Source organism: Arthrobacter sp. MAHUQ-56 (assembly GCF_019710585.1).
Taxonomy (GTDB): Bacteria; Actinomycetota; Actinomycetes; order Actinomycetales; family Micrococcaceae; genus Arthrobacter.
The window spans coordinates 167,539-282,881 of the sequence record NZ_JAIFZQ010000008.1 but is presented as its reverse complement, the minus strand read 5'-3'; the positions used below and the strand labels follow the sequence as shown (position 1 = coordinate 282,881).

The 115,343-nt window shown below is 65.4% G+C and carries 99 protein-coding genes, 3 tRNA genes and 1 pseudogene (2 of these 103 only partly in view); 64 read left to right on the top strand and 39 right to left on the bottom strand.

Features of this window, described 5'->3' with window-relative positions:
* Positions 1 to 688, top strand: partial view of a ThuA domain-containing protein gene (locus tag K4G53_RS05465; protein ID WP_221384476.1) — the 3' portion only. The gene continues 11 nt to the left of window position 1, outside the view; only the last 688 of its 699 coding nucleotides appear in the window; its start codon lies off the left edge, out of view; the stop codon is at positions 686 to 688.
* Positions 673 to 1,788 carry a Gfo/Idh/MocA family protein gene (locus tag K4G53_RS05460; protein WP_221384475.1) on the top strand — a complete coding sequence of 372 codons (1,116 nt, stop codon included), beginning with the start codon at positions 673 to 675 and terminating at the stop codon, positions 1,786 to 1,788. The genes K4G53_RS05465 and K4G53_RS05460 overlap by 16 nt, the downstream gene beginning before the upstream one ends.
* A gap of 22 nt (positions 1,789 to 1,810) precedes the next feature.
* Here K4G53_RS05460 and K4G53_RS05455 read toward each other — a convergent pair whose 3' ends face one another.
* Positions 1,811 to 2,962, bottom strand: a complete 1,152-nt coding sequence (locus K4G53_RS05455; RefSeq protein ID WP_221384474.1) for a diguanylate cyclase — start codon at positions 2,960 to 2,962, stop codon at positions 1,811 to 1,813.
* A gap of 146 nt (positions 2,963 to 3,108) precedes the next feature.
* Between K4G53_RS05455 and K4G53_RS05450 the strand changes: the two genes are divergently transcribed.
* The 11 genes from K4G53_RS05450 to K4G53_RS05400 all read left to right on the top strand — a co-directional run bounded on the left by K4G53_RS05450 (position 3,109) and on the right by K4G53_RS05400 (position 14,229).
* A complete protein-coding gene (locus K4G53_RS05450) occupies positions 3,109 to 3,345 on the top strand; it encodes a zinc-ribbon domain-containing protein (protein ID WP_221384473.1) in 237 nt (78 codons plus the stop codon).
* 126 nt (positions 3,346 to 3,471) lie between these two features.
* A complete protein-coding gene (locus K4G53_RS05445; RefSeq protein WP_221384472.1) occupies positions 3,472 to 4,833 on the top strand; it encodes a hemolysin family protein in 1,362 nt (453 codons plus the stop codon).
* Complete coding sequence (locus K4G53_RS05440; protein ID WP_221384471.1) at positions 4,826 to 5,866, top strand: hemolysin family protein; 1,041 nt, start codon at positions 4,826 to 4,828, stop codon at positions 5,864 to 5,866. Before K4G53_RS05445 ends, K4G53_RS05440 begins: the two co-directional genes overlap by 8 nt.
* Before the next feature lie 253 nt (positions 5,867 to 6,119).
* The gene (rsgA, locus tag K4G53_RS05435) at positions 6,120 to 7,277 is read left to right on the top strand and encodes a ribosome small subunit-dependent GTPase A (protein WP_221384470.1); all 1,158 of its coding nucleotides are present in this window, start codon (positions 6,120 to 6,122) and stop codon (positions 7,275 to 7,277) included.
* 32 nt (positions 7,278 to 7,309) lie between these two features.
* The gene (locus K4G53_RS05430) at positions 7,310 to 8,020 is read left to right on the top strand and encodes an alpha/beta fold hydrolase (protein ID WP_221384469.1); all 711 of its coding nucleotides are present in this window, start codon (positions 7,310 to 7,312) and stop codon (positions 8,018 to 8,020) included.
* Positions 8,021 to 8,069: 49 nt separating this feature from the next.
* Complete coding sequence (locus K4G53_RS05425; RefSeq protein ID WP_221384468.1) at positions 8,070 to 9,173, top strand: agmatine/peptidylarginine deiminase; 1,104 nt, start codon at positions 8,070 to 8,072, stop codon at positions 9,171 to 9,173.
* The gene (locus K4G53_RS05420; RefSeq protein WP_221384467.1) at positions 9,170 to 10,942 is read left to right on the top strand and encodes an amidase; all 1,773 of its coding nucleotides are present in this window, start codon (positions 9,170 to 9,172) and stop codon (positions 10,940 to 10,942) included. The genes K4G53_RS05425 and K4G53_RS05420 overlap by 4 nt, the downstream gene beginning before the upstream one ends.
* Before the next feature lie 100 nt (positions 10,943 to 11,042).
* Complete coding sequence (locus K4G53_RS05415; RefSeq protein WP_221384466.1) at positions 11,043 to 12,293, top strand: D-arabinono-1,4-lactone oxidase; 1,251 nt, start codon at positions 11,043 to 11,045, stop codon at positions 12,291 to 12,293.
* 10 nt (positions 12,294 to 12,303) lie between these two features.
* Positions 12,304 to 12,636 (top strand): hypothetical protein, encoded by a 333-nt coding sequence (locus K4G53_RS05410; protein WP_221384465.1) that lies wholly within the window; start codon positions 12,304 to 12,306, stop codon positions 12,634 to 12,636.
* 102 nt (positions 12,637 to 12,738) lie between these two features.
* A complete protein-coding gene (locus K4G53_RS05405) occupies positions 12,739 to 13,899 on the top strand; it encodes a Vms1/Ankzf1 family peptidyl-tRNA hydrolase (protein WP_221384464.1) in 1,161 nt (386 codons plus the stop codon).
* A 42-nt stretch (positions 13,900 to 13,941) separates the two neighbouring features.
* Positions 13,942 to 14,229: a hypothetical protein gene (locus K4G53_RS05400; RefSeq protein WP_221384463.1), complete on the top strand. Its 288-nt coding sequence runs from the start codon at positions 13,942 to 13,944 to the stop codon at positions 14,227 to 14,229.
* A gap of 49 nt (positions 14,230 to 14,278) precedes the next feature.
* Here the strand turns inward: K4G53_RS05400 and K4G53_RS05395 are convergent, their stop codons facing one another.
* Complete coding sequence (locus K4G53_RS05395; RefSeq protein WP_221384462.1) at positions 14,279 to 14,812, bottom strand: MarR family winged helix-turn-helix transcriptional regulator; 534 nt, start codon at positions 14,810 to 14,812, stop codon at positions 14,279 to 14,281.
* Between the two features lie 277 nt (positions 14,813 to 15,089).
* Here K4G53_RS05395 and K4G53_RS05390 point away from each other — a divergent pair, with 277 nt between their 5' ends.
* From K4G53_RS05390 to K4G53_RS05380, 3 genes are read left to right on the top strand one after another with little or no spacing between them, the layout of a single operon-like run.
* Entirely contained in the window at positions 15,090 to 15,950 is an 861-nt protein-coding gene (locus tag K4G53_RS05390) for a hypothetical protein (protein ID WP_221384461.1), read from the top strand.
* The gene (locus K4G53_RS05385) at positions 15,947 to 16,378 is read left to right on the top strand and encodes a phage holin family protein (protein ID WP_221384460.1); all 432 of its coding nucleotides are present in this window, start codon (positions 15,947 to 15,949) and stop codon (positions 16,376 to 16,378) included. The genes K4G53_RS05390 and K4G53_RS05385 overlap by 4 nt, the downstream gene beginning before the upstream one ends.
* Entirely contained in the window at positions 16,375 to 17,037 is a 663-nt protein-coding gene (locus K4G53_RS05380; RefSeq protein WP_221384459.1) for a DUF3618 domain-containing protein, read from the top strand. The genes K4G53_RS05385 and K4G53_RS05380 overlap by 4 nt, the downstream gene beginning before the upstream one ends.
* Before the next feature lie 89 nt (positions 17,038 to 17,126).
* On the opposite strand, the gene K4G53_RS05375 is transcribed toward K4G53_RS05380, so the two are convergent.
* Positions 17,127 to 17,951: a LysR family substrate-binding domain-containing protein gene (locus K4G53_RS05375; protein WP_374226147.1), complete on the bottom strand. Its 825-nt coding sequence runs from the start codon at positions 17,949 to 17,951 to the stop codon at positions 17,127 to 17,129.
* Between K4G53_RS05375 and K4G53_RS05370 the strand changes: the two genes are divergently transcribed.
* Positions 17,914 to 18,318 carry a DUF5997 family protein gene (locus K4G53_RS05370; RefSeq protein ID WP_221384457.1) on the top strand — a complete coding sequence of 135 codons (405 nt, stop codon included), beginning with the start codon at positions 17,914 to 17,916 and terminating at the stop codon, positions 18,316 to 18,318. The two genes, K4G53_RS05375 and K4G53_RS05370, sit on opposite strands and share 38 nt — an antisense overlap.
* A gap of 87 nt (positions 18,319 to 18,405) precedes the next feature.
* On the opposite strand, the gene K4G53_RS05365 is transcribed toward K4G53_RS05370, so the two are convergent.
* A complete protein-coding gene (locus K4G53_RS05365) occupies positions 18,406 to 18,786 on the bottom strand; it encodes a VOC family protein (RefSeq protein WP_221384456.1) in 381 nt (126 codons plus the stop codon).
* A gap of 170 nt (positions 18,787 to 18,956) precedes the next feature.
* On the opposite strand from K4G53_RS05365, the gene K4G53_RS05360 reads away from it, so the two are divergent.
* Positions 18,957 to 19,571 carry a hypothetical protein gene (locus K4G53_RS05360; protein ID WP_308287825.1) on the top strand — a complete coding sequence of 205 codons (615 nt, stop codon included), beginning with the start codon at positions 18,957 to 18,959 and terminating at the stop codon, positions 19,569 to 19,571.
* 60 nt (positions 19,572 to 19,631) lie between these two features.
* Positions 19,632 to 20,240 carry a hypothetical protein gene (locus K4G53_RS05355; protein ID WP_221384454.1) on the top strand — a complete coding sequence of 203 codons (609 nt, stop codon included), beginning with the start codon at positions 19,632 to 19,634 and terminating at the stop codon, positions 20,238 to 20,240.
* A 27-nt stretch (positions 20,241 to 20,267) separates the two neighbouring features.
* Here the strand turns inward: K4G53_RS05355 and K4G53_RS05350 are convergent, their stop codons facing one another.
* Positions 20,268 to 20,750, bottom strand: coding sequence for a pyridoxamine 5'-phosphate oxidase family protein (locus K4G53_RS05350; RefSeq protein ID WP_221384453.1), 483 nt, complete (start codon positions 20,748 to 20,750; stop codon positions 20,268 to 20,270).
* Positions 20,751 to 20,816: 66 nt separating this feature from the next.
* A complete protein-coding gene (locus K4G53_RS05345) occupies positions 20,817 to 22,208 on the bottom strand; it encodes an NAD(P)/FAD-dependent oxidoreductase (protein WP_221384452.1) in 1,392 nt (463 codons plus the stop codon).
* A gap of 138 nt (positions 22,209 to 22,346) precedes the next feature.
* Here K4G53_RS05345 and K4G53_RS05340 point away from each other — a divergent pair, with 138 nt between their 5' ends.
* From K4G53_RS05340 to K4G53_RS05330, 3 genes are all read left to right on the top strand, one after another.
* Positions 22,347 to 23,075 carry a TetR/AcrR family transcriptional regulator gene (locus tag K4G53_RS05340; protein ID WP_260323269.1) on the top strand — a complete coding sequence of 243 codons (729 nt, stop codon included), beginning with the start codon at positions 22,347 to 22,349 and terminating at the stop codon, positions 23,073 to 23,075.
* Positions 23,076 to 23,142: 67 nt separating this feature from the next.
* Entirely contained in the window at positions 23,143 to 24,270 is a 1,128-nt protein-coding gene (locus K4G53_RS05335; protein ID WP_221384450.1) for a mandelate racemase/muconate lactonizing enzyme family protein, read from the top strand.
* Between the two features lie 24 nt (positions 24,271 to 24,294).
* Positions 24,295 to 24,999: a FadR/GntR family transcriptional regulator gene (locus K4G53_RS05330; RefSeq protein ID WP_221384449.1), complete on the top strand. Its 705-nt coding sequence runs from the start codon at positions 24,295 to 24,297 to the stop codon at positions 24,997 to 24,999.
* A 136-nt stretch (positions 25,000 to 25,135) separates the two neighbouring features.
* Here K4G53_RS05330 and K4G53_RS05325 read toward each other — a convergent pair.
* A tRNA-Leu gene (locus K4G53_RS05325) sits at positions 25,136 to 25,218 on the bottom strand.
* Between the two features lie 373 nt (positions 25,219 to 25,591).
* Between K4G53_RS05325 and K4G53_RS05320 the strand changes: the two genes are divergently transcribed.
* Genes K4G53_RS05320 through pknB form a run of 7 tightly spaced genes read left to right on the top strand, consistent with a single transcriptional unit; the run spans position 25,592 to position 35,027 of the window.
* Positions 25,592 to 26,332: a DUF3662 and FHA domain-containing protein gene (locus tag K4G53_RS05320; protein ID WP_221384448.1), complete on the top strand. Its 741-nt coding sequence runs from the start codon at positions 25,592 to 25,594 to the stop codon at positions 26,330 to 26,332.
* The gene (locus K4G53_RS05315; RefSeq protein WP_221384447.1) at positions 26,329 to 26,811 is read left to right on the top strand and encodes an FHA domain-containing protein; all 483 of its coding nucleotides are present in this window, start codon (positions 26,329 to 26,331) and stop codon (positions 26,809 to 26,811) included. The genes K4G53_RS05320 and K4G53_RS05315 overlap by 4 nt, the downstream gene beginning before the upstream one ends.
* Before the next feature lie 2 nt (positions 26,812 to 26,813).
* The gene (locus tag K4G53_RS05310; protein WP_374226150.1) at positions 26,814 to 28,502 is read left to right on the top strand and encodes a PP2C family serine/threonine-protein phosphatase; all 1,689 of its coding nucleotides are present in this window, start codon (positions 26,814 to 26,816) and stop codon (positions 28,500 to 28,502) included.
* A complete protein-coding gene (locus K4G53_RS05305) occupies positions 28,499 to 29,887 on the top strand; it encodes an FtsW/RodA/SpoVE family cell cycle protein (protein WP_221384446.1) in 1,389 nt (462 codons plus the stop codon). Before K4G53_RS05310 ends, K4G53_RS05305 begins: the two co-directional genes overlap by 4 nt.
* Complete coding sequence (locus tag K4G53_RS05300) at positions 29,884 to 31,344, top strand: penicillin-binding protein 2 (RefSeq protein WP_221384445.1); 1,461 nt, start codon at positions 29,884 to 29,886, stop codon at positions 31,342 to 31,344. The genes K4G53_RS05305 and K4G53_RS05300 overlap by 4 nt, the downstream gene beginning before the upstream one ends.
* Entirely contained in the window at positions 31,341 to 33,065 is a 1,725-nt protein-coding gene (locus tag K4G53_RS05295; RefSeq protein WP_221384444.1) for a serine/threonine-protein kinase, read from the top strand. Before K4G53_RS05300 ends, K4G53_RS05295 begins: the two co-directional genes overlap by 4 nt.
* A gap of 15 nt (positions 33,066 to 33,080) precedes the next feature.
* Positions 33,081 to 35,027: a Stk1 family PASTA domain-containing Ser/Thr kinase gene (gene pknB / locus K4G53_RS05290; RefSeq protein ID WP_221384443.1), complete on the top strand. Its 1,947-nt coding sequence runs from the start codon at positions 33,081 to 33,083 to the stop codon at positions 35,025 to 35,027.
* Between the two features lie 53 nt (positions 35,028 to 35,080).
* Here the strand turns inward: pknB and K4G53_RS05285 are convergent, their stop codons facing one another.
* Both K4G53_RS05285 and K4G53_RS05280 read right to left on the bottom strand, forming a co-directional pair.
* On the bottom strand, positions 35,081 to 35,719 hold the full coding sequence (locus K4G53_RS05285) for an aminodeoxychorismate/anthranilate synthase component II (RefSeq protein WP_221384442.1): 639 nt from the start codon (positions 35,717 to 35,719) through the stop codon (positions 35,081 to 35,083).
* Positions 35,720 to 35,888: 169 nt separating this feature from the next.
* The gene (locus tag K4G53_RS05280) at positions 35,889 to 36,683 is read right to left on the bottom strand and encodes a class E sortase (protein ID WP_221384441.1); all 795 of its coding nucleotides are present in this window, start codon (positions 36,681 to 36,683) and stop codon (positions 35,889 to 35,891) included.
* Positions 36,684 to 36,855: 172 nt separating this feature from the next.
* Here K4G53_RS05280 and K4G53_RS05275 point away from each other — a divergent pair, with 172 nt between their 5' ends.
* Both K4G53_RS05275 and K4G53_RS05270 read left to right on the top strand, forming a co-directional pair.
* Entirely contained in the window at positions 36,856 to 37,107 is a 252-nt protein-coding gene (locus K4G53_RS05275) for a cell division protein CrgA (protein ID WP_221384440.1), read from the top strand.
* A 40-nt stretch (positions 37,108 to 37,147) separates the two neighbouring features.
* Positions 37,148 to 37,753 (top strand): DNA-3-methyladenine glycosylase I, encoded by a 606-nt coding sequence (locus K4G53_RS05270; protein ID WP_221384760.1) that lies wholly within the window; start codon positions 37,148 to 37,150, stop codon positions 37,751 to 37,753.
* Between the two features lie 209 nt (positions 37,754 to 37,962).
* On the opposite strand, the gene K4G53_RS05265 is transcribed toward K4G53_RS05270, so the two are convergent.
* The 3 genes from K4G53_RS05265 to K4G53_RS05255 form a co-directional block, all read right to left on the bottom strand.
* Positions 37,963 to 38,373 carry a carboxymuconolactone decarboxylase family protein gene (locus K4G53_RS05265; protein WP_221384758.1) on the bottom strand — a complete coding sequence of 137 codons (411 nt, stop codon included), beginning with the start codon at positions 38,371 to 38,373 and terminating at the stop codon, positions 37,963 to 37,965.
* Between the two features lie 600 nt (positions 38,374 to 38,973).
* Positions 38,974 to 39,852, bottom strand: a complete 879-nt coding sequence (locus tag K4G53_RS05260) for a rhomboid family intramembrane serine protease (RefSeq protein WP_221384439.1) — start codon at positions 39,850 to 39,852, stop codon at positions 38,974 to 38,976.
* Positions 39,853 to 39,861: 9 nt separating this feature from the next.
* Positions 39,862 to 40,407 (bottom strand): peptidylprolyl isomerase, encoded by a 546-nt coding sequence (locus tag K4G53_RS05255; RefSeq protein ID WP_221384438.1) that lies wholly within the window; start codon positions 40,405 to 40,407, stop codon positions 39,862 to 39,864.
* A 155-nt stretch (positions 40,408 to 40,562) separates the two neighbouring features.
* Between K4G53_RS05255 and K4G53_RS05250 the strand changes: the two genes are divergently transcribed.
* Positions 40,563 to 41,549 (top strand): hypothetical protein, encoded by a 987-nt coding sequence (locus tag K4G53_RS05250; RefSeq protein WP_221384437.1) that lies wholly within the window; start codon positions 40,563 to 40,565, stop codon positions 41,547 to 41,549.
* 124 nt (positions 41,550 to 41,673) lie between these two features.
* Positions 41,674 to 42,519, top strand: coding sequence for a glycosyltransferase family 2 protein (locus tag K4G53_RS05245; protein WP_221384436.1), 846 nt, complete (start codon positions 41,674 to 41,676; stop codon positions 42,517 to 42,519).
* A 3-nt stretch (positions 42,520 to 42,522) separates the two neighbouring features.
* Here K4G53_RS05245 and K4G53_RS05240 read toward each other — a convergent pair whose 3' ends face one another.
* The 12 genes and pseudogenes from K4G53_RS05240 to dnaA form a co-directional block, all read right to left on the bottom strand.
* A complete protein-coding gene (locus K4G53_RS05240) occupies positions 42,523 to 43,464 on the bottom strand; it encodes a DMT family transporter (protein WP_221384435.1) in 942 nt (313 codons plus the stop codon).
* 82 nt (positions 43,465 to 43,546) lie between these two features.
* Positions 43,547 to 43,622: transfer RNA gene (locus tag K4G53_RS05235), tRNA-Ala, on the bottom strand.
* 72 nt (positions 43,623 to 43,694) lie between these two features.
* Positions 43,695 to 43,811 carry a DLW-39 family protein gene (locus K4G53_RS05230; protein ID WP_221384434.1) on the bottom strand — a complete coding sequence of 39 codons (117 nt, stop codon included), beginning with the start codon at positions 43,809 to 43,811 and terminating at the stop codon, positions 43,695 to 43,697.
* A gap of 71 nt (positions 43,812 to 43,882) precedes the next feature.
* A tRNA-Ile gene (locus K4G53_RS05225) sits at positions 43,883 to 43,956 on the bottom strand.
* A gap of 97 nt (positions 43,957 to 44,053) precedes the next feature.
* The gene (locus tag K4G53_RS05220; protein WP_221384433.1) at positions 44,054 to 44,713 is read right to left on the bottom strand and encodes a DUF3566 domain-containing protein; all 660 of its coding nucleotides are present in this window, start codon (positions 44,711 to 44,713) and stop codon (positions 44,054 to 44,056) included.
* A complete protein-coding gene (gene gyrA / locus K4G53_RS05215; RefSeq protein ID WP_221384432.1) occupies positions 44,706 to 47,381 on the bottom strand; it encodes a DNA gyrase subunit A in 2,676 nt (891 codons plus the stop codon). Before gyrA ends, K4G53_RS05220 begins: the two co-directional genes overlap by 8 nt.
* Positions 47,382 to 47,434: 53 nt before the next feature.
* Entirely contained in the window at positions 47,435 to 49,519 is a 2,085-nt protein-coding gene (gene gyrB / locus K4G53_RS05210) for a DNA topoisomerase (ATP-hydrolyzing) subunit B (protein WP_221384431.1), read from the bottom strand.
* A gap of 380 nt (positions 49,520 to 49,899) precedes the next feature.
* On the bottom strand, positions 49,900 to 50,460 hold the full coding sequence (locus K4G53_RS05205; RefSeq protein WP_221384430.1) for a DUF721 domain-containing protein: 561 nt from the start codon (positions 50,458 to 50,460) through the stop codon (positions 49,900 to 49,902).
* Complete coding sequence (gene recF / locus K4G53_RS05200; RefSeq protein WP_221384429.1) at positions 50,444 to 51,655, bottom strand: DNA replication/repair protein RecF; 1,212 nt, start codon at positions 51,653 to 51,655, stop codon at positions 50,444 to 50,446. Before recF ends, K4G53_RS05205 begins: the two co-directional genes overlap by 17 nt.
* Before the next feature lie 45 nt (positions 51,656 to 51,700).
* Positions 51,701 to 52,627, bottom strand: a pseudogene (gene gnd / locus K4G53_RS05195) (phosphogluconate dehydrogenase (NAD(+)-dependent, decarboxylating)); the annotation flags it as partial.
* A 61-nt stretch (positions 52,628 to 52,688) separates the two neighbouring features.
* A complete protein-coding gene (gene dnaN / locus K4G53_RS05190; RefSeq protein WP_221384427.1) occupies positions 52,689 to 53,813 on the bottom strand; it encodes a DNA polymerase III subunit beta in 1,125 nt (374 codons plus the stop codon).
* Between the two features lie 539 nt (positions 53,814 to 54,352).
* Positions 54,353 to 55,774, bottom strand: coding sequence for a chromosomal replication initiator protein DnaA (gene dnaA, locus K4G53_RS05185; RefSeq protein WP_221384426.1), 1,422 nt, complete (start codon positions 55,772 to 55,774; stop codon positions 54,353 to 54,355).
* A 469-nt stretch (positions 55,775 to 56,243) separates the two neighbouring features.
* On the opposite strand from dnaA, the gene rpmH reads away from it, so the two are divergent.
* The 8 genes from rpmH (at position 56,244) to K4G53_RS05145 (ending at position 61,997) form a co-directional block, all read left to right on the top strand.
* Entirely contained in the window at positions 56,244 to 56,381 is a 138-nt protein-coding gene (gene rpmH, locus K4G53_RS05180) for a 50S ribosomal protein L34 (RefSeq protein WP_003800212.1), read from the top strand.
* 40 nt (positions 56,382 to 56,421) lie between these two features.
* A complete protein-coding gene (gene rnpA, locus K4G53_RS05175; protein WP_221384425.1) occupies positions 56,422 to 56,832 on the top strand; it encodes a ribonuclease P protein component in 411 nt (136 codons plus the stop codon).
* On the top strand, positions 56,825 to 57,217 hold the full coding sequence (yidD, locus tag K4G53_RS05170; RefSeq protein WP_221384424.1) for a membrane protein insertion efficiency factor YidD: 393 nt from the start codon (positions 56,825 to 56,827) through the stop codon (positions 57,215 to 57,217). Before rnpA ends, yidD begins: the two co-directional genes overlap by 8 nt.
* Positions 57,218 to 57,232: 15 nt before the next feature.
* Positions 57,233 to 58,201 carry a membrane protein insertase YidC gene (gene yidC / locus K4G53_RS05165; protein ID WP_221384423.1) on the top strand — a complete coding sequence of 323 codons (969 nt, stop codon included), beginning with the start codon at positions 57,233 to 57,235 and terminating at the stop codon, positions 58,199 to 58,201.
* Complete coding sequence (locus K4G53_RS05160) at positions 58,201 to 58,767, top strand: R3H domain-containing nucleic acid-binding protein (protein ID WP_221384422.1); 567 nt, start codon at positions 58,201 to 58,203, stop codon at positions 58,765 to 58,767. Before yidC ends, K4G53_RS05160 begins: the two co-directional genes overlap by 1 nt.
* A gap of 12 nt (positions 58,768 to 58,779) precedes the next feature.
* On the top strand, positions 58,780 to 59,430 hold the full coding sequence (gene rsmG, locus K4G53_RS05155) for a 16S rRNA (guanine(527)-N(7))-methyltransferase RsmG (RefSeq protein WP_221384421.1): 651 nt from the start codon (positions 58,780 to 58,782) through the stop codon (positions 59,428 to 59,430).
* Positions 59,431 to 59,519: 89 nt separating this feature from the next.
* Positions 59,520 to 60,587 (top strand): ParA family protein, encoded by a 1,068-nt coding sequence (locus K4G53_RS05150; protein WP_308287823.1) that lies wholly within the window; start codon positions 59,520 to 59,522, stop codon positions 60,585 to 60,587.
* Positions 60,588 to 60,653: 66 nt separating this feature from the next.
* Entirely contained in the window at positions 60,654 to 61,997 is a 1,344-nt protein-coding gene (locus K4G53_RS05145) for a ParB/RepB/Spo0J family partition protein (protein WP_221384419.1), read from the top strand.
* A 4,622-nt stretch (positions 61,998 to 66,619) separates the two neighbouring features.
* On the opposite strand, the gene trxA is transcribed toward K4G53_RS05145, so the two are convergent.
* The 5 genes from trxA to K4G53_RS05120 form a co-directional block, all read right to left on the bottom strand.
* The gene (gene trxA / locus K4G53_RS05140) at positions 66,620 to 66,946 is read right to left on the bottom strand and encodes a thioredoxin (RefSeq protein WP_015939073.1); all 327 of its coding nucleotides are present in this window, start codon (positions 66,944 to 66,946) and stop codon (positions 66,620 to 66,622) included.
* 35 nt (positions 66,947 to 66,981) lie between these two features.
* Positions 66,982 to 67,938 carry a thioredoxin-disulfide reductase gene (trxB, locus tag K4G53_RS05135; protein WP_221384418.1) on the bottom strand — a complete coding sequence of 319 codons (957 nt, stop codon included), beginning with the start codon at positions 67,936 to 67,938 and terminating at the stop codon, positions 66,982 to 66,984.
* Between the two features lie 272 nt (positions 67,939 to 68,210).
* The gene (locus K4G53_RS05130; RefSeq protein ID WP_221384417.1) at positions 68,211 to 69,896 is read right to left on the bottom strand and encodes an ABC transporter substrate-binding protein; all 1,686 of its coding nucleotides are present in this window, start codon (positions 69,894 to 69,896) and stop codon (positions 68,211 to 68,213) included.
* A 163-nt stretch (positions 69,897 to 70,059) separates the two neighbouring features.
* Positions 70,060 to 72,198: a murein biosynthesis integral membrane protein MurJ gene (gene murJ / locus K4G53_RS05125; protein ID WP_221384416.1), complete on the bottom strand. Its 2,139-nt coding sequence runs from the start codon at positions 72,196 to 72,198 to the stop codon at positions 70,060 to 70,062.
* A gap of 58 nt (positions 72,199 to 72,256) precedes the next feature.
* The gene (locus tag K4G53_RS05120) at positions 72,257 to 72,757 is read right to left on the bottom strand and encodes an NUDIX hydrolase (protein WP_175317151.1); all 501 of its coding nucleotides are present in this window, start codon (positions 72,755 to 72,757) and stop codon (positions 72,257 to 72,259) included.
* Between the two features lie 207 nt (positions 72,758 to 72,964).
* Between K4G53_RS05120 and K4G53_RS05115 the strand changes: the two genes are divergently transcribed.
* From K4G53_RS05115 to K4G53_RS05055, 14 genes are all read left to right on the top strand, one after another.
* Positions 72,965 to 74,470 (top strand): CCA tRNA nucleotidyltransferase, encoded by a 1,506-nt coding sequence (locus K4G53_RS05115; RefSeq protein WP_221384415.1) that lies wholly within the window; start codon positions 72,965 to 72,967, stop codon positions 74,468 to 74,470.
* Complete coding sequence (locus K4G53_RS05110; protein WP_221384414.1) at positions 74,467 to 75,051, top strand: histidine phosphatase family protein; 585 nt, start codon at positions 74,467 to 74,469, stop codon at positions 75,049 to 75,051. The genes K4G53_RS05115 and K4G53_RS05110 overlap by 4 nt, the downstream gene beginning before the upstream one ends.
* A gap of 598 nt (positions 75,052 to 75,649) precedes the next feature.
* A complete protein-coding gene (locus K4G53_RS21240; protein WP_260323265.1) occupies positions 75,650 to 75,778 on the top strand; it encodes a hypothetical protein in 129 nt (42 codons plus the stop codon).
* Positions 75,779 to 75,825: 47 nt separating this feature from the next.
* Positions 75,826 to 77,280, top strand: a complete 1,455-nt coding sequence (locus tag K4G53_RS05105; RefSeq protein WP_221384413.1) for a glycosyltransferase family 87 protein — start codon at positions 75,826 to 75,828, stop codon at positions 77,278 to 77,280.
* Positions 77,273 to 78,715 carry an NAD(P)/FAD-dependent oxidoreductase gene (locus tag K4G53_RS05100; RefSeq protein ID WP_221384412.1) on the top strand — a complete coding sequence of 481 codons (1,443 nt, stop codon included), beginning with the start codon at positions 77,273 to 77,275 and terminating at the stop codon, positions 78,713 to 78,715. The genes K4G53_RS05105 and K4G53_RS05100 overlap by 8 nt, the downstream gene beginning before the upstream one ends.
* A gap of 25 nt (positions 78,716 to 78,740) precedes the next feature.
* A complete protein-coding gene (locus tag K4G53_RS05095; RefSeq protein WP_221384411.1) occupies positions 78,741 to 80,729 on the top strand; it encodes a penicillin-binding transpeptidase domain-containing protein in 1,989 nt (662 codons plus the stop codon).
* 90 nt (positions 80,730 to 80,819) lie between these two features.
* Complete coding sequence (locus K4G53_RS05090) at positions 80,820 to 82,502, top strand: ABC-F family ATP-binding cassette domain-containing protein (RefSeq protein ID WP_221384410.1); 1,683 nt, start codon at positions 80,820 to 80,822, stop codon at positions 82,500 to 82,502.
* Positions 82,503 to 82,554: 52 nt separating this feature from the next.
* The gene (locus K4G53_RS05085) at positions 82,555 to 83,328 is read left to right on the top strand and encodes a DeoR/GlpR family DNA-binding transcription regulator (RefSeq protein WP_221384409.1); all 774 of its coding nucleotides are present in this window, start codon (positions 82,555 to 82,557) and stop codon (positions 83,326 to 83,328) included.
* The gene (locus K4G53_RS05080) at positions 83,325 to 84,539 is read left to right on the top strand and encodes an MFS transporter (RefSeq protein ID WP_221384408.1); all 1,215 of its coding nucleotides are present in this window, start codon (positions 83,325 to 83,327) and stop codon (positions 84,537 to 84,539) included. Before K4G53_RS05085 ends, K4G53_RS05080 begins: the two co-directional genes overlap by 4 nt.
* A gap of 31 nt (positions 84,540 to 84,570) precedes the next feature.
* Positions 84,571 to 86,067: a bifunctional phosphatase PAP2/diacylglycerol kinase family protein gene (locus K4G53_RS05075; protein WP_221384407.1), complete on the top strand. Its 1,497-nt coding sequence runs from the start codon at positions 84,571 to 84,573 to the stop codon at positions 86,065 to 86,067.
* 145 nt (positions 86,068 to 86,212) lie between these two features.
* Complete coding sequence (locus K4G53_RS05070; protein ID WP_221384406.1) at positions 86,213 to 87,136, top strand: ABC transporter ATP-binding protein; 924 nt, start codon at positions 86,213 to 86,215, stop codon at positions 87,134 to 87,136.
* A 56-nt stretch (positions 87,137 to 87,192) separates the two neighbouring features.
* The gene (locus K4G53_RS05065) at positions 87,193 to 88,026 is read left to right on the top strand and encodes an ABC transporter permease (protein WP_221384756.1); all 834 of its coding nucleotides are present in this window, start codon (positions 87,193 to 87,195) and stop codon (positions 88,024 to 88,026) included.
* A 247-nt stretch (positions 88,027 to 88,273) separates the two neighbouring features.
* Entirely contained in the window at positions 88,274 to 89,674 is a 1,401-nt protein-coding gene (locus tag K4G53_RS05060) for an amino acid permease (protein WP_221384405.1), read from the top strand.
* A gap of 10 nt (positions 89,675 to 89,684) precedes the next feature.
* Positions 89,685 to 90,992, top strand: a complete 1,308-nt coding sequence (locus tag K4G53_RS05055; protein ID WP_221384404.1) for a M18 family aminopeptidase — start codon at positions 89,685 to 89,687, stop codon at positions 90,990 to 90,992.
* A 20-nt stretch (positions 90,993 to 91,012) separates the two neighbouring features.
* Here the strand turns inward: K4G53_RS05055 and K4G53_RS05050 are convergent, their stop codons facing one another.
* From K4G53_RS05050 to K4G53_RS05030, 5 genes are all read right to left on the bottom strand, one after another.
* Entirely contained in the window at positions 91,013 to 91,672 is a 660-nt protein-coding gene (locus tag K4G53_RS05050) for a NeuD/PglB/VioB family sugar acetyltransferase (protein WP_221384403.1), read from the bottom strand.
* The gene (locus K4G53_RS05045) at positions 91,669 to 92,835 is read right to left on the bottom strand and encodes a DegT/DnrJ/EryC1/StrS aminotransferase family protein (RefSeq protein WP_221384800.1); all 1,167 of its coding nucleotides are present in this window, start codon (positions 92,833 to 92,835) and stop codon (positions 91,669 to 91,671) included. Before K4G53_RS05045 ends, K4G53_RS05050 begins: the two co-directional genes overlap by 4 nt.
* Positions 92,836 to 92,884: 49 nt before the next feature.
* Positions 92,885 to 94,018: a Gfo/Idh/MocA family protein gene (locus K4G53_RS05040; RefSeq protein ID WP_221384402.1), complete on the bottom strand. Its 1,134-nt coding sequence runs from the start codon at positions 94,016 to 94,018 to the stop codon at positions 92,885 to 92,887.
* Between the two features lie 21 nt (positions 94,019 to 94,039).
* The gene (locus tag K4G53_RS05035; protein ID WP_260323259.1) at positions 94,040 to 95,620 is read right to left on the bottom strand and encodes a sugar transferase; all 1,581 of its coding nucleotides are present in this window, start codon (positions 95,618 to 95,620) and stop codon (positions 94,040 to 94,042) included.
* Between the two features lie 152 nt (positions 95,621 to 95,772).
* Positions 95,773 to 98,466 (bottom strand): LuxR family transcriptional regulator, encoded by a 2,694-nt coding sequence (locus tag K4G53_RS05030; protein WP_221384401.1) that lies wholly within the window; start codon positions 98,464 to 98,466, stop codon positions 95,773 to 95,775.
* A 556-nt stretch (positions 98,467 to 99,022) separates the two neighbouring features.
* Here K4G53_RS05030 and K4G53_RS05025 point away from each other — a divergent pair.
* Together K4G53_RS05025 and K4G53_RS05020 are read left to right on the top strand one after the other, a co-directional pair.
* Positions 99,023 to 100,903 carry a hypothetical protein gene (locus K4G53_RS05025; protein WP_221384400.1) on the top strand — a complete coding sequence of 627 codons (1,881 nt, stop codon included), beginning with the start codon at positions 99,023 to 99,025 and terminating at the stop codon, positions 100,901 to 100,903.
* A complete protein-coding gene (locus K4G53_RS05020) occupies positions 100,900 to 101,919 on the top strand; it encodes an aminoglycoside phosphotransferase family protein (RefSeq protein WP_221384399.1) in 1,020 nt (339 codons plus the stop codon). The genes K4G53_RS05025 and K4G53_RS05020 overlap by 4 nt, the downstream gene beginning before the upstream one ends.
* 60 nt (positions 101,920 to 101,979) lie before the next feature.
* On the opposite strand, the gene K4G53_RS05015 is transcribed toward K4G53_RS05020, so the two are convergent.
* On the bottom strand, positions 101,980 to 103,431 hold the full coding sequence (locus K4G53_RS05015; protein ID WP_221384398.1) for a lipopolysaccharide biosynthesis protein: 1,452 nt from the start codon (positions 103,429 to 103,431) through the stop codon (positions 101,980 to 101,982).
* A gap of 201 nt (positions 103,432 to 103,632) precedes the next feature.
* On the opposite strand from K4G53_RS05015, the gene K4G53_RS21435 reads away from it, so the two are divergent.
* Together K4G53_RS21435 and K4G53_RS05005 are read left to right on the top strand one after the other, a co-directional pair.
* Positions 103,633 to 104,793, top strand: a complete 1,161-nt coding sequence (locus tag K4G53_RS21435) for a glycosyltransferase family 4 protein (protein WP_221384397.1) — start codon at positions 103,633 to 103,635, stop codon at positions 104,791 to 104,793.
* Between the two features lie 193 nt (positions 104,794 to 104,986).
* On the top strand, positions 104,987 to 106,270 hold the full coding sequence (locus K4G53_RS05005) for a hypothetical protein (protein WP_221384396.1): 1,284 nt from the start codon (positions 104,987 to 104,989) through the stop codon (positions 106,268 to 106,270).
* A 367-nt stretch (positions 106,271 to 106,637) separates the two neighbouring features.
* Here the strand turns inward: K4G53_RS05005 and K4G53_RS05000 are convergent, their stop codons facing one another.
* The 4 genes from K4G53_RS05000 to K4G53_RS04985 form a co-directional block, all read right to left on the bottom strand.
* Positions 106,638 to 107,489, bottom strand: coding sequence for a hypothetical protein (locus tag K4G53_RS05000; protein WP_221384395.1), 852 nt, complete (start codon positions 107,487 to 107,489; stop codon positions 106,638 to 106,640).
* Positions 107,490 to 107,716: 227 nt separating this feature from the next.
* The gene (locus tag K4G53_RS04995; protein ID WP_221384394.1) at positions 107,717 to 108,844 is read right to left on the bottom strand and encodes a glycosyltransferase; all 1,128 of its coding nucleotides are present in this window, start codon (positions 108,842 to 108,844) and stop codon (positions 107,717 to 107,719) included.
* Positions 108,845 to 108,937: 93 nt separating this feature from the next.
* Entirely contained in the window at positions 108,938 to 110,506 is a 1,569-nt protein-coding gene (locus K4G53_RS04990; RefSeq protein WP_221384393.1) for a polysaccharide biosynthesis tyrosine autokinase, read from the bottom strand.
* Positions 110,507 to 110,850: 344 nt separating this feature from the next.
* On the bottom strand, positions 110,851 to 112,887 hold the full coding sequence (locus K4G53_RS04985) for a hypothetical protein (RefSeq protein WP_221384392.1): 2,037 nt from the start codon (positions 112,885 to 112,887) through the stop codon (positions 110,851 to 110,853).
* 366 nt (positions 112,888 to 113,253) lie between these two features.
* Between K4G53_RS04985 and rpsF the strand changes: the two genes are divergently transcribed.
* The 5 genes from rpsF to K4G53_RS04960 all read left to right on the top strand — a co-directional run.
* Entirely contained in the window at positions 113,254 to 113,559 is a 306-nt protein-coding gene (gene rpsF, locus K4G53_RS04980) for a 30S ribosomal protein S6 (protein WP_015939036.1), read from the top strand.
* 73 nt (positions 113,560 to 113,632) lie between these two features.
* Positions 113,633 to 114,202 carry a single-stranded DNA-binding protein gene (locus K4G53_RS04975; RefSeq protein WP_221384391.1) on the top strand — a complete coding sequence of 190 codons (570 nt, stop codon included), beginning with the start codon at positions 113,633 to 113,635 and terminating at the stop codon, positions 114,200 to 114,202.
* A gap of 125 nt (positions 114,203 to 114,327) precedes the next feature.
* Positions 114,328 to 114,567 (top strand): 30S ribosomal protein S18, encoded by a 240-nt coding sequence (gene rpsR, locus K4G53_RS04970; RefSeq protein ID WP_003800144.1) that lies wholly within the window; start codon positions 114,328 to 114,330, stop codon positions 114,565 to 114,567.
* A gap of 17 nt (positions 114,568 to 114,584) precedes the next feature.
* A complete protein-coding gene (gene rplI, locus K4G53_RS04965; RefSeq protein ID WP_221384390.1) occupies positions 114,585 to 115,037 on the top strand; it encodes a 50S ribosomal protein L9 in 453 nt (150 codons plus the stop codon).
* A gap of 81 nt (positions 115,038 to 115,118) precedes the next feature.
* A protein-coding gene (locus K4G53_RS04960; RefSeq protein ID WP_221384389.1) for a PhzF family phenazine biosynthesis protein crosses the window boundary here: on the top strand, positions 115,119 to 115,343 show its 5' portion. It continues 627 nt past the right edge of the window; only the first 225 of its 852 coding nucleotides appear in the window; it begins with the start codon at positions 115,119 to 115,121; its stop codon lies beyond the right edge, outside the window.

Below are 115,343 nucleotides of genomic sequence, written 5' to 3'. Positions count from 1 at the left end.
CAAGAATGCCCTGGTCGTCCGCGGCGGCTGGGACGGCCACCAGCCCTACGAGGCCACGGAGCTTTTCATCCCCTACCTCAAGGACAACGGCTACGACGTCCGGGTGGAGGAGTCCCCTAAGGTCTACGCCGACGCGGGGTACATGGCGGGGGTGGACCTGATCATGCAGTGCATGACCATGAGCACCATCGAAAAGGACGAGTTCGCCGGACTGCGGGCAGCCGTGGAGAACGGTACCGGCCTGGCAGGATGGCACGGCGGGATCGCCGATTCCTACCGGAACACCTCCGACTACCTGCACCTGATCGGCGGACAGTTCGCCTGCCACCCCGGGAAGCACCCGGACGAGTGCATCGGCGAGCAGTCGGACAACTACGTGCCGTACACCGTCAACATGCTGCCCGCCGCCGCAGAACACCCCATCACACAGGGCATCCAGGACTTCGACCTGGTCACCGAGCAGTACTGGGTCCTGGCGGACGACTACATCGACGTCCTCGCCACCACCACCCAGAAAGTCCGGGAGTGGGACCCGTGGCACCGGGAAGTCACCTCCCCCGCCATCTGGACCCGCCAGTGGGGCAAGGGCCGCATCTTCGTCTGCACGCCCGGGCACCGGGTGGAAATCCTGCAGGACCAGAACGTACGCACCATCATCGAAAGGGGCCTGCTGTGGGCAAGCCGTTGAACGTCGGAATCATTGGCTGCGGAGCCATCATCGCCCAGTACCTCACCAACTTCCGGCGGCTGGACCAGGTCCGGCTGGTGGCCGTGGCCGACCTCGATCCGGCCCGTGCCCAGGCTGTGGCCGACGACTATGAAGGAGTCCGTGCCCTGTCCGTCGAGGAACTGCTCGCGGTTGACGATGTCGACCTGGTTCTCAACCTGACCATTCCCGCCGCCCACGCCGAGGTTGCGCTGAAGGCCATCGCGGCCGGAAAGAGCGTGTACGGCGAAAAGCCGCTGGCGGCCACGACGGAGGAAGCACGCCAGGTGCTGGTGGCAGCGCGCCAGGCGGGCGTCGCCGTCAGCTGTGCTCCTGACACCGTCCTGGGCACCGGCATCCAGACCGCTCGCAAGGCGATCGATGACGGACTGATCGGCGCCCCCATCTCGGCCTCGGCCACCATGGTGACCCCGGGCCACGAGCGCTGGCACCCCAACCCGGACTTCTACTACCAGCCCGGCGGCGGTCCCCTCCTGGACATGGGCCCCTACTACGTCACCGCCCTGGTGACCCTGCTGGGCCCCGTGGTGTCGGTGCTGGGCGCGGCAAGCCACACCCGCAGCGAGCGGACCATCGGCTCCGGACCCCGCCAGGGCGAAAAAGTGCCGGTGAACATCGACTCCCACGTCACGGGCATCCTGGTCCACGCCTCCGGCGCACTCTCGACGCTCTTCATGAGCTTCGACGCGGTGAAGTCCAAGTCCCCCAACATCGAAATCCATGGTGAGCGCGGCTCCCTGGTGGTGCCGGACCCCAACCACTTCGACGGCGACGTCCAGCTCTTCTCCCTCGGCGCCGAGGACTGGGAGACCCTTCCCGTATCCGCCGGGTACGTGGATTCCGGGCGGGGGTTCGGCATCGCGGATCTCGCCTCAACCCCGGAAGGCGGGGAACCCCGGGCCGGCGGCGCCCTGGCCTACCACGTCCTTGAGGTCATGGAATCTGTCCTCAAGGCCGCGCACAGCGGCATGACGGTAGCGGTCCAAAGCACCGTTGACCGGCCGGCAAGCGTCCCGCTGACCGCCTTGGCGGAACAGGCTGGAGCTCTCCCGTCGAAGTAACCGGCCTTGGAGCCGTGCCGCGCTAATGCGACCCGTCGCTGCGGACGGCACGGTTCCTGCCGCGGGACTTGGCCACGTACAAAGCCGCGTCCGCCGACGCGACGAGCCGGTCCACGTCGGAGGTCCCGCCGTCGTACGCCGCAATGCCGTAGCTCACGGTGGGCATTTCAATGCCTGCCGGCGTGTCCGCGGCGGCCAGGCGCCTGCTGATTTCCCCGGCGATCGTTTCGGCCCGCTCCGCACTGGCCCCGGGGACAAGGATGACAAACTCCTCGCCGCCGTACCGCCCGGTCAGGTCCGTGGAACGCACCGTGGCAGTGCAGGCCTCGGCAAATGCCTGCAACGCGAAATCCCCGGCCGCGTGGCCGTACGTATCGTTGACCCTCTTGAAATGGTCGAGGTCGGCAAGGATCAGTGCGCCGGAGCCCCGGGTAACGCTGGGGTCGGCCAGTCGTTCCGCCGCCAGATCCAGGAACGCTTTGCGGTTCAGCAGGCCGGTCAGGTCGTCCCGGGTTGCCACCACGCGCAGGGCGCGCGTCTGCTGCTCGGTGCTCAGCGCCGCCATGCTGAAGGACACCACCACCAGGAGCACCATGGTCACCAAGGTGGTGATGGCCGAACCAAAGACCGTGGTGAAGACCTGACCGTCCTGGCCCTCCACCAGGAAGACCAGCCAGCGGAAGAAGTAGAAGAAGGCAACGCCTGCAGCAGCCGCCGCCAGTGGGATCCTGACCCGCGAGTAGCCTGGCTCCAGGCGCCATAATTCCCGGGAGGTCAACCCGAGGGTGAGGCTCATGGCGGCGAGGAACACTGCCCCGCCGGACCAGGTGTTGGTGGCGGGGTGGTCCAGGAGGGAGGCAACCAATGTCACCAGCGGAATGCCCGTGAAGGCCCACTTCGGCGGCGGCACCGTACGCAGTGAGCGCGCTCCCGCCCAGACCGCAACCCCGCCGTGCACCAGCAGCGTGTTCCCCAGCGGGTTGGCCCACACTTGGTGGGGGGTGCCGTCCAGCAGGAAGCAACCGGACCCGGTGAGGAAGAACAGGAGCGCGCCACACCACCATGCGGCGTACGGCGAGCGAGTCGCCCGGTAAGCGGAAAAGTAGAAGAGCACCACCAGCACCAGGGCCATCAGGGCGAAAGCAATGCGCAGGGTTGCCGTATCCAGAACCATCTCCCGCAAGTCCCCCCAACGCCCGGATGTGTCCCCGGCAAGTATCGCATTCCACCCACAGCGTGCAGAAGCATTCCTACCCCTGGGGACAGGCGGTCAAACTCCCCTAGGGTGGAGGTTAAGCACAGGACCACGAAAGGGCCGCCATGCTCCTTCTCTTTGGCTTCAAGACAGTCTCCAAGGCCCTGCAGGGCCGCGCCGCCACCTGCCGCAACTGCGGCGCCTTCGTCCACCACATGCTGGAGGAGCAGGCCACCAGGTTCACGCTCTTCTTCATCCCCGTGCTCACAGTGTCCCGGAAATTCCGCATCACGTGCACCAACTGCGGTTACATCTCCTCCCTTTCCGCACGCCAGCGCAGGGCGCTGGAACGTCCGTTCTGACACCACCGGGGAACTCCCCCGCCGGCCCCGGAGTTGTACCGGATATGGACGACCCTCCCTCACATATGCCCTGGCCCCTCTGCCGCCTGACCGGAATTCCGGCCACCACAGGAGAGGGGCGCCCCAATGTATGAATGGATCATGCTGGGCATCGGCCTGGTCCTGACCGTCGGCACCGGCTTCTTCGTCGCCTCGGAGTTCGCCCTGGTGAACCTGGACCGGCATGACCTCGAAGCCCGCCAGGCCCGCGGCGAGAAACGCCTGGGCCCCACCATCAAAGCCCTGAAAATCACGTCCACCCACCTCTCGGGTGCGCAGCTGGGCATCACGCTGACCACGCTCCTGACGGGCTACACCTTTGAACCGGCCATCAGCCGGATGCTCAGCGGACCGCTGCAGTCCGCAGGGGTGGCTGAAGCCCTGGTCCCCGCCGTCGGCTCCGTGGCCGGCATCTTCCTGGCCACGGTCTTTTCCATGGTGGTCGGCGAACTGGTGCCCAAGAACTTCGCCCTGGCCCTGCCGCTGGCCACCGCCAAGGTGGTGGTCCCCTTCCAGGCCCTCTTCACGGCCGTGTTCAAGCCCGTGATCCTGCTCTTCAACAACACCGCCAACAGGATCATCCGCGGGTTCGGCATCGAACCCAAGGAGGAGCTTTCCGGCGCCCGCAGCGCAGAGGAGCTAAGCTCCCTGGTGCGCCGCTCCGCCGTCGAAGGCGTCCTGGACCTGGACCACGCCACCCTGCTGCGCCGCACCCTCCGGTTCTCCGAGTACAGCGCCGCGGACGTCATGACCCCGCGCGTCCGGATGGCCGCCGTCAGCCTCGCCGACACCGCGGAGGACATCGTTGCCCTGGCCACGGCCACCGGCTACTCCCGGTTTCCCGTGATCGGGCGGGACCGGGATGACGTGCTGGGCCTCCTGCATGTCAAGCAGGCGTTCGCCGTGAACCTTGAACAGCGCGCGGCCGTCACCGCGGGGGAGCTCATGATCGAGCCGCTGCGGGTCCCCGAATCCATGGGCGCTGACACCCTGCTGAACCTGCTTCGCAAGCAGGGGCTGCAGGTGGCCATCGTCTCCGATGAGCACGGCGGCACCGCCGGGATCGTCACGCTGGAGGACCTGGTGGAGGAGATCGTGGGCGAGCTCGAGGACGAACACGACCGGGCGCGGGCCGGCGTTGTGCGCTTGGGCCGTTCCGTCACGTTCGACGCCGCGCTGCGGCCGGACGAACTGCTGGACCGCACCGGCATCGAGGTCCCCGACGGGGACGAGTACGACACCGTGGGCGGGTTCGTCACGGACCGGCTGGACCGCCTGCCCGAGCTGGGCGACGAAGTGGAGGTCGACGGCGGCACCCTCCGCGTGGAGCGCGTGGCCGGCATGCACGTGGAACGGCTGCGCTTCACCCCCTCCGCGTCCGGCGAACCGCGGCGGAGCCCGCACGACCGGATCATCGACAGCCTGACCCAGGAGCTGACCCATGAGTGAATACCTTCCCGGCATCATCTGGCTGGTGGTGCTCCTTTTGGTGAACGGCTTCTTCGTGGGTGCCGAGTTCGCCGTCATTTCCGCGCGCCGCTCCCAGATCGAACCCAGGGCCGAGGCCGGCAGCAAGGCCGCGAAAACCACGTTGTGGGCCATGGAGCACGCCACCCTCATGCTGGCCACCAGCCAGCTGGGGATTACCGTCTGTTCCCTGGTCATCCTCAACGTCTCCGAACCGGCCATCCACCACCTGCTGGAAGTCCCGCTTGGCCTGACGTCCCTCCCGGCGGAGGCGATCGGCGTCGTGGCCTTCGTGGTGGCGCTGCTGCTGGTGACGTTCCTGCACGTGGTGGTGGGCGAAATGGTGCCCAAGAATATTTCTTTCTCAGTCCCCACGCGTGCAGCCCTCCTGCTTGCCCCGCCGCTGGTCATGGTGGCCAGGGTCTTAAAGCCGGTGATCTGGACGCTGAACGGAATTGCCAACTCCATCCTCCGGCTCTTCCGCGTGGAGCCCAAGGACGAGGCGACCAGTGCGTACACGCTGGATGAAGTAGCCACCATCGTGGAGCAGTCCACCCGGGACGGCATGCTGACGGACACCACCGGCACCCTGACCAACGCTTTCGAGTTCACTGCCAAGACGGTGGCCGACGTCCAGGTGCCCATGGCGGACATGGTGCTGCTGCCCACGACCTCCACCCCGGCGGACATCCAGCAGGCCGTGGCAGGACACGGATACTCCCGCTATATCCTTACCAACAGCACGGGTGAGCCGGACGGCTACCTGCACCTCAAGGACGTCATGGACCTCACCACTGCCGGGAAGTTCCACCGGCCGGTCCCCGCCAAGCGCGTCCGGCGCCTGGCCTCGGCATTTGCCGGCGCGGACCTTGAGGATGCGCTGGCGTCGATGCGGCGGACCGGAGCCCACGTGGCCCGCGTGTTCGACGCCGACGGCAGGACCACCGGGATGCTCTTCCTCGAGGACATCATCGAGGAGCTGGTGGGCGAGGTGCAGGACGCCACCAGCGCGTAGCCGCTTTTCCGCGCCAGACTCTGGTGCCCGACGGCGGCGGGCACTAGAGTAGGTGGCGGTTCCGCCCTGCCGTTCCCGGCGGGAGAACGGGAACCCCGCGAGGGAAGGGAGGTGGTTTTGATGACTGCAGTTGCCGCGCGCCCTGGGCGCCCCGCATCCACCACATCAACCCTCCTCCCGGCTGCACACGCCTGAACGGCAGCTGTCCGCCATAGCGTTATGGCACCCGGGGAACCTGCGCAAGGAAACCATCGTGCACAACTCTTCAGGCCACGCCCTGGACAACACTGAAAAAACCCGATCAACCGGCGGCCCGGCCGCTTATGGCTACACCCCCGCCGTCGCCCACCACTTCAATCAGCACCCCTGCGCCGGGGCCACCGGACGCGGACGGGTGGTCCGCGTGGACCGCAACCTGCTGCTCGTCGCGGTCAATGACGGACTCCTGCACCTGCCCTACCCGTTGTCCGGAGACGTTCCGGTGACCGGGGACTGGGTCTGGACCGGGCCAAACCGCGCCGGCGACCGGCAGATCCTGGCCGTCCTGCCGCGCGTGTCCGCGCTCAGCCGGAAACGGGCGTTCGAGGACTCATCGGCCGAGCAGGTCCTCGCCGCGAACATGGACACGGTAGGCGTGGTGGTGCCCGTGGACCGGCCCCTCACGCACAACCGGCTGGAGCGCACGCTGGTGGCCGCGTGGAATTCCGGTGCCACCCCGCTGGTGGTCATTACCAAGGCGGACCTGGCCCAGGTGGCGGACGACGTCGTCGGGAAAGTCATCCTGCAGGCCGCCGGCGTGGAGGTGGTCACCACGTCCGCCGAGAGCGGCGACGGCATCGACGAACTGCTGGGGCACATACCGCCCGGCGGAACCGTTGTGCTCCTCGGCCCCTCCGGCGCAGGAAAATCGACCCTCATCAACGCCCTGGTGGGCAGCGACGTCCAGCACACGGGCGAAGTCCGGTCCGGCGACTTCAAGGGCAAGCACACCACCACGTCGCGGGAATTGGTGCCGCTCTCCAACGGAACGGTGCTGATGGACACCCCCGGGGTGCGCGGCTTCGGGCTGTTCGACGCCGAGGAGGGGCTGGGCGAAATGTTCGGCGACGTGGAGGAGCTGGCTGGGCGGTGCCGGTTCGCGGACTGTGCACACGACAGCGAGCCCGGCTGTGCAGTCCGGGAAGCCATCGATGCCGGGCTCCTCCCGGAGCGCCGCTGGAACTCCTACCTGAAGATGCAGCGCGAACTGGCATCGCTGGCGCGGCGTTCGGACGTCGCCGCGCAGCGGGCCTACCAGCGGGAGTGGCACCAGAAGGTGGTCTCGGCAGGGAAGTCGCAGCGCTGGGCAGAGCGCGAGGGCGTTGAACGGCTGGAAAGGGCCGCGGGCAAGGACCGTAAACGGCGGCGCTGACGCCGTGGCGGGCCGCGGAGTAGGGTTCGGTCATGGACATCATCCTGGTTCCCGGTTTCTGGCTGGACGCTTCATCCTGGGAGGACGTGACCCCGGCCCTGGAGGCGGCCGGCCACCGCCCGCACCCACTGACCCTTCCAGGGAAGGAGTCGCTGGATGCCAAGCGCGCGGGCATCACCTTGCAGGACCACATCGACGCCGTGGTGGAGGCCGTGGACGCCACCCCCGGCAAGGTGGTCCTGGTGGGCCATTCCGGCGGGGGCGCGATCATCCACGGTGCAGTGGATGCGCGGCCGGACAGGGTACTGCGGGCGATCTACGTGGACAGTGGCCCGTTGGGTGAAGGCGGTGTCATCAACGATGAACTGCAGGCTGATGGCGACGACGTGCCGCTACCGCCCTGGGACAGTTTCGACGATGCCGACCTCCTGGACCTCGACGACGGGCTCCGGCAGGCGTTCCGCGCCCGCGCCGTTCCTGAGCCCCGCGGGGTGGCGTACGGCCCACAGCACCTGCACGACGAGCGCCGCTACGAGGTTCCGGCCACGGTGATCGCCTGTGAGTTCCCGTCCGCGACGCTCCGGGAGTGGATCGCGGCTAAACACCCCTATGTGGCGGAGTTGGCCCGGATCCGGGACGTGGAGTACGTGGACCTGCCCACTGGCCACTGGCCTCAGTTCACCAGGCCGGCTGAACTGGCCCGGGCCATCCTGGCGGCTGTGGACCGGCCCGCCGGGGAGTAACCAGGCGAAACCTCTTGCGCGAAGCCACAACCCTGTCCATACTAAATGAATGGCATTCATTTATTCGACCATTGCAGAGGGCAGCGCCGCCCCCTCCCGGGCTTCCGCCGCTCCCGCACACCGCATGCCCGCCGAGTGGGAGGCCCATCAGCGGACCTGGATGGCCTTTCCGCCACCCAATGAAACCTTCGGCAGCGTGGGAAGCCCCACCCTCGACCGTGCACGGACAGCCTGGACCCGGGTGGCCCGGACCATCGCCCGCTATGAACCCGTCACGGTAGTAGCGGATCCGCGTGATGCCACGACCGCCCGGGAATGGCTGGGCGACGGCATCACGGTGGTCGAGGTGCCCTTGGACGACGCGTGGCTGCGGGACAGCGGCCCTACGTTCACGCACCGGGCGGACGGTTCGGTGGCCGCCGTCGACTGGATCTTCAATGGATGGGGCGCGCAGGACTGGGCCGCCTGGGACAAGGACCGCTTGGTGGCGGGAGCCGTCGCAGCGGAAGCCGCGACTCCGGTCCGGTCCAGCCGGCTGGTCAATGAGGGCGGCGGGTTCCATGTCGACGGCGAGGGGACCGTCCTCCTCACCGAGACAGTCCAGCTTGATCCAGGACGCAACCCGGGAGCCACCAAGGCCTCGGTCGAGGCCGAAATCCACGCAGCCCTTGGAACCAGCAAGGCGATCTGGCTTCCGCGCGGGCTCACCCGCGACTACGGCGAGTTCGGGACCCGCGGCCACGTGGACATCGTGGCCGCCTTCGCCGGGCCGGGCACCATCCTGCTGCACCGTCAGGACGACCCCGCCCACCCGGACCACGCCGTCTACCTCCAGCTGAAGGCTGTCCTGGCCGGCCAACTGGATGCCCGGGACCGGCCCCTGCGCGTCATCGACGTCCCCGCCCCCACGGTTCTTAAGGACGACGAGGGGTTCGTGGACTGGTCCTACATCAACCACTACGTGGCCAACAATGTTGTGGTGCTCTGCAGCTTCGACGACCCCAACGACGCCATCGCCGAGGGCATCCTTGAACGCGCGTACCCGGGCCGGACTGTGGAACTGGTTGATGCCCGCGACATCTTCGCCTTCGGCGGGGGCATACACTGCATCACGCAGCAGCAGCCGGCGGCAGCGGCAGGAGGCGCAGCATGAGGCTCGCCGAGCAGACCCGGACGCAGGCTGCTCCGGGCACATTCAACGTGGTGGAGGCGGGCATCGCACGGCTCCGGGCCGCCCTGGAAGCGGGCGAGGTAACCAGCGAAGAGCTGGTGCGCCTGTACCTGGAGCGCATAGAGAAGTATGACTCCTCCGGCATATGCCTCAACTCGGTGGTCGTGATGAATCCGGAAGCCATGGCGGAGGCGCAGGCTTCCGACCGGCGCCGTGCCGCGGGTTTCACCCTGGGCCCCCTGGACGGCATTCCCTATACGGCCAAGGACAGCTACCAGGCGCGCGGGCTTACCGTTGCTGCGGGTTCGCCGGCCTTCAAGGACCTGGTGGCGCAGAAGGACGCCTTCACCATCGAGCGGCTGCGCGCCGGCGGGGCCATCCTGCTCGGGCTGACCAACATGCCCCCGATGGCCAACGGAGGTATGCAGCGCGGGGTATATGGCCGGGCTGAGAGCCCGTACAGCGCGGATTTCCTCACGGCTGCGTTCGCTTCCGGATCCTCCAACGGTTCAGGCACCGCGACGGCTGCGAGCTTTGCTGCCTTTGGCCTGGCGGAGGAAACCTGGTCCTCCGGACGCGCTCCGGCGTCGAACAATGCCCTGTGCGCCTACACTCCCTCCCGGGGCGTCATCTCCGTTCGCGGCAACTGGCCGCTGGTGCCCACCATGGACGTGGTGGTTCCCCATGCCCGGACCATGCCGGACCTCCTGGAAGTCCTGGACGCCGTGGTGGCGGACGATCCCGAAGCACGCGGGGATTTCTGGCGCGTCCAGCCGTGGATCCCGGTCCCCCCGGCATCCGCCGTCCGGCCGCCGTCGTACCTTGACCTGGCCGTCCCCGACGCTGCTGCAGCCAAAGGTGTGCTGGCGGGCAAACGCCTGGGCATCCCCCGCATGTACATCAACGCGGACACGGAGGCCGGGACGGCGGCGGCACCGGGTATCGGCGGCCCCACGGGACAACGCATCGAAACCCGCGCCTCCATCATCGAACTGTGGGAGGCAGCGCGCCGGGACCTCGAAGCCGCGGGCGCCGAAGTGGTGGACGTCGATTTTCCGGTGGTGTCCAACTACGAAGGCGACCGTCCGGGTGCGCCCACCATCGCCACGCGCGGACTGGTGTCCGCTGAGTACCTCCGGCGCGAGATCGTGGACCTCTCGGCGTGGGCGTGGAACGACTTCCTTGAGGCCAATGGGGACCCTGCGCTCAACCGACTGGGCGACGTGGACGGCGCCGCGATCTTCCCGGCCCCGGCGGGATCGTTGCCGGACCGGTACGACGGATTCGACGACGACATCGGCGACTATCCCGCATGGATCCGGGAACACGGAGTACCGGGGCTGACGGACATTCCCCACCTTGAAGAAGGGCTGAAGGGGCTTGAGGAGACGCGCCGGGTGGACCTGGAGGAATGGATGGACCGGCTGGGCCTGGACGCCGTGGTGTTTCCTGCCGCCGCAGACATCGGTCCGGCCGATGCGGACACGAATGAAGCCTCCGCCGACCTGGCATGGCGGAACGGCGTGTGGGTGTCCAACGGGAACCTCGTCCCCCGCCATCTCGGTATCCCAACGGTCACCGTTCCGATGGGTATCGCACGTGACATCCACATGCCCGTGGGCCTGACCATTGCCGGCCGGGCCTACAGCGACACCCACCTGCTGCATCTGGCGGCGGCCTTCGAGGCAACCGGGAGCCGCCGCGTCCCGCCGCCCCGCACCACAGCCCCGGAGCGGTCCCCCGGAGCCTGAGGAGCGGCCGCCCAGCCAGTGGAAACTCCTTGACAGGCGTGGTTGTGAGCGCTGACATAGGAGGGACCCGAACGCCAACCCGACCCGAAAGCCACACTCAATGAAGAACTGGGCAGGAAACCTTGAATACGCCTCGGCCGACATCCAGCGGCCGGAGTCCGTGGCTGAACTGGCAGAGCTGGTGGCCCGCTCAGACCGGATCAAGGCGCTCGGGTCCCGGCACTCCTTCAACACCGTGGGGGACACGGACGGGGTCCACGTTCTACTGGATGCCCTGCCGCAGCAGGTGGAGCTGGACCGGGAGCGTAAAACCGTGCGTGTCAGCGGCGGCGTGAGCTACGGGGCGCTGTGCCGGGTTCTCGAGAAGTCCGGCTTTGCCATCCACAACCTGGCCTCGCTGCCGCACATCTCGGTGGCGGGCGCGGTGCAGACCGGCACCCACGGCTCCGGCGTCAACAACCCTTCCCTTGCCGGTGCGGTCGAGTCGATCGACCTGGTCAGGGCCTCCGGGGAGCAGGTGACCCTCTCGCGGGCGGACGGCGGGGATTTCCTTGCCAGCGTGGTGGGCCTCGGTGCCCTGGGCATCGTGACCGGCCTGGAACTGGCGGTGCGTCCCAGCTTCCGGATGCGCCAGCGGGTCCTGGAGGACCTGCCGTGGGAACGCGCCCTGGAGAAACTCAACGCCATACTTTCCAGCGCCTACAGCGTCAGCCTCTTCACCGACTATGCCGGGGAGACGATCAGCCAGGTCTGGCTCAAGGCCCTGGATGGGGAACCCCCGCTCCAGGAGTTCTTTGGTGCCACCCCGGCCCAGCGTCCGCGGCATCCGCTGCCCGAGATGTCTGCGGAGAACTGCACCCTGCAGCTGGACGAGCCCGGGCTGTGGCTGGACCGGTTGCCGCACTTCCGCCACGAGTTCACTCCGAGCAAGGGCGAAGAACTGCAAAGCGAGTTCATCCTCCCCCTGGCACACGCCCCCGCCGCCCTGCAGGCGGTCCGGGCCCTCGCGGACCGGCTTGCGCCCCTGCTCTTCGTTTCGGAGGTACGCACGGGTGCGGCCGATGAGTTCTGGCTGAGTCCGTTCTACCGGCAACAGAGCGTCGCACTGCATTTCACCTGGAAGCCGCTGCAGCGTGAGGTGGAGGCTTTCCTTCCGGAGCTGGAAGCTGCGTTGCGGCCCTTCGGCGCACGTCCGCACTGGGGCAAGCTCTTCTCCCCTGACGGCTATGACTGGGAGAAGCTCTACCCCCGCTTCGCCGACTTCCGTTCGTTTGCAGCGGCCGGCGATCCAGAAGGGAAATTCCGGAACGGGCTGCTGGACAGCATCCTGGGTGTGGCAGTGCCCCGGTAGGCTGGGATTCATGACCCGCCGCCTCGCCGTCCTGTTTGCCACATCCATCCTGCTGCTGACCGGCTGCGGCGCGGCCGGGGAAGCGGCCGGAACTGCGGCCAGCGACGCCGCGTCCAAGGCCGCCTCCGCCGCCGCACAGGAAGTCAACCGGCAGATTTGCGCGGTCATCCAGGACGGACTGGTCAGCGTGGAGGACAAGCAGGCGCTGGCAGGGCTCGTTTCTGCCGCGCGGACGGCCGGGGTTCCGGCGGAAATTACGACGCCGTTGGGCGAGATTGCGGCATCCGGCGACCAGGTGCCCGCTGACTCGGTCAAGGCCCTTAAGGACGCCTGCCGGGAGTGACAAGGAAGGGGACGGAAGCCCCTTCAGCCTGCAGTCCTCGAGTACTACCTTGAAATGACGGACAAGAGCCTGTGATACCACTCACGCGCGAAGGAGATCGTCATGGCAGAACGAGGCAGCACCAACAGCGGCTCCAGCCTGAAGGCATATGCGGACCTGTGCCGCCTGGCCGGACCCTGGTGCACGGCGTACGTCGACGCCGGAACCGGAACAGTGGACACACTGGAGGCCGGCGACGTCAGGCCGGGAAACGTGCGCGCGCAGCTCGAAGCCCAGGGCGCGACTGCGGCGGACATGGACGCCATGGAGCAGGCACTCAAGCCCGCGGCGGGAGTTCCTGCCCCGGTTTCCCGCTATGTCCTGGTGCACCAGGGCAGGGCCGTACTCAATGAAGTGCTTCCGGGAAGGCAGGTGTTGCCGGAGCGCGTGCTGGTCAGCCCGGTCCCGGACCTGTTGCCCGTGGTCAAGCACCGCCCTGGAGAGTTCCCCTACGTCGTGGCGGAAGTAAGCCGGGAGCACGGTGAAATCCGGTTGTACCGCGCCGGCGCCGGCGGACCCGCCGCTGTCCAGGAGGTGGAGGGCGAAACCGAACACGTCCACAAGTTCCACGGAGGCGGCTGGTCGGAACTGCGATTCCAGCACCACACGGAGGATGTCTGGCGCCGTAATGCGGATGAAGTGGCAGGGGAAATAGACAGGGTGGCCAGGGCCAGCGGCGCCCGCCTGATTGTCCTCGCCGGCGACATCCGCGCCCGGGGGTTGGTCCGGGACCAGCTGTCCGATGCGAGCCGGGCGCTCGTGTCCGAAGTGGATTCCCACACCCACACCGCCGGGGCGGACAGCGCCAACCTCGAGGACCAGGTCAACCAGCGGGTGGCTGAACTTTGGGCTGCCGGGCAGCAGGATGTGATGGACCGGCTGGCCGTGCAGGAGGGCCAGGGGAACCCGGAGTCGGCCGTCGGCATCGGGGCCGTGGTCCACGCGTTGCAGCAGGCGCAGGCCGAGGTCCTGATCCTGGATGATGCGGCCCTGTCCGAGCGGACCTTGCTGGCCCTGGACGCGGAACCGTGGGTTGCCCTGGGCGAAGAAGAGACGTTGGCTGCAGGCATTCTGGGAAAGGTTCCCGCGCCCGCGGCACTGCTGCGGGCGGCGGCGTTGACAGATGCCGAGGTCCTTCTGGTTCCCGGACCGGTCCTGCCCGACGGCGCGGATGCCGCGGCCGTGCTGCGCTGGTCCACGGGGCCCCAGGTACCGGAGTCCTAAGCGCCCTGCCAAGCAGGAAAGCTACCGAAGGGAAGGTGCACCATGAGCACTGCAGATGAAAACACTGATGACGTCCTGGGGAGCGTGATGGTCCCGGAGGAAGATGCACTTCCGAACCCCACCCGCACCGGGCACGGCAAGATGCCCGAAGTGATTGACGACGACGATTACCAGAAGGCGGCCGAGCAGGAAAGGGTAGCGGCAGGACTGGCCGACTATGCACCCAGCGACGTCCCGCCGGCCACAGACCCCCTTCCGCCCGAAGCCGCGGAGGAGGCGGACCTGGCCCAACGCGGTTTGCTGGAGGAAGGCCAACAGGACAACGGGTAGCAGCGAAGCGGGGCCGGCCGGCATGGGCCGGCCCCGCTTCTGGATTGCGTCAACTCTGGTGGGGCTGATCGCTGGCCCGCAGGCCACTTGACCGGCCCGCCTGAGGCCGGTGTCCGGCCCGATGTTCGGGCGCCACAAAAGGGACAACGCCCGTATCACGGTTGAGCGGTACGGCACGCACGAATTTGGTCAGCTCATCGCGGAGGGCCTTCCAGGCGATTTCGGGATCATCCGGATAGGCATTGATCTCCGCCTGCCTGGCTGCGTCGACGGCACTCGCGCCCGCCTCCGTCAGCTCGACCTTCAGTTGCCTCCGGTCGCTTGCCTGGCGGGTCCTGGTGATAAGTCCGGCCGCTTCCAGCCTGGTAAGGACCCGGCCCAACGTCTGGCTTTGGACGCGGATGGTGTCGGCGAGCTGCTCCTGGTTCAGTGGTCCGTCCGTCAGCCCCTCCAAGGCGATAACGGCGGCGCGGGTCAATCCAAGCGGCGCCAGGGCATCGTCCTGCCGCCGCTGGATCAGGCGCGCCGCCAAAGTAATCAGGCGGTAGCTGCTCCGGGCATCCGGATCGAGATTGCTGGTCATCGGCCGCGGCCTTCCTGTAGTGGGCGAAGTACGGGTGTGACCCCTTCATGCGTCGCTACCCTTCTACAATAAGCATGCTTAGCATCATATTTGCAAGTAGGCTTACTATCCACTCGGTGCGCCCGCCCGCGTCGTGCCGCCAATGTGAAAAGAGTGCGGCATCCCTTGCAATCGAAATGGAAAGTGTGCTTAGTATCTAATTAGTAACCTTGCTTACTAAGTTGCCAGCACTGCTGGTTCTTGATCGCCAGCTAACCCTTTCTGAAAGAGAGCGAAGATGACAGAGAACCAATGGCCCCAGACTCCCACCCCCACCACCACTGACCCATACGGCACACAGTCCTATGGCGAAGCAGGAGTAAGCCCGCAGCACGCCGCTTACCCATCGGATGCAGCAGGGAACAGGGAAGAAGCCTCGAACGTAGCCGGGGAGGCCGCATCCGCCGCCCAGAACGTTGCCCAGACGGCGAAAGAGGAAGCCGCGAATGTTGCTTCCGAGGCAAAGGCCGGCGCGCAGGACCTGCTGCACCAGGCCCGCGCGGGGTTGACCAGCCAGGCCGGCACCCAGCAGCAGAAGGCGGCCGAAGGCATCCGCAACATCTCCAGCCAGCTGCACAGCATGGCCAGCGCCCCTGACCAGCAGGGCGTCGCCGGCGACCTGATCCGCCAGGCGGCCGAGCGCACCTCGTCGATGGCCACCTGGCTGGAAAACCGCGAACCGGGCGACCTGCTCACTGAAGTCCAGCGGTTTGCCCGCAACCGCCCCGGCACGTTCCTGCTCCTCGCCGCCGGCGCCGGCGTCCTCGCCGGGCGCCTCACCCGCGGCCTCACCGCCGGAGCCCCCGAAGCCCAGGGTCAGGTCCAGGCCGCCCGGACGCAGCAGCCGCAGCCCAGGCACTCCGCGCCGGTGGCTCCGATCCACAATGAATCCGTCTATGCGGCCGGCACGGACGACCTCTTCGACGAACCGGTCGTCAGCAGCGCACCGCCTGTCTCCACCAGCACTTTGCCGGCCGGCACCGCCGAAGATACGCCCCTGCGCTACGAGGACGATCCCTACCGCGCCGAGAACGGTGTCTACGCCCCCGGCGAGGAGCCGTTCGGCACGGGAGGACCGAGGGAAGGACGCCAGCTGTGAGCAGCCAGATTCCTGAGACGCCGCCGAGTGCGGCGCACCTGAAGGCCGATACCGCCTCGCTGGGCGAACTGCTCGGGGACGTCACCCGGGACCTGTCCACCCTGATGCGCCAGGAAGTGGAACTGGCCAAGGCCGAAGCCAAACAGTCAGCCACCCGCGCCGGGAAAGGCGCCGGCATGCTCGCCGGCGCCGGCGTCGGCGGACACTTCGTCCTGCTCTTCCTCTCCCTGGCCCTGATGTTCGCCCTCGGCGCCCTCATGCCCCTGGGCTGGGCCGCGCTGATCGTCGCCGTCATCTGGGCCATCACCGCCGCGGTCCTGGCCAGCATCGGCCGCAAGGAACTCAAAGAGATCAAAGGCCTGCCCCAAACCAGCGAAACACTCTCCGAAATCCCCCCAACCCTAAAACCAGGTGAGGTAAACCGATGAGCGAGAACCCCGACGTCATCCGCGCAGACATAGAAGCCACCCGTGCCCGCCTGGGCACCAACGTGGACGCCGTCGCCGACAAGGTCACCCCGTCCAACATCGTCCACCGCCAGACCGACAAGGTCCGCGACGCCGTCACCGGAGTCAAGGAGAAAATCATGGGCGCAGCCGACACCGCCACCACCAAAGTCCACGACACCACCACCACCGGCGCAGGCCACACCACCAACGCCCTGCACAACGCCGGAGACAGCCTCCACGACGCCAAAGACACCGTCTCGGCCAAACTCACCGACGCCGGCCAGGCCGTCTCCCACACCCCCGACCAGGTCAAAGCCAAAACCCAGGGCAACCCCCTGGCCGCCGGCCTGATCGCCTTCGGCGCCGGCCTGCTCGTCTCCTCCCTGATCCCGCCAAGCCAGAAAGAACGCGAAGCCGCGGACCAACTCAAAACCGCAGCCCAGCCCCTGGCCCACGAACTCACCGACGCCGCGAAAAACATGGCCCAGGACCTCAAGGAACCCGCCCAGGAAGCCATGGAAAACGTCAAAGCCACCGCCACCGACGCCGCCCAAAACGTCAAAGCCGAAGGCCAAACAGCCGCCACCGACGTCAAAGACCGCGCCACCGACGCCAAAGACAACGTCCAAAACACCTAAACCAGGGCGAAATTGACACAGCCGGCTCCGCAAAAGCGGGGCCGGCTGTGCCGCGTCCCTGGACCCTTGGCTCCGGGGAGCTTCCTGGCTTAGCGTTTGCCTTTCTTGCGGGAACCCTTGCCCCTGCCCTTGTCCGGGTTGGGTGCGTACCGCTGCGCAACTTTCGGGGCCTTTTTTGGTGCTGGGCCGCGGCGGTCCGGTTTAGGTTCCTTTTTCGCCTTTGCCGGCTGCGCCGAGGGCTGGCGGGAGCTTTGGGCCGTCCGGCCACGGACGATCCCGATGAACTCCTCGAGCACCTCATCGGTGGGGTCGCTGGGCCAGACCAGCGCGATGTCGGTTCCGGCCGCCCCGGTGAGCCTGCGGGCCACGGTGTCCTTGACGTTGAAGTGCCGCGCGACGGGCATGGGAAGGATCACCAGTCCGGCCCCGGCGGCGACCACCTCAAGGGCCGGCAGTGCTCCGCCCAGGGCAGGAACGTCCAGGAACGCTTCCTGTTCCAGGTCCTCGAGCGCCACTTCCTCGAACACCGAGATCTCATGGCCCTTGGGGGCAACCACCACGGGCTGCTCCTCGTACAGGGGAATAACGCTGAGGCCTTCCCGCTCGACGGGGAGCCGCACGAAGCCCATGTCGGCAGTTCCGGCGCGGACGGGCTCAAGCTGGGCGTCGCCGTCGTCCACCATGAATGCCTTCAAAGGTATATGCGGCATCCGTTCCTCCCAACGGCGGATCCACTTGCCGGGCGTAACGCCGGAAACGTAGGCGATTCGCAGTTCGCGGGGGGCTGCCTCGGCAGACGCGGCGTCGTTGTCTGCTGCAGGGGTATCGTCGGCTGGCACGTCTTCACAGTACCCGCCGCCCGGATACCCTTGAAGCATGACCTCTGCAAACTCCCAGTCCATGAAGCCGGCCACCGTTGCCAAGAAACTTGGCATCTACCTGCCGGCAACGCCGCAGGAGTTCCAGGATTCGACCATTACCCGTGAGGAATTCGCCGAACTCCAGGCCAACCCGCCGGAATGGCTGGCCGAGCTCCGCCGCAACGGCCCGCATCCGCGCCCCGTGGTGGCGCAGAAGCTGAACGTGTCCATCAGCGGCCTTGCGCGCGGCGGCGTGGAAGAAGCACTGACGACGGCGGAAATCACCGCTCTGCTGCAGGCTCCCCCGCAGTGGCTGGTGACCGAGCGCGCCACGCATGCGGCCGTCCGCGCCGAAGCCCAGCGGGTCAAGGAAGAGGCTGCGCAGAAGGCGGCAAAGAAGGATCGCGCCCAGGCCAAGTAGGCCGCAGGCGCGTTTCAGAAGCTTGTTCGCCTGTCAGGACCTTGAACGTCCGGACGCGCGAACAAGCTTCTGTTGTATCCCGGGCCCTCAGTCCTGGTGGATCTGGACGTAGTTGCCGCAGCCGTCGTCGAACACAGCGCTGGTGCCAAACGGATCCGTGGTGGGCGGAGTCTTGAAGCTGACACCGGCTGCAACCAGCCGGTCATACTCTGCCTGGACGTCCGGGACCCCGAAGACAATGGCGGGCAGGCCGGCCTCGCGCACGGCGTTCATGTAGTTCGCGCCGATCGGGTTGTCGCTGGGCTCAAGAAGCAACCCTACGGAGCTGTCGTCCGCGCCCGGGTCCTTGATGATGTAGAGGTTGTACTCAGGCATGGCCATGAGCGTGTCGAAGCCCAGGGTTCCTGTGTAGAACGCGTGGGCGGCGGCGGGATCCTGGACATGGATGCTGCACATTTTCAGTCTCATGGCCCTACGCTACCGTCCGCCCGGGGCCGGTTCGCAGTCGCTGAGTTATCAAATTGCCGCCATTGACGCTCCGCCTTGAAGAGGGTGCAATGGAAGGACCAGTCCGGCGTTACCGGCCGGTGCCGGGTGTCGATGGGAATAACGGGCGCTGGAGGTGCAGGGTGTCAGGCGTGGCCGAGTCTTTGGTACAGGGCCTGCTTCACGGTGCGTGGGCGGTCCTGGTGTGTGGTCCGGTGCTGGTTGCCAGCGTGGCCGCCACCGTCTTTGTTGTACGACGGCGGGCCCTGGCTCCCAAAGACGGGGAACCGGAGCGTACGGACCAGCTGTTTTGGGACCTGTTCCTCGGTGCGTGCGTGGCCCTTCCTGCTCTGCTGATCCCCGCACTGTTCTCGCCATGGGCGGGACTGGTCCTGGCCGGGGCGGCCGGCGCTTCCGGCATTGCCGCCTACCGGGTCACCCCCCGGTTCCTGGCCCGGCGCAGCGCCAGGCGTGAGCACCGCCGGGAGCTCGCGGCACACCAGGTTGCCCGGGCGAGGCACGACGAACTCATGGTCCGGTGGCGCCGCTATGAACTGGACCCGGCCTCCAGCATCGACTACCCGGCGCTCATGGATGTGCGGCTCCCGGAGACGTCCGCCCTGATCAAAGCAATGCGCAAGGCAGACGAGCTGCGCACCGTTCCCCACCAGGGCTACCCGGACGCCGTCGGCAGCCTGGCCGCGTCCCTCGCCGCGGCGGAACGGGCGGCAGGGATCCCGCCGGCCCGGGCGGCTGGGCAGGCCTGACGTTAACTGCTGTGTCGGCAGCGGTGGAACCGGCCGGGCGGCCGGCGATAGCATCCCAGGATGAAGCCTGAGGAATTTCCGGCCCATGACCAGTACGGCCGGCTGCTGGAGGACCGCGGGGTCTGGCGGCAGGCCACCACCCTTGAAGGGGCCGGCGAGCTGACCGCCCGCTGGCTGGAGGGTGGCAGCTCGTACCAGCCCGGACATTTCGCGCCCGCCTTCGACGCCGAAACCGGGCCCCTTGCCGCAGCGCTGGCGGAACTGAACCGGAACGGCTTTTTCACCAGGGAATCACAGCCCGGCATCCTCGCCGATGCCGGGGCCCAGCGGGAATACGTCACGGGGTTTTGCAGTGCCGCCACTGCGGCGGAACTCCTGGCCCTTTCCACCCGCACCGAACTGGTGACCGTGGCCCATGCCCCCGGCGAGGCCAGCAGCGCTGCCATTCCGGTGACCATTGCGGGGACGGAGGTCACCACAGTTCTTGGCTCCAGCGAAAACCCCGTGGAGGAGGAGCAGATCCGGGACTGGGCGGAGGAAACAAATGACGCCTTGGCCCTCCTGCTCGCGGACTCCTGGTATGTGGAGATCCTTGATCCGGTGTGGGGGCGCAATGGCGTGCTGCTGCCGGCAGTGCTTCAGGCATTGAAAAAGGCGGCGCAGCCTTAGCCGCCCCGCCCCTTTCAACATCGGGTATTACAGTTCCACGGTGCCGCTTTCGCCAACGCTCATGCGGCTGTGCGTCACCTTGGACTTGACCCATTGCAGGACCGTTGCCGCCGTTCCGCCCGGGCTGGTCCAGTACTCGGTGGAGTCGGAGTGGATGTGCAGCAGGCACACCTCCGGGGTGTCCGGACCGTCCGGGAACCAGGCCTCCACCGCCTGGTTCCACAACTCATGGATCTTGGCCCGGTCGGTGACCACCTGGGCGGTGCCGGCCACAGAAACCCACTCCGTGTTCTTGCCGAAGGCGACGTTTACCCGGGAGTCCCTGCGGACGTGCGCCACCTGCGAGGTGCTGAGCCCGGTGAAGAACCACATGTCGCCGTCGTCCTTTACCTCCTGGACGGCCAGCGGCCGGCTGACGAGGGCGCCTTCTTCGTTGATGGTGGTGACCATCCCGATCCTGGAATCGTTGATGATTCCAGTAACCTTGCTGATGCTCTGTGCGTCAGTCATGCCTCACCTCGTTCGTCGAAAGTCGGGGACGCTCCCCGCCGCCAGCCTATTAGTAAGCATGCTTATTTACCAGCCGGCTGCCACCGGCACCTTCGCTAGTTCCACGATGCGGGCAGCAGTCAGGCGGCCCATCCGGATGGCACCGTCCACGTGCTGGTACCCCTCGGCTGCAAGGTCGGAGCAGGACCAGTAGATGGGGCCGACCGGGGCGTGCTGGTCCTTGCCGTAGCGGTGCAGGCCACCGAGGTCATAGCTGGATGCATAGGCGCCGCGGGTCCATTCCTCCGAGCCCCAGTCGGATTCGTAGTAGACCTCCGGGGCGAGTGCCTCGCCGCCGAGGTAGCCTGCGATCGATTCCAGGATGGCCTTCCTCCGGTCCTCGGCCGAGAGCTCGAACATGGCGTCGGCCTTCTCATCCGAGACGAAGCCCACCAGGGTGCCGCGCGGATCCCCGTGGTTGGTGTTGTCGTAGACCTCCTGCACCAGGGCGTCGGCACCGAAGCAGGTGCCGGACAGCCCCTTGTCCCGCCAGAAGGGGGTGCCGTAGACGGCGTGGACCTTGATGACCAGGCCCAGGGACTGGTGCTGGTGCATCTGGTGCTGGCGGCGGGGCAGCGGCGGGTTAAAGGAGACGCGGGAGTAGAGGTTGGGCGGCACCGCCATGATGACGAACCGGGCGTTGACGGTGGCGCGGTCCGAGACAGCGCTCACGCGGTAGCCGCCGTCGGTATCCGGCTCCCAGTTGATGGTGCGCACCGGAGAGTCGAGGACGACGTCGTCGCCCAGCTCGCGCGCCTGCAGCAGCGAGACCTGCTGCATCCCGCCCACCACGCGGCGGTCCAGGATGAAGTCCTCGTCCGTCAGGTGGGTGAAGGACCCCGCGGAGGCTGCCATCAGGACGGCCTGCAGGGCGGAGAAGGCGTGGGCGGGCTTCGTCAACATGCCGCCGGCAATGAAAAGGCCGATGTTCCTGCAGGCTTCTTCGTTGGCCGAGTTCTGCCGGAGCCAGTGCTGGAAGGAGATGGTGTCCAGTTCGCGCGCCTTGGGGTGCGCCCAGGGCTCAGTGGGTCCGATCTCGGCGGCGAGTCCGTCCAGGAGGGCCACCAGGCGGTCCATTTCGACGGCGGTGGCCGGGTCGACCGGGAATGAGTCGCCGGTGTAACGCACGGGCACCCCGTCCGCGCCGATGTAAATGGACTCACCCTCGCGGTAGCGCGGGTAGGTCTCCAGGTTCAATTCCTGCAGCAGCTCCAGGAGGGCGGTCTGGTCCGGGGAAACCCACTGGCCGCCGATTTCCAGCATGGCCCCGTCGACGGTGTCCGTCCAGGTGCGCCCGCCCACGCGGTCACGGGCTTCAAGGACGGCGACCGTGAGGCCGGCCTTCTTCAGTTCACGCGCGGCAGTCAGCCCGGAGGGCCCGGCTCCAACGACCACAACGTCGCGGTTCAGGTTCAGCATGATGTCCTCTCTGCGGCCCATCGGGTGACGGGGACCACTAAATGAATGCCATTCATTTATTAGCACTATAGCCCGTGCCCGCCGGGAGCGGAAGTCCCGGATGGAATAATGCTGGAGACCACCAACGAAAGGGCGGCAATGCCGGCAGTACCAGCCGCGACAGGACGATCCACCAGCAATGGCAGTGCACAGAGAAGGCGGGCAGGACGGCCCTCGGCGGCACTCCTGGACAAGGCCGGGATCACCGCCGCTGCACTGGAGCTGGTGAGCCGCAAGGGGTATGAGGGACTGACCATGGCCGCCCTGGCCAAGGCGCTGGATGTGGCGCCCTCAGCCCTGTATAACCACGTGGCATCCAAGCAGGACGTACTGCTCCTGGTGGAGGACCACCTGATGTCCCTGGTGGATGTCTCCGGCTTCGAAGCCGGACCATGGGAAGATGCCGTCCGGACGTGGGCCTGGAGCTACCGCGACGTCTTTGCCGAACACACCCCACTGATCCCCGTGATCGCCGTCCTGCCGGTCACGGACGCACCCCAAACCCTGGCGATGTACGAAACCGTGAGCAAGGGATTTTCGGACGCGGGGTTTCCGCAGGAAAGGATCGTGCCCGCCATCGTGGCGCTGGAGTCCTTCATTTTCGGGTCCGCCTACGACGTCACCGCCCCCGAAGACATCTTTGAATCGGGATCCATGGCGGATTCCACCCCCCACTTCACGGCCGCCGTCCACAGTTCGGCAGCTTCAGGTGCGGCCGGACAGGCCGGGAAGGAAGGGGGCCGCCAGGCGGACACCGCCTTCAGCATGGGGCTGGACGCCCTCGTCTCCGGACTGGGTGCACTGCGGGGCAGGGCCGAATACTTGTAATACAAGTTACAGACTTATATCCTAAGAGTGTGGGCGAAGGAGCCCAGTCCCGCCCCTAGGAGAATCCATGAGCACCGTCGACCTGATCCGGCACGTCAAACTGTCCACCGCCCGGCTGCCCCTCACCGTCCCCATCAGCGACGCCAAGGTCTTCACCGGCCGGCAGAAGCCCATGACCGAAGTGGTCTTCCTTTTCGCCGAGATCACCACCGAGCTGGGCCACAGCGGCATCGGCTTCAGCTACTCCAAGCGCGCCGGCGGCCCGGCGCAATACGCCCACGCCAAGGAAGTCGCCGAAGGCCTTCTCGGTGAGGACCCCAACGACATCGCCCGGATCTACACCAAGCTGCTTTGGGCCGGCGCCTCCGTGGGCCGGTCCGGCGTCGCCACGCAGGCCCTCGCCGCCGTCGACATCGCTTTGTACGACCTCAAGGCCAGGCGCGCCGGACTGCCGCTGGCCAAGTTCCTGGGCTCCTACCGTGATTCCGTGCGGACCTACAACACCTCCGGCGGCTTCCTCAACGCCACCCTTGACGAGGTGAAGGCCCGCGCCTCGCAGTCCATCGAGGAAGGCATCGGCGGCATCAAGATCAAGGTGGGCCTCCCGGACAGCAAGGAGGACCTGCGCCGCGTGGCCGGCATCCGCGAACACATCGGTCCGGACGTGCCGCTCATGGTGGACGCCAACCAGCAATGGGACCGCGCCACCGCCCTGCGGATGGGCCGCCAACTCGAGGAGTTCAACCTGGTCTGGATCGAAGAGCCCCTGGACGCCTATGACTTCGAGGGCCACGCGCATCTTGCCCAAGTCCTGGACACCCCCATTGCCACCGGGGAAATGCTCGCTTCCGTGGCAGAACACAAGGGCCTCATCGCTGCGAACGGCTGCGACATCATCCAGCCGGACGCACCGCGCGTCGGCGGCATCACCCAGTTCCTCCGCCTCGCCGCCCTCGCTGACGAACGGGGGTTGGGACTGGCACCGCACTTCGCGATGGAGATCCACCTGCACCTCGCGGCCGCCTACCCGCGCGAGCCCTGGGTGGAACACTTCGACTGGCTGGACCCCCTGTTCAACGAACGCCTGGAAACCAAGGACGGCCGGATGATCGTCCCGGACCGTCCCGGCCTCGGCGTCACCCTCAGCGACCAGGCCCGCGCCTGGACCACCGAGAGCGTGGAGTTCGGCGCCTAACGTTGACGCCGTAACCTTGGAACCATGAGCCGGAACCTCACTGCGGACCTCGCCGCCGACCTTCGCAACCGCATCGTCGACGGCGTCATCCAGCCGGGCGAGAAGCTTCCCAGCGAGAACACGCTGATCAGCGAGTTCGGCGTCAGCCGGACCGTGGTGCGTGCCGCCCTGACCCGGCTGCAGGCGGAGGGACTGGTGGAGACCGAGCGGGGCCGCGGCAGTTTCGCCCTCACTCCCCCCACCGACGGGCCTGCGGCGGCACCGGGGGCCCGTCCGGTGGCCACCACCGAGGACAGGCTGCACCTGCTGGCGTTCCGCATGGGGGTGGAGACCGAAGCCGCGGCCCTGGCTGCCCGCAACCGTACGGAACGGCAACTGCGGGCGGTGGGCACGGCACTGGAAGCCTTCACCGAAAGCGCCGGGCACCCCGCCCAGGCCATGAAGGCGGACTTCGAGTTCCACCGCGCCGTGGCCACGGCGTCCGGCAACCCCTATTACTCAGATTGTCTGGCGTCCCTGGGCCAGACCATGATCGCCATGCCGCGCGCCCGGCTGATGACCGGGGACGAACACTATGCCCGCGACCACTTCGACCAGGTGGTGCAGGAGCACCGGTCCATCCTGGACGCCATCGCGGACGGGGACGAGGCCGCAGCCGCGGCGGCCATGCGCAGCCATCTGGCAAACTCACGACGCCGGTTCAAGGCTTCGGCGCGCCCGCCGGCTTAGGCCCCCGGCCGCCGTCGCCTCCTCACCTTGTTCGCGAAACCCAGCCTTCTAGGCACCTGATCCGCGAACAAGCCACTGACCGAGGATGCAAACGCAAAAGAGCCCCGATCCGAAGACCGGGGCTCTTTTATGTGCGTGCGCGAGGGGGGATTTGAACCCCCACGCCCTTTCGGACACTGGCACCTGAAGCCAGCGCGTCTGCCGTTCCGCCACTCGCGCGCAACTTCTTCCACTCAGCCGGCCCGGTTTCCCGGTTCCGCGCCTCGTAAAAGCAGCGAGATCAAGCATAACGGACATCTGCGGCAAATTACCAATCGGCCGCCGGGAGGTGTCCGGCACCCCGTGGAAACAGGATGGAATCCGTGCCCGCAGCCACGCGCCGCATGCCCGCAGGACCCCCTGGAAGCCAGATGTATCCGAACCTTTACCAATGCGTGCCCGTTGCGGATTAAGGCCATTCACAGGGCTGGACAGTAGTATCGGATGTAAGAGTGGCTGCCGCCTGCAGGGACACCGCACGGTGTCGGACTGCCATGCAGGTGCTGGCCCCCAACGGATACTGCCCCGGAGCCGGGGGGAAAGGAGAAGGACCATGGGTCTGCTTGACAAAGTGGAACGCGGCATTGAAAAGGCCGTCCGCGGTGTCTTCTCCACCGGGTCCAAGGCCCAGGTTGAACCCGTGGAGGTCGCCAGCAGGCTCCGCCGGGAAGTGGACCACAAGGCCCTCACCGTATCCGCCGGACGCACCCTCGTGCCGAATGTTTTCGACGTCCAGCTCAGCGATGACGACTTCAAGCGTGCCCAGGAATGGGGAACCCCCCTGGCCGAGGAACTTTGCGACGTGGTGATCAACCACGTCCGCGGCCAGGGGTACACGCTGCAGGGACCAGTCCGGATCTCTTTCCGCCGCGATAGCGGGCTGCGGGCCGGGGATTTCGAGATTGCCTCCGCCACCGAAAAGTCGCAGGGCAGCGGGGCCGCCCAGCCCCGGCCCAACGTGCCAGCGGCACCAAACCGCCGGCCGGTCAGGCTTCAGCCGGTGTTGGACATCGAAGGGCAGCGCTATTCGCTGAACGCGCCCTCCATCATCCTCGGCCGGTCCTCGGAGGCCGACATCCACGTCGAAGACACCGGCGTATCCCGCCGCCACCTCGAGATCCGCACGGACAACGGCGTTACCAGCGCCGTGGACCTCGGCTCCACCAACGGCAGCTACGTCAACGGCCAGCGGGTTTCGGGAAGTACTGAGCTCACTGACGGCTCCACCATCACGATGGGACGGACAAAGATCATCTTCCGCCTGCTTCCCGCGAGCCCGGGTGGCCACGCATGAGCGACCTGACCATCACCGCCCTGCGGTTTGGCTTCCTGCTGCTCCTCTGGGTGCTCATCTTCAGCATCGTCTCCGCCATGCGGCGCGACCTCATGGTGGGCCGCAAGGCAGCAGCGGGCGCCCCGTCCGCGCGCCAGGTGCGGCGTAACCCGGAACTTGCCGAACCGCCGCAGACGCCCGTGAAGCAGCAGGCCCGGCAACTGGTGGTGGTGGAAGGCCCGCTCAAGGGCAGGACCCTTCCGCTGGCCGCGAGCCCAATCCTGCTGGGGCGAGCCCAGGAAGCAACCCTCGTGCTGGAGGACGACTATGCCTCCGGCCGTCACGCCAGGCTCTTTCCCCAGGGCAGCCGCTGGTTCATCGAGGACCTCGGCTCCACCAACGGAACCTATCTGGGAGACCAGCAACTTACCCGTGCCCTGCCGGTCGAGCCAGGGGTGCCCGTAAGAATCGGCAAGACGGTCATTGAATTGAGGCCGTGACCGTGGCGGCCACCGAGAACCCCGCACCCGGATCCAAGCCCGGAGAGCGGCCCCTTATCATGCGCTTCGCGGCGCGCTCCCACGTGGGCCGGATCCGCTCGAAGAACGATGATTCGGCCTATGCGGGCCGCCATCTCGCCGTGGTGGCCGATGGCATGGGCGGCCACGCGGGCGGTGACGTGGCTTCCGCGGCCACGGTCCTGGACATGATCCACCTGGACCGGGCGGACTACGAAGGCGACGCCTCCACCACCCTCGCTGACGAGATCCAGACCGCGAACTCCCTGCTCTCCGAGCTTGTGCACATCAATCCCAAACTGGCCGGGATGGGAACCACCGTCACAGCCCTCCTGCTGGCGGAAGGGAAGCTGCACTTCGCACACATCGGTGATTCCCGTGCCTACCGCCTCCGGGACGGCGAATTCAAGCAGATCAGCGTGGACCACACCTTCGTCCAGCGCCTGATCGACGAAGGCCGGCTCAAGCCTGAGGAAGCCGAGACGCATCCGCACAAGAACGTCCTGATGCGCGTCCTGGGCGACGTCGACGCCAGCCCTGAACTGGACCTGGACACGCTGGACGTGAAGCGGGGAGACCGCTGGCTCCTCTGCTCCGACGGGCTTAACTACGTCGCCGGGCACGCCGTGGAGCGGACGGTCCGGGAGACCAGGGACCTGGCAGAGTGCGCTGAGACACTGGTGGAACTGACGCTTGAAGCGGGAGCCCCGGACAACGTCACCGTGGTAATGGTGGACATCGCCGAAGAAACGCCCGACGACGTCAGCACGGCCGCCGTCGAGATCATTGCGCCTGTGCAGGGCAGCAAGCCCGCTGCCGCGGCGGAGGTGCCGCCCGCCACGAAGGACACTGCGGCGGGACCGGCGGGTGGCCGGAAGCCGGCAGACCAAGCGACGGGCGACGCGGAGAAGTCCGCCGAACCCTCCGGCCAGGAAACCGCGGACGCCGCGCCCGGCAAGGGCGGGGATTCCGGTTCATCGGAACCCGGCAGCACCGATCCCCACCTCGGTGAGCATCTCTCCGCCGAGGTCCTGCGGGAAGAACTGGCCTCCCGCCCGCACCATCTTGTCGGTGCTGCAGCTGCGGCTGCCGAATCCGGCTCCATCCCCACCGTTGCCGGCCGCACCGTGGCCCGGCGTGCAGCCACCCTCCTCACGCACAAGGCCGAACCCGCCGGCGACCCCGCCGATGCCCTGGTGCCGCTGCGTCCGCGGCGTTGGGTGGCATGGTCCATCGCCGCAGCGGTACTCGTGGTGGTGGCCGTGGGCCTTTGGCTTGGGTACGCGTGGACCCAGACCCGCTATTACATCGGCGAGTTTGATTCCCGGGTGGCCATCTATAACGGTGTTTCCCAACGGCTGGGCCCCATCCAGCTTTCCTCCCTCGAAGCCGTGACGGAGATCCGGATGGATTCGCTTCCACCGTTCTCCCAGCAGCGCGTCCGCCAGACGGTGCCCGCCAACGATCTTTACGATGCACAGCGGATCGTGAAGAACCTGGAACTTACGGGAACCACCTCGCCGGAGCAGGAATGCCCCACGCCGTCGGCCTCCGCGTCAGCCGGGGCCTCCCCGGCAGCCAGCGCCGCGCCGCCGCCCGCTCCGGATGCCTCCGCCACGCCGGCACCGACTCCTTCCCCCACACCTACCATCACCTGCGAGGCGGCCAAATGAGCCAGGTAAACACCATGCCCAAGCCTCGCCGCAACGTGGAGCTCGCGCTGCTGATCCTCGCCCTGGCCGTGGGGATCGGCGCCAACATGCTGGTGGGTGTCGACGCGGAGAAGGCGTTCGATTCAGACTTCTGGTTCCAGTCCAGCCTGCTGGCGGCAGCCGCGCTGGCCTTCCACGCCGTCCTCCGGTTCCGTGCCAAATATGCCGACCCCGTAATACTTCCCATCGTGGTGGCCCTCAACGGCCTGGGCCTTGCGATGATCCACCGGCTCGACGCTCCCGGCGACGACACAGGCAACAACCAGCTCCGGTGGACCCTGGTCGCCATGGCCGTGGCAATCGCCGTCGTGTTCTTCCTCAAGGACCACCGCGTGCTGCGCCGGTTCACCTTCATATCCCTTGCTGCCAGCGCCTTGCTGCTGGTCCTGCCACTTGTCCCCGGAATCAGCGCCGGGGAAATCCTTGGTGCCCGCGTGTGGATCCGGTTCGGGCCCATGACGTTCCAGCCGGGCGAGGTCGCCAAGATTACGCTGGCCATATTCTTTGCCGGGTATCTTTCCTCCAACCGGGACCTCATCCTGCTGGCCGGCCGCAAGGTCGGCCCCCTGCAGTTTCCCCGGTTCAAGGACATGGGACCCATGATCACCGCCTGGCTGGTCAGCATCGGTGTCCTTATTTTCCAGCGCGACCTGGGCTCCTCCGTGCTGTTCTTCGGTCTCTTCATCGTCATGATCTACGTGGCCACCAGCCGCATCAGCTGGGTGGTCATCGGCCTTGCCCTGATCCTTGGCGGCGGCTTCGTGGCAGCCCAGGTGTTCTCCCATGTCCAGCAGCGCGTCTACGGCTGGCTCAATGCTTTTTCGCCCGAAGTCTACGAAACCGGCAGCCGGCAGGTCATCGAAGGACTCTTTGGCATGGCCAATGGCGGGCTGGTGGGAACCGGCCTCGGCCAGGGCCGTCCGGACTTGGTGCCGTTTGCCAACAGCGACATGATCATCGCCTCACTCGGCGAGGAACTGGGCCTGATCGGGCTGTTCGCCGTCGTCCTGCTCTACCTGCTCTTCTTCACCCGTGGATTCCGCGCCGCCCTGGGCACGCGTGACGCCTTCGGAAAACTGCTCGCCTGCGGCCTGTCCTTCGCGGTGGCCCTGCAATGCTTCGTGGTCATCGGCGGCGTCACCCGGCTCATCCCTTTGACCGGCCTCACCACGCCGTTCCTGGCCGCCGGCGGCTCCTCGCTGCTGGCCAACTGGATCATCGTGGGACTGCTCCTGTTGATCTCCCATGCTGCCCGCGGCCCGGTGGACACCACCCCGCTGCCTCCGGCGGGGGCTGCAGCGGCAACCGGCATTGACACTCCAACCGAGGTGGTGAAGCAGGCGTGAACCAGGCAATCAGGCACTCGTGGGTGGCGGCCGTCGCCATGTTCGCGCTGCTCTTCGGCGCCATCAGTTTTGTACAGGTAGTGGGAGCGGACGATCTCAAGACCAATCCGCTGAACCAGCGCGCCATCCTGCAGAATTACTGCAATGACCGTGGCGCCATCATCGTTGGCGGAAGCCCAGTGGCCGAGTCGGTGGAGACCGGCTCCGAGACGTGCAAGTTCCAGCGCACGTACCCGCAGCCGGAACTGTATGCCGGGCTCACCGGCTACTTCTCCAAGAACTACGGCGCCACCGGCCTGGAGCAAAGCATGGGCTCCGAGCTGGCCGGAGACTCCGACCAGTTGTTCCTGGACCGCGTGGGGCAGCTCTTCCTCGGGAACCAGCCCAAGGGCGCGTCGGTGGAACTCACCATCGATCCCCAGATCCAGCAGCTTGCCTACAACCTGATCCCCGACGGCCAGCGCGGCTCGATCGTGGTGACGAACCCCAAGACCGGGGCCATCCTGGCCATGGTGTCCAAGCCGTCCTACAACCCGAACCTCGTGGCCACCCAGGATGCGGCAGCCGAGAGCGCCAATATCAACGAGCTGGTGAAGGTGCCGGGCATCAATTTGAACCAGAACGTCAGCGGGCCCACCGGTGAACTGCTGGCCCCCGGTTCCGTCTTCAAACTCGTGGACACCGCGGCTGCGCTTGCCTCCGGGAAGTACAACAAGGACAGCGTGCTGCCGAACCCTGCCGAGATGCCCTTCGACGGGATCCAGTACAAGCTGCCCAACTACGCGGGCGGCAACTGCTACACCCGGGACACGGCGGGCTTTGCCTTCGCCCTCCAGCAGTCCTGCAACACGCCCTTCGCCAGCATTGCGCTGGACCTTGGCCGCAACGCGATCGCCGAGCAGGCCAAGAAGTTCGGTTTCGGCGAACAGGTGGGCGACCAGCTGAAGCTGGGCCACGCCCAGGGCAACGGGTTCCCGGACAACCTGGACGCGCCGGGACTGGCGCAGTCGGCCATCGGGCAGAAGGACGTCCGCGCTACGCCACTGCAGATCAACATGATGACCTCCGCCATCGCCAATGGCGGCGTCCAGATGCAACCGAAGCTCATCAAGACCCTGCGTTCCCCGGACCTTCGCGTGATCGACGAACCGCAGCCGCAGCAGCTGCGCACGTCCACCACCCCGCAGATCGCCAGCCAGATCACGGAATGGATGGCCAGCGCCGTCAGTGACGGCATTGCCAAGGGTGCGGCGGTCCCGGGCGTCCAGGTCGCGGGCAAGACAGGAACGGCAGAACTTGGGAACGGAACCAACAACTCGTGGTTCACGGGCTTTGCCCCCGCAAACAATCCGCAGGTGAGTGTCACGATCGTCATGGAGGGCGTGAACATCACCACCGGCGCACAGCTGACCAGTCCGAACGCGAAGAAGATTTTTGAGGCGGTGTTGAATAAGTGAGGCCTACAACCGGAATCACCCTCGGCGGCAGATTCCAGCTGACCACACGGATCGCGATCGGCGGCATGGGGGAAGTCTGGAAAGCCAAAGACCTCGTCCTCGGCCGCATCGTCGCGATCAAGGTGCTGAAGGAGGAATACACGGGCGACCCCGGCTTCCTCCAGCGCTTCCGGGCGGAGGCCCGCCACACCGCACTGCTGAACCATGTGGGAATTGCCAATGTCTTCGACTACGGCGAAGAGGAGGGCTCCGCCTACCTGGTCATGGAACTGGTGCCCGGCCAGCCGCTGAGCAGCATCATTGAGCACGAGCAGGTACTTTCGCCGGACCGCACGCTGTCGATCATCGCGCAGACCGCCCGCGCGTTGTCGGTGGCGCATGCGCAGGGCCTGGTCCACCGGGACGTGAAGCCCGGCAACCTGCTGATCACCCCCGACGGACGGGTCAAGGTCACCGACTTCGGCATTGCCCGTTTGGCAGACCAGGTGCCGCTCACGCAAACCGGACAGGTGATGGGGACCGCCCAGTATCTTGCACCCGAGCAGGCGACCGGACAGACTGCCACGGGTTCGTCCGACATCTATTCCCTGGGCGTCATCGGGTACGAGTGCCTGTCGGGCCACCGGCCCTTCTCCGGTGAGTCACAAATCGCCATCGCCCTTGCCCAGGTAAATGACGCGCCGCCGCCGCTGTCGGAGTCATTGCCCGCCCCCGTCCGTGCGCTCCTGATGTCCATGCTGGCCAAGGATCCAAAAGACCGGCCGGCCAACGCCATCAAGCTGGCCGAGGCCGCTGAAGCCATCCGCAACGGCGACATCGGTGCCGCCCGCGCCGCCGTCCCCGGCATGCTCCTTTTTGATGCCGACACAGGCCCAATCACCGCCCCGGTGGACACCACCACCGCCCCCACCGGTGTCATCGGCGCGCAGCGGGACACCCCCACCGCCACGTCGGCCCTCCCGGTGCTCGGGGCCGGGGCAGCAGGTGCTGCGGCCGGGATGGCTGCGGGTGCCGCAGGTGCCTCCGCCGCTGAGGGGGATGCGCCCCAGGGACCGCTTGCCCGGGCCAACGCGATGGCGGCCGAGAAGAACTGGGACCAGGAAGAGGAAACGTACGACGACGGGCCGGCGGACGAGCCGCGGCGCAAGGGCCGCAGCCCCTGGACCTGGCCGCTGGTGGCGCTGATCCTGCTATTGCTGTTCGCCCTGGCGGGCTTCCTCCTGAGCCAGCTGGGCCTTTTCTCGCCATCCGGCAATCCCACGTCCGGCACCACCACCGGCAGTGCGTCGGCGACGTCGGCAAGCCCCACACGGACCACCCAGTCGGCAACACCCACCCAGACCCGGAGCACGCCGACGCCCACCCCGACCCCCACGCCCACGCAGGAAACGGTCAACGTGATCCCGGCTGCCTACCTTGGAAAGGACTACCGCCAGGTCCAGTCCGCCCTTGCCGGCATGGGCCTTGCGGTTACGGTCGTGCCGCAGGAAAGCAGCTCTGCTGCTCCCGGAACGGTCCTGGAACTAAACCCCACCGGAGTGGTGCCCAAGGGCTCGCAGATCACCGTCGTCTACGCCACCGCACCAAGTCCGGCGCCTACCACCGCCGCCCCCACCCCTGCACCCACCACTTCTTCCGTTGCGGGGCCGACGCCCATCTCACCGCTGCCAACCTGCGCCCCCGGCCAGTTGCCGGGAACGCCGCCGGCCTGTACTCCGTAGCCGCCGGGATCACCAGTGAATGAGTCACCACGCACACCATTGGACCGGGAGGACAGCCTGCCGGTGGATAACCGGCGCATCCTGAGCGGCCGGTACGAGCTGGGCGGCCTCATTGGCCGGGGCGGCATGGCCGATGTCTACCGCGGCACCGACACCCGGCTGGGACGCACGGTCGCCATCAAGCTGCTCCGCCCGGATATGGCCAGGGACCCCCAGTTCCAGGCCCGGTTCAAGCGGGAGGCGCAGGCGGTTGCTGCGCTGAACCATCCCTCGATTGTTGCCATCTTCGACACCGGTGAGCACCTGGTCCATGACGGCTCCGGCGAGGATGTCCGCGTGCCGTACATCGTGATGGAATACGTGGAGGGCCGGACCCTCCGCGACCTGATCCGCGCGAACGAGGTAAGCATCGGGCAGGCGATCGACTACTGCCTGGGCGTGCTCGGCGCACTGGAGTACAGCCACAAGGCCGGGATCGTGCACCGGGACATCAAGCCTGCCAACGTGATGTACTGCGAGGGCACCAATTCGGTGAAAGTGATGGACTTCGGGATCGCCCGCGCCATCGCCGATTCCTCGGCCACGATGACCCAGACACAGGCGGTGGTGGGCACCGCCCAATACCTGTCGCCGGAGCAGGCCCGGGGCGAAACCGTGGACGCCCGCAGCGACCTCTACTCCGCCGCCTGCCTGCTCTACGAAATGCTGACCTCGCGGCCGCCGTTCATCGGCGACAGCCCGGTGTCGGTGGCGTACCAGCACGTGCGCGAAATTGCGGAACCGGCCAGCAGCCTCAACCCTGACGTGTCGCCCGCGCTGGACAGCGTGATTGCCAAGGCGCTGCAGAAGAACCGCGATGACCGCTTCCAGGATGCCGCTGCCTTCCGCCGCGCCCTGCGGGCCGCCCGGGCCGGAGTTGCCGTTCCTGCCCTTCCCGCATCGGAAGCCCCCACCGACCCCAACGACCACGTTCCCGCACCCCCGGCCCCGGCCACTGAGGCTCTTGCCGCCACTGGCGCCGGCGTCCCGGATGATGCGCCCACCGGCATCCTGACCGCTGCAACCATGTTCCATGACGACGACGGACCGCTGGTTCCCGCGAATGGACTGGACGGGCGCACCGCGGCGGAGTCGGAGCCCCTTGGACTGCGGCCGGATGGTGAGCGGAACGCCCGGCGGAATTCCCGCCGTCGTGCGTGGATTGCCACCCTGGTGGTCTTCACGCTCCTGGTGCTTGCGGGCGCCGGACTGTGGCTGTACGCCACGGTCAACCGCCCCGCGCCGCCGCCGCCAAAGGTGCAGATACCTGCGGTGACGGCCATGACGGAGACCGCTGCCCTGCAGGAACTGTACAACGCGAACCTGAAGCCCAAGATCGCCCGCTCGCAAAACGACACCGTTCCCAAGGGAACCGCCATCGGAACAGATCCGGCGGCGGGCGCAACCTTGGATCCCGGCGCCGAAGTGGTGCTGAACATTTCCGAGGGCCCCAGCTCCGTGAAGGTCCCGGACAGCCTTCCAGGGAAGACGGAAGCGGCTGCGCGCGACATCCTGCGGCAAGTGGGGCTGGTGGGGGCTCCCTCCACCACGACGGCGAACAGCGCTACCGTCCCGGCCGGGATCGTCATCACCACCAGCCCTGCCCCGGGGCAGAGCGTTGGTGTGGGAACAACGGTCGAGCTCGTGGTCTCCACCGGAAAGGTGGCGGTTCCGGAGCTGCGCGGCCGGACGCGGGAAGAGGCGGAGGCCGCACTCAAGGAGCTGGGCCTGGTACCTGCAGTGATCGAGGTGGAGAACTCGCAGGTGGAGCCCGGCAGGGTGACCGACCAAAGTGAGCCCGTCAACGCCGCGGTGGAGCAGGGCAAGACCGTCACCGTCGTGGTGGCCAAGGCACCGCCGTCGCCAACACCCACGCCAACCCCGACGCCGACCCCGACGCCGACGCCAACGAAGAAGGGCTGACAGAGGCGGGCCTTGGCAGGCCCGCCTGATCTGCTTTTGATTAACGAGCGGGCTCAGTGCTGGATGAGCGGGCTCAGCTTCGCCGCGCGGGCGGCGGCACCCTTCATGCCGAGCGACTCCAGCCAGTTGCCCAGCATCTGGTAGCCGCCCTCGGTCAGCACTGATTCGGGGTGGAACTGCACGCCGCAGAGGGGTGCGGTCCGGTGCTGCAGGCCCATGACCACGCCGGATGCGGTCTGGGCCGTCACTTCCAGGACATCGGGGATGGAATCCCGCACGGCCGCCAGGGAGTGGTAGCGGGTGGCGGTGATGGGGGAGGGCAGGCCGGCGAAGACGCTGGTGCCGATGTGTTCCACCAGCGACGTCTTCCCATGCATGAGTTCGGGTGCGTGCGTCACCTTGCCGCCGAAAGCCTCCGCCAGGGCCTGGTGGCCCAGGCACACGCCGAACATGGGAACGCTGTGCTCGCCGCACCACTTGATCAGTTCGATGCAGACGCCGGCCTCGGCGGGATTGCCGGGGCCCGGGGAGATCAGGACGCCGTCGCGGGTGCTGGCCAGTTCAATGGCCTCGGCCAGCGTGACGTCGTCATTGCGGACCACGGTGGTTTCGGCGCCGAGTTCCTGGAGGTAGCCCACCAGGGTGTAGACGAAGCTGTCGTAGTTATCCACTACCAGGATCTTGGTTGTCATGGCTGGTCTGCGGAACCAATCGTTGAGTCGGTGAATGGGGTGAGGTGTGACATCCAGGGGAAAAGGAACTGGACCATCAATACCAGTGCAACGGCAATGAGTACCAGTGCGAAGACGATCCGCAGCCAAAGCGGCCCAGGGAGGTGGCGGAAGATCCAGGCGTACATGCTCAACTCCGTCCCGTTGCCGCTGCCACCTGCGCCGCGATTTCGGCCGGCGGTCCGGCCGACCAGGGACGCCAGCTGTCCAGCAGGGCGTAGGCGATGATGCGCTCTTCGGCGCCGAAGCGGGGGTTGCAACTGGTCATGGTGAGGTAGCTTTCGGTGGGGGCAACACCGGGCTGCGTCGGTACCGGTTCAAGGACGTCGGTGCGCGAGGGCAACACTATCTGGTTGTTGCGGAAGACGTAGACGTAGAAGCCGTCCTTTGTCTGTACGTAGATCTTGTCGCCCGGTACCAGGGTGTGGATGTTGTCCAGCACGGCACCATGTGTCTGCCGGTGGCCTGCCACAGCGAAGTTTCCTACCGCACCCGGCATGGCCGTGTTGCTGTAATGCCCCAGGCCCAGGGTGTCCAGAACGTCCTGGCTGGTTCCCTGCACAATGGGCCTGGTGTAGCTGGGGCCGAACCTGGGGATGTACATGATGCCGATCGTTCCGGCATGCCCGGGGGCCGTTCCCACCACGGGCTTGCCGAAGTCCTCGGCAGCGGCCGGCGGAGTTGTGGCGCCGGGCGCCGGTTCAGTGGTGGCAGGGGCGGCCAGGTCCTGGGCGAATTCCTTGATGACCTGGCTCTGCCTGGCATCCGACTCGACGTTGGTCCACCACAACTGCCACGCGACGAAGAGCAGGAGGATAATCCCAGCGGTGATGAGCAGCTCACCCAGCACCTGGACTGTACCGTGGAGGAAGGCGCGGCGCGGTGCCGGGGCGGCAGTACGCACTGCCTTCTCCTGCAATACCACGCGTTCTCCTCGGACGTTTAGGCTGGGCACTGGCTGCCCATGAACTGCCGCTAGAATTGGCTGCTAGTAAGAATCCAGATTTGACCAAGATCGCGCAGACCGCTGGCAACTTCCTTCTTGCAGGATATCAAGCCCGGGACGCCGAGCTTGCCCAGCCCGCCAAGGAGAGCCAGTGCCCGAGTCAAAGCCGCGCAAGAAGACCGCCAGCACCGCCGAGCCGGCTGCCCCCCAGGCCTACAAGCCCAACCCGGTCTGGTTCAAGCCTGTGATGTTCGGACTGATGATCATCGGGCTCTTCTGGATCATCACGTTCTACATCAGCGAGGGGCGCTTCCCGGTCCAGGCATGGCAGTCCTGGAACATCGTGGCTGGCTTCGGCATCGCCATCATCGGCTTCCTGATGACCACCCGCTGGCGTTCCTAGCCTGGCTCCTGCTGTTCCCGCCGCTTCAAGGAGGATCCAACTGGCTCCCGATCCCGTTGGCGTCATTGTGGGCGAGGACGGCCTCGCCCGGCCCGCCTGGGCTTCCACCGATCCCCTCATGCGCGCCTACTACGACCATGAATGGGGCTTGCCCGTCACCGACGAGCAGGGGCTCTACGAACGCATCTGCCTGGAGGGTTTCCAGGCAGGCCTGTCCTGGGCCACCATACTACGCAAGCGCCCTGCCTTCCGCGCCGCGTTCGCGGACTTCGACCCCGAGGCCGTGGCGCGCTATGGCGAAGCGGACGTTGACCGCCTGATGCAGGACGCAGGCATTATCAGGAACCGCCTCAAGATCGCCGCGACGATCAGGAATGCGCAGGCCACGCTCGATCTCCGCGGTGATGGCGGACTGGTGGATTTCGTGTGGAGTTTCCGCCCGGCCAGTACGCCGGCGCCGGTGCTGCCCGCCGACATCCCCACGCAATCCCCGGAATCCATCGCCCTGTCCAAGGCGTTGCGGAAGAGGGGCTTTTCCTTTGTGGGACCCACCACGATGTTTGCCCTGATGGAAGCAGTGGGGATCGTGGATACCCACCTGCTGGCGAGCCACCGGCGCGGATCGTCCGGGATCTGGCCGTCCTGACTGTCCCGCGCGGTCCCAGCCGCCGCGCCCGCCCGGGTTGTCCCCAGCTGTTGGGAAAGTTATCCACATTGTGGAGAACTTTCCGCGGACTCCGGCATCCCTCCCGCCGCCCGGCCTGCCACCGACCCGGCAAGGGAAACCTGCCCCCGCCATGCGGTTATTAACAGTGTGGAATACCTGTGGATAAGGCAGGTTCTGCGCCCCGAAGCTCAGGGACGGTTGCGCCGGACCGGGTGGTGGCTGGTGATGGAGACCCGATTGAAGGCATTCATGGTCACGGCCAGCCAACTCACTGCGGAATACTCCTCGGCGGAAAGGCACTCGCGGGCGAACGCCTCCTCCCGTTCCCTGGACTGCTGGTCCGGCAGCTCCGTAATGCTTTCCACGAGGGCCAGCGCAGCCCGCTCCCTGTCCGTGAACAAGGCCGTGTCCCGCCATGCCGGCAGCACCGCCAGCCGCTGCGCCGTCTCGCCGGCCTCGCTGGCCTTGCGGACATGGAGGTCCAGGCAGTAGGCGCAGCCGTTGATCTGCGAAATGCGCACGTTGAGGAGTTCCAGCAGACCGCTGCCAATGCCTGCCTCTTCTGCGGCTCCCTGCACCTGAAGTCCCAGTGCACTCATGGCCTTCCACAAGGTCGGGTGCTGCTTGTCGAGATAGAGGTGCTCGGTTGTGCGCGTCACGGCGGTCCTTCGTGTCGATCCTGAGGTGGCAGGTAACCATCTTAGGATCTCGCCCGTCCCGGATGGGGAACGCTTATCCACTTACCAACATCGCAATACCCACAACTTATCCACAGCTGTGGGAAACCTCGGGGAAAGAGCGCACCCCGTGCGGTTCCTGCCTAGTCCTGCGGCATCTTTGCCCGGGCTAACTACAGGGCTGTGAGTTATTAACGGTGTGCATAACATGTTGAAAGGGACCTCGGTACAGGGCAGAACGTCCCTGATCTTCCGTTCACACGGGGGAATATCCACATCCCTGGGCCGAACCGCCGGTTTATCCACTTACGCACACCGGTATCCCCACAGGTTATCCACAGATGTGGAAAAAACGCCTGGTGCTGGAGACGCCAGCACGCCCCGCCGCGGATCAGGGCCAGAACCTTCAAGAACTACAGGCATGTAAGTTATTAACACTGTGGAAAACAGCTGTGGAAAACGAAAACCCCAGTACCTTCGGGTACCGGGGTCATGCGTGGGGCCGAAGCCGCCGGGGAAATGCTAGAGGGTTACGCGGACCCAGCTCACCGCGACGAGCAGCGCCAGGAGCGCTGCGACGCCGAGGGCCTGGATAAGTCCCTGCCTGCGGCCGCGCGGGGTATAGGCAAAGACCGCGGCGCACAGGCCGCCTGCAATCAGGCCGCCCAAGTGCGCCTGCCAGGCGATCTGGGGGATCAGGAAGCCGATGACTCCGTTGATGGCAATGAGTACCCAGAGCTGGCGCGTGTCCCCGCCGCGGTGGCGCTGGATGAGGAGCATGGCACCAAACAGGCCGAAGATCGCTCCGGACGCACCCACCACTCCATACAATGGCTGGCCGGGTGCATAAAGCGGTGTGAGGAGCAGATAGCCCACTGAGCCGCCAAATGCCGACACCAGGTAGAGCACCAGGAACCGCAGCCGCCCCAGGAGCGGCTCCAGAGCCTGGCCGAACACCCAGAGCATGTACATGTTGAGGGCGATGTGCAGGATGAAGCCCTGCGAATGCAGGAAGGCAGAGGTCAGCATCCGCCAGGGCTCGAACTCGCCCCAGCGCGGCTCCGCGTACACGTTCGCGAAGCCCAAACTCTGGTAGATCGCATCATTTGGAACCAGCCACTGCAGCACGTACAGCACCGCGCAGGCGGCAATGATGCCGAACGTCACCAAAGGCCGGCCCGTGGCGACGGCGCCGCCATAGACCGTCCGTACCTCCGGCGTCGTCCGCTGCGTTTCGTTGACGCAGTCAATGCACTGGAATCCGACGGCGGCCGCCCGCTGGCACTCGGGGCATGCCGGCCTGCCGCAACGCTGGCAGCGCACGTACGAGGGCCGGTCCGGGTGCCGCGGGCACACCGGAACCTGGGCGGACGGCTCAGCCGACGGAATTCCGTAACTCATGCCCGGACGTTACAGCTTTTCGATGTCGATGCTGTTGATGGTGACGTCCTCGACGGGACGGTCGCCCATGCCGGTACGGACACCCTCGATTGCGTCCACTACCTTCTTGGATTCATCGTCAGCCACTTCACCGAAGATGGTGTGCTTGCCCTGGAGCCAGTCCGTGGGGATGGTGGTGATGAAGAACTGTGACCCGTTGGTTCCCTTGCCCATCTGGATGCCGGCGTTGGCCATGGCCAGCTTGTAGGGCTGGTTGAAGCTGAGCTCCGGGTGGATTTCGTCATCGAAGCGGTAGCCGGGTCCGCCCGTACCGCGGCCCAGGGGATCGCCGGCCTGGATCATGAAGTCCTTGATGATCCGGTGGAAGATCGTCCCGTTGTACAACGGGGTTCCGGTCTTGTCCTCGCCGGTCTCCGGGTGGGTCCACGCCTGCTCGCCGGTGGCGAGGCCGATGAAGTTCTTGACCGTCTTGGGGGCGTGGTTCCCGAACAGGTTAACCACGATGTCGCCGAGGCTGGTGTGGATGGTTGCTTTTGCAGTTGCGATGGCAGTCATAGGGCCCATTCTTCCATGGCACCTATGGGCAGGGCTGGCTGCGGCAGCAGTTCCGCGCTGGGTGAAATCTCCCTAAAATCCGCCGAGTGAATAGCCCGTGAAGATCTGGACACGTAGGCTAGCGACAGAACCGTCACATTAATCGGGAGGTAGTTGTGAAGAAATCGGATCGTATTGCCCGTGACCTTGAGCAGTCGGTCACCAGTGCGGTGGAAAATGCCAAGGATTGGGCGGCTCCGCGCGTGGAAGCCGCCGTGGAGTGGGCGGTTCCGCGGCTCCAGCATGGCCTGGATACCGCCTCTCCCAAGATCCAGGAAGGGCTCAAGTCCGCGGCGCACAACCTGGCTGACGGCGTGGCCACGGTGACGCCGCGTATCCAGGACGGGCTGGCCCACCTGGCCCCCAGGATCAATGACGTTGTGGAGGGCGCATCGCCCAGGCTGCACGAAGCCCTGGACAAGGCAACCCCGGCTGTCCTCAACGCCCGTGACCGTGTGGTGGTGGAATACCTGCCCCGTCTCTCGGACCAGATCGGTGCCGCTTCGGAGGCAGTGCACCGCACCCTTGAGAACACACCGGCCCGGGTGGACGCAGTGGCGCAGAAGCTGGGCGACGTGGGACTCATCCATGCCCTCCAGGAACAGGCCCAGGCCACCGGCACCCAGCTGAAGGCAGCTGCCACCGAGGCAGGCCGGACCGTCGGCGTTCAGCTTGCCCAGCCCGAAAAGCCCAAGAAGCGCGGCTGGCTGGTCTTCGGTGTCGTCGCTGCGGCAGTTGCGGCCGGCGTGGCCGCGTGGAAGGCCTCTAAGCCGGTGGAAGACCCGTGGAAGACCCCCTCGCCCGTCACCCCGACGCCCGCTCCGGTGCCGGCCACCACTGTCAGCGACGTGAAGGAAGACACGGCCGGAACCGCTGACAAAGCCGGAACTGCTGCCGGTGCTGCTGCCGGTGCTGCTGCTGACAAGGCCACTGACGCCGCCGATGCCACCACGGAGAAGTCCACCGAAACCGCTGACAAGGCAAAGCACGTGGCAGAGGATGCAGCCGAGGGCACCTCTGACGTAGCCACCGACGCCAAGACGGCCACCAGGAACATCGCTTCCAAAATCGGCAACAACGACAAGGGCACCAGCGAAGCCTAGTCACCGCTACTGCCAGGGGGCTCCGCTTCGGCGGGGCCCCTTTTGCGTGCCTGCGCTTCGCCGGCGGGAAAGGCGCGGATGCTAGATTTGAACTGATGCCAGCCAACCTAACTCTGGGGATGCCTTGAACGACGCAGCCGTGCAGCTCCGCGTATCCATCGTCATCCCGGCGTACAACGAGGAGAGCGTCATCCGGCAGTGCCTCATCGCTGCCATATACCAGTCCGTTCCGGCCCACGAGATCATCGTGGTGGACAACCTCTCCAAGGACCGCACCGCCGCCATTGTCCGGCAAATGCAGCTCGAGTACCCCGAGAGCCGCATCCTCCTGCTGAGCCAGGACAAGGAACAGGGCCTGATTCCCACCCGCAACTTCGGCCTGGACAGTGCCACCGGCGACATCCTGGGCCGCATCGACGCCGACTCCGTCCTGGAGCCGGACTGGGTGGAGCAGGTGCAGAAGGCCTTCGCGGACCCCGCCGTCCAGGCTGCCACCGGCCCGGTGGTCTACTACGACATGCCGATGCGCCGATTCGGCCTCAAAGCGGACGACAAAATGCGCCAGCTCATGCTGAAGCTGGCCAAGCACCAGTACCACTTCCTGTTCGGCTCCAACATGGCCCTGCGCGCCAGTGCGTGGGAGGCCATCAGGGACGAGACCTGCCGGGACGAGAAGGACGAGATGCACGAGGACATCGATTTGTCCCTGCACCTGGCCGACCACGACCTTCCGGTCCGCTACTGCCCGCAAATGGTCTCCGGCATGTCTGCACGGCGGCTGGAGGATTCACCGCGCGATTACCGCTATTACGTCACACGGTTCGACCGGACGTACAAGGCCCATAACGTCCGGAAGATGGCGCTGAAGGCCCCCATGGTGGTGTTCTTCTCGGTGTACTTCCCGGCCAAGCTCCTGCGCGCAATCCACACCGTCAATACGGCGCAGCCCGTCCGCCGCGGCGGACAGTAGCCTTCAGTCCGTACCGAGCTCCACAAGCGGGCGGTCCGACGGCGGTTCTTCCCCGGGTGCCGTTCCGCGCCTGTTGCCCCTGCGGCTCCTTTGCCCAAGAACGACGACGGCGAGTCCAGCCAGGATCAGGCCGAGTCCGGCGTAGGTGCCCGCAGGGAGTGTCTCGTGCAGGAACAGGGCGGCGAGCAGCGCAGCGCCCGGGATTTCGAGCAGGATGATCATCGAAACGAGAAGCGGGCTCATGGTGGCCAGCAGGTGGTTGAATGCGGTGTGGCCCACCAGTTGGGCACAGACAGTGATCGCCGCGATGCCCAGCCAGCCAGCGGCCTCGAAGCCCGCCAGCGGCTGCCCTGACAGTACAGCCAGGACCGCAACGAAGGCGGCGCACATTCCGTAGCAGAGCGTGGTGTACGTCCCCGTGGTCATGCTCTGCCGGGCTTTGCCACCCGCCAGGGTGTAGAGGCCCGCCAGGGCACCGCCCGCCAAGGCCAGCAGGTCGCCCAGCAGCGCCTGGGACGAGGAGCCAAGGTCGAACCCGGTGATGGCGAGCACGCCGCCGAAGGCGATGCCCAGGCCCGCCAGGACCTGCCAGCGGTGCCGGGTCCCTCGGATGAGCTGGAAGACCGCGATCCAGGCTGACTGGAGGCAGACCAGGGCTGTGGCAGCAGCAACGGAGGTCAGTTGCAGGGAGGTGATGAAGCAGGCGAAGTGCAGGGCCAGGGCGATGGCGGCCACGAAGGACCAGCGGAACTCGCGGCGGTTGATCCTGCGGAACTGTCCCGGCTCCCGCACCAGGGTTGGAGTGGCCATGACGGCCGCCGCGATGGCGTTGCGCCAGAAGGCGATGGCGAGGGCGCTCACACTGGTGGCGCCGAGGGTGGCGGCGATCAACGGGCCGGACGAAGCAACGCCGAGGACTCCGAGGGCCGCGAAGAAGAAGTTCATTGCATAACCCCTGTTGGCCGGCCCGGTGGGAGATGGAAAGCAAAAGTCCCGGCCCGCGTTTCCGCTGACCGGGACTTTCCTATGGTGGAGGCACGGGGACTCGAACCCCGAACCCCCTGCTTGCAAAGCAGGTGCGCTACCAATTGCGCCATGCCCCCATAAGAAGCAACCCGTCCATCATACCCTGAATCCTGGAGGCCTTTGACCAGCTCCCAAGCCGGGTATCCGGCCTAGTCCACCGTGTCGGTCGACTGGCTCCAGACTGTTTTCCGGGCTTCGGATTCCTGTGCCTTCCGGTAGAGCAGGACGCCTGCGATCGCCGCTGCTACTACAAGCAACTTCTTCACATGCTCCCCGTTCCGGCCGGGCCACGGACGAATCCGAACCTGACCTCCGTTTGAAACCTGCACAGGTTCCGTGGGCGTACCAGGACTTGAACCTGGGACCTCTTCGTTATCAGCGAAGCGCTCTAACCGCCTGAGCTATACGCCCCGATGCCTCATCGGGCCGAGACATGACTTTACAGCACATCCCGGCCCGATCTCAAATCGGGCGGTTCCACCGGCCGTGGACCGGTGGAACCGGACTCCTAATCGTCGGTGAGGGTCACGCCGATGCCACCCACCAGGGTGGCCGCGATGTTGTAAAGAACCGCGGACAGCATGGACAGCGCCGTCAGCAGGACTACGTTGACGACGGCAATGATGGTGGCGAAGGATGCCACCTGACCCAGGGACGCCACCTTCTTCAGCTCAAAGCCTCCGCTTTCGGATCCGGCCAGCGTTCCGAGCAGGCTGTCCACCTGGTCGAAGATGCCTGTCAGGTCCAGGACCGTCCACAGGACGATGGCGGCCACCACGGTAACGATCCCCAGAGCCACGGAGAGCAGGAACGCCATCTTCAGGACTGACCACGGATCCACCTTGCTGATCAGCAGCCGGGCCCGGCGGACCTTGGCCTTCGGCGCAGGCTTAACAAGCCCCGGAGTGCCCTGGCCGGTGCTTCCCTGGCCGGAGGGCGCTCCCGCGGGGCGCTGTCCTGCCGCCGGCGGGCGGTGGCCGGGCTGGACGGGGCGCTCACCCTGCTGCGGCCGCTGTGCCGGCGCAGCCGGACGCTGGCCGGGTACACCCGCAGGGGCTGCCGGACGCTGCTGCGGGCGGACGGGGGCGTTCACGCGGGGTGCCGCTGAGGGCCGGTCCCCACCGGGAACGGTGCTGTTCGGCTTGGGAAATGAGTCGGAATTACTCACTCGTTACCTCCGTGTTGTCTTCGTTCGGCTCAGCGTCGCCCGAGGCGTCCTCTGACTCAACGGCCGGTGATTCTTCTGCCATTGCTGGCGCGGCGGAGTCCCCAGCGGGCCCGCCATCTTCAGCCAACGTTACGTCATCGCCGGACGATTCCTCGTCCTCGAGGCCGCGTTCGCTGTTGCGCGCCACCTCGATGATCCGGTCGTTCTTGTCCGGCTTCGCGAAGATGACGCCCATGGTGTCACGTCCCTTGGCGGGCACCCCGGCGACGGAAGAGCGGACAACCTTGCCGCCTTCCATGACGACCAGGACCTCGTCTTCTTCCTGGACGATCAGGGCGCCCACCAGGTCGCCACGTTCCTCCGCAAGCTTGGCAACCTTGATGCCCAGCCCGCCGCGGCCCTGCAGCCGGTATTCCTCCACCGCAGTGCGCTTGGCATAGCCGCCCTCGGTGACGATGAAGACGAAGGAACCGTCAGTCACCACGTTGGCAGCGAGCAGTTCGTCGTCCTCACGGAACTTCATGCCGGTGACGCCCGATGTCGCCCGCCCCATGGGGCGCAGCGCGTCCTCGCTCGCGGTGAAGCGGATGGACTGCCCCTTGCGGGACACCAGCAGCAGGTCGTCGGTTTCCGAGACCAGCTGGGCGGAGACCAGTTCGTCGCCGTCGCGCAGGTTGATGGCGATGACCCCGGCGGAGCGGTTGGTGTCGTAGTCCTCCAGCCGGGTCTTCTTCACCAGCCCGTTCTTGGTGGCCAGGACAAGGTACGGCGCCTGCTGGTAGTCCCGGAGGTCCAGGACCTGGGCGATGTGTTCGTCGGGCTGGAATGCCAGCAGGTTGGCAACGTGCTGGCCCTTGGCGTCGCGGCCCGCCTCCATCAGCTCGTACGCCTTGGCGCGGTACACGCGTCCGAGGTTGGTGAAGAACAGCAGCCAGTGGTGCGTGGTGGTGACGAAGAAGTGCTCCACGACGTCGTCGCCGCGCAGCTGGGCACCCTTGATGCCCTTGCCGCCGCGCTGTTGCGAACGGTAGTTGTCGCTGCGGGTCCTCTTGACGTAGCCGCCGCGGGTGATGGTGACCACCATCTCCTCTTCGGGGATGAGGTCCTCCATGGACATGTCTCCGTCATAGCCCATGAGGATCTTCGTGCGGCGGTCGTCGCCGTGCTTTTCGACGATCTCACCGAGTTCGGTGCTGATGATCCCGCGCTGGCGCTGCTCCGAAGCGAGGATCTCCTTGTATTCGGCGATCAGGGCTTCGAGTTCGGCATGCTTTTCCTGGATGCGCTGGCGTTCCAGCGCGGCGAGCCGGCGCAGCTGCATGTCAAGGATGGCCCGCGCCTGCAGCTCATCGATGTCCAGCAGCTCCATCAGTCCGTCACGGGCGGTCTCGGTGGTGCTGGATGCACGGATGAGGGCAATAACCTCGTCCAGCATGTCCAGTGCCTTCAGCAGGGCGCGGAGGATGTGTGCTTCCTCCTCCGCCTTCCGCAGCCGGTACCGGGTGCGGCGGGCGATGACGTCCATCTGGTGCGTCACCCAGTGGCGGATGAACGCGTCCAGGCTCAGGGTCCGGGGCACGCCGTCCACGATGGCCAGCATGTTCGCGGAGAAGTTGCTCTGGAGTTCGGTGTGCTTATAGAGGTTGTTGAGCACCACCTTGGGCACGGCGTCGCGCTTCAGTACGATCACCAGGCGCTGGCCGGTGCGGCCCGAAGTCTCATCGCGGAGATCGGCGATGCCCTGGATCTTGCCGTCCTTGACCAGTTCGGCGATCTTGATGGCCAGGTTGTCCGGGTTGGCCTGGTACGGAAGTTCGGTCACCACGAGGCAGGTGCGGCCCTGCAGTTCCTCGACGGCCACCACGGCACGCATGGTGACCGAACCGCGGCCGGTGCGGTAGGCGTCCTCGATGCCCTTGTGGCCCAGGATGGTGGCACCGGTGGGGAAATCAGGTCCCTTGACCCGGAGCAGGAGTTCCTCGAGCAGCTCCTCGCGGGTGGCGCCCGGATTGGCCAGGTACCACTGGACGCCGTCGGCCACTTCGCGCAGGTTATGCGGCGGGATGTTGGTGGCCATGCCCACGGCGATGCCGGAGGAACCGTTGACCAGCAGGTTGGGGAACCTGGCGGGCAGGATGGTGGGTTCCTGGTTCTTGCCGTCGTAGTTGTCCTGGAAATCGACGGTTTCCTCGTCGATGTCGCGGACCATCTCCATGGCCAGCGGGGCCATCTTGGTTTCGGTGTACCGGGGGGCGGCCGCACCGTCGTTGCCGGGGGACCCGAAGTTGCCCTGGCCCAGCGCCAGCGGGTAGCGCATGGTCCAGTCCTGGATGAGGCGCACCAGGGCGTCGTAAATCGCCGTGTCGCCGTGCGGGTGGTACTGGCCCATGACCTCGCCCACCACGCGGGCGCATTTGTTGAAGGAGCGGTCGGGCCGGTAGCCGCCATCGAACATTGCGTACAGGACGCGGCGGTGTACGGGCTTCAGGCCGTCGCGGACGTCGGGAAGGGCTCGTCCGACGATGACCGCCATGGCGTAGTCCAGGTAGGACCGCTGCATTTCCGTCTGCAGGTCCACCTGCTCCACGCGGTCGATCAGCACGTCGCCCTCAAGAACGGTGTCCGGATCCCCGGCGGGGGCGGGGGTCTCGGGTGTTTCGTCGCTCATTATGTACTTTCCGTTTCAGGTATATGCCGGATTCCGAATACTTAGGCGGGGCCTTAGATGTCGAGGAACCTGACGTCCTTGGCGTTCTGCTGGATGAAGTTACGGCGTGATTCCACGTCTTCGCCCATGAGGACGGAGAAGATCTGGTCGGCTGCGAGGGCGTCGTCCATGGTTACCTGCAGCAGCGTGCGGTGGTCCGGATCCATGGTGGTGTCCCAGAGCTCGGTGTAGTCCATCTCGCCCAGGCCCTTGTAGCGCTGGATGCCGTTGTCCTTGGGGATGCGGCGGCCCGCCGCCTGGCCAGCCACCAGTTTCGCGTCGCGTTCGCGGTCGCTGTAGACGTAGTCGTGCGGGGCATTGGACCACTTGATCCGGTACAGCGGCGGCTGCGCCAGATACACGTAGCCGTTCTCAATCAGGGGACGCATGTAGCGGAACAGCAAGGTCATCAGCAAAGTCGTGATGTGCTGGCCATCCACGTCGGCATCGGCCATCAGGACGATCTTGTGGTAGCGCAGCTTGGCAAGGTCGAAGTCCTCTCCAATGCCGGTGCCGAAGGCGGTGATCATCGACTGGACCTCGGCGTTGCCCAAGGCTTTGTCCAGCCGGGCACGCTCCACGTTCAGGATCTTGCCTCGCAGCGGCAGGATGGCCTGTGTTTCCGGGTTCCGGCCACGCTTGGCGGATCCGCCGGCCGAGTCACCCTCCACGATGTAGACCTCGCACTTCTCCGGGTCCTTGGAGGAGCAGTCGGAGAGCTTGCCTGGCATGCCAAAGGACTCCAGCGGGCTCTTGCGCCGGGCGTTGTCGCGGGCTTTCCGTGCCGCCATCCTGGCCTGGGCGGCGGAAATGGCTTTGCGGATCACGTCCCGGGCGGGGCCGGGGTTGCGCTCCAGCCAGTCACCCAGGCCGTCGGTGACCACGCGCTGGACAAAGCCCTTCACCTCGGAATTGCCCAGCTTGGTCTTGGTCTGGCCCTCGAACTGCGGCTCGGACAGCTTGACCGAGATGACAGCGGTCAGGCCTTCGCGGATGTCGTCACCGGTGAGGTTGTCGTCCTTCTCCTTGATAATGCCCTTTTCCCGGGCGTACCTGTTGATGAGGGACGTCAGGGCGGCGCGGAAACCCTCTTCGTGGGTCCCGCCCTCATGGGTATTAATGGTGTTGGCGTAGGTGTGCACGCTCTCGGAGTAGGCGCTGGTCCACTGCATTGCCATTTCCAGGGCGATGCGGCGCTCGGTGTCCTCAGTTTCGAAGGCGATGACGTCCTCGTGGACAACCTCCACCTTCTTGCCGGAGTTCAGGTGCTTGACGTAGTCCAGGAGGCCTTCGTTGTACTGGTACACCACGGTGCGGTGTTCGGCCTTGACCTCACCCTCGGTGACCAGCTCGTCAAGGTCGAGATCGGCGTCTGCCTCGTCGGTGGCCGGGTCGCGTTCATCCGTGAGGGTGATGCGCAGGCCCTTGTTGAGGAATGCCATCTGCTGGAAGCGGGCGCGCAGCGTCTCGAAATCGAACTCGGTGCTCTCGAAGATGGCCGGATCCGGGTAGAAAACCTGGGTGGTGCCGGTGGCGTCCGTCTCTTCGCCCTTGACCAGGCTGCCCTGGGGCTTTCCGCCGTTGGCGAAGGACATCCGCCACACGTGCCCCTGCCGGCGGACTTCCGTGTCCACCCGGCTGGAAAGTGCGTTGACGACGGAGATGCCCACACCGTGCAGGCCGCCGGAGACAGCGTAGCCGCCGCCGCCGAACTTGCCGCCGGCGTGCAGGATGGTCATCACCACTTCGACAGTGGGTTTGTGCTCTGTGGGGTGCATGTCCACTGGAATCCCGCGGCCATCATCGACTACCTTGACGCCGCCATCAGCCTGCAGCACTACTTCGATATGGCTGCAGTAACCGGCCAAGGCCTCGTCAACGGAGTTGTCCACCACTTCGTAGACCAGGTGGTGGAGGCCACGGGGTCCGGTGGAGCCGATGTACATGCCGGGCCGTTTCCGGACAGCTTCGAGGCCTTCCAGGACAGTGATGTCACTGGCGCCGTACTCCCGGGGAGTTGGGGATCCCGCCGTATCGGGGGTGCGGCCATCCTCAACTGCGGTTTCAGCTGCCAGAATGTCTGTATTGTCGTTAGCCACAGGCGCTGTCGACTCCTCTGTTCTCGATGATGGCCGGCCGGTGTTTCCCCTCCACACGGAAAGGCCACCCGCCAACAGGCACAAACTTATGGCGCCGGTGACTCGCTGACGGTTTTGGTGGTCCACTCTCCGCGTGCGGATACGCGCGGAAAACGGACTCAGTCAACGTTTTACCCGCGCCCAGTTATCTGCGACAATTCTACCGCGAACAGCCCGATATCCCCGCATTCCGGGGCCGTGGGCGGCCGCCAACATGGCTGTCCGAGGCTCTGGGGCGCGCCTAGGGCGGCCCAGCGGTGGGGTCTCCGGGTGCCTATACACGCTCCGGGCCTTGCAGGCCTCTACACGCCGTTGGGCGCAGTTTCAAGACCCGGCAATGTTTATCCGTACGTGTCCCGCGGGCCACGGCCATTGACGCTGCGCCCACCCTTGCGCCAGCTGGGTGCCGCCGGACCCAATACCTGGATGGTGGTCACGACGCCGTCGCCCAGCTCACGGCGGAACTTCTCCAGCAGGCTGGTGCTAAGCAGCCTCAGTTGCGTCGCCCAGGCGGTGGAGTCGCAGCGCACGTGCAGCGTGGTGCCGGTAAAGCTTTCGGGCGTGCAGTGCGCGGAGATGTCCGGACCCACCAAAGTGGCCCACTCGGCCATGACGGATCCGACGGCGACTGGTGAGGACCAGCCCCGCTCGGCCACCAGGCGGCCCACAACCTTGCCCAGTCCCAGCGGGTCCCGGCCCGAGGCATGGAATTGACTGAAGCCGCGGGTATCACGGATCCCGCGCTTAGCTTTTTGTGATCCCGGGCCCGGCGCCTTCCGGCGGATTTCCCCGCGTGCGGCGGCAGCCTCCCGTACCCTGTTGAGCGCAGCCTGCGGGGCGTCGATGTTGTCAGGTTCGCGGCCCGGCTGCAGTCCGCCGGACGCGTTACTGTCCCTGCTCATCGATACCTCCCGGGATGACCTTCACCCGCCGCCCGGACAGTTCTTCCGGAATGTCGGCGTCGACGGCGGCGGTCACCAGGACCTGTTCCGCGCCGGAGACTATAGCCGCCAGTTTACGCCGCCGCTGCACATCCAGCTCGGCAAAGACGTCGTCGAGGATCAGGATGGGCGCGGAACCGCCGGTCCGGGCATCGTCGAGCATCACGTAGTAGGACGCCAGCCGAAGGGAAAGGCACATGGACCAGGTTTCGCCGTGGGAGGCGTAACCTTTCGCGGGTGCCTGGCCAAGCGTCAGTTCCAGGTCGTCGCGGTGCGGCCCCACAAGCGAAATGCCGCGTTCAAGTTCCTTTTTTCGGGAGTCGGCGAAGGCCTGGACATACCTCCCGGTCAGCTGCTCAACCGAGAGGAGCCGAAGGTCTTCCTTTTCGCTGGACGCACCCGCAACGGCGGTGCGCGTGGCACCTCCGGTTGGAACGCCGTCGTCGTCCATCTGGTTCTGGAGCGTGGACCGGTAGGTGGCGTCAGCGGGCTTGGACTCATCCGTCAACCCGGCATAGGCGCGCGCGAGGTGCGGCCGCAGCCGCTCCACCAGTTCAAGGCGTGCATGCAGCAATTCCGCACCGGCTTTGGCCATGTGCTGGTCCCAGACATCCAGGGTTGCCTCGTGCGCGGACGTGAATTTCCCGGCCCTGGCCGACTTGAGCAGGGCGTTGCGCTGTTTCAGGACCCGGTCGTAGTCCGCGCGGGTGGCAGCGTGGTGCGGGATGAGGCTGGCGAGCAGTTCGTCAAGGAAACGGCGGCGGTTGGAGGGATCCCCCTTGACCAGGGCCAGGTCTTCAGGGGCGAAAAGCACAGTCTGGCAGATGCCGAGAAGGTCGCGTGCCCGGACCGGGTTGCTGCGGTTAATGCGTCCCCGGTTGGCGCGGCCGGCGTTGATTTCGAGTTCAAGCACCGTGGTCTGGGTGCCGCGCACCAGCCGGGCGCGGACGAGTGCCCGCTCCGTGCCAAACCGCAGGAGGGGGGCGTCCGAGCTGACGCGGTGGGAGCTGAGCGTGGCCAGGTAGCCGATGGCTTCCATGAGGTTGGTCTTGCCGATGCCGTTGTAGCCCACCAGGACCGTCACGCCGGGGCCCAGGGCGAGGTCGACCTGGGCGTAGCTGCGGAAGTCGGTCAGGGAGAGGTGTTCCAGATACACGGAGATTTCGGCAATTCTGGGGGCGTCGGACGCCCCCGGTGGGTACTACTTGGCGGGACGGGTGGCATGGCCACCGAACTGGTGGCGCAGCGCAGACACCATCTTCATGGCAGGCGAGGTGTCTTCCCGGGACGCGAACCGTGCGAACAGCGCGGCGGTGATGGCCGGTGCCGGAACAGCGTTGGCAATGGCCTCTTCAACAGTCCAGCGACCTTCACCGGAGTCCTCCACGTAGTCGTCGATGGACGCCAGGCCTGGGTCCTCGTCGAGGGCCTTCACCATGAGGTCAAGCAGCCAGGACCGCACAACCGTTCCTTTCTGCCAGGCACGGAAGGTTCCCGGAAGGTCGGTGACGATGTCCTTGGCTGCAAGCAGCTCGTATCCTTCGGCGTATGCCTGCATCAGCCCGTATTCGATGCCGTTGTGCACCATCTTGGCGTAGTGCCCGGCGCCGATGCCGCCGACGTGCACAAAGCTGTCCGCCCGTTCGCCCTCCGGACGCAGGGCATCAAAAACGGGCAGCGCGCGTTCAATGTCCGCTGCGTCCCCGCCGGCCATCAGGCCATAGCCGTTCTGCAGTCCCCAGACCCCGCCGGACACACCGCAGTCCGCGAAGCGGATGCCCTTGGCCGTGAGCAGTTCGCCGTGTTTCTGGTCTTCGGTGAAGCGGGAATTTCCGCCGTCGATGACGAGGTCGCCCGGTTCCAGTTTTTCGCTGAGTTCGGTGATGACGGCGTCCGTAATCGGGCCGGAAGGGACCATCACCCAGACGATTCTGGGCGCCGGGACCGCGGAAATCAGCTCATCCACGCTGGCGGCATCGGTGACGTCGGGGTTCCGGTCGTAGCCGGTGACCTCCACACCGCCCTTGCGCAGCCGTTCGCGCATGTTGAATCCCATTTTTCCTAGGCCAATCAGTCCAATGTGCATGGGTGGAACTCTTTCCTGCGCTGGTTGGGAAGGGAGCCGATGGGTGGGCCCCTATCGGCGAGGGGCCCGGCCTGAGCTTGCGAAGGCTGGGAGCCGATGGGGACTAGTTGGGCAGGCGGACGGGCATCACCAGGTAGCGGTAGTCATCCTGGTCTTCGCCGTCGGCATCAGCCTGTGCCGTGATCATCGCCGGCTTGGGTGCGGTGGTGAACGAGAACCGGACGAATTTGGTTTCGATCACGCTGAGGCCTTCCACCAGGTAGTGCGGGTTGAAGGCCACCGTGATGTCGTCCCCGGAAAGCTGTGCTTCCAGCTCTTCAGAGGCCTGGGCATCTTCGCCCGTGCCGGCGTCCAGGTTCAGCAGGCCGGCTGTGAAGGCGAGCCGGACGGGGGTGTTCCGTTCGGCCACCAGCGAGACACGGCGGACGGCCTCTACCAGTTCCTGGGTCTGCACGGTGGCGTGGATGGGTGTCGATTCGGGGAAGAGCGACCGGATCTTGGGGTAATCACCGTCCACCAGCAGGGAGGTGGTGGTCCGGCCGCCGCTTTCGAATCCGATTAGCCGGCTGTCGTCATCGGACAGGGCGAGGCTGATGTCGCCGCTGTTGCCCAGGGTCTTGGCGACTTCGTTGAGGGTTTTTGCCTTGACCAGGGCGCTGGTGGAAACGCCGGGAGTGACGGGCTTCCACGGCACTTCCCGCATCGCGAGCCGGTAGCGGTCCGTGGCGAGGAGGGTGATCAGGTCGTCCTCGATCTCCATCCGCACACCGGTGAGGATCGGAAGGGTGTCGTCCTTGCTGGCGGCGATGATCACCTGCGACACGGCCTGGGCGAAGGCATCGCCCGGAACCGTTCCGCTGATGGCGGGGAGCGCGGGCAGCGGAGGGTATTCCGCCTCGGGCATGGTGGCGAGGTGGAAACTGCTTCGGCGGCAGGTGAGGGTGACCTTGTTGCCGTCGGTTTCGACGTCGACGGGTGCTGAAGGCAGGCTGCGGCAGATGTCGGCGAGGAGTCGTCCGGAGACGAGGATGGTGCCTTCGTCACGGATGTCCGCGGCTATCTCAAGGCGCGCGGACGTTTCGTAATCGAAGCTGGAAAGGCTGACGGTTCCGGCTTCGGCCTTGAGGAGGAGGCCGGAAAGGACTGGCACCGGCGGCCGCGGAGACAAGGAACGGGCTGTCCAGGTAACGGCTTCTGCCAGGACGTCCCGATCGACTCTGAACTTCACGGAAGGGTGCCGCCTTTCATTGCTGTTGCCATGTAAACCCGCCGAACTTCGCGGGGAAACTCCGGAAAATCTTGCCGGCGCCCCGGTTGGTGCATGGTCCGCACAGGCGGAAACCACACGAAAACCCAAGGATGGGAGCGCTGCTGACAGCTTAGCCGGAAGATCCGGGATTAACCCATCCCCCAAACACCGGCCCGACCCTTCAGGGGGCCGGCAGGCCCACACGGGAGGCGTGCGGATCGATCTTGTTGTTTGAGGGATTTCGATTTTTTGGGATTCGTAGTGTTAATAACTGCTGTGGAAACTGTGGATAACTCGGTCCTGCCGCATGGATCCGGGGTTAAGCCCTGTTCACGGAGTGTGCGTTTCCTGGGTTTTAAACAGGGTGTGGATGGGGACAACGCGAAAGCCGGTTTTTAACGATCCACAGACGGCTTAAGGGTTTTAAGCCCATTAACCGCGCTTGTCCCCTTAAGTATCCACAGGCTTATCCACATGTCCCTGTTAATAAGGTATAGAGTGCGCGGTCCGATGTGGATTCAGGAGTCGCGCTGTTGCTGCTTGATCCGGTTGGTCAGCTCAGTCACCTGGTTGTAGATCACACGGCGCTCAGCCATGAGTTCACGGATCTTCCGGTCAGCGTGGATGACGGTGGTGTGGTCGCGGCCGCCGAGTTCCTGTCCGATCTTCGGCAGTGACATGTCCGTCAGTTCACGGCAGAGGTACATCGCGATCTGCCGGGCCGTGACCAAGGTCCTGGTCCGCGACTTGCTGCAGAGCTCCTCCATGCTGAGTTTGAAGTAGTCCGCCGTCTGCTGGAGGATCTGGCTGGACGTGATCTCCTCCGCTCCGTCGTCGGTGATCAGGTCCTTCAGGACCATCTCCGCCAGGGCAACATCAACCGGCTGCCGGTTCAGGCTGGCGAACGCGGTGACACGGATCAGGGCACCTTCAAGTTCACGAATATTGCTGGAGATCTTCGAAGCGATGTACTCAAGCGCGTCATCGGGCGCCGAAAGCCCTTCGCTGAGGGCTTTCTTGCGCAGGATGGCGATACGCGTTTCGAGTTCCGGCGGCTGGATGTCGGTCAGCAGGCCCCACTCGAAGCGGGACTTCATGCGGTCCTCGAACCCTGCCAGCAGCTTGGGGGGCTGGTCCGAGGTGATGACCACCTGCTTGTTGTTGTTGTGCAGGGAGTTGAAGGTGTGGAAGAACTCTTCCAGGGTCCGGTCCTTGCCGGCGAGGAACTGGATGTCATCGATAAGCAGTACGTCCACGTTCCGGTACGTGGTCTTGAAGCTGGCACCTTCATCGTCACGGATGGAGTTGATGAAGTCGTTGGTGAACTCTTCGGAGTTGACGTAGCGGACACGGATGCCGCTGTACAGCCTGCGCGCGTAGTGCCCGATTGCATGCAGCAGGTGCGTCTTGCCCAGCCCTGAGTCGCCGTAAATGAACAACGGGTTGTAGGCCTTGGCAGGTGCTTCGGCCACTGCCACGGCAGCGGCGTGGGCAAACCGGTTCGAGGAACCAATGACGAAGGTATCGAAGACGTACTTGGGATTCAGCCGGCCGAATTCATGCGAGGTGCTGGGCAGCATGGGCTGCGGCTTCTGCTCGATCAGTTGGTCCGGCGCAAAGGAAGGCTCGACGACGGGCTCCGGCTCTTCGTGAATCGGAACAAGGTCGGTGTCGACATCGATGGCGCAACGGATGTCCTCGGAGAAGACGTTGTGCAGGGCATCGTCAAGGGCGTCCTTGACCTGCGTCTGGAGTACTTCCCGGGTGAGCTCGTTGGGGACGGCCACCAGGAGGGTGGAACCGATCAGGCCCTGGGCCTGGGCAAGGATGACAAAGCCGCGCTGCCGCGGTGAAACGCGGTGGTCCTGCTCCAGCAGGCTGACAACGCGGCGCCAGGAACTTCCGACAGTATTGGCGTGGTTGGCTTCGTCTACTGTCATCAATCGGTTCCCTCAAAACTTGCTGTGCCTGCATTGCCTGCAGCCCCAAGTCCGGAACCAGGGTGCTGGCCCAGCTTAATCCACAGGCTTATGCACAGCCCGTGGATAATCGGCTACTGGGACACTCTAGGGGATGAAAAGCCTAGAAGATAGCTGGCTATCCGGCTGTGGATAATTACACGGTTGTGGTTTCCCAGGCGGGCCTGTGAGCCACTTCATCCACAGGCTGTGGGGACAACTTAGGAACAGTTGGGGACAGCGCCTGAGGGTGGTTCGGGTTTGACTCGGCACCGTCAATTGCCCTAACGTTGTGAAGTCCTTTGTGTCCGCTTTTTGGCCCCATCTGAACCTTCCAGTCGCAGCGCGCCTGGGCAGTCGGGGGAAGCGTGCATATACAAAACTTAGCGTCGGCCAGTTCTTCCCCATACTGATCGGGTGGGCGCACCTTTGATCCACTGGAGTAACTAACGTGAGCAAGCGGACTTTTCAGCCGAATAACCGCCGTCGAGCCAAGAAGCACGGCTTCCGCCTTCGTATGCGTACCCGTGCCGGCCGCGCCATCCTGGCAGCCCGCCGTGGCAAGGGCCGCACCGAGCTTTCGGCCTAAATAACTGACTTGTCGGTAGACATCCCTTTGCGAGTTTAAGGTGCTGGCCGCCCGCAACCGCCTGAGGACTGCAACCGATTTTTCAACAACCGTACGTTCCGGTGTCCGCAATGGACGCCGGAACGTAGTGTTATATGCGGCAGCCATTGCTGCCGACGAACCCAGCCGGATCGGGTTTATTGTTTCCAAGAGCGTAGGGAACGCTGTCACCAGGAACCTCGTTAAGAGGAGACTGAGGGAAGCGGCTGCTGCCTCACTGCGTGGCCATGCAACTGGGCTTGCGATTGTGGTGAGGGCACTGCCCGCGTCAGCGTCCGCCAGCTGGGATCAGCTGTCGGCCGACTACAACGCAGCACTGGAAACTACACAGAACCGGCTGGCCGGCCGTTCTTTACGGGCTGCCGCCACTGGTTCGACCGGTACAACACAGGAGGGGACACAGCGTGCCTAACGCCACCGCCGTCGTCGCCCGTTTCCGCACTGTGCCCGCAGCCGTCGGCAGGTTCCTCTGGAACCTGCCCCGGAACATCCTCATTCTTCTGCTGATGGCCTACCGCAAGGTGGTTTCGCCCTTGTACGGCCCGGTCTGCAGGTTCTTCCCCTCTTGCTCGGCCTATGCCCTTGAAGCGGTTACCGTTCACGGCGCCGTCAAGGGAAGCTGGCTCGCGCTGCGGCGCCTTGGCCACTGCCACCCATGGAACGCCGGCGGTGTGGACCACGTCCCCGCCGGCCGCCGGGAATGGCCGGCCGGCCAGACCCCCACAATTGTTGTGCTGAACAACCCGGACAAGTACCTGGTTGATCGGACTGATGAAGAAGGCCGCAGTGCGGCCTGACGAATAGGGATAAGTATGGACTTCTTTGGAACAATCATGGCCCCGTTCAAGTGGCTGGTTTCCATCATCATGATTGGATTCCACGATGGCCTGAGCGCCATCGGCATGCCCGCCGCGAACGGCTGGACCTGGACGCTGTCCATCATTGGACTGGTGCTGGTCATCCGCGCCGCGTTGATCCCGGTATTCGTCAAGCAGATCAAGGCACAGCGCGGCATGCAGCTCCTGCAGCCGGACCTGAAGAAGCTGCAGGACAAGTACAAGGGCAAGACCGACCAGCTGTCGCGCCAGGCCATGGCCCAGGAGCAGATGGCCATGTACAAGAAGCACGGGACCAACCCGTTCTCGGCCTGCCTTCCCATGCTGATCCAGATGCCGTTCTTCTTCGCCCTGTTCCAGGTCCTCTCCGGCATTACGGCTGCACGCCAAACCGGTAGCGGCATCGGTGCGATGAGCCACGAACAAGTGGTGCAGTTCGACGAATCCAGCATTTTCGGCGCGCCCTTGTCTGCATCCCTGCTGCATGGCGGCGGCGGCAATCAGATGGCTGTCTGGATCCTGTCCATCGTGATGATCCTGGCCATGACGGCCTCGCAGTTCATCACCCAGAAGCAGATCATGGCCAAGAACATGTCTGAAGAAGCCATGGCCAGCCCGTTCATGCGCCAGCAGAAGATGATGCTGTACATCCTGCCGATCGTCTTCGGCGTCGGCGGCATCAACTTCCCCATCGGTGTCCTGATCTACTGGACCACCACCAACCTGTGGACCATGGGCCAGCAGTTCTTCGTGATCCGCCGCATGCCGACGCCCGGTTCCCCCGCAGCCAAGGCCCTCGCCGAGCGCCGCGCGGCCAAGGGCCTGCCTGCCCTTTCCATCCTGTCTGGCAAGAAGGACGAGGCACCGGAAGCGGCAGGCGCCACAGCCATCCAGACCAAGGGCCAGCGCGTCCAGCCCCAGCGCAAGAACAGGAAGAAGAAGTAATGTCAGCCGAGAGCACTGAGCACGCCTTTTCCGAAGAGATCGAAGACCAGGACGAGTCCGTGGATTCCGCCTCCTCCGCCGGCGCCAAGGTTTCCGCCGTAAGCCGCCTCGAGGAAGAGGGGGACATTGCTGCCGACTACCTGGAGGAACTGCTGGACATCGCCGACATCGACGGCGACATCGACATCGAGGTCCGCAACGGGCGCACCTACATCTCCATCGTCGCCGACGAGGAAGCTGAGGGACTCGAAGGCCTGGTGGGCGAGGATGGCGAGGTACTGGAAGCCCTCCAGGAACTCACCCGCCTTGCTGTACTTTCCGCTACCGAAAACCGTTCACGGCTTGTCCTGGACATCAACGGCTACCGCAAGGAACGTTCCGGCCACCTTCAGAAGATCGCCGAGGACGCCGCCGCATCCGTCAGGGAAACAGGCAAGTCGGTGGCCCTTGAGCCGATGAGCGCCTACGAACGGAAGATCGTGCACGACGCCGTGGCCGACCTCGGCCTGGTCAGCGAGTCCGAGGGCGAAGGCGCCGGACGCCACATTGTTGTATCCGCCAACTAGAGATTGCTGATCATGGTTGACATCACGGCAGCAGAACTTCGCGCTGCTGAGAAGATCTTCGGCGACCGCCTGGAACTTGCCAAGCGGTACGTCGAGCATCTGGCCACCTCGGGAACCGAACGCGGCCTGATCGGGCCCCGGGAAATTCCGCGGCTGTGGAGCCGACACGTGCTGAACTGTGCGGTGATCCAGAGCGAGATCGCCCACGGAAGCCATGTGGCCGACGTCGGAAGCGGCGCCGGGCTGCCTGGGCTGTGCCTTGCCATCGCACGGCCTGACCTCGAGCTGACGCTTATCGAACCCCTGGAACGCAGGGTGATCTGGCTTCAGGAAGTGGTTGATGACCTGGGCCTGGACAACGTCACTGTGATGCGCACCCGGGCTGAGCTCGCCGTCGGACATGTGGAGGCGGACGTGGTGACCGCGCGTGCCGTGTCTGCGTTGACCAACCTGGCCGGAATGACCATTCCGCTCCTTGCCGGCCACGGTGAAGTAGTGGCCATCAAGGGCCGCAGCGCTGCAGAGGAAATCGATAAGGCAGCGAAGGTCATCCGTAAGCTGGGCGGAGTAGAGACGTCCGTCATCACTGTCGGTGAAGAGCTTCTGGAGGAGCCCACCACAGTGGTTCGCATCGTTGTAAACAAGTCCCAAAAGAAGTCCTAATGCGGTCCCGCTGACGCCGGTCAGCGGGCCGAAGCAGTTAGGCTAGACAACGGCAGCAAAATTGGCTGAACGAGAGTGAGTGTGCCCCAGTGACCAGTAGTGAAGCCTCCGCACAACGGATCCCGCCGTTTGTGTCATTGGGGTCGGCACGTTCTGTCGCTGGCTTGGGCATGGTTCCAGCGCGCTCCGGAATTCACCCGAAATCAGTTGCTTCTCCTTCTTCGGCCGTTGCTGTTTCACGTGAAACAACCTCTGGTGGGCGCTCTAACGTCATTGATGCCATCGATGACTCCAGCCCAATTGCGCGGGAACTCGCCCATGAAACGAGGCGCCGGGAGCGCCTCATGGGACGAAAGCTCCCCCGGCCAGAGAAGACCCGCATCTTCACTGTCTCCAACCAGAAGGGCGGCGTGGGTAAAACCACCACCACGGTCAATATCGCCGCAGCCCTTGCCACGGCCGGACTCAACGTCCTGGTTATCGACATTGACCCGCAGGGAAACGCTTCCACTGCCCTGGGAATCGAACACCACGCAGACGTGGACAGCATCTACGACGTGCTGATCAACGACGTCGCGCTGGCTGATGTTGTTGCCCCCTGCCCGGACATCGGTAACCTCATTTGCGCGCCTGCCACAATCCACCTCGCGGGCGCCGAGATCGAGCTTGTTTCGCTGGTGGCACGTGAGCAGCGGCTCCGACGGGCCATCGATGTCTACGCAAAGACGCGTGAGAAAAATGGTGAAGAGCGTCTCGACTACATCTTCATCGACTGCCCGCCCAGCCTCGGTCTCCTGACCGTCAATGCCTTCTGCGCCGCCAGTGAGGTACTGATCCCCATCCAGTGCGAGTACTATGCGCTGGAAGGACTGAGCCAGCTCCTCAAGAACATCGAGATGATCCAGAAGCATCTCAATGCGGACCTCGTTGTCTCCACGATTCTCCTGACGATGTATGACGGCCGGACAAACCTTGCCGCGCAGGTTGCCGCGGAGGTCCGTCAGCACTTCCCCGAGCAGGTACTTTCGGCAGTCGTTCCGCGTTCGGTGCGTATTTCCGAGGCGCCCAGCTACCAGCAGACCGTCATGACCTACGACCCGTCGTCCAGCGGTGCTCTTTCCTACCTGGAAGCCGCTGCTGAAATAGCGGAACGCTAAAATCTTCAAAACTGCAACGCCCGGAGCCCGGCTTGGGCCTGGCTCTACCACTGGAGGGATTTACCCATGAGCGAGAAGCGACGGGGCCTAGGCCGCGGTCTTGGCGCGCTGATTCCAAGTTCCGCCGCAACCACTGGTGCAGGCAATGGCGGAGCGGTATCGCGGCCGGTGGATCTCTTCTTCCCAGAGGGCCGCAGGAAGTCCGAGCCCGCGGAACAGCCGCCGGCAGCTGATGCGTTCAAGGACGACGAGAAGCAGAGCCCGTCTCCTGACCAGCGTCCGTCCGCTGCAAAACAGTCCACACCTTCGAAGTCCAAGCCGGCGGCATCCAAGCGCGCCGTCTCGAAACCCGCTGCTACTGCGGCAGGTGCAAAAGCTGCCGCGGAGAAGCCACAGGAGCCTGCGTCTGCCGCTGGTGACGCCGTTGCCCCTGAAACAGCCGCAAAGGAATCCGCTGCTGCCTCCACGGATGGACCGTCTCCGGTCCCAGCGGCGGAGCAGGCCGCGACGGCCCTGGCAGCGGCAGCACCGGCTCCTGGCGATCCCCTTGAATCTGCCGGGCAGACGGACGGGGGTGTCGAACTGGTGGAAGTTCCCGGGGCACGCTTCGCTGAAATTTCCGTCAGCGACATCCACCCGAACCGGAAGCAGCCCCGAAACGTCTTCGACGAAGACGACATGGCTGAACTGGTGCATTCCGTACGGGAAATCGGCGTCCTCCAGCCGATCGTAGTTCGTACATCAACCGAAGACGGTAGTGAGCCGTACGAGCTGGTCATGGGTGAGCGCCGTTGGCGTGCTGTCCAGGCCGCCGGGCTGGACACGATCCCCGCCATCATCAGGGACACCACCGACGATGACCTCCTGCGCGACGCACTCCTTGAAAACCTCCACCGCAGCCAGCTGAACCCCTTGGAAGAGGCAGCGGCATACCAGCAGCTCCTTGAGGACTTCGGTACCACGCACGAACAGCTGGCAGATAGGATTGGACGCTCCCGGCCGCAGGTTTCAAACACGCTCCGGCTACTCAAGCTTCCGCCCCTGGTGCAGCGCCGCGTCGCCGCAGGCGTGCTCTCTGCAGGCCATGCGCGCGCTTTGCTGTCGCTTCCTGATGCGGCCGCCATGGAGCGGCTGGCACAGAAGATTGTTGCTGAGGGCATGTCCGTTCGTGCCACCGAGGAAGCAGTTACTCTCTACCAGGATCCAGCGAAGCCGGCCAAGAACAACATCCCTAGGCCAGGTGCCCGCCATGAGCGTCTCGATTACCTGGCTTCTTCCTTGTCTGACCGGTTGGATACGAACGTCAAGATCTCGCTTGGTGTCCGAAAGGGCAAGGTGAGCATCGAGTTCGCAAGTGTTGAAGACCTGAACCGGATTATGGACGTGCTGGCACCCGGATCCACTAACTGACTGACTTCGACCAAAAGAGGGCTGATTCATCACGGATCAGCCCTCTTTTACGTTGTGGTCATGACTAATGTGGCAGACGAGCCAGTGAGAGTCTTGCCGCATCCGCAAAGAGCTCCGGAGTCCACCGTTCCAGGCGCTGCAGTGCCGCGCCGAGGGACGGGCGTACGCGCCTGGCTGCTGGAAAGGCTAATATATATCCGAGTTTGCAATTCGCTTCAAACCTGAACTGGATTATGCCCGTGCTGGCCTCCGGAATCAACCAACTGGCCGGCTTCGACCAAGAGTAGAGGGCTGGTTCATCACGAACCGGCCTTCTCCTGCGTATTTGTGCGAGTGCGTACTGCGGCACTGGAGCCGGTGAGTCTCTTCGCGCACCCGCATGCAGCTCAAAAACTCCACGGTTGTTGGTGTTATCTGCCGCGCCGAGGGGCGGGCGTACGGGCCTGACCGCCGGAAGACCACTGTATTCGGGTCTGCAATTCACTTGAGCATGGCCGCCGGTTGCCCTGCTCTTGGGCACGTTGCCGCACTTAGTTCTGCCACTTCTTCTATAGCCTGCATTGGATCACTGTGCCCGGTCGTCTGTCTTGGTCCTTCGGATGCTCCGGAAATTGCCCGGGCACGTGAGAATGGGCTTTGTTGGAGGTAGAAAATACTGAAATGGGGCGCTGCTCGCTTTTCGATTAGGCCCTCGCTTGGTGCGGCAAGCCCCTTTTGTGCTTCGCCTCTATGAAGGTCGTGGCTATCAGCCGGTGTAGCGGAGGCGCCGAACCACTTCGGGGGCGCGTACGTTACAACATGCACCTTTGGATGGGGACACCCAAGCCGTGTTTAACGTGAAACGAATGGTGACTAGAAGCGATGTGGATGCGTTCCCGACGCTAGAGGCCGTTGCGTTTCACGTGAAACGCAAGTTCACTGCTGGCATTTCCGGGAAATCGGCTCTGTGCCCAGAGGCCGGTTCCGCGAGAATTGATCGGCAACCGGCTCCCCTCGTTCGTGAGGTTTTGGTGGAGTGTTCCAACATGGGGGTTTTAGCTGATCCGGGATTGCGGATAGTCGGGTGTAGTTCAGCTGGCATTGTCGCCAGCCGCGTACGCCTGGATCACTGCGAGTGGCAGCTGCTCGTGGGCTCCGGAACCCGAGTGCGCAGGAGCAAACAACGCTTGAGGCGCTGCACTGTGGATCCGCTCCTACTATTCCTGGGTCCTGGGTTCCGGAGTACGGGAAGCAGACACCAAGTGGACATCCGCCCTCGTAACCCTGCTGCGGTGATAACTTGGCGGCCGTACGCAGCAGCATAAGCCTGGAGTTGTGGCTGCTCACGTTGAAGCCGCCGACGAGTATCGCCGCGCATGTTTCACGTGAAACACGGGCGCCCAGTCCGATAAGCTGCGCGATGATTCTGTGCATCATCGATGGACGCAGGCACGCCATCTCGGTCATCGCATGACAGGGTCATTCTGGATCGCCCATGGACGCGAACGTAGTGCCGGCTGGCTGCAAGCAGTCTGCCCACGTGCCTGCCAGGGCGGGCGAGCATTTTTGGCGTGCGGCTTTACACCTGCACCATTCAACAGCAATAGTCCCTTCCCCCGGGCGTGCTCCCCCACGCACTTTCCGCGGGTGGCCCTTCGACCGGAGCGGTTGGCATGTGGTGTCAGCTGCTGTGCCTGCTTCGTTCAGGCTAACGCCGAGGGAGTATGACAGTCTCGCCGGTGCTCCCACCTATTGGATAGCGTGGCGGCAATTCGGCCGAGCGGAACCGCTACCTAGGGTCCGCGACGGAGGTCACAAATCTCGAGACCACGGACCCCTGGCGTGTTGCAACTGTCGATCCGTGTATTCGTGGTGCCTGGCCTCCGCGGCCGTTGCCGCGGCCTTCCTGCAGATTGAAGGGCAGGTTCCGGTGTGTGAGGGGTGATGAAGGTGGCGGAAGGCTGATCCCCCAGCCCACGTGAGAAGGGAAACGCATCGTAGAACTGCTGGCCCTCCTCGCTGGCTCGTTGGACAGCACTGCTGGTCGCGTGGCCGCCGACGCCTGCCGAAGTTCGCCAGCGCTCTAACCAGGGATGAACAGCCCACCGCGACGAGAGGCTGAAGCAGTCCTCAGGCCAGTTGCGTGAAGACTGAGGGTACTATCGCCTGCAGTCGAGCTGCTTGTCGTCTTAGGTGTACACAGTGCCAGGCAAGGTCGTGCTTCGCTCAGACCTCGGGCGGTTTGTTTGTCCCCGTGGTTTCTGAAGGCGGGTGTCCGGGACCATGACGGTGGCCGGACACCAGGGGATCTCCCATCCACACAGAAGAATTCGCCGGTGGATAACGCTGTGGATAAAGGTGTGAATAGGACTGTGGTCGACGCAGCAAGCGGTCTAACTAGACTTGCTACCAACCGGTCCGCCGATCCCCCGCAGTACTATCAGAAGTCCGTAGGGAATCCTCTATCGTGTTTCACGTGAAACAGTCGGAGGGACGATCCGCGCCTCGAGCCTCCTCGAACTAGCGCCAGAGGTTGAATTCGCCGCCGCCCTCCGCGCCGACAGCATCCCCAGCATTGGACTAGCCGGGGTACAAGAGCTGCCGCCCGGCGCGCGCCACCCGCCTCCAGGCACGTGTACCGTTGGAGGTCGCTTTGAATCCGCTTCTCGCGGCCCCCTGCGCCTGTGGATAACTTTGGGGATAATACGCTGGCAGAGCTGTGGATATCTTGTGGGTAAGTTCACACCCGATCTCCCGAGTTCCACACCCTATGATGGACGCGCCAGAGACCCATACTCCTCCACGCGTGCAGTCGCATGTGCCCCTGGTGATGATCCCCTCCGTGTTAGGCCCTACCCGCTAGCTCGCGAAGGATGAGCGAGTCGAATGCTCTGCGTCCACGCCCGGGCCCCAGACGACCTGCACCGGCCTATTGTGCCCCTATTGCCGCGGGCAGGCCCATGGGCTGGCTCAGAGTAGGACGGGTCGGTCCGCTTGATCAAACCAATCCGACCGCTGTTGCCCGTCTTCGACCCACAGGTGCAGAGCTGCCGTACGCCCTCTGGTGCAGCCCAGCCAACATGGCCCGTTCACCGCTGCTGCAATGACGCTCCATGCCCGCCCAGTCATAGTGCCCTTCAGCATTTCCTTCCGATGGTCCGATCACCTCCTCTGGCGGTATCGCGGGCATTCGTCCTCTGCAAGGAGGCGAACGGTTGTCATGGCTGTGGTACGTGCTGGCCACGAGGTGGACCAGTGTTACGTCTGCCGACGTGTCCCATCGGCCGGCGCGCGCAGCAGAGCAGCGGCCGGAAGCAAATTGCACGTCCCTTCAAGGGCGGATACGTTTCACGTGAAACGCTGATGAGCGGCTTGAGGAGTAGCCCTTCTGGGCTGGGTATCCCCGCGCCTGGTGCTGGGGGGAATGTGTTTCTGCTGCGGGTGCATTGCGCATCTTCGGGTTGCTTCCGGTCTGAGCACGCTAGGCATCGTCTACTGGCATCATGGTCCAGTCGGACAAGGGGCGACTATCTCCAGGCGCTGCTGCTCGGTAGGCGCACTGTTGAATAGATCGAGGGCCCGGTTGTGTGGCCCATGTCTTCCCTGGGCCGGTTACCTGTGACGCCGGTCGGACCACCCACTCGGGCAGAGCCTGCACTCACCCTTCCTGGGTGAGCGCGTAAACGGTCAGCCCTGCGGTTCAAACCCCGTGGAGGAGCTTGCGAGATGGAAGAACTTTGCCGCAGACGAAAGCCACAGCGCAAGGAGCGCCCTCACGCCCCGCTACCCTGCGGATATAGCACGCAACAACCGTAAGAGGCGCGCTGCGCTGGCTGTATCCGAAAGAACCCTATCCGGGTTCCTACGCACCGCTGGGCCCTGAGCTTCCCGTCAAAGGGATCTATGTAAGGGCAGCTTCCACAGGGTGAATGGGAGCTTGAAGGCGCTGTAACCTCGGGCGGCAGGGTGGGCGCGACCGGGTCTTGCGAACAGTTGGTCATTGATGCCAGGGCAGCGCATCAGATGGAAGTCGGGGGCGCAAGGCTGAAAAAGTCCGACATGAGGGAGCTTCTGCGGTGATGACCACCGTCTTCGCACCGTACCGCGCATACGTTTCACGTGAAATGGTGGGCAGTCTGGAGCGTGCTTTGCTGCCAGCGGTGGACATCCGATCACGCGCGGCGGACACTCCGGGGTGCAACTGACTTCATGGAAGTGAGTGCGACGCTGCGTTGGTCGCGGTTACGCTATTGCGGAGAAAATGGGCATCCGTCCGCAGGGCCGAGGCGTCGGTGGGGCCATGGGCTGCGCCGGCTGTTGATTCTTGAATGCCGGTCAGTAGCTGTGTCTATCAGAAGGCGGCGGAAACGAGCGGCGGTTATGCGAGTCAACGTCGCGAGCGGTTCACTCGCAACTCCGCTGGTGACTAGCCTCCGGACTGGGGATGGAATGGTCAACGGGAATGGCGCCCATCCCCATCTACGCCTTTGTCCCTGTCGTTTCACGTGAAACATCGAAACGCTTCCGCATGTGTTCCACGGCTCCAGATGACGCCATGTGGTCAAAAAAAGACGTGGCCACCGCCTGTCGAGCGGTGACCACGTCGAAAACAGGATCAGATCCTGGGCGACTCCGGGATACTCCTAGGAGAGGACGTCAGCAAATTCCTTTTCGAAGAACTGCTTCGGCTTAGCACCGATTACCGTGTTCTTCACTTCGCCACCCTGGAAGAGGTAGACGGCGGGAATGGAGGTGATGCCGTACTCCGCGGCGATAGCAGGGTTGTCATCGACATTGACCTTGACGACGTCGACCTTCTCACCATACTCAACGGAGATCTCATCGAGGATGGGGCCAAGCTTGCGGCACGGACCGCACCATTCAGCCCAGAAATCGACGATGACGGGCTTTTCGGACGACAGCACATCGGTTCCGAAACTTGCATCAGTTACGTCTTTTGCGTTGCTCATGACCTTCTCTTTCTTTTCGATATCAGTAACGCGGACTATGCGTGCAGGTCGGCGAGGTAGTGCTCCACGTCAATGGCCGCCACACAACCTGAGCCGGACGCAGTGATGGCTTGGCGGTAGGTGGGGTCGACAACATCACCAGCTGCAAAGACACCCGGGACGCTGGTCCTGGAGCTGCGGCCCTCCACTGCGATGGTTCCCTCGGGCGTCAGCTCCAAAACATCCTTGACGAGGTCCGTGCGGGGATCGTTGCCGATGGCCACGAACACACCGGTCACGGACAACTCGGTTATGTTTCCATCCACAAGATTCTTGAGTCGCAAACCGGTGACCTTGTCCCCACCCAGGACATCGTCAACAGTGCTGTTCCACACGAAATTGATCTTTTCGTGAGCCAGAGCCCGGTCGGCCATGATCTTGGAGGCCTTCAGCGTGTCCCGGCGGTGTACAACCGTCACGGACTTGGCGAACTTGGTGAGGAACAATGCCTCCTCCATCGCCGAGTCTCCCCCGCCGATGACGGCGATGTCCTGATCCTTGAAAAAGAAACCGTCGCAGGTTGCACACCAGCTGACGCCGTGGCCGGAAAGGCGCTTTTCATTGGGCAAGCCCAGTTCGCGGTACGCCGAGCCGGTGGAGAGAATGATTGCCTTGGCCTGGAAGGTTTCGCCAGTGCCGATCGTGACGGACTTGACCGGTCCTTCGAGTTCGAGTGCGGTGACGTCCTCGAACTGGATGTCCGTGCCGAAGCGGGCCGCCTGCTTTTCGAAGTTTTCCATCAGGTCCGGGCCCATGATCCCCTCCGGGAATCCGGGGTAGTTCTCCACGTCGGTGGTGTTCATCAACTCACCGCCGGCGGTGACCGATCCTGCGAACAGCAGTGGTTTGAGGTTGGCGCGGGCGGTGTAGACGGCCGCCGTGTAGCCTGCCGGGCCCGAGCCCACGATGATGACATCACGTACGTCGGACGCCGTGCTTTCTGCGATGGTCACTGGACGGTGAACCTCTTCCTTGTTCGACTCGCCTCCAGGTGGAGGCCGGCCACATGGCACAACTGCGGCTGCATGCTGAATATTCCAGCGCCCAAGCAAGGGATCCGTCAGAGACGGCACGGGAGGACCGTCTGCCGGGCGCCCTTCCCAGATTACAGTCCCCAAGGCGTACGTTTGGCCCGGGGGTAACAGAGCGCACAAGCGTGGTCGGTCACAAAAGTGGCCGTCGCCTGCACGGCAACGGCCACTGAGCCCGCAAAGGTCGAAGAGCGCTACTGGACCTTGATCTCCGCCAGGCGGAGGCCGTATCCGTAGCGCGTCTTCGGCGCGGCGAGCTTGGGAAGCGAATTGATGGAAACAATCACGTACTGTGCCTTAATGGGCTCCCCCACGGGGATGTTCAGGTCGGTGGACGTAAAGCTGTTGGTCCCCACAGTCTTGGCACCATCCAATGAAGGCTGGTCATTGGTGTAGACGGTGATGTTTCCGCCCGACCCACCGAGCTGGGAAAGCGTAACCGAGGACACCGGTGCCGCGGCCTTCAGCTTCACCACGAGTTGCACACCCTGCGGGGCCAAACCGCCCCAGTTCTCAGTGGCGAACTCCATGTCCGACCAGTAGCTGGCCGCGTTGCCGTCGTAGGCCTTGACCAGATCCCGGTCGAAGGTGGCGGCGAAGTCGAAGTTCCCCTGCCGGCTGACGCTTTCGATCGCCGGCGGTGCTGCGGGCGGCGCCGACTGGGGGGCCTGGCTTGCGGGCGCGGAAGCCTGCGGCGCGTTGCTGACCGGGGAAGTAGCCTTGGCCTGCGGTTCGGGGGTGAACAGGCTGCCCAGATTGGTGACAGCGAAAATCAGGCCGGCAATGAGCACAACAGCGAGGAGGCCGCCCACCAGCCACCGCATGGAACGTGGCTGCTTCCCGGACTCATCGCGGTCATCGTCGTGGTCCGCAAAGGCGACGCCGGCCGCCGCGGGCGTTGCAGTCCGGGCAAAGAGTGCCGACTTTCCCTTGACCGGCTGGGAATCACGTTCGTCGTCGATATCCTCGTAGCGGTCCTGATCCCCCGCCTGCGCGTAATCGTCATCCGACCACAGGGAAACCTTCGGCTTCCCTGTGGCACCGGCCTGTTCGGTGCTTGGACGGTCCGCGGCAGGCGCGCCGGAGGGCGTCCCAGTGTCCAGAGGACCAGCAGCGCGCACCGGGCCGGTCTCCACAGGTCCGGTGTCCACTTGCCCCGAGCCGGGACCCGAACCGGAACCGGAGCGCGCCGCGGAAGCGGTGTCATCGGCGGCATACTGCACAGGCTGGGCTGCTGTGGCATCGGGATCGACCCGCGATGCGCCGGCTCCCGACTTGGCCGCAGCCGAAGCGGCACCTGCGCCGGCCGCAGCCGAAGCGGCACCTGCGCCGGCGGCAGCACCTGCGGCAACTCCGCCGGCGGCCGCCGCAGCAGGACGGACGGGAGGCCGGGGAGGCGCAGCAGGAGAAGAACGGTAAGGATCAACCTGGCTGGGGTGGCTGTCCTGGTAGTTGATGTAACCGGCCTCGACGTTGTCTTCGTCGTCGTAGGGCTCGGGCTCGTGGGAGCGCGGCTGGCCGAAGATTTCGCTGCCCAGGGTGTCAGTGAAGAACGGCTCAACATAGGGAGGGTTGGTGGCCACCACGAGATCCAGCAGGTCAGCGGCGGAGGTGTGGTTGGTGATCAGGTAGGTAGCGGCCTCGGTGACTCCCAGGTCCAGGACCTGCACGGTGCCGGGACGTTCGCCGGTGGCAACTTCCCGGGCGCTCTGCGCGACCTGTTCGGTGTTTTCCGGTCCGGCAACCAGGATGCTGACCGGGCGGTTGAGGACCTGGTCCACACCATCCAGCACCAGATCGTGGTCGTGCGAGGCCAATACCGTGGCTGTGACCTTATAGCGGCCGCCAAGTACTGATCCGACATCGATCGGGTTGGACACGTGTTCCTCCTAGGCTGTCCGGAATTGCCGGCTTGGATGATGCAACCGCCGTTCAGGTCCCGCGTGCGGCTAACCCTCAATGCAACTACCCCTGTACCTGTTCGATCCTAGCCGATCCGGCCCGGACGGCCGTGGAGAAGACGGTTCCGAAACCGCCCGCGTATTACTTCTTCCGCCTGCGCCGGGACTTGAAATGCGGGTTTTCCCCGGCCTTCCCCTGGAACGTGCGGCGCCCTGGAAGCGGGATCTGCTCGCGGAGCAGCCCACCGCGGGCGGTGCTGGGCTGGTCCTCCGCCGGCAGGTAGGCGTCGTCGGCACCGTGGCGCGTGCCGTCGTCGTACGTTTCCTGGCGCCCCGCACCGCGCTCCGGATCCGGGCCCGCACGGAAGGAAACGGCGTCGAATTCGCCGGAAATGCGGGGAATCAGGCCCGTGTCCACCGACGTGGTGGCCCGCTCTGCACGCGGCCCCCGTTCAGCGCCGGCGTGGACGGGGGCGGACGACGGCGGGGTCCCGGCATCCGAGGGTCCGTCCTGGCGGCCGCGGCCCAGCCGTCCCAGGAGCGGGCGCAGCAGGTCGCGCAGTTCGGAGACCCGGAACAGCTTGAGCAGGAAGAAGTAGACCACCATCATGACGGGCCCAACCACGATGACGGTCACCAGCGCCGTGATCCGGTTCTGCCAGGCGAAGCCGTCCGGGCTGTAGCTGCCCATGAGCCAGAGGGCGCCCGCGCCGGCGATCGCCGAGCCCAGGGCTGCGTACCCCATCCGGATGTAGGAGTTGGCGATCCGCGCGCCGTCCAAATGGCCCAGCATGCGCCGGAGGAAGAACGCGCTGATGACCACCGAGAGGATGTTGCCCGCCATATAGAGGACGGCGATGGCGTAAATGATCTGGTTGACCGGGAGGAACTGGATGGCGAAGGCGCCGGCCACGTATACGACGGCCAGCAGCAACTGGACGTAGAACGGCGTGCGCGCATCTTCGTTGGCATAGAAGACGCGGGACATCATAAAGTTGGCGCTCATGAAGGGGGTGCTGAGCGCAAGGATCGTGAGCGTCTGTGCCAGCATCACGCCGTCCTGGCGCAGGCCGCCGGAGAAGAACATCCCCAGCGGACCGGCCAGCGCAAACAGCGCCAGGGCGCCAAAAACCGTGGCAACAGCCATGGTCCGCAGGCCGTGCGATAGCGCGTCGCGCAGTTCCGCCCGGTTGCCGTCCTGGGAAGCGCGGGTCATCCGGTTGAAGAGCACGGTGGCCAGGGACAGGGCGATGATCGAGTGCGGCAGCAGGTACAGCTGGCTGGCCACCTCCAGCACCGCGTTGCCCGGCAAGGTGGAGGCGGACGGGTCCCCCGCCTGCTGCAGCCGGATGCGTTCCGCACCGGGAATGGTGGCGATGCGCATGACGTACAGGAACGCGAGCTGCCCGACGGCGGCCGTCAGGAGCGTCCACACGCTCAGCCTCGCTGCGTGGCCCAGTCCCACGCCGCGCCAGCCGAAACGGGGACGGAGTCCTAGCTTCAGCCGCATCACGGGAACCATCAGGATGGCCGTCTGGGACAGCACGCCGATGGTGGAGAAGCCGGCGACGAAAAGTGTCTGCGTGCTGCCCCAGTTGTCCAAAGTGTGCGGGTTGAACTCGTTGGTGCCGAAAATCCAGATGAACATGCCCAGGCCGGCGATCGCCACCACGTTGTTCAGGATGGGGGCCCACATTGCAGGGCCAAAAGCGCCATTGGCGTTCAGGACCTGCGTGAGCAGCGCGTAGAGGCCGTAGAAGAAGATCTGCGGCAGGCACCAGAACGCGAAGGTGACCGCCAGTGCCTTCTGCTGCGGCGAATAGCCCTGCGTTGTCAGCTCAATGACGGCCGGCGCTGCCAGGGTCACCAGTGCAGTGAGGCCCAGGAGGAGCAGGACGGCCAGCGTCAGCAGCCGGCTGATGTAGTCGGCTCCCCGGTCCGGCGCCTTGCTGGCTTTGATGATCTGCGGCACCAGCACTGCATTGAAGACGCCGCCGGCCACCAGGAGGAAGATCAGGTTGGGCAGGTTGTTGGCGTTGATGAAGGTGTCGTTGACCGTTGATCCCAGGCCGAGGGCGGTGCCGAGCATCCAGGTCTTGCCGAAGCCCAGGAAGCGGGACACGAGCGTCCCGGCAGCCATGATGGCGCTGGAACGCGTCTCGCTGGCGCCCGCAGCCGCGGGCTGGGCAATGTCCGGTGAGGCCGGTTCCGGGGGGACACCGTCGGGTGCCGCGTCGTCCGGCCGGCCGGACCTGTCGGAAGGGAAGTTGGTAGCTGACATCGAGTTCATCGTCTCACCCGCCACCGCTTTACACGGCAACGACGGCGGTATGGGCCTTCTAGAGGTGTCCGGGCAGGACCTCGCGGGCGAGGTCTGCGATGCGGCGCTCGTTGGGGAATGACAGCTTCCGGGCCAGTTCCTGGATGGGCACCCATGCCACGTCCACGGCTTCCTGGTCGGGATCGTTTTCGATGGTCAGTTCTCCCCCGGTGGCACGCAGGAGGTAATGGTGCACGGTCTTGTGGACACGGTGGCCGCTGACGGTGAACCAGTAGTCGATACTGCCAAGGGGCGCCAGGATGCTGCCTTCGATGCCCGTTTCCTCGGCAATCTCCCGAACCGCAGCCTCTTCGTTGTTTTCCTTGCCCTCCGGATGCCCCTTGGGCAGGCACCACTCGAGCCGTCCGCCGCGATTAAGGCGGGCGATGATCGCAACCCGCAGCTCGGCGTCGGACGTGTCCACCACGACGCCGCCGGCGGAGACTTCCTCGACCGTGGGCAGCGATGCCGGTGCCGACTGCTGGGCAGGGGCGACGTGCGCACCGATTGCCGACGGCAATGGTGCGTTTGTCCTCCTGCCGGGAGCGCTCGGTACTGGATGGGCCATGGAGTCCACTCTAACGACAGTTGCCCCTTCATGATGACCGGAACATGACACCAACATGGACGGCATATGACGCACTTTGCGGGACGTAATGGAAAGAACGCCGATCCTGGCAGCTTTTTGGACTGCCGCGGCGCTGGTTTCTGCCAAGCTTAAGGAACTATGGCGCACGCACATCACAAGATTGATTCCCATACTGTCGACTTCAAGGTGGCCCCGGTGGTCCTGGAGCTGGGGCAGCGCTTCGTGGATGCTGGCCATGAGTTGTCTCTTGTGGGCGGGCCCGTGCGTGACCTCTTCCTGGGCCGGACCTCGCCGGACCTTGACTTCACCACCGACGCGACCCCGGACCAGACCGTGGCGCTGATCAAGAAGTGGGCGGACAATTTCTGGGAGATTGGCCGGGCATTTGGGACCATCGGCATGCGCAAGGCGGGGTTCCAGATCGAGATCACCACGTACCGCGCCGAAGCCTACGATCCCGACTCCCGCAAGCCGGTGGTGGCCTTCGGCTCTTCCTTGGCCGATGACCTGCTGCGGCGTGACTTCACCATTAACGCCATGGCACTGAAGCTGCCGTCCATGGAGTTGGTGGATCCGTTCGGGGGCGTCCGGGACCTGCACGCCTCCGTGCTGGCCACGCCGGGCGCACCGGAGGAGTCCTTCTCCGACGATCCCCTGCGGATGATGCGTGCCGCCCGGTTCGCCTCACAGCTGGGTGTCTCTGTCCGGGACGACGTCCGTGAGGCCATGACGGGCATGGCGGACCGCATCAAGATCATTTCCGCGGAGCGGGTGCGGGATGAACTGGTCAAACTGGTCTGCGGCGCCCGGCCGCGGACAGGAATCGACCTCCTGGTGGAAACGGGGCTGGCCGAGCATGTGCTGCCCGAAGTCTCCGCCCTCCGCCTCGAGTCCGACGAGCACCACCGGCACAAGGACGTCTACCAGCACTCCCTCCAGGTCCTGGAACAGGCGGCCGAACTGGAAACCGGCGCGGAGGGGCCCGTGCCCGGGCCGGACTTCGTGCTGCGCTTCGCAGCGTTGATGCACGACGTCGGGAAGCCGGCGACCCGACGTTTCGAACCGGGCGGCGCGGTGAGCTTCCGGCACCACGACATGGTGGGGGCCAAACTCACCACCAAACGGATGAAGGCGCTGCGCTTCGACAACGACACCACCAAGGCCGTTGCCCGGCTTGTGGAGCTCCACATGCGCTTCTACGGTTATGGCGACGCCGGGTGGAGCGATTCCGCGGTCCGGCGGTACGTCACCGACGCCGGTCCCCTGCTGGAGCGCCTGCACCGGCTCACCCGTTCCGACGTGACCACCCGCAACCAGCGCAAGGCCGAGCGCCTGTCCTTCGCCTACGACGACCTCGAGTCCCGCATCGCAGCCCTCCGTGAACAGGAATCCCTCGACGCCGTGCGCCCGGACCTGGACGGCGCCCGGATCATGGAGCTGCTCGGCCTGAAACCGGGGCCGCTGGTGGGCCGCGCCTACAAGTTCCTCCTTAATGAACGGATGGAGTACGGGCCCCTGCCCCTCGGGGAAGCGGAGGCGCGCCTGCTCCGCTGGTGGGCCGAACAACCTGAATCTGCACCTGCCGCACCGGACGCAGGCACCGTTCCTGCCGCCGTCGAACCTTCCACCGAGGAGTCCAAGTGACCAACGCCGCCTTCGCACCGCGCCCCCAGCTCTGGATCCTCCGGCACGGTGAAACCGAGTGGTCCAAGAGCGGGCAGTACACCGGCCTCACGGACCTGCCGCTGACCGTGGAAGGCGAACAGCAGGCGGTGGAGGCCCGGAAGGTGCTGGACACCGTCGACTTCGACCTGGTGCTCACCTCCCCGCTGCGGCGTGCACGGCGCACCGCCGAACTCGCAGGCTTCCCCGACGCCCGGCACGAGCCCCTCGCCGTGGAGTGGAACTACGGGGACTATGAGGGCATCAGTTCGGACCTGATCCGCAAGGACAACCCCGACTACCTGATCTGGACGCATGGGGTTCCCAACGGCGAGACGCTGGACGAGGTGGCCGCGAGGGCGGACAAGATCATTGGCCGCGTCCTGGAATCCGGCATGGACAACGTGCTGATCGTGGCGCACGGTCATTTCTCCCGCATCCTCACCGCGCGGTGGCTGGAGCTGCCCGCCACGGAAGGGCGGCACTTCATCCTGGGCACGGCCAAGGTATGCACCCTCGGCTGGGACAAGAAGACCCCCGCCATTGTGCGTTGGGGCCTCTGAAATCCCCTTTTCTGTTTCTTTTTGCTGTTTCTCCGGGAATTGCTGGCTCTGCCGGTAATTCTGCGGTACCTTTATTCCTGACGCCGAAGCATTGTGCCGGGGTCCGTTGACCGCAATGCACACCATGCAGCGGACCGCAGAAAAGGAGGTTGGGAAAATGATGACTTTGACTGGCGAATGGAATGCCATCATCAATGCCTTCCCGGCCTTTGCTGGTCCGGCGCGCGTGGCTTCGGTCAATTCCGGCTCCCGGAGGATTCTCCGCGCGCCGCGACGCCGCTAACCCGCGCCGGCCGGCGGGCTCCCGCCACAGCCGGGATTTCCGGGCTCTCCCGTTGACCTCACTGGAACTGCCACTGCTGTAGTGCCCGCTTCGTGTCCGAACGGGCCTGTGTCCGGATGCCCGGGCATTGCGGCAGTGCACTCCTGGCTCCCGGGATATTTCCCTTTCCGTAATTGTGCCCGCGCGCAATTTCCCTATTTCCCTTCCTGGGGATCCCCGTGCCGTAATTAGCCCGTTTTTGTGCGACTAATCGCGGTGCTAATCCGCCGTGCAATTTTCGCTGCCCAATCATGAAAGAAAGGAGGTATCCCTCTGATGCGGAAGATCATTGGACTTCTGTCCCGCCCACTGCAGCGCCGCAGTTCCCTCAACGTCGCTTTGCTGGAGCAGCACCGGAACGACGTTTTCGTGCTCATGCACCAGCAACTCGGCGGGCTGCGCTGACAGCCGGCCCCGGGTCCGGAACCGGGGCCGGCTGTAAGCTCGATTCCATGCACCAGACCCAGCCGCCGGAGAGTGGACGACGGTCCCGGATCGTGGTTCCCAGCCGCAGCGATGTCCTGCTGCGGAATTTCACCGAAGTCCTCGGCGGTCCGCTGGGAAAGAGGTCCGAGCCCGGACTGGTGTCCCCTGGGATCTTCACCGTGGAGCGGATCCTCATTGTCCTTACGGCCGTGGCAGCCCTGGTGGGAATCCTGCTGAAAGGATATTGCCGGGCCAACGGCTGGGAGACGCCGACGCAGTTCTACGCCACGTGCTACTCGGACTTTCCCGAACTGTTCCGGAACCGGGGCATCGCCGAGGGAACCTTCCCCATCCTCGGCCGCGGCAGCCAGTTCGAATACCCGGTGCTCATCGCGCTGATCGCGGGCGTGACGTCCTGGCTGGTACCGGGCGGAGACATCGACGCCCGCGCCCTGGCCTATTTCGATATCAACGTCCTGCTGCTCGCCGCGGTGGCGATGGCCACCGTCCTGGCTGTAGCCCGTATGCCCGGCCGGCGGCCGTGGGATGCCGCGATGGTGGCAGTGGCCCCTGGACTGGTGCTGGCAGGGACCATCAACTGGGACCTCTGGGCCGCCTGCCTGCTCGCATGGGGCATGTACTTCTTCGCCCGGAACCGCCCCCTGGCTGCAGGCGTCCTCATCGGCCTGGGCACCGCAACCAAGCTCTACCCCCTGCTGGTCCTGGGGGCCATCCTGCTCCTGGCCATCCGCACCGGCCGGTGGCGGCCCCTGGTGGCCACGGCCGGCAGTACCGGCGCCACCTGGCTGCTGGTCAACCTGCCATTCGCCGCAGCCAACCCCGCAGGGTGGACATACTTTTTCCAGTACAGCGCCGAGCGCGGTGCCGGGTACAGTTCGGCCTGGTTTGCCTACGACCTGGTGGCCGGCAGGCTTGGATGGTCGCGCCTCGGCGCCGACTCCGTCAGCGTACTGTCGGCCGTGTGCTTCGCTGCCGCATGCCTCGCCATAGCGGCCGTGGCACTGACCGCCCCCCGCCGCCCACGGCTGGCGCAGCTTGCCTTCCTGGTCGTTGCCGCCTTCATCCTCACCAGCAAGGTCTATTCGCCGCAGTACGTGGTGTGGCTTGTCCCGCTGCTTGCCCTGGCAAGGCCGCGGTGGCGCGACTTCCTCATCTGGCAGGGAATCGAAGGCCTCCATTGGGCAGCGATCTGGATGTACCTTGGACAAGTGACCAGCGCCGGCTCTTCCCAACACAACCTGGACATGCCCTACTACGTCCTTGCCGTTGCCGCGCACATGTTCGCGGTGGGCTACCTCATGGTCCGGGTCACGTGGGACATCTACGATCCCTCCTACGACCCCATCCGCCGCCACCACCTGGACGACCCCCACGGCGGACCATTCGCCAACGCGCCCGACCGGATCCTGCTTCGCGCAGGACGGCCACCGCTTTCGCCGAAGGCAAGCTCCCATGCCTGATGTCGCCGTCGTGGGATCCGGACCCAATGGTCTCGCCGCGGCAGCCGTCATGGCACGCGCCGGACTGTCCGTGGAGGTCTTCGAGGCCGCACAAAGCATTGGCGGCGGCACGCGGACCTCCGAGCTGATGCAGCCCGGGCACTTCCATGACGTCTGCTCCGCGGTGCATCCCATGGCGCTGGCGTCCCCCTTCTTCCGTGCCTTCGAGCTGCCCCGCCGGATAGACCTCATCACGCCGGAGGTGTCCTTTGGTTCGCCCCTGGACGGCGGCCGGGCGGCATTGGCCTACACATCGCTGGACCGGACCGCCGCAGGCCTGGGCCGCGACGGACCGGCCTACCGGCGGCTCATGGAACCGCTGGTCCGGAACATCGACGACGTCATGGACTTCACGCAGAACCAGCTCCTGCGGATACCCCGCAATCCGCTGGTGGCCCTGGCGTACGGCCTGCGGACCCTGGAGCAAGGGACGAGTATGTGGAACGTCCGGTTCCGCGAACAGTACGCCCCGGCACTGCTGAGCGGTGTGGCTGCCCACGCCGTTTCCCACCTGCCGTCCCTCGCCGCATCGGGTGCCGGGCTCATGCTCGGCGCCCTGGGGCATGCCGCGGGCTGGCCCATTCCCCGCCGCGGTTCCGCCACCATCGCTGCAGCGCTTGCGGACGATATCCGCGCCCACGGGGGAACCATCCACACCGGAACCCCGATCGACCGGCTGGAGCAGCTCCCCGCCACCCGGGCCACGCTCCTGGACGTCGCGCCCCGCGGGCTGGTGGACATGGCAGGGGATTCCCTCCCGGGCCACTACCGGCGGGCCCTGGAAGCCTTCCGCTACGGGAATGGATCCTGCAAGGTGGACTTCATCCTGTCCGGACCGGTTCCGTGGCAGGCCCCCGAACTCGCCGATGCCGGCACCGTCCACGTCGGCGGAACCAGGGCTGAACTGGCGCGGTCGGAGAATGAGGTCAGCGCAGGACGCCATCCCGAACAGCCCTACGTGCTGGTGGCACAGCCGTCCCGTTTCGACCCCAGCCGCGCGCCCGGCGCCCGGCACACCCTCTGGACCTACTGCCATGTTCCTGCCGGCTCAACGAAGGACATGACAAAAGAGATCACGGCACAGCTGGAACGCTTCGCCCCCGGATTCAGCGACCTCGTGGTGGAGTCGCACGCCATCACGGCCGCCCAGCTGTCCCAGTACAACCGGAACTACATCGGCGGCGACTTCAGCGCGGGGATCATGGACGTCCGCGGGCTGGTCCAGAAGCCGGTGGCCTCCCCCGTGCCCTGGCGGACGCCGCTGCTGGGTGTGTACCTCTGTTCCTCCTCTACGCCGCCAGGACCCGGAGTGACCGGCATGCCTGGCCTGCACGCCGCCACATACGCGCTCAAAGACATCTTCAAGCTGCCGGTACCGGGTCTGGGCATCGGCTGACCACGCGCCGGGGGATAATGGCGCGATGGGGAAATCAACAAAACTTTCGCTTGCCTTAGCCGCGCTCATTGTGGGAACAACCTTGGTGTCCTGCGACGACGGAAAATCCGGAGCGGAAGCAGCGGCACAGCAGCTCGCCACCGCCGTCTCGGCGCTGGACGTGGGAACTGTGGCCTTCGACGGCAAGGACGCCGCCGCAGCCAACGAACAGTTGCACGCGGTGTTCGCGTCCCTGGACCCGCAGAAGCCCGCCGTCCAGGCCGGAGAGCCCACCCTCGACGGTGACAACGCGTCCGCGCCGCTGTCCTACAGCTGGAAATTCGGCGACGCCGAGTGGAAGTACACGGTATCGGCGAAATTCAAGAAGTCGGGCGATAAATGGCTGGCGCTCTGGGAACCGGCCATTCTGGTTCCCGGCCTTGCCGACAGCGAGATCGTGACCAAAGGATCCCAGTCTCCCCCGCGTGCCGACATCCTGGGTGCCGGCGATGCGCAGCTGGTGACCTACCGCCCAGTGGTGAATGTGGGAATCGACAAGCCCCAGCTCGGAACGGCGGACCCTGCCGATTCGGCCGGCAAACTGGCCGCGTTGGTGGGAGTGGACCCGGCCGGCTACGTCCAGCAGGTCAAGGCAGCCGGAGCGCAGGCGTTTGTTTCTGCCATTACCCTCCGCGAGGAGGGCCGGACCATCACCAATGAGCAGATCCAGGCGATTCCCGGCGCACGCGCCATTCCCGCGTCCATCCCCCTGGCCCCGAGCAGGACGTTCGCCCGCGCCGTCCTCGGCTCCGTGGGCGAAGCGACGGCGGAACAGATCGAAGCGTCCGGTGGTGCCCTGGCCGCCGGCGACGTCACGGGCATCGGTGGGCTCCAGCAACAGTATGACAAACAGCTGCGCGGCACGGACGCCGTCGTTATCCGTGCCCAGCGGGCGGACCTGACACGGGAACAGATCCAGTCCTCGGCAACCGACCCCCGGCGTGTCCTTTTCGAAGTGGCACCCAAGCCCGGCACACCGCTGAAGACCACCCTGGACCCCCGGCTCCAGGCACTGGCCGAAAGCACCCTTGAAGGTGTTGGGCCGGCGTCGGCCATTGTGGCCCTCCGCCCTTCCAGCGGCGCCGTCCTCGCAGCCGCGTCCGGCCCCGGCAGCAACGGGTACAACACGGCCATGCTGGGTCAGTACGCGCCTGGCTCCATCTTCAAGATGGTTGATTCGCTCGCCATGTTCCGCAACGGGATGACGCCGGACTCCACCGTCCAGTGCACCCCCACGCTTACCGTGGACGGGCGCACCTTCAAGAACTCCGAGGGCTATCCGGAAACCTCCCTGGGATCGGTAACGCTGCGGGACGCCTTCGCGCACTCCTGCAACACGGCCTTCATCTCCCAGCGCGACGCCGTTTCGCAGTCGCAGCTTGAAGCCGCCGCCACCTCCATGGGGGTCGCCGTCGAAGCGCCCAGGCTCGGTGCCGAAGCGTTCCTCGGCTCGGTCCCGGGCCAGGCCGAGGGAACCGAACATGCCGCGTCCATGATCGGTCAGGGCAAAGTGCTGCTCTCCCCGCTGGCCGCGGCCATCATGGCAGGCTCTGTTGCGAAGGGCGCCCCGGTCTCGGCGCAGCTTGTCCTGAACCCCGACGCCGGTGCTCCCGCCGCCGGAACGACCGCAGGGTCCACCGCGCCGGCAGCCAAACCGTCAGCCACGGCAACCGCGGAAGCGCCCTCCACCGCATCGGACAAACCGATCACGGCAGCCGAGGCCACATCGCTGGGGGACATGATGCGCGCGGTGGTCACATCCGGGCACGCCGGGTTCCTCGCCAGCGTGCCGGGCGAACCCGTCGGCGCCAAGACCGGAACCGCCGAGTTCGGCACCGAAAATCCGCCCAAGACCCACGCCTGGATCGTGGCAGTCCACGGCGATTTGGCCGTGGCGGTGTTCGTGGAGGACGGCGGCCTGGGGGCCACCACGTCCGGGCCGCTGCTGAAGCAGTTCCTCACCGCCGCCGGCTAGAGATCCTGTCCACGCATGCGGACTTCAGCGCTGCTGTGGCCCGCATGCGTGGACAAAGACTCCGGGGCGGGGCGTGGGAAGATGGAGTCCGTGGCCCATATTGACGTTTCCGGCATCGACTACTTCCTCTCAGACGGCACCCAGCTGCTCAACGGGGTGACCTTCAAGGTCCCGGACGGCACCAAAACTGCCCTGATCGGGCCCAACGGCACCGGCAAGACCACGCTGTTCCGGATCATCGCCGGCGACCTCCTGCCGGATGAGGGAGTCATAGGCCGCTCCGGGAACATGGGCATCATGCGCCAGTTCGTGGGCCAGGTCCGGGACGGGTCCACGGTCCGTGACCTCCTGGTGTCCGCCGCTCCCCCGGCCCTTGCGGCAGCTGCCCGTGAAGTTGATGATGCCGAGCTGGCCATGATGGAGCACGACGACGAGCCCACCCAGATGCGGTACGCCCAGGCCATCGTGGACTGGGGCGACGCCGGCGGCTACGACGTGGAGACCGTCTGGGACGAGGTCTGCATGGCCGCGCTGGGACTGCCGTTCGACCGCGCACAGCACCGCCCGGCGTCGAGCCTCTCCGGCGGTGAGCAGAAGCGGCTGGTGCTCGAGGCACTGTTCGCAGGCCCCGACGACCTCCTCCTGCTCGACGAACCGGACAACTACCTTGATGTCCCGGGAAAGCGCTGGCTCGAGGACAAGCTGAATGAGTCCCGGAAGACCGTCTTCTTCATCAGCCACGACAGGGAACTGCTGAACAACGCGGCAGGGCGGATCGTGACGCTCGAGCCCGGCATCAACGGTGCCGCCGCATGGATCCACGGCGGGGGATTCGCCTCCTACGTGGAGGCCCGGGCGGACCGGAACGCCCGGTTCGAGGAGCTGCGCAAGCGCTGGGACGAGGAGCACATCAAGCTCAAGGAACTCGTCAACATGTACAAGAACAAGGCCGCGTTCCGCTCCGACATGGCCAACCGGTACCACGCGGCCCAGACCCGCCTCGCGAAGTTCCTTGAGGCAGGGCCGCCGGAGGCGCTGCCCATCGAGCAGAACGTGCAGATGCGGCTCAAGGGCGGCCGGACCGCTAAGCGGGCCATCGTGGCGGAACGCTTGGAACTCAGCGGGCTGATGAAAGCCTTCTCCACCGAAATCTGGTTCGGCGACAGGGTGGGCGTCCTGGGCTCCAACGGTTCCGGAAAGTCACACTTCCTGCGGCTGCTGGCCACCGGCGGCACGGATCCGGAGCGCGAGCACCTGCCCGTTTCCGATGTGGAGATTGCGGAAGTTCCGCACGAGGGGACCGTCAAGCTGGGGGCGCGGATCAGGCCCGGGTTCTTCGCCCAGACGCACGTCCGCCCCGATCTCCTGGGCAAGACGCTGCTGGAAATCCTGCACCGCGGTGATGAGCACCGTTCCGGGCTGGGCCGCGAGGCGGCGGCAGGCGCCCTGGACGGTTATGGCCTCGCGGGCCAGTCGGAACAGAAGTATGAGTCGCTCTCCGGCGGCCAGCAGGCGCGGTTCCAGATCCTGCTCCTGCAGCTCAGCGGTGCCACGCTGCTGCTGCTGGACGAGCCAACGGACAACCTGGACCTGCACTCCGCGGAAGCCCTGGAACGGGCCATCGACCACTTTGAGGGAACCGTCCTGGCAGTCACCCACGACCGCTGGTTTGCCCGGACCTTCGACCGGTTCCTGGTGTTCGGGTCCGACGGGAAGGTGTACGAGTCCGCCGACCCCGTGTGGGACGAACAGCGCGTCCAGCGGGCCCGCTGAACATCACTCCTCCATTCATGATCAAATGATCATTGATTGCTATCATTTGATCATGAAGACCGATGAGCGGCACCGCCTGATTGCCGAAGTCCTTCGGCGCCAGTCGGAGGCGAGCGTAGAGGACCTGATGCGTGCCTGCAGCGCGTCCGGCGCCACCATCCGCCGCGACCTGGAGGTGCTTGCCGCCCGCGGCGTCCTGCGCCGGATCCACGGCGGAGCGAAAAGCCTGATCGGCGGCGGGGAAAATCCCGGGTACGGCCAGCGCGAACTGGAGGACCAAGGGGCCAAGAAGCGCATCGCAGCTGCCGTGTGCCACCTGATTCGGGACCGGGAACAGGTGTGGCTGGACAGCGGCAGCACGGCTACCGAGGTTGCCCGCGCCTTGGCCGGCAGGGAACTGACGCTGATGCCGATGTCCCTCCAGGCGCTGAACGCCGCAGGCGCTGGAGGCAACGCGTTGGGCGTGCGCCCCGCACTGCTGCTTCCGGGCGGCGGCCTGGTGCCCGGTGAACTGTGCTTCCGCGGACCCCTTGCCGAATCCAACATCCGGTCGCTGCGCTTCGACACCGCCGTGGTCACGCCCTGCGCAGTTGACGGAAAGGACGGGCTGCTGGCCCATGACCTGGATGACGCGGCGGTAAAGCGCGCCGGCCTGGAATCCGCGGCACGAGTCATCCTTGCGGCCTCCGCGGCAAAATGGCACGCACACGCCCGCGCGCTGGTCTCCGGCCTCGACCGGGTGGATGTTGTGGTCACGGACCGGACGTTCAGTACCGAAGAACTCGCCCAACTCGACCGATACTCTGTGGAAGTAGTCAACGTATGAGCACCAACACCGGAACGGACCAGCATGCGGGCATCAAAGCCGCGGCGGTAGCCACCTTCGTGGTCTTTGGCATCAACGGACTCGTTTTCGCCAGCTGGGCGGCACGCATCCCCGCGGTGACGCAAACACTGCAGATCACGTCAGGCCAAATGGGCACCCTGCTGCTGTGCACAGCCGTGGGCTCGCTTTTGGCGCTGCCCACTGCCGGGCTGGTGGTCGGCAGGATAGGTACCGCCAACACCGTCCGCTTTGCCGGCCTCCTGGCAGCCGCGGCAGGAGTGGGCATCGCCATGTCGCTCTCCGCCACGTCCATCCCCGGAACGGCGGTGTCCCTGTTCTTCTTTGGCATTGGCATCGGCCTCTGGGACGTGGCGCAAAACATCGAAGGGGCCGACGTCGAACACAAGCTCCGGCGGACGGTCATGCCCCAGTTCCACGCCGCGTTCAGCGGTGGTGCGTTCGTAGGGGCGCTGGTGGGTGCCGGCCTGTCGAACCTCGGAGTGGACCTTCCGCTGCACCTGGTGGCGATAGCAGCGGTAGTGGTGGTGGTGGCACTGGCCGCCCCCCGCTTCTTCCTGCCCCACATCGCCGCCGCGGCGCCGGCGGAGGGTGAACCGAAGCCGGCGAAGGGCCCATCGGCGTGGCGCGATGCCCGCACCATCCTCATTGGCGTGGTGGTCCTTGGCGCCACCCTCACAGAGGGCGCGGGCAACGACTGGATTGCCAAGGCCTCAGTGGATGGCCTCGGAACCTCGGAATCAACCGGGGCGCTCATGTTCGCGCTCTTTGTCCTGGCCATGACGGCGATGCGCTTCCTCGGGGGCCGCGTCATCGACAGGTTCGGCCGCTCTGCCGTCCTGCGGGCAAGCATGGCCGCCGCCGCGGCAGGCCTGGGCCTGTTCGTCCTGGCCAGCAACATCTGGCTTGCGGCGGTGGGTGCGGCCCTGTGGGGCGTAGGCGCTGCACTGGCCTTCCCGATGGGCATGTCCGCAGCCGCGGATGATCCCCGCCACGCAGCCGCACGGGTCTCCGTTGTATCCACTCTTGGGTATATTTCTTTCCTCGCCGGCCCGCCGTTACTTGGCTACCTCGGCGACCTGACAGGAATCCATACCGCCCTGCTGGCCATCATGGTCCCCATCCTGGTGGCACTGCTGCTGGCCGGCGCAGCGAAACCGCTGAAAGTTGAACAGGCGGCCGACGCGGCCTAGGACTACGCGGCCATGGGGTTAGGGTGTTCACATGCAGAGCACCCGGCGCGGCGCCCACCGGTGGATTGGCCGCTTGGACAGATACCTCTTGAGGCATGTTTCCAGGCTGCCCGGTGGCGGCCATGATGACTTCTTCCGGCGGCTTTCCGCCTCCGCGAACCATGGCAAACTCTGGATGGGGGTGGCCGCACTCATGGCGCTTTTCCCCGGCAAGACCCGCCGGGCCGCGCTGCATGGCCTGATCGCCCAGGCAGTGGCCTCCGCGGTGACCAACGGGATCTTCAAGACGCTGCTCCCCCGGACCCGGCCGTTGCCCGAACACCTGCCGGTCTTCCGGTTCGTCCATCCGCAGCCCAAGAGTTCCTCCATGCCGTCCGGACACTCGGCGTCGGCGGTAGCTTTTGCCGTGGGGGCAGGCCTGGTGCGTCCTGCCCTGGGGGCAGCCCTGGCGCCTGCGGCCGCCGGGGTTGCGTACTCCCGCGTCCATACGGGGGCCCACTGGCCCTCCGATGTCCTTTTCGGATCAGCCATCGGGGCAGGCGCTGCCTTGGTAACGCGCCACTGGTGGCCGGTCCGCCCGCCCTTTCCGCAGGCTGCGCGGACGTGGACCGACGCCCCCAAGCTTCCCGAGGGCGACGGCCTGAGCATTGTGGTCAACACCCTTGGCGGCTCCTTCACAGAGGAAACCGCCGACGCGCTGCGGGAGGTATTCCCAAAGGCGCATATTAACACCGTGCATCCGGATGAGGATTTGCTGGAGGAGATAGCGGCCACCGCCGATGCCCCCGGTACCCGTGCCCTCGGTGTCTGGGGCGGCGACGGGACCGTCGGTGCCGCCGCCGCGGCCGCCGTCGAACGGTCCATCCCCCTGCTGGTGCTGCCCGGCGGAACCCTGAACCATTTCGCCCGCGACGCCGGCACCGGCAGCCTGAAGGAAGCAGTGGCGGCGGCGACCAACGGCGACGCCGCCCTGGCCGACGTCGGCGTGGTCACCGCAGAACGCGGCCTGGCCGAAAACCCCGAAATCTCCGAACTGATCATGCTGAACACCTCAAGCATCGGCCTCTACCCCAACTTCGTGCGGCGCCGCGAACACCTGCAGCCGGCCCTCGGCAAACCGCTGGCAGGCGTGGTGGCGATGTTCCGGACCTTCGCCGCAGGGACCCCGACCACCTTGACCGTCGACGGGAAACGGCACAAGGTGTGGATCGCCTACCTGGGGCGTGGGCGCTACTACCCCCGTGACCACGCGCCCCTCCTCCGGCCCGTCATGGACGACGGCCTTCTGGACGTCCGCTTGATCACGGCCGACGAATCCTTCGCCAGGATCCGGCTGTTGTGGGCCGTGCTGACCGGAACGGTGGCGGACTCCCGCATCACGCACCTCAGGGAGGCGAAGGACGTCCGGATAGACGCCGGCGGCGCACCCATGGCCCTGGCGGTCGACGGCGAAGCGCTGGCCGGGGTGCGCAGCGTGGCCTACAGCGTGCGGCCCAAGGCATTGGCCTACTACTCGCCACACTCCTGAAGCCCATCACGTGGCGGACAACCCTGATTCGCCCCTGAATCATCCCTGAAACCGGCCCACAAGCGCCGGCGGCCTCGGTAGCGTGGGAAGTGCATTCCGCCCGAACGTCTTCCGCAGCCATGTGCTGCCGTCCAAAGGATCCTTCATGATTGAGGTAAACGGGCTGACCAAGGTCTACGGCGCAAAAACCGCCGTAGCCGGGGTCAGCTTCACCGTCAGGGCCGGCCAGGTGACCGGCTTCCTGGGCCCGAACGGTGCAGGGAAATCGACAACGATGCGCATGATCATGGGACTGGACCGGCCGACGTCGGGCTCTGTCACCGTGAACGGCCTGCCGTACGTCCGGCACAGGGCTCCGCTGCGGGAAGTCGGGGCCCTGCTTGATGCCAAAGCCGTGCACACCAGCCGCAGCGCCTACAACCACCTCCTGGCCATGGCGGCCACGCACAGCATCCCCAAGTCCAGGGTGCATGAAGTCATCGAAATGACCGGCCTCGAAGCGGTGGCCCGTAAGAAGGCCGGCGGCTTTTCGTTGGGCATGGGCCAGCGGCTCGGGATCGCCGCCGCGCTGCTTGGGGACCCGCAGACGCTCATCCTTGACGAACCCGTCAACGGACTCGATCCGGAGGGTGTGGTGTGGGTGCGCAACCTGGTGCGCTACCTGGCTGCCCAGGGGCGGACCGTCTTCCTCTCCAGCCACCTGATGAGTGAAATGGCCCAGACAGCCGACCACCTGATCGTCATCGGCCGGGGGCGGGTGATTGCCGATGCCCCCATCCAGGACATCATCACCGGCAAGAGCCAGGCGCGCACGAAGGTCCGCACGGATGAGCCGGTCCGCCTCAATCAGCTTCTCGCAGGCCGGGGGGCCTCTGTTGCCCACGAGGAGCAGGACCTGCTGGAGGTCACGGGCCTGGACCCCAGGACAATCGCCAGGACCGCCATGGACAACCAGATCATTGTCTACGAACTCACGCCCCTGGTGGCCAGCCTTGAGGAGGCATACATGGAACTGACCAAGGACGACGTCGAATACCACTCGCTGCCCGCGGCGGAGGCAACCAAATGAGCTCAACCACCACCGAACCCATGTCCCCGCGCGAACCGGCGCCATCGAACAGCAGTATGTCCTCCCGAAGCGGTACCCAGCATCTTCCCGGTCCCACTTTCCTGCGGGTGCTCAACTCCGAGGTCATCAAATTCCGGAGCCTCCTCTCCACCCTGATCCTGCTCGCCTCGACCGCAGTGGTGATGGTGGGATTCGGTGCACTTTCCGCCTGGGGCACGGGCCAGTTCGCGGATGCCGCGACCCGCGACCCGCAGGCGGCGGCCCGGATGGCAGCACAGGGCGGCGACCTCGCGGTCAGCGTTCCCACGTCAGGCATCGCCTTCGCGCAGCTGATCCTGGGCTCGCTCGGTGTCCTCCTGATGAGCTCGGAATTCACCACCGGGATGGCACGGTCAACCTTCGCCGCGGTACCCCGGCGCCTGCCTGCCTTTGCCGCCAAACTCGTGGTGGTCATGGTGACGTCGTTCGTGGTCACGGCGGTGTCCACCTGGGTGGCGGGCCTGGTGGCCGTGCCCATCCTGGATAATTACGGCCTGCAGCTGGACCCGGGAAGTTCCCAGTCGGTCAAGCTGCTCCTGGTCAACAGCGTCTATGTCGCAGCCGTGGCCGCCATCGGCATGGCCCTGGGGACGCTGATCCGCAATTCGGCCGGCGGCATCATGAGCCTGGTGGGCATCTTCTTTGTGGCACCCATCGCGTTCCAGCTCATTCCCGGCGACTTCTTCAAGGAGGCCCGGAAGTACCTGCCGGGCAATACCGTCGACCCGCTCACGGCCACTGAACATGTGCCGGACACGCTGGAGGCCTGGGAGGCGGCCCTGGTCCTCGGAGCGTGGGTGGTGGTTCCCCTGCTGCTCGCCGCAGTGCTGCTGAAACGGCGGGACGTGTAAGCCTCCCGTGGTTTCCGGCACATTACAAATGTGCCTGCTGAGCAACTTATCTTGCCTATTACGCCTCCTGCTTGGAGTCCCGTCCTGTTGGCCGTCACCAGATCTGGAGAATCGCACAAAGCCTGGCGCCCGGGGACGGACCTAGGGTAAAACGACGATGTGGCGCACCACACGGCCTGCCCGAAGTGGCCACACCGCCCCAGACCCCCTGCCTCCCCAGGCTATTCCCCAACAGGACGGCGCTCCCATGCAAGACCAACAACTCTCCAAATCCCTGAAACCCAGGCACCTGTCGATGATCGCCATTGCCGGCGTCATCGGTGCAGGACTCTTCGTCGGCTCGGGGGCCGCGATCCAGCAGGCCGGACCCGGCATCCTTATCGCCTACGCTGCCGCCGGCCTTGTGGTCATCCTGGTGATGCGCATGCTGGGCGAGATGGCGGCTGCGAACCCGGAAACAGGATCCTTTTCCACCTATGCAGACAAGGCGCTGGGCCGCTGGGCAGGGTTCAGCATCGGCTGGCTCTATGCCTGGTTCTGGATCATCGTCCTGGGCATCGAGGCCACCGCAGGTGCAGCGATCATGCACCGGTGGGTTCCCGGCATCGACCAGTGGGTGTGGGCCCTTGTCCTCATGGTGCTGCTGACGCTCACCAACCTCGGATCCGTGAAGTCCTACGGCGAGTTCGAGTTCTGGTTCGCCTCCATCAAGGTCGCGGCGATCGTCCTTTTCCTGATCTTCGGCGCCGCCGCCATCCTGGGCCTCATCCCCGGCGTTCCGGCCCCCGGCCTGAGTAACCTGCTGGACAACGGGGGCTTCATGCCCAACGGCCCGGGCGCAGTTTTGGCCGGCATCCTCGTCGTCGTCTTCTCCTTCTTCGGCGCGGAAATCGCCACCATCGCCGCCGGCGAATCCGTGAACCCGGTGGACGCGGTGAAGAAGGCCGTAAAGTCCACGGTCTGGCGCATCCTCGTTTTCTACATCGGCTCCATCGCCGTGGTGGTCACCCTGCTGCCGTGGAACTCCGCCTCCGTGGCCAAGAGCCCCTACGTTGCAGTCATCGAGCTGTTCGGCATTCCCGGTGCCGGCACGATCATGGACGTCGTGGTGCTGACCTCGGTCCTTTCCTGCCTCAACTCCGGCCTGTATACCGCCAGCCGCATGCTTTTCTCGCTCTCGACCCGCGGCGACGCACCCCGCTCGTGGACCCGCATCTCCGGCCGTGGCGTCCCCGCGGCCGCTGTGCTGGCCTCCACCGTGGTCGGCTTTGTCACGGTGGGCCTGAACTACATCGCTCCCGACACGGTCTTCCTGTTCCTGGTCAACACCTCCGGTGCGATCGCCCTGTTCGTCTGGCTGGTCATCTCCGCCTCCCAGCTGATCCTCCGCCGCCGGATGGGCGCGGCAGGCAACGACCTGCAGTTGAAGATGTGGCTTTTCCCCTACCTCACCTGGGCCGCCATCATCAGCATCGTGGCCCTGCTGATCGGCATGGTCATCGTGGAGTCCACCCGCGAGTCGCTGCTGCTCTCCCTGGCGCTGGCCGCCGTCGTGGTGGGCGTGGGAGTCTTCCGGTACCGCCGGAAGGGCACCGCCCAGCCGGCTCTGGCAACCGCCGGAACCCCGGCGGAGGAAGCCCGGCACTAGACTCGGGACCATGCCTTTGCCTTCCTCCGCTGCAGACCACGTCCGCGACCTTGGCACCTACGTCACCGCGTCGCCGTCGAGCTTCCACGCTGCCTCCGAGGGCGGCAGGCGGCTCGAGGAAGCCGGGTTCATCCGGCTGGACGAGCTGCAGCCGTGGGAAGGCGGGGCGGGCCGGTTCTTCGTGATCCGTGACGGCGCCCTCATCGCATGGGTTGTCCCCGAGGGCGCCGGTCCGGCCACCGGATTCAACATCCTCGGCGCCCACACGGATTCGCCGTCCTTCAAGCTCAAGCCCAAGCCCACCACCGGGGCCTACGGCTGGCTCCAGGCCGGCGTGGAGGTGTACGGCGGGCCGCTGCTGAATTCCTGGCTTGACCGGGAACTGCGGCTCGCCGGCCGGCTGGTGATGCTGGACGGAACGGAACACCTGGCAGCCACCGGGCCCCTGCTCCGGTTCCCGCAGCTGGCGATCCACCTGGACCGGGCCGTCAACGAGGGGCTCACCCTGGACAAGCAGCGGCACATGAATCCGGTGTGGGGGCTTGGTGACCCTGCGGGCGCCGACCTGCTGGCCGTCCTGGCTTCCTGCGTGGAGGGCGCGGACGTGGACCCGGCACAGATTGGCGGGTACGACGTCGTCATCGCAGACACGCAGGCACCAGCGGTTTTCGGCGGCAAGGGGGAGTTCTTCGCGTCCGGGCGGCTGGACAACCTTTCCGCCACCCACGCCGGCCTTGCGGCGCTCATCGCGCACGCTTCCGGTTCCGGGGCTTCGGCGGGGGCCCCCATTGCCGTGCTTGCCGCCTTCGACCATGAGGAAATCGGTTCCAATTCACGCTCCGGTGCCTGCGGGCCCATCCTCGAGGACGTGCTGGTGCGCATCTCCGACGGCCTCGGCGCGACGGTGGGCGAACGGCGGCAGGCCCTGGCGGCGTCGTTCTGCCTGTCAGCCGACGCCGGCCACGCGGTCCACCCGAACTATGCCGAGCGGCACGACCCCGCCAACCACCCCGTCCTGAATGGCGGCCCGCTGCTGAAGATCAATGCCAACCAGCGCTATGCCACGGATGCCTTTGGGGCGGCGTTCTGGGCGCGGCTCTGCGCTGAGTCGGGCGTGCCGTACCAGGAATTCGTGTCCAACAACGCCATGCCCTGCGGTTCGACCATTGGACCGCTGACGGCAACCCGCCTGGGCATCCGGACGGTGGACGTGGGCGTGCCGCTGCTCTCCATGCACTCGGCCCGGGAACTGTGCGGGGTGGAGGATCCCCTGCGCCTGGCCACCGTCACGGAGCTGTTCTTCCGCACCGGGCTTTAGTCCACACCCGGGGCGCAGCCCTAGCGGGCCCTGCGGTAGTTGAACACGTCGTGGTCGATCTGGTGGGCGGGAACACCAACCCAGGTTTCGCCGTCGGGCACGTTGCTCAGGATCGCCGCGCCCATTCCGATGGTGGCGTAATCCCCCACGGACGTCCTTTCCCGGACGCTGGAGTTCAAGCCCAGGTAGGCAGCCCTCCCCACCCGGACGCCGCCGCCCAGCGAAACGCCCGCAGCGAACGTCGCAAAGTCTGACACGTCGTCGTCGTACGAAAACGTCACCGAGGGCATGGCCACCACGTGCGCACCCAGCGTCACGGCAGCCGTGAGCGTCACGTTGCGCATCAGGATGCTGCCGCGCCCGATCCGGCAGCCCTCCGGGTACTGCACGGAGGGATCGACGGCGGTGGCGTACCGCGACTCCTGGATCCCCAGGGAGGCCAGGTGCTGCACCACGGATTCGCGCTCCTTGCTGGACGCCAGGCACACCAGCAGGAAGGCGTGCGTGTATTTGGTGGCGTCATCGATGGTCCCCAGGACCGGGGCCCCGTCCACCGTGACGCCGGCCATCTCCTCGTCATCGTCCAGCAAGCCCACAACGTCGTACTGGCCGCTGCTGCGCACCATGGCAAGGACTTCGCGGGCAAGGCCGCTCGCTGCAACGAGGATCAGCTCGCTCACGAGCCCACCGGGTGGGCCGTGTTCCTGATTGCGTTGATGACCCGGTTGATGCTGGCCGTGTCGATTTCATGGAATACCGGGAGCACCAGGGTCCGGTCGCTCAGCCGCTCGGTGCCCCGGAGCGAGGCATTGCCGGTGTCCCGCCACCGGTAGGCCGGCTGGCGGTGGGCCGCGTAGGGCCCCCGGCGGCCGGTGATTCCGGCTTCGGCGAGCCTTCCCAGCAGCGTTTCCCGGGTGGCGGGGAACGTTGGCAGGACTTCCAGCCATAAGGACTGGAAATTGGTGGTGCCGTAGGGCGGATCGGAGACAATCCGCAAACCTTTCAGGCCTGCCAGTGCCTCAATGTACGTGCCGGCGATCTTACGGCGCCGCTCCACCATTTCCGGCAGGCGCTTCAGTTGCACTATGCCGACGGCCGCCTGGAGGTCCGTCATGCGGTAGTCGAAGCCGACTTCCAGGCAGACTTCCCGTGGTGACAGGCACGATTCCCCACTGTCCAGGACGGCCAGGTTGCTTGAATGTTCCCGCAGGGCGCGGGCACGGACTGCCCAGTCGGCCCTGCGGGTGGTGAGCATGCCGCCTTCACCGGTGGTCAGTATGTGGCTTTGATGGAAGGACCAGACAGCCACATCTGCTCCGGCGCCCACCGGCCTGCCCTTATACCGCGAGCCCGCGGCGCAGGCTGCATCCTCGATCACCGTGATCTCATGGCGGTCGCACAATGCCCGGATCGGATCCAGGTCCACCGGAACCCCCGCCTGGTCCACCACGATCACCGCGCGGGTGTCCAGGGTCAGGGCGGCATGGATGGTTTCCGCGGTCACGTTCCCCGTGGCGGGGTCGACGTCGCAGAAGACCGGACGGGCACCCACATAGGTCACGGCGTTGGCCGCGGCGATGAAGGTCAGGGAAGGCACCACCACGTCGTCGCCCGGGCCTATTCCCGCCACCACCAGGGCCAGGTGCAGGGCTGTTGTGAAGCTTGAGGTGGCCACCGCGAAACGGGCACCGTGGGCGAGTGCAAAGCCTGCCTCGAACTCTTTGACCTTCGGGCCCTGGGTTACGCAGCCCGAGTAGACGACATCGGCAAGGGCGTGGGCTTCCTCCTGCCCCAGCCACGGCTTCGTGACTTCTATGCGGGCGACGACGGATTCCGTGGCCACGGGGCACCAACTTTCTTGGGAGGAGCAGGATGGGGGCCGGTATTTTCCTTCACGTGGACCACAAAGTGCTCTTATGCCCGGTGCCGGCGGGTTCCTGTCCGTCCGGTGGTGGCGCAACGGCGGCGGACGCCTGCCCGTCCAGGGCCCGGCTCCGGGTGGCAGCCTCCAGGACTGACAGCACGCGCAGCGCCGGCGCATTGGGCGAGCCCGCCTTCCGCTGGCCGCGGATGCAGTGGGCAAGCTCAGTGGCCAGCCGGGCACGGTTCTCCGCGTCCAGCACCGACACCGGCACTTCATCGTCCTGTTGCTGGAGCAGGATGGGTTCTGCCCAATAGGGTGCGGTGCGGGGTTGTCCGCCCAACAGTCCAGGGTTGAGGAGGCGCAGTCGCTCCTGGACCACCAGGGCATCCCAGGCCAGCGTCAGCCGGGTGCCTGCGATGACCAGCCGGTGGCTCTTCACGTGGCTCAACCTGTTGATGTGAAGATGCACCGGTGCGTCGTTGGGAAGCCTGAAGTACACGTGGCCCACGCAGTCGCGGCCGGTGCCGAGCGGGTCGCCCCCAAAGGCTGACACACCCCGGGGGTTGAGGCCGTCCGGGAGCACGTGGTCCAGGACTGCAAGGCTGTCCGGGGAAAGGTCCCAGAACACGTCACGGTCAGCCTGGGCCAGGCCGGTTTCGGTCCGCCGGGCCTCGATGAACAGGATCTCGCCGAGGGCTTCGCTGTCCACCACTTTCTGCATCCGTTGGACGGCCGGGTCGAAGGAGGCCGCGCTCTTGGCCAGGAGCACCACGCCTTCGCTTTCCGCTTCCGCCGCCATTTCGCGTCCACGTTCGAGGCTGTCGGCGAGCAGTTCTTCCACCAGGACATGTTTGCCGGCGCGCAACGCGGTCATCACTGTCCCGTAAAGGGCACGGTGGGAGGTGGCGATCGCCACCGCGTCCAGTTCGACGCAGTCCAGCAGTTCGTCAATCGCCGCAAAGCTTGGAACATCATCCAGCTTGCGCGAAAGCCGCGCGGCCCTGAGGGGGTCCGCGTCGCAGACCGCCACCAGTTCCCAGTCCGGACTGGCCTGGAAAGCTTTGGCCAGGCCGGCGCCACGCGATCCTGTACCCACCACCGCGGCCCGGAGTTTGCGCGGAACTGCGTGGACCAGGCTTACAGTACTTTCCCAGGGCTCCATGGCTTCCTCTTCCTCAATACCTCAGTAAGCGCCCGAGGGCTGGACCACCGCGCGGAACGTCCGCCACAGGATCAGCAGGTCCCCTGCAATGGACCAGTTCTCGACGTAGTACAGATCCAGCCGCACCGCTTCATCCCAGGAAAGATCAGACCGTCCGTTGATCTGCCAGAGGCCGGTGAGGCCTGGCTTGATCAGGAGGCGCCTGTGGGTGTGGCGCTCGTAGCCGTTGACTTCGCGGGCAAGGGGCGGACGCGGGCCCACCAGGCTCATGTCGCCCGTAAAGACGTTCCAAAGCTGCGGCAGCTCGTCCAGCGAGTACTTCCGCATCCACCGTCCGCATTTAGTCACCCGCGGGTCTTCACGCATCTTGAACAGCACGCCTGCGCCCTCGTTGCTGGTGTTCAGGTGTGCCAGGCGTTCCTCGGCGTCCACCACCATGGACCGGAACTTGTACATACCGAACGTCCGCCCGTCTTTTCCGACGCGTTCCTGCCGGAACAGGACGGGGCCCGGGCTGTCCCGGCGCACGATGGCGGCCAGGAGCAGGAGCACCGGCGACAGGACCAGCAGCGCACAGCCGGCAAGGGCCACGTCCACCACCCGCTTGAGGATGTGTTTTCCACCCGAGTACTGCGGGATGTCGACGTGCATCAGCGGAAGGCCTTCCACCGGCCGCCAATGGATCCTTGGCCCTGCAACGTTCGTCAGGGTTGCCGCCAGCACCATTTCCGCTGAGCACTCCTCCAGCTGCCATCCCAGCTCACGGATGAACCGGTTCCCGCCCGGAAGGGGGCCGGCGATGATCACGGAGTCCGCCGTCGCCAGCCTGGCGGTCCTGGGGATGTCATCGGTTGAGGACAGGACGGGAACGATCTCATCGTCCACCCGAAATTTTGCCCCCCGGCGGGAGCCTGGCAGGCAGACACCCAGGATCTGGTAGACGGGCCCTGACTTCTTCCTGATCTGGTGGACCACGTACCGCACGTCCTCAGGCTCACCCACCACGATGGCGCGGGACAGGTGCCGGCCCTTGGCCTTCTCGGTTGCCAGCCGGCGGCGGAACAGCCAGCGGTTGGCGGTCAAGGCAGTGATCCCCAGGGGCAGCGATACGGTCACGAGGGCGGAGCCGCCATTGATCGAGAACACGACGGCGGCCATCGCCAGCAAACCGAAAACCCGGAACGTTGCGGCGGCCACGCGCTTGTACTCGTCGGCCCCGACGCCCAGGACCTTGGAATCCCGGGTCCTGTTGATTTCCAGGGCGGCCATCCAGATGACCGCCACCGCGGCCGCCGGTCCCGCGCTGGTTCCGTCAAGGAGTGTTCCGCCGCCGGCGGCCATGGAACCCAGGTACACCGCACCCGCCACCATCAGGGAGTCGGTCACCCGCAGGAGGTTGATGTGGGTGGAGATCCAGTCGGCTGACGCTTTGCGGTTCAGGGCCGGGGCGAGGACGCTGGCCGGCCGGGCCGGACCGGGCCGCACTGCAGGGACGGGACGCTCCCCTGCAAGGCTGCCCGCGATCAGGGAGGGCTTCGCCTCGTACGGAATCGTGCGCCATGGGATGGGGCGCCGCTGTCGGGTAATGGGTACTTCTGCCAAGGTAACCCCTTACGGTGTGTCCACCGGTCTTGTGACTGTGAGTCAAAACTAGCTGCGGAAAACAAGGTGAGCAGTGTTTCGGCGGCCGGCTTGTGGGCCCCGCCAAGGAACATTGTGGAAAATGCGGATTGCAGCAGAAGCTGCGGCTGCACTCAGAGAACAGGCAGTACGTACGGCTCCATGACGGGTTTTGCCTTGCTCGCCGCGAGGGCCGTCAGCTGGGCCCGCGATTCAACTCCGAGTTTGCGGTAAATGGCCGTCAGCCGTACTTCCACGGTCCGCACCGAAACGAAGAGCGTGGCGGCGATTTCTTTGTTCCGCATTCCGCGGGCAACCATTTTCGCCAGCACGCGTTCATGGTCGGCGAGGAGCAGCAGGGCAGGGTTCCCCTGCTGGCTTGGTGCCTCCACCCTTTCATCGAGCAGCAACGCATCCACCTGCTGGACCCACGCGTCAGCGCCGATCTCGTCGAACATGACCTTCGCCCGCAGCATCCCGTCACGGGCATCCCGCAGCCGGCCCAGGGCCTTCAGCCGTTCTGCGTAGGCCAGCATGGTCCTGGCCCGCTCCAGCAGGGAATCGCGTGCATTCCGTCCCTCCAGTGCCTGGGCGAACAGCTGCAGTGATTGCTCCCCGTCGGCAAGGATCGCGCGGCTGCGGGCAACCGCAGCCATCAGCCACGGGGACCGCAGGCCCACGGAGCGGCTCTCGAGGTTCACCAGTGCCTGCGTGGCCTCGCGGTGGCGTCCCAGCCGGACCAGTACTTCCACGAGGTCCGCGTCGCACCGCAGCAGGGTGGGACTGCTGAAGCGCAGGCCAATTTCGGCTGCCCGCGACAGTTGGGCAAGCGACTCGGCGAGATCGCCCCGGAGCAGGGCGAAGTGGCCCTGCCATGCCGCAAGCTGCGCCGTGACTGCGGGGTGGCTGTCCGCGCCGGCGTGGCGTTGGGCCTCGGCCGCATACGTGTGGGCCAGGGCCTCGTCGCCCAGCGCGTGCGCCTTCCAGACGCGGAAGACATGCCGCATTCCGCGCAAGTACTTAAGCTGTGGTTCGCGGACCTCCAGTTCATCGATCAGCTTGACTGCTGCCCTGATGTTTCCGGCCCTGATCTCGTTGTCCGCCGCCAGGAACAGTGCGGTTTCCCGCCAGTTGGCATGCGCGGATTCCTGGGAGGCACGGACCCGGGCAAAGATTTCCTGTGCGTGGTCATAGCGCTCCGCGTAGCTGAGTGCCCGGCCCTGGACCAGGAGTGCGGCAAGGCTGCTTTCGCCTTCCGGGTTGTGCTTGCGGCCCAGGTGTTCGCTGCTGCCGCTGATGCATTCGGTCAGCAGCTCCGCCTGTCCTTCGATCTCCAGGCATGCCGCGGATGCGGAATCCTGGAAGTTTTTGGCATAGCCAAGCAGTTCGCGTGCGTCGGCCAGTTCCCACCGCTCGGCATAGTAGATGGCAGCGACGGCCAGGAGGTTCGCGGCGAAGGACGGGTCGTGTTGGCCGAATTCCTTCACCAGGCGCAGCACCATGCTTGAACGCACTGCTGCCCCTTGAATGAAGTCGATCTCAAAGGAGAGGCCCGTCAGCCGCAGGATCAGGGCGGGGTTTCGGGTAATCCGTTGGGCCCACTCCAGGTAGCGCCTGGCATAGACGAACTCCCCGCGGTTGAACAGCAGCTCAGCTACCGTGGCCAGCCGGGCTGCCGTTTCCGCCTCCCAGGGATTGATGCTCAGCGCGCGTTCCACGTATTCGACGGCGAAAGCCACCTCGCCGCCCCGTATCAGGTCTACGGCGTGGCGAAGCAGGCCGAAGGGTGTCTGGCGTTCCAACGCCGTGAAACTGAGGTGCCACCTGCGGGCGTAGGGATCGGTGTCAGCCGAGGCTTCCGCCAAGGCGCGGTGGCTGGCCGTCCGGACGGCCGGCGTCATGGAGGCAAAAATGTAGCCCCGCAGCAGCTGGTCGCGGATTCCGACATACGGGCCCGTCCGGCGGACTATCCCGCGGGTCAGCAGTTCGTCCAGGCCGGCCCAGACGTCCGGCATGACCTTTTCGAGGCTGGGGATGTCGCTCCGGTACGAAAGGGACAGGATGTCCAGGAGGTGACGGGCGGGTGCGCTGAGTCCGCCGACAAGCAAGGCGAATTCCGCCTCAAAGCTGCCCTTGCAGGGCAACGGGACCGGGAGCGCGAATTTGCCCTCCGCGTGCCGCTCCAGGAGCCGGCTGTGGAGTTCGACGGCGGCGAGCGGGTTTCCGCGGCTGGCGGCGGCTACGGCGTGTGCAACAGCCGTCGTTGCCTGCTTGGTGGGGATGGCCTCCAACATCCGTACGGTATCGCTGTAGTTCAGCGGCTGAAGGCACAGCACGGGCAGGCCGCTGAACGGACTGGCCGGGTTATCATCGCGCAGGCAAACGACCAAGGCGATGTCGGTTCCCGCCAGGCGGCGGGCAAGGAATCCGATGACCGCCTGGCTGCACGGATCCAGCTGGTCGGCGTCGTCGATCACGATGACGGTCCGGGCGGATGAGCGCTGGTGCAGGCCGTTGAGGAGCAGTGAGGAGATCGCCGGCACATCCAGGGTTCCGGCCGCGTCGCGCAGCAGCTCATCCGAAATCCTGTTGAGTACGGGATCGTCCATGGCGTTGAGGAGGGCGGTCAGTCCGGACAGGGGCCAGTCCGATTCGAATGCGGTGGCTCCCAGGAAGACCGTCCGGTATTCGGAGAGTGTGGGAATTTCTGAAAGCAACGCGGACTTCCCCACCCCATGTCCGCCGGTGACTGCCAAGGCGGCGTCCTTGGGTCCGCGGATTACGGACAGGACCCTATCCAATTCCTTGTTTCGGCCTAATAAAGACATGGGTCCCCAATTCTCGAAGAAGGAGACCGGCATTCTTTCGGTTGTAGTTTTTGACACAGCCCGTTTTAAAAAGCGAGCTCACCGTCCTGGAAGTCAGGTGAATAACCTTCAGGGCGGGGGCCCTCAGCGTACTGCCTCGGGCACGGTACCCAGCCGTAGATGAGAATATAGCCGCGAAAATGAAAGCCGCGCCATACGATCCTGCTTTGGATTTGCTCAAGATCGCCCCCGCTTTTGCTCAAGATGGCGGGGCATGCCCCTACCTACCTAAGCCCCGCTGTTCCCGCACTCCCCTACCTAATGGTTTGCTGCATGCGCACATCCCCGTGCCAGCCCTGATTGCCGCCGGGAGGCCCCTTACCTGCGTAGTGTGGGAACCCACCTGCAGAAAAAGTGAGTACCTTCTACTCGTGATACTGGAGCAGCCTGGGCATAGTCTCCCGGAACGGCCGCTGCGCCGGCGGGACACCTGCGTGTTCCGTGTTTCGGACTGTCATGAAGGGTGAGTAAATTGTCAGTGTCTCCCCACCTGCCGGCCTCATTTACCAAGGCGGAATTGAATGGCGGACGTCGGCCGGTCCAGGATGGCCGGCCCATCCCGAAGGTGCACCGCGGCCTGGAAGCAGCGCTGGCGGCTTTGGAAAGCACCGGCCTGCCATGGGTGGTGCTGAGGGGCGAGAATGATTTGCTCCGCCCTGCAGGGGACGTGGACATCCTTGTTCCCCGGGAAATGGTGCGCGGCCTGGACGACCTTCTTGACGGCGTGGGGTTCCGCCGCGTCCGGGCCTTGGGCCACGGCAGCCACCGTTTCTACTTCCGGTACTTTCCCGGCGATGATCTTTGGCTCAAGCTCGACATTGTTTCGGACATCAGTTTCGGGCGGTTCCAGGAACTTGGCACGGGGCTTGCGGAGGGTTGCCTGCGGCGGAGGGTCCGTCTGGGTCCCTTGTGGCTGCCGGACCCCGCTGACCAGGCCTGGCTCCACATCCTGCACCTGGTCCTGGACAAGGGCGAAATAGCCCCCGGAAGAGTGGAAGCTGCGAGGGCCGCCCGCGTGTTGGCATCGGCCACGGACCCTGTGGCGGCCTTTGTGGACCGCAAACTGGGGAAAGGAACCGCCGCAGCCCTTCTGGATGTGTTGCAGTCCGGCAGGTTCCATGAGGTGCCTGCATTCGCCGCGGGGATGAAGTCCCGGTGGCGGGGGAGTGCGCGCCCGCCCAGGCTGGTCGGCCTGGCCCACCATGCCCTGCGGCGTGTTGGCCCGCGTCTTCAGGGAGCGGGGCCTGTCATCGGGGTCCTTGCCCCGGATGGAGCCGGCAAAACGACGCTGCTCCACGGCCTGCGCTCCCATTGCCCGCTGCCCTCGTCATACGTCTACATGGGCCTCTGGGCCAGCAGCCCTTCCGACCGGTGGATCGCAAAGGTCCCGGGCGGCATCCTCGGCAGGAAGGTGTTCCGCATCCTTCGAGGGGGATTCACGGCGAGGTACCAGTCCCTGCGGGGGAGGCTGGTGCTCCTGGACCGGCTGGCCCAGGACGGGATGCTTGGCGGCGGGCAGGCGAAGAGCCGGCTGCGGAGGCTCTCGGATGACCTGGCGCTGTACGTCCAACCGCGGCCGGACCTTGTCCTGGTGCTTGATGTGCCCGGCGAGGTGATGTACGCCCGTAAAGGCGAACACAGCCCCGAGGTACTCGAGGAGTGGCGGAACGCCTATCTGGAGCTGGCAGCACACCTTCCTTCGGCGCGCATCATCGATGCCAGTGAATCCGAATCCCGGGTTCGACGCAAGGCGTCCGAACTTCTCTGGAAGGTCGTGAGCGGCGAAAAGACGGCGGGGCCGGCAGACCCGGACCCCATTCCCCTGCACCAGTGGATGCTGATGGACTGGCGCTTCCTGCTTCCCCAGGGCAAAACAGGGAAAGTTGGTTACGGCGGCAGGATCAGCCCCGAGGCAGTAGCCGCCATCAGCCTGCTGGATCCTGCCGCCCGCAGCATCGAAGCCGGCAAAGAGCGGGCGGCGGTGCCCGATCTCGATACCGTTCTGCTGTCCCGGCCGGACCTCGCCCTGGTCGAAGTGGCCGCTGCCTCCCTCCGCCCGAACGGATGGGTGTGCGTGCAGGTGCAGAGCTCGTTCGGACCACGTTCCGGCCCGCGTACCCTTGCGGGGTGGAAGCGGGCCATGGAGAAACTGGGTTTTGAAGATGTGGCCGTCTATTGGCATGTGCCCAGGTTCGAAGGACCGGAACGCCTGGTGCCCACAGCGTCAGTGGCCGCCGTCCGGGATACCTTGGCCCATTACTCCGGCGCCCGTTTTGGCAAGGCCAAGGCTGCAGTGGCCGGCCTGGCATTGACCCTGGGCCTGTTCGATGTCGCCGCTCCAGCCGGAACGGTAATCGGTCGGTGGCCGGAGGCAGCGCCCGGGAAGGACTCCGCGTGAACTACATTGACCAGCTGCTTGCCGACCATTACGGGGATCTTGGGCTTGCCCGGTTCGGCGTTCCCCGCAAGTGGACCACCCTCCTGCTGACACCGCAGTTCGTCACGTCACGGCACGTTGTGGCGCTGGTCTTTGCTGAAGGTGCGGCCCGCCCAACCCTGGTAGTCAAAGTCCCCCGCCAACCCGGGGACAACGCCAGCGTACGAAAAGAGGCTGACGTGCTCCTTGAGCTCAAGTCCTTGGGCGTGGGGTCGGGGCAAGGTGCTCCGGAAGTAGTCGGGGTGCTGGACGTCGGCGGACAGACAGTGCTCATCGAAACGGCCGTCGGCGGCGATCTGTTGGAGCCCCGGCGGGTTGTGGAAGACTTCGCCAGGGCAGTACAGGCCGGGATGGATTTCGTCGCCGGCTTGCCCTGCACCAGGCCGGTCGCGGAAAACCCGGATTGGTACGAGCGCACAGTAGGCCGTCCCTTGGCTGCGCTTGCCTCGCTGTTCCCGGGGCAGACGGAAGTGGCCGCCCTCGTCGACCTCACACACCAGGCGTTGGCGCCGTTGCGGTCGGAGCAGCTTCCGGCCGTGGTGGAACACGGCGACCTCAGCTACCAGAACTTGTTTCTCCAGCCCGACGGCCGCCTTCAGGTTGTTGACTGGGAGCGTTCCCGCCTCGATGGATTGCCGGCCCATGACCTGATCTTCTATTTGCAGTACGTCGGCCAGTCGCGGGAGCAGGCGTTGTCGTCCCGCCAGCTCCAGCTCCAGGCCTTCAACAACGCCTTCAGTCCCGGCGGATGGGCGGTGTCGTCGGTGACGGAGCACCTCAGGCTCCGGAACGTGGACACCGGGCTGCTTCCCTACCTGGTCATCGCCACGTGGGCGCGTTCGGCGGCCACCCTTGCCTACCGGCTCAACGGCGAGGGGACGTACGGCGGCGACACCGGGCACCTGCAGGCGGCAGTCACCGCTGACCGTGACTTCTGGCTTTGGCGGCACGCCGTGACGGCCTGGACGCCGCGCTGATCCCTGCCGAATTCCTGGTAAAAATTCGGGGCCTTGCGCCGCCGGTCCAACAGCGGCCCGTCAGCGACGGCGGAGGAGGACCACCAGCTCGTCGTGGAGTGACGCAAAGCCCAGGCGCAGGACGAGGTAGACGGCAGCCACCGAGGTGACCAGTACCAAAGCGGCGGTGGGCAGGCCGCCAAGGTAGGGCAGCAGGAGGATTTCCAGTCCCGCCAGGACCACCGCGAGGCTGCACGCCAGCGCAGGCAGGATTGCGCGGAGCAGGGCCCGCGCTCCAATTCCCAGGACCCTTGCCGCCACCGCCTGCATGCCGAAGGCAAACAGCACTGCCGTGGCCATCTGCGCACATGCGACGCCGACGATGCCCCACTGGGTGGACAGGATCAGGACCGGCACCAACACTGCCAACCTGACGCTGGAGAAGGTGATGGACAGTCCCGGACGGCCTATGGCCTTGTACACGTCGTTGGCGCCGGCCCCCAGGGAGCGAGCCGCGGCATACAGGGACAGGAACACCAGCGGCACCACTGAGTCGCTCCACTTCGAACCAAACACCAGGGGGACAATCACCGGTGCCAGGACCGCCAGGCCAACGCCGGACGTCATCCCGTAGAGGGACTGGATCCGTACACCCTTCAGGTAGCCTTCACGCAGGCGTCCCGGCTGGTCCTGCACCTGCGTATAGAGGGGGAACAGGACGGTGGAAAGCACAAAGAAGACATTGATGATCAGCGCTTCAGGGAGTCGGAAGGCCAGGGTGTAGTAACCCAGGGCCTGTGCACCCAGTACCGAGGCAATGATCACGTAGTCGATGTCGAAAATCAGCCGGGCCAGCAGATTGCTGCCGGCCACCGGGACGCCGAACTTGAGGGTGGCGCGGATCGCGTCCTTCGCTACGCGCCAGAGCTGCCACGGGGCGTCGCGCCGTATCAGGAACCAACACGTGGCAGCGTAGGCAACCGATCCGCTTGCAGTGCCGGCTGCCAGGGAGAAAGCCCCGTAGCCCGCGAAGGCGAGCGTGAGGCTGACGGCACCTGTGGTCAGTGCCCGGCAGACGGGCGCCACGGCCAGCTTCTTGAATTGCAGGTCGCGCCGGAGCAGCGCTTCCGGGACGGCCCCAAGTGCGGTGGCGAGCAGGGAGATGGCCAACACCCTCACCAGGGGTTCGACGTCGGGCAGCTGGAACAGCCCGCCGATCCAGGGCGCAGCGATAATGGCCAGGACCGCAAGGCCTGCACCCAGGACCACCGAAACGAGCAGCGCTGAGCGCGCCGCTACCCCCGAGGCAGGCAGGTAAACCAGGGCCTGGGCCACGCCGGCGTCGGCGATGGTCTCCATGTAGGCCATGAGGACCAGCGCCGCAGCCACGAGGCCGTACTGTTCCGGCGATAGGAGGCGCGCCAGCACGATCGTCGTGAGGAGCACGATGCCCTTGCCGGAGATGAGCGCGAGCCCTTGCCAGACGGCTCCCCGGAAGCCGACGCGGGCAAGTCCACCAGCGACGTTGGTCATGGTTCGGAGCCTTCCTGTGGCCACATTGCAGCAGACTACTGCCGATGTGCGGCCCGGGGGCCCGGACGGGGAAATGTTTGTGGGATTAGGGGTTTTCCCCATAACCGGTCCCGCACACTGCCGGTGCGCGCTGCCGCCGGATAAACTTGACCAGGATTAGTTTCCCCCGAAATTACCGTCTTTTGGCGTATGCGGAGAATCGTGAACAAAGCAGACGCAGTTCCCATAAGTAACAATGAGCCAATTCCGGCAACGCTCATTCTTGTCGCGCCGCAGGAGAATTCCGGCGGGGTCGGAGATTATGCAGGGGAATTTGCCGCCGCTGCCGCCCCGCTGTTTTCCTCCTATCGCGAGGTCAGAACCTTTGGCCCGGGCAGCGCCGGGATTCTTGATTTGTTCCGTTACCGGAAACAGCTCTCCGCGGAGATAGGCACGTCCCTTTCCCGCGGCCCGGTGGTACTCCACTTCGAGTTGTCCGCGGCGTCGCTGGCTCCTTTTTGGCTCCTCGCCGGCCGCGGCGCCAGTGTCATCACCACGGCAACCGTGCACGACCCCCCGTGGGCGGTCTGGTGGCCCTTCCGGCTGAAGCCGGTCGCGAAGAGCAAACTTCTCCAGCACGGAATCCACCTGCCGCTTCGTCCCGTCAGCGCATGGCTGGAAAGGCTGCTGCTGCGGAACACCGCCCTTTTCGCGCTCAGCGAGGTCGGAGCCGGCGCACTCCGGCAGACTTTCCCGGGCTCTCCGGTGATGCCCGCGGTACATTTCGTCCCGCCCAGGCCTTCTCTTGCGCCGCTCCCGGACCGGCCGCTCGCCGTCGGACTTTATGGCCACGCAGCCAAGGGCAAAGGGTTTGAAAGGCTCGTTGAGCTGCGCCACGGAATTCCCCGCGATGTGGAAGTCATTGTTGCCGGCCGCGGAACGGAGAAACTTCCTCCCGTGCCTGGAGTTACCATCCTTGGTGCTGTTGAGGGCGCCCAGGAGGACGCTTTTTTTGAATCCGTGCGGGCCATCCTGCTGCCTTACGACAAGACGAGCCGCTTTTACGGGCAGATGCTGCCGGCATCGGGCGTGGTTTCCCGGGCCTTTGCCTATGGCACTCCGGTGATCGGTTTTGACGCCGGGACTTTGGGGGAAGCCGCCAGGGCGGGGGGCCTCGTGGTGGTGCCCGCCTCGGTTCCGGCGCTTGCAGAAGCCGCATACAAGACCATTACGGACCCCGCCGTCCTTGACCGCCTTGGAAACCAGATCGCGGTGCTGCGCAGGGAACGTGATGCCCGGGAGGCTGTTGCGCCTTTCGTCGCGTACTGGAGGAACGCAGTCGCCGCCGCTCTCTGCACCGGGCAGGATCTTCAGTCCTTGTAGTTCCCTGCAATGGCGGGACTGCCCGTCCGCAGACGTCATGCGGATACCCACAAACCGGCCGGGGTTGGCCTAGTGGCGGCCTCGCCGTGCACCTACGGTGAAAGTGCGGACCATTCGCCGCGACGCCGGGCCGCTTCGGGCCTCTTGAAGCCACCTGGGCGTCATGACCGATAAGCAGAGGAGCGACCAACCCGTGCAATTGCTTTCCCTTGTGGTCGCCTTGGCACTGATCAGTCTCGCGCTGATCCTGGGGCGCTCCTACCATGTGCTTATCGGGCTGGTGATCGCCGCAGGGTGGTCCCAGGCGCCCCTGCTCAGCCTCACCCACTCGAGTGCTTTCCAATACGTTGATGACGTTCCGGTCGCCGTCCTGGTTCTGGCCGCCGTCATCAGGGCTTTCACCGCTTCGGACAGGCGGCTGCAAAGGGCCCTTGGGCTGCTGTTGCTCCTGGTCCTGTTCGTGGCTATTGGGTTCATTCGTTCTCCGGACAGTGGAATCGGCATCGCCCAGGCGCGGCAGGTACTCATGCCCCTGGGGCTCGTCTTCGCAGGCTACGTGTACCGGGACCTCATCCAGTGGTCCAAGGTGGTCAGCTGGCTGCTGGTTTTCGGCGCCCTGACAGTGGCGTGGGTCATCGTAGAGGAGATCAAGCAGGCTCCGCTGATTGATCCCGCCTGGTACTACCTGAACGTTGTTGGCGGCAACCCGAAAGGAATGAGGATGGGGCTTCCACCCGCGTACTTCGCGGATGGCGTCACTGATGGCGAAGCGGCCCTCCGCCCGGGTGGCCCCTTCATGAACCCGCCGGTTATGGGCTTCCTGCTGGGGCTGGCAGCATTTGCCGCCGTCGCAAAGCTCCGTGGTTTCGCCCGGATCGGCATGCTGGCAGCAATCGGCTTGTCCCTCTTCTTCGCCTACGCCCGCGCCGGCATCCTGATCTTCCTCGTAGTGACGCTGGTCTATCTGATCTGGGTAAGAATCGGCAAATACGCCGGCCTGCTCGTGGGCATCGGACTTGGCGGCTACCTCTTCTCGACATTCGTTGAGCAAGGCAATACGGCGAGCCACTCAGACGGACTGTTCTCCGGCCTCATGCTGGGCCTGCAGTCGCCCCTTGGGCTGGGCTTCGGCACCACCGGGTACCAGGCGGCACTGGAAGGAGCGTCCACCGGCGTGGGCAGCGAGAGCCTCCTGGGCCTTTATTTCGCCTGGCTGGGCTGGCCCATCATCATCGCCGTACTGCTGCTCACTGTTCGCATTTGGAAGCTGCTCCGCCGGGTGCCGAGGGGTGCGAGCCTTGCGGTCTGGCTCACGATTGCCTTCGTCCTGGCCGTGGCTTCGTCCGAATCCGCGTCGTCGATTGCGTCGACTCCGGTTCTTTGGCTGGCCGCAGGCGCAGTCCTCGGCCTCAGGACGCCGCGGCAGGCGCCGCCGTCGTACAGCGCCGCGGGTGGGCAGGCACTGCAGCACCTGTAGGGCAACCTCCCCACAGCAAATTCCGCTCCACCGCCCACCTCCTGCGCTGCGAACGGGCACGTCGCGTTCCGGTCCGGACTACCGGAGACAGCGGATCCGGAGTCGGCAATCCACCCATCCATCGGCCCAGGCCGCGTCGGACACCAATTCACGGACATCAAGTCGGGGAGCTCGCTCCTGGCCGTACCCATGGATGGGGACAATCCTTGATGGTTATCCACGGCTACGAAGCCGGACTGCCGCGAAGGCAGTGGGCTGCGCGAATCAGGCCGGGCTGTAGCGAAGGCGGATCGGGGCTGCGCGAAGGAAGCCGGACCGTAGCGCGGGCCGTAGCGAAGGAAGCCGGAACGCGCGAAGGAGGGTCGGGCTATCGGGAAGAGGGGCGCGGGCCGAGGGAAGCCCAGCCCCTGGTTGCCTCCTCGTGGAAGCGTTGTGCGGCCAGCGCTGCTTCGGTTCTTCCGTGTTCCAGGGCATGTTCAATCGCGGAGGCCCACGCTTCGACTTCCGGTTCCGTCCCTGGCGCGCCCCCGGCCTCCGGAACCAGGAGACGGGATTGCGGCCCGTACAGTTCCCGCAGGCTCGTCCCGGCCCGCCCGACTATCGGAACGGCCCGTTCGAGTGCCCGGACGGCGATCCCGCTTTGGTAGAACCGCTTGTACGGGATGAGTATGGCGCCACTGGTTGCAATAAGTTCATCGAGTTCCGCCTCGGGGACGAAGCGCGCGTCGACGTTCCAGCCCTTCACGTCCGGCCAGCCGCGGCCAACCACGTCGAGCTGGTACTTCGAGCCAAGCCTGCCTGCCAATGACTCGAGCAGGCCAACGTCCCGGTCAGCCTTGTACTGGCCGAGCACGCGGACACGCGGCCTGGTGTCTGTCCCATGGGCGGGCGCGGGCTCGCCGGCTGCGGCGGTGGCAGGAAACATCGGATGGGGCAGCACCGTGAGGCCATCCCCCAGTCCCACGTCCTCCATGGCCTTCGCTGCTTCCTTGCTGTGCACCACGGTGGCGGGCCGGTTCCGGACCAGCCGCACCGCGCGGGCGACAGCACGGCTGCTGCCTACCGACCGGACGAGTGGCCGCGGGTCGTGATAGATGACGATTCCCGAGCGGCCACACAGGGCCTTGACCATCAGGAGATCCAGGAAACCGAGTACCGGCCACGTGAGAAGGACCTTCTCAGGCGCGTGCGCCTTGCGTGCCTGCCGCCCCGCGGACATGAGCAGCCGCGAATAGGCTGCCAGCCAGTGCAGACGGCTTTTTCCGGATTGTGAGGGCTCGAGAACAGAAAGCTGTTCTGACTCAATTCCTGCATCAGACAGATGCTGCACCAGGGCAGCGGTGTAATGGCTGAGCGCCATACCCAGGGGGTTTACCACAATGACCCGCGGACACCCGGCCGGGGCAGGGCGGGGAACTTGAATTCCGTTTGTCCGGAGTCCAAAGGTCACTTCCGTGCCCCCCGTCGGCTCCTCTTCCCGGCCAGGATCGCTTCCTGGAGCGTCAGTTCATAACCCGTGCAAACATCTTCCCAGTTGTAGTGCACCGCCGCCCGTTCCCTGTTTGCTGCCCTGGCCTTGGCCCTCAAGTCCTGGTCGTTCAACATCCGGCGCAATGCCTGCTCAATGGCTGCGGGGTCCGGTGACACCAGGTGTTCCTCCGTTGTCAGGACCTCGGCGTTGTAGGGAGTATGCCGCGCTACGACGGGCGCCCCGCATGCCATCGCCTGGACCAGTGCCGGGTTCGTTCCCCCCACGCTGTGGCCATGGAAGTAGACGCCTGCATGGTGCCAGAGCGACAGGAGCTTCTGGTCGTCACTGACGTGGCCAAGCCACTGGACGTTGGCGTGCTCGCCCAGGCGCTGTGCGGCTTCGTCCAGCGTTCCGCCGTAGCCACTGGAACCGACGATGACCACTGGATGCTGCTCGGCGAGGACTTCGGCCGCCTGGAAGAACTCGGAAACAGTGTTTTCGGGAACAAACCGGGCAACCATCAGCACGTAGGAGTCCGGTTCCAGGCCCGGCACGATTTCATGTGGACTTTCGAGGTTCGCTCCATAGGGAATGAAGACGCTGTCCCTGCCAAAGTCTTGTTTCCAGCGGCGTTGGATTTCGCGCGAGTCGCTGATCAGGATGGTGCCGTAACGCGCCGTCAGCCGTGCCCCCTGCCGGAATACGAACTTTGCGAAACGGCTCCATTTGGCGCGTTCCCATTCAATTCCATCCACATTCACCACAGTGGGTATTCCCCGAAGCTTGAGGAGTGGAAGGAAAAAGCCATTGGCCACGTTCATGACCAATGCAACCTGGGGCTTCTGCCAGACTGCGTGAAGAACCGAGGACAAACCGAAGGAGAGGGTACTCAGCGACTTGCTCTCCAGCCCCACAGTGGTCGTGGTTCGCACGCGCGGGTCCCGGTCGGCGTCTTCGTCTTTGGTCTGGCCGGGCCGGCAGTACACGTTGACGTCCCATCCGGCGTCGGCAAGAAACGGTGCCAAGCGCCGCACGGCGGTCTCAAAACCACCGTAATAGCTCGGGTAGCCGCGCGTCCCGATGACCACAACCGACCTGGACATTCGTTCTCCTCTGTAAGTTTCGTCAGACAGTGCTGCTGCGTTCGGTACTGCCGGCCGAAGCCGAAAGCCGCGGGCGGTCAGGGAATGTGCCGCCTAGGATGAAGAGACGCTCCTGCTGTAGGTGTCTTCGCCGGCTTCGGAGACGGGGGGAGGAAGTTCCCGCCGCCTTGCATGCGGTGCAACATCGTGGTCTTTGGGAACGGCCGCCTCGGCAGGTTCCGGATCGGGCGTGTAGTACGAGTAGCCGTCAAATTCTTTTGCCGGTACACAGTTCAGCAGTGTGCCGAGAACGCCCGCGCTGACCCTTCGAAGGTTTCCGAGGGACTTCGAGAGCTGTTCCTTCGTGGTCCGGCCGGCCCTGACAACCACGATGGCACCGTCGGCGACGCGCGCCAGGAGCACGGCGTCGGTGACCGGGAGCAGCGGGGGAGCGTCAATGATGACGACGCCTCTCTCCGACAGGGAACAGATCAGCTGCTTCATTGCCCGCGAGCTCAGTAGTTCGCTCGGGTTCGGGGGAATCCGGCCGGATCCAAGGATCCGCAGGTTGGGCAGGTCGCTCCGTTGCTGGAGAACGTCGTCCACGCGCGCTTTTCCGGTCAGTATGTCCGTGATGCCGATGCCCGGAACCACGCCGAAGATACGGGCGATGCTGGGATGCCTGAGGTCACCATCGACAACGACGACGTCCTCGCCTGCCGCCGCCATGGCGGAGGCCAGGTTGGCGGCGATGGTTGATTTGCCTTCCCCGCTCACAGAACTCGTGACGACGATGATCCGGGGCGGGTTGTCGACGTCGAGGAAGGTCAAATTGGTGCGCAGTTCACGCAGTGCTTCAGCGAATGCCGGGTTATGCCCGTATGCACCGGGCTTGCGTGACGGGCTCTCCAACACTTTGTTGCCACCTTGCAGCGTGGAATCGACGGGAAGCGCTCCAACCACCGGTACGGAGAAGAGCTTCTCAACCTCTGCTGCGGTCCGGACCCGCCGGTCCAGGCGGTGCCGCAGGAGCGCGGCGACGTAGCCCAGAAGGAGGCCCATGAGCGCACCGGAAGCCGTAGACAAACCAACGCCGGGAGAGACGGGAGCCGTGGGAACGGTGGCCGCGTCCAGGGAAACCAGGGAAAGCGGCGGCACCGCCGCAGGCGCGGGCTGGCCTGCTGCCGCAGTGGCAGACGCCCTCTCCCTCTCTTGAACCTGCCTGCCCAGCTCGGCGACCCACGCGTCAGCGACTTTCTGTGCAGTGGTGGGGTCGGAGGACTCGGCGTGGATCCGGATTTCGGCCGTGTCGCGGGGAACATTGACGCTGACGGAGTCCAGCAGTTCCGCGCCGGTCATCTTCACTCCCGTGGAAGCACTGACGTTGTCCGCAACGAGCCGCGATTCAGCCAGGGACTTGTAGTTCTTGGCCCTCGCCTTGGCGAGCGTGTCCCCGGCGAGGAGGCTGCTGACGCTTTCCGTTCCGGCTGCAACCACCACCGCGCTGGCCTCGGCGGCATAGACGCGGGGCCGCATGGAGCTCCACGCCATTGCTGCCACGGTGAAGACCAGGGTCACCACCGTGATGAACTTCCAGTAGGTCCGGGCTATCCGGGCATAGTCCCTCAGGCCAAGGCCGGCCCCGGATCCCTCGTTGCCAGCGGCAATATCCTGGTTACTCAACTGAGCTATCCCTCCTGGAGGTTGATGTTGCGGACGGGCAGGCGCGGTAAAGGGACCTGACAAGGTCCAGTCAGTTTGCGGGACCTCTTCTTTTGCCATGGTTGCTCCCTTTTCCGGCGGTTTCTCTTGTCGCTGCTTGCCGCTTTTGCCGTACGCTGCCAAGCTATTCCGCCCGCGACTGGCGTGGTTCCGGAGGTCCGCCCGTGTGTGGGTGTGCGGGGGGAAGAATGTGGAAATTGCGGGTACCTGCAATGGTCCAGGCACTGAACCGCAGGGTTCACAAAAACCTGCGGGCTGCGCCGCCGTACTGGCAACGCAGCCCGCACGGAGCCTTTAGGGGTTGCTCAACTGGCGGGTTTCAATGCCGCCTGCCATGCCCCCACTCCCTTGGGGCTTGAAAGGGTCCACGTAGCGGTGCCACTGGCGCCGGCGGTGGACTGCGGCTTGTCGGCCTGCTCTGCTACCTGGCCGCCCGCAGCCTCGTAGCGTTCGGTCCATCCGGCGGGCGGTGTCGCGGCGGGGTTGCCACTGTCGAACCCCACGCCGCCGATCAGGAGGGCGCCGTTGCTCGCGGTGGTGATTCCAGGGACCGTGATGCTGGTGGCCGAGTAGGTGGCGTCCACCTTGGTTGCCACGCCACTGTCCAGGGGTGTGGTGGTGTTGACGCCGCGGTAGGCCGTGATGCCCCCGCCCCACTTCACCGCCGGGCTGGTGGTCCAGGAGTAGGAGGACCCATCACCCGTTCCGACGACGTGATAGTACGAAAACAGCTTGGCTCCCGTGCTGATCTTGAGCCCGTTGACGATTGGCGTCCACCCGGCGGGGGCAGTACTGATCGAGGGGTTCTGGTCTGCGGTAAAGGATGCAACCAGGACGTCGCCGGCGGCAGCCGCCGACGGCTTCGTCAGCGTAATGGTGGTGGCAGTGCCGGAGTAGTTACTGGCCGTGCCCACTACGCTGATGGCCCCCGTTGGAGACGGTGAGGGTGACGGGGAGGGCGAGGGTGACGGCGAGGGCGAGGGCGACGGCGAGGGCGACGGCGAGGGTGCCGTTCCCAGCGGCCGGTCCGAGTACCAGTAGCGCTGCGTGGCCTTGTTGCTGGCCATGACCACGACGCCGGTGGTGGCGTTTACGCTCTGTTTGGTGGTGGTGACATCGTTCATGTTGGCCGACGCCCCGTCCTGGATGACCGGGGTTCCCCGGCCGCTGCCGAAGACGGGGTTGTCCATGGAGGCAGTCTTTTCGTAGATACTGCCTGGTATGCCCGAATACGCGCAGCCGGATACCGACGTGGACGGTCCCGTGTAGAACGCCCTGACCAGGTTGTTTGCGGTGTCCAGCAGTATTTGCGGCCGGGTGACGCAGTCAGCAATGGTGGCGATGGTCGACTTGGTGAAGGAGCCCGTTCCCGGCTTGAACACCAGCAGTTGCAGCTCCGGAAGTGTTTTGTCGGTCGAGATGTCATTCAGGCTCGTCTTCACTGCGGCGTAGACACGTCCCGCCGTGTCGGCAATGAGGGCCTTGATGTTCAAGTGGTCATCCGCCTGGCCCTTGCCCTGGACCGCAGGCTGGAAGTTCCAGGATGATGCCGCCGTGGGGGAGGTTCCGTCGGTGCGGGTTGCCCAGTAGACAGCGTTGGAACTGTGGTCGCTCCACATCACCCCGATCTTGTTTTTCCCAAAGGCGACGACCGCGGAGATATCATCCGGCGCCGGGTTTGGATCCGCCACGGGCAGGATGAAGGGCGTTCCCCATGTGGTACCGCCCGGGGCGGATGCGTTCACGTAGACGCTGCTGGTGTAGCCGGAGGTGGAGCTTCCCGACACCTGGGTCCAGGTGGCCCAGATTGCCCCCGTGGTGTCCTTGTCGATGGTCATCGACTCGCTGCTGTTGTTGGTGATAGTGGTGGGAAACCCGGAGTCCAGCGTGTATTTGCCCGAAGCATAGCTGTACCGGTAAAGCTTGGCGGGCTGGCCGGAGACCGATGGCTTGGTACTCGAGTCACCCGATACCGTGACAACGTGCGAGGCGATGTACAGCTTGTTGCCGTCCCACAGCGTGTCCGCCAGCGTGTTGCTGCGGTTGTCGTTGAGGATGCCGGTATCCACCCATGCGTGGGTTGCCCTGTCGAGGCGGAAGATGTGCCAACCGCTTCCCGTGGCCCACATGTCCGCCCACCACGTGCCATCGTTCCACCAGAGCTTGCTCTGGGGCTTGTCCGAGGTAGGCGCGTTGGCCACACCGGAGTAACTGATGCTCTGGTATCCGTAGTTCTCGGCGGCCTGGGCGCTGCTGACGGCCGCGATCAGGCTCACGAGCAGGGCAACTGCCAGGGCCAAGGATTGGGCAACGACGGCTGCGGGGGTTTTTGCTTTGGGCATCTTGTCCACCTTGCGTGCAGGAGGGAATCGATCAGGAGGCCCCCAGCCGCCCCGCGTTTACGGCCAACTTAGACTCCCCGATTCCCCCGGGACAATAGGGTCTTTCGGGTCCGCAACCACTAGGGAGTTGCGGGGTCGGCCGCTGCGGGGTTTTCCACATAGGCCGCGACAGGGAGACGGGGCAGATACCTCCGCCGCTAGCCTTGAGTCAAGCGCGAATCGCCTAACCGGGCGGCATGCACTAAGATAGTGAAGTCTGTGCTGCGTCCAGCTCCCGTTCCGGGACGGGGCGCCGCCCGGCACGCAAATGAACCTCCTGTTACGGAAATGCCGTAACCGCTTAGCCCAAAGGAGGTGGGTTCACATATGCGTCCTTACGAATTGATGGTAATCATCGACCCCGAGGTCGAAGAGCGTACCGTTGAGCCGTCGCTTCAGAAGTTCCTGAACGTCATCACCAACGATGGTGGAACCATCGAGAAGGTTGACATCTGGGGCCGTCGCCGTCTGGCTTACGACATCAAGAAGAAGTCCGAAGGTATCTACGCCGTGGTGAACTTCACCGCCAAGCCGGAAACCGCCAAGGAACTTGACCGCCAGCTGTCTCTTAACGAGACCATCATGCGCACCAAGATCACCCGCCCCGAAGAGCAGAAGGTTGTTGCTGAGTAATTCAGTATCCACTTTCATTCTTTACCCCGCAGGACACGCACTCTTCACCCAGGATCGAACAAGGAGGCAGTAGATGGCAGGCGAGACCACCATTACGGTCATCGGTAACCTCACCAATGACCCGGAATTGCGGTTCACACCGTCAGGTTCCGCAGTAGCGAACTTCACCATCGCTTCCACTCCACGCACCTTTGATCGCCAGTCCAACGAGTGGAAGGACGGGGAAACCCTGTTCCTCCGCGCCGCGGTGTGGCGTGAAGCAGCCGAGAACGTTGCCGAATCCCTCACCAAGGGAATGCGCGTCATCGTAACCGGCCGCCTGAAGAGCCGTTCCTACGAAACAAAAGAAGGCGAAAAGCGCACCGTCATCGAGCTTGAGGTCGACGAGATCGGCCCGAGCCTGCGCTACGCCAACGCCAAGGTCAACCGCACCCAGCGCTCCGGCGGGGGCCAGGGTGGCTTCGGCGGCGGCAACAGCGGCGGTGGCTTCGGAGGCGGCAACTCTGGCAACCAGGGTGGCAACTCCGGTGGAGGCTGGGGCGGCGGCAACCAGCAGGCTGCACAGGACGATCCCTGGGCCACGCCCGGGGTGTCCAACGCAGGCGGCTGGGGCAACGGCCCCGATTCCGAACCTCCCTTCTAAACCCAAACAAAGGCCCGGTGCCGGGACTGCCGGGGTGCTGAACGCACCCAAAGCGGTTTCCGCCGTCGGACCACCACCATCCCGTGGATCAATATCCACGGGCTCCCTAGAATAGGAGCTCCACGATGGCTAAGGCTGAACTCCGTAAGCCCAAACCAAAGTCCAACCCCTTGAAGGCCGCTGACATCACTGTCATCGACTACAAGGACGTAGCATTGCTGCGCAAGTTCATCTCCGACCGCGGCAAGATCCGCGCCCGTCGCGTCACTGGCGTTACGGTGCAGGAACAGCGCAAGATCGCCCAGGCAATCAAGAACGCCCGCGAAGTTGCTCTGCTGCCTTACTCCGGCGCTGGCCGCGGCTAAGGAAGGGATTAACTAACATGGCAAAGCTCATTCTGACCCACGAAGTTACCGGTCTCGGTGCTGCTGGCGATGTTGTCGAGGTCAAGGACGGTTACGCACGTAACTACCTGCTGCCCCGCAACTTCGCCCTGACCTGGTCCAAGGGTGGCGAGAAGCAGGTTGAGTCCATCAAGGCTGCCCGCGCCGCCCGCGAGCACGCTTCCCTGGAAGATGCTCAGAAGCAGGCCGCTGCACTGTCCGCCAAGCCGGTCAAGCTGGTCGTCAAGGCCGGCGAGTCCGGCCGCCTGTTCGGCACCGTCAAGCAGGGCGACGTTGCCGACGCCGTTGAGGCCGCAGGCCTTGGCAAGATCGACAAGCGCAAGGTGGAACTGCCGGCCCACATCAAGTCGGTCGGTTCCTACCAGGCCAACGTCCGCCTCCACGCTGACGTTGCCGCCGTGATCGAACTGAACGTCGTCGCCGGGAAGTAGTTTCCGCGCTGCACGTCAAGACCCCCGCTGCCGGTATCCGGTGGCGGGGGTCTTTCGTTTTTTCGGTGGTAGCCTGCACCGGTGAACCGAACGATCCCCCGCAGCCGTCCCTTCCACCAGGTTGATGTCTTCTCCCCGCAGGCCTACCGCGGCAATCCGCTGGCCGTCGTGCTCGATGGCCGGGGCCTGGATACAGCGACGATGCAGCACTTCGCCAACTGGACCAACCTGTCCGAAACCACGTTCCTCCTTCCGCCGGAGGACTCCCGCGCGGATTACCGGGTCCGCATCTTCACCGGTTCAGAG

Coding starts and splice junctions, on each gene's coding strand:
- K4G53_RS05455 (WP_221384474.1), bottom strand. CDS start 2,962: ATGGTTCTGGATACGGCAACCCTGCGCATTGCTTTCGCCCTGATGGCC.
- K4G53_RS05450 (WP_221384473.1), top strand. CDS start 3,109: ATGCTCCTTCTCTTTGGCTTCAAGACAGTCTCCAAGGCCCTGCAGGGC.
- K4G53_RS05445 (WP_221384472.1), top strand. CDS start 3,472: ATGTATGAATGGATCATGCTGGGCATCGGCCTGGTCCTGACCGTCGGC.
- K4G53_RS05440 (WP_221384471.1), top strand. CDS start 4,826: ATGAGTGAATACCTTCCCGGCATCATCTGGCTGGTGGTGCTCCTTTTG.
- K4G53_RS05430 (WP_221384469.1), top strand. CDS start 7,310: ATGGACATCATCCTGGTTCCCGGTTTCTGGCTGGACGCTTCATCCTGG.
- K4G53_RS05425 (WP_221384468.1), top strand. CDS start 8,070: ATGGCATTCATTTATTCGACCATTGCAGAGGGCAGCGCCGCCCCCTCC.
- K4G53_RS05420 (WP_221384467.1), top strand. CDS start 9,170: ATGAGGCTCGCCGAGCAGACCCGGACGCAGGCTGCTCCGGGCACATTC.
- K4G53_RS05415 (WP_221384466.1), top strand. CDS start 11,043: ATGAAGAACTGGGCAGGAAACCTTGAATACGCCTCGGCCGACATCCAG.
- K4G53_RS05410 (WP_221384465.1), top strand. CDS start 12,304: ATGACCCGCCGCCTCGCCGTCCTGTTTGCCACATCCATCCTGCTGCTG.
- K4G53_RS05405 (WP_221384464.1), top strand. CDS start 12,739: ATGGCAGAACGAGGCAGCACCAACAGCGGCTCCAGCCTGAAGGCATAT.
- K4G53_RS05400 (WP_221384463.1), top strand. CDS start 13,942: ATGAGCACTGCAGATGAAAACACTGATGACGTCCTGGGGAGCGTGATG.
- K4G53_RS05395 (WP_221384462.1), bottom strand. CDS start 14,812: ATGACCAGCAATCTCGATCCGGATGCCCGGAGCAGCTACCGCCTGATT.
- K4G53_RS05390 (WP_221384461.1), top strand. CDS start 15,090: ATGACAGAGAACCAATGGCCCCAGACTCCCACCCCCACCACCACTGAC.
- K4G53_RS05380 (WP_221384459.1), top strand. CDS start 16,375: ATGAGCGAGAACCCCGACGTCATCCGCGCAGACATAGAAGCCACCCGT.
- K4G53_RS05370 (WP_221384457.1), top strand. CDS start 17,914: ATGACCTCTGCAAACTCCCAGTCCATGAAGCCGGCCACCGTTGCCAAG.
- K4G53_RS05365 (WP_221384456.1), bottom strand. CDS start 18,786: ATGAGACTGAAAATGTGCAGCATCCATGTCCAGGATCCCGCCGCCGCC.
- K4G53_RS05355 (WP_221384454.1), top strand. CDS start 19,632: ATGAAGCCTGAGGAATTTCCGGCCCATGACCAGTACGGCCGGCTGCTG.
- K4G53_RS05350 (WP_221384453.1), bottom strand. CDS start 20,750: ATGACTGACGCACAGAGCATCAGCAAGGTTACTGGAATCATCAACGAT.
- K4G53_RS05345 (WP_221384452.1), bottom strand. CDS start 22,208: ATGCTGAACCTGAACCGCGACGTTGTGGTCGTTGGAGCCGGGCCCTCC.
- K4G53_RS05340 (WP_260323269.1), top strand. CDS start 22,347: ATGCCGGCAGTACCAGCCGCGACAGGACGATCCACCAGCAATGGCAGT.
- K4G53_RS05335 (WP_221384450.1), top strand. CDS start 23,143: ATGAGCACCGTCGACCTGATCCGGCACGTCAAACTGTCCACCGCCCGG.
- K4G53_RS05330 (WP_221384449.1), top strand. CDS start 24,295: ATGAGCCGGAACCTCACTGCGGACCTCGCCGCCGACCTTCGCAACCGC.
- K4G53_RS05320 (WP_221384448.1), top strand. CDS start 25,592: ATGGGTCTGCTTGACAAAGTGGAACGCGGCATTGAAAAGGCCGTCCGC.
- K4G53_RS05315 (WP_221384447.1), top strand. CDS start 26,329: ATGAGCGACCTGACCATCACCGCCCTGCGGTTTGGCTTCCTGCTGCTC.
- K4G53_RS05305 (WP_221384446.1), top strand. CDS start 28,499: ATGAGCCAGGTAAACACCATGCCCAAGCCTCGCCGCAACGTGGAGCTC.
- K4G53_RS05285 (WP_221384442.1), bottom strand. CDS start 35,719: ATGACAACCAAGATCCTGGTAGTGGATAACTACGACAGCTTCGTCTAC.
- K4G53_RS05265 (WP_221384758.1), bottom strand. CDS start 38,373: ATGAGTGCACTGGGACTTCAGGTGCAGGGAGCCGCAGAAGAGGCAGGC.
- K4G53_RS05260 (WP_221384439.1), bottom strand. CDS start 39,852: ATGAGTTACGGAATTCCGTCGGCTGAGCCGTCCGCCCAGGTTCCGGTG.
- K4G53_RS05255 (WP_221384438.1), bottom strand. CDS start 40,407: ATGACTGCCATCGCAACTGCAAAAGCAACCATCCACACCAGCCTCGGC.
- K4G53_RS05240 (WP_221384435.1), bottom strand. CDS start 43,464: ATGAACTTCTTCTTCGCGGCCCTCGGAGTCCTCGGCGTTGCTTCGTCC.
- gyrA (WP_221384432.1), bottom strand. CDS start 47,381: ATGAGCGACGAAACACCCGAGACCCCCGCCCCCGCCGGGGATCCGGAC.
- K4G53_RS05205 (WP_221384430.1), bottom strand. CDS start 50,460: ATGAGCAGGGACAGTAACGCGTCCGGCGGACTGCAGCCGGGCCGCGAA.
- dnaA (WP_221384426.1), bottom strand. CDS start 55,774: ATGACAGTAGACGAAGCCAACCACGCCAATACTGTCGGAAGTTCCTGG.
- yidC (WP_221384423.1), top strand. CDS start 57,233: ATGGACTTCTTTGGAACAATCATGGCCCCGTTCAAGTGGCTGGTTTCC.
- K4G53_RS05160 (WP_221384422.1), top strand. CDS start 58,201: ATGTCAGCCGAGAGCACTGAGCACGCCTTTTCCGAAGAGATCGAAGAC.
- rsmG (WP_221384421.1), top strand. CDS start 58,780: ATGGTTGACATCACGGCAGCAGAACTTCGCGCTGCTGAGAAGATCTTC.
- K4G53_RS05145 (WP_221384419.1), top strand. CDS start 60,654: ATGAGCGAGAAGCGACGGGGCCTAGGCCGCGGTCTTGGCGCGCTGATT.
- trxA (WP_015939073.1), bottom strand. CDS start 66,946: ATGAGCAACGCAAAAGACGTAACTGATGCAAGTTTCGGAACCGATGTG.
- murJ (WP_221384416.1), bottom strand. CDS start 72,198: ATGTCAGCTACCAACTTCCCTTCCGACAGGTCCGGCCGGCCGGACGAC.
- K4G53_RS05115 (WP_221384415.1), top strand. CDS start 72,965: ATGGCGCACGCACATCACAAGATTGATTCCCATACTGTCGACTTCAAG.
- K4G53_RS21240 (WP_260323265.1), top strand. CDS start 75,650: ATGCGGAAGATCATTGGACTTCTGTCCCGCCCACTGCAGCGCCGCAGT.
- K4G53_RS05105 (WP_221384413.1), top strand. CDS start 75,826: ATGCACCAGACCCAGCCGCCGGAGAGTGGACGACGGTCCCGGATCGTG.
- K4G53_RS05100 (WP_221384412.1), top strand. CDS start 77,273: ATGCCTGATGTCGCCGTCGTGGGATCCGGACCCAATGGTCTCGCCGCG.
- K4G53_RS05095 (WP_221384411.1), top strand. CDS start 78,741: ATGGGGAAATCAACAAAACTTTCGCTTGCCTTAGCCGCGCTCATTGTG.
- K4G53_RS05085 (WP_221384409.1), top strand. CDS start 82,555: ATGAAGACCGATGAGCGGCACCGCCTGATTGCCGAAGTCCTTCGGCGC.
- K4G53_RS05080 (WP_221384408.1), top strand. CDS start 83,325: ATGAGCACCAACACCGGAACGGACCAGCATGCGGGCATCAAAGCCGCG.
- K4G53_RS05075 (WP_221384407.1), top strand. CDS start 84,571: ATGCAGAGCACCCGGCGCGGCGCCCACCGGTGGATTGGCCGCTTGGAC.
- K4G53_RS05070 (WP_221384406.1), top strand. CDS start 86,213: ATGATTGAGGTAAACGGGCTGACCAAGGTCTACGGCGCAAAAACCGCC.
- K4G53_RS05065 (WP_221384756.1), top strand. CDS start 87,193: ATGTCCTCCCGAAGCGGTACCCAGCATCTTCCCGGTCCCACTTTCCTG.
- K4G53_RS05060 (WP_221384405.1), top strand. CDS start 88,274: ATGCAAGACCAACAACTCTCCAAATCCCTGAAACCCAGGCACCTGTCG.
- K4G53_RS05055 (WP_221384404.1), top strand. CDS start 89,685: ATGCCTTTGCCTTCCTCCGCTGCAGACCACGTCCGCGACCTTGGCACC.
- K4G53_RS05040 (WP_221384402.1), bottom strand. CDS start 94,018: ATGGAGCCCTGGGAAAGTACTGTAAGCCTGGTCCACGCAGTTCCGCGC.
- K4G53_RS05030 (WP_221384401.1), bottom strand. CDS start 98,466: ATGTCTTTATTAGGCCGAAACAAGGAATTGGATAGGGTCCTGTCCGTA.
- K4G53_RS05015 (WP_221384398.1), bottom strand. CDS start 103,431: ATGACCAACGTCGCTGGTGGACTTGCCCGCGTCGGCTTCCGGGGAGCC.
- K4G53_RS05000 (WP_221384395.1), bottom strand. CDS start 107,489: ATGTCCGCGGGGCGGCAGGCACGCAAGGCGCACGCGCCTGAGAAGGTC.
- K4G53_RS04995 (WP_221384394.1), bottom strand. CDS start 108,844: ATGTCCAGGTCGGTTGTGGTCATCGGGACGCGCGGCTACCCGAGCTAT.
- K4G53_RS04985 (WP_221384392.1), bottom strand. CDS start 112,887: ATGCCCAAAGCAAAAACCCCCGCAGCCGTCGTTGCCCAATCCTTGGCC.
- rpsF (WP_015939036.1), top strand. CDS start 113,254: ATGCGTCCTTACGAATTGATGGTAATCATCGACCCCGAGGTCGAAGAG.
- K4G53_RS04975 (WP_221384391.1), top strand. CDS start 113,633: ATGGCAGGCGAGACCACCATTACGGTCATCGGTAACCTCACCAATGAC.
- rpsR (WP_003800144.1), top strand. CDS start 114,328: ATGGCTAAGGCTGAACTCCGTAAGCCCAAACCAAAGTCCAACCCCTTG.
- rplI (WP_221384390.1), top strand. CDS start 114,585: ATGGCAAAGCTCATTCTGACCCACGAAGTTACCGGTCTCGGTGCTGCT.